At 63.5% G+C, this 115,343-nt stretch carries 98 protein-coding genes, 1 tRNA gene and 1 pseudogene (1 of these 100 running past the window's edge); 26 read left to right on the forward strand and 74 right to left on the reverse strand.

The features are described from left to right. The 4 genes in view from BXE_RS13805 to BXE_RS13820 are tightly spaced (at most 40 nt apart) and all read right to left on the reverse strand, a layout consistent with a single transcriptional unit that may run on beyond the window. Positions 1-840: the 5' portion of an ABC transporter ATP-binding protein gene (locus BXE_RS13805; protein ID WP_011488905.1), read on the reverse strand. The gene continues 792 nt to the left of window position 1, outside the view; only the first 840 of its 1,632 coding nucleotides appear in the window; the start codon lies at positions 838-840; its stop codon lies off the left edge, out of view. Continuing rightward, positions 837-1,943, reverse strand: coding sequence for an ABC transporter permease (locus BXE_RS13810; RefSeq protein WP_011488906.1), 1,107 nt, complete (start codon positions 1,941-1,943; stop codon positions 837-839). Before BXE_RS13810 ends, BXE_RS13805 begins: the two co-directional genes overlap by 4 nt. Next, positions 1,943-2,980 carry a microcin C ABC transporter permease YejB gene (locus BXE_RS13815; protein ID WP_011488907.1) on the reverse strand — a complete coding sequence of 346 codons (1,038 nt, stop codon included), beginning with the start codon at positions 2,978-2,980 and terminating at the stop codon, positions 1,943-1,945. The genes BXE_RS13810 and BXE_RS13815 overlap by 1 nt, the downstream gene beginning before the upstream one ends. Before the next feature lie 40 nt (positions 2,981-3,020). After that, entirely contained in the window at positions 3,021-4,985 is a 1,965-nt protein-coding gene (locus BXE_RS13820) for an extracellular solute-binding protein (RefSeq protein WP_011488908.1), read from the reverse strand. A gap of 126 nt (positions 4,986-5,111) precedes the next feature. Here BXE_RS13820 and fabI point away from each other — a divergent pair, with 126 nt between their 5' ends. Then, positions 5,112-5,903, forward strand: a complete 792-nt coding sequence (gene fabI / locus BXE_RS13825) for an enoyl-ACP reductase FabI (RefSeq protein WP_011488909.1) — start codon at positions 5,112-5,114, stop codon at positions 5,901-5,903. Positions 5,904-6,043: 140 nt separating this feature from the next. Here fabI and BXE_RS13830 read toward each other — a convergent pair whose 3' ends face one another. The 10 genes and pseudogenes from BXE_RS13830 to cysS form a co-directional block, all read right to left on the reverse strand. Then, positions 6,044-6,391, reverse strand: coding sequence for a hypothetical protein (locus tag BXE_RS13830; RefSeq protein ID WP_011488910.1), 348 nt, complete (start codon positions 6,389-6,391; stop codon positions 6,044-6,046). A 349-nt stretch (positions 6,392-6,740) separates the two neighbouring features. Continuing rightward, positions 6,741-7,216: pseudogene (locus tag BXE_RS13835) on the reverse strand (Hcp family type VI secretion system effector). Between the two features lie 63 nt (positions 7,217-7,279). Then, positions 7,280-7,828: a hypothetical protein gene (locus BXE_RS13840; RefSeq protein WP_011488912.1), complete on the reverse strand. Its 549-nt coding sequence runs from the start codon at positions 7,826-7,828 to the stop codon at positions 7,280-7,282. After that, entirely contained in the window at positions 7,816-8,259 is a 444-nt protein-coding gene (locus BXE_RS13845) for a DUF3592 domain-containing protein (protein ID WP_011488913.1), read from the reverse strand. The genes BXE_RS13840 and BXE_RS13845 overlap by 13 nt, the downstream gene beginning before the upstream one ends. 534 nt (positions 8,260-8,793) lie before the next feature. Continuing rightward, positions 8,794-8,887: transfer RNA gene (locus tag BXE_RS13850), tRNA-Ser, on the reverse strand. Positions 8,888-9,068: 181 nt separating this feature from the next. Further along, a complete protein-coding gene (locus tag BXE_RS13855; protein ID WP_011488914.1) occupies positions 9,069-10,319 on the reverse strand; it encodes an aspartate kinase in 1,251 nt (416 codons plus the stop codon). 375 nt (positions 10,320-10,694) lie between these two features. Further along, positions 10,695-12,125, reverse strand: a complete 1,431-nt coding sequence (tilS, locus tag BXE_RS13860; RefSeq protein WP_011488915.1) for a tRNA lysidine(34) synthetase TilS — start codon at positions 12,123-12,125, stop codon at positions 10,695-10,697. 48 nt (positions 12,126-12,173) lie between these two features. Further along, the gene (locus BXE_RS13865; protein ID WP_007181378.1) at positions 12,174-13,145 is read right to left on the reverse strand and encodes an acetyl-CoA carboxylase carboxyltransferase subunit alpha; all 972 of its coding nucleotides are present in this window, start codon (positions 13,143-13,145) and stop codon (positions 12,174-12,176) included. Positions 13,146-13,268: 123 nt separating this feature from the next. Further along, a complete protein-coding gene (locus tag BXE_RS13870; RefSeq protein ID WP_038457722.1) occupies positions 13,269-14,318 on the reverse strand; it encodes a DNA-3-methyladenine glycosylase family protein in 1,050 nt (349 codons plus the stop codon). A gap of 47 nt (positions 14,319-14,365) precedes the next feature. After that, positions 14,366-15,763: a cysteine--tRNA ligase gene (cysS, locus tag BXE_RS13875; protein WP_011488917.1), complete on the reverse strand. Its 1,398-nt coding sequence runs from the start codon at positions 15,761-15,763 to the stop codon at positions 14,366-14,368. 231 nt (positions 15,764-15,994) lie between these two features. Between cysS and BXE_RS13880 the strand changes: the two genes are divergently transcribed. The 4 genes from BXE_RS13880 to BXE_RS13895 all read left to right on the forward strand — a co-directional run bounded on the left by BXE_RS13880 (position 15,995) and on the right by BXE_RS13895 (position 18,964). Beyond that, positions 15,995-16,801, forward strand: coding sequence for a tetratricopeptide repeat protein (locus tag BXE_RS13880; RefSeq protein WP_038457720.1), 807 nt, complete (start codon positions 15,995-15,997; stop codon positions 16,799-16,801). A gap of 68 nt (positions 16,802-16,869) precedes the next feature. Then, the gene (locus BXE_RS13885) at positions 16,870-17,451 is read left to right on the forward strand and encodes a peptidylprolyl isomerase (RefSeq protein ID WP_011488919.1); all 582 of its coding nucleotides are present in this window, start codon (positions 16,870-16,872) and stop codon (positions 17,449-17,451) included. Positions 17,452-17,613: 162 nt separating this feature from the next. Further along, complete coding sequence (locus tag BXE_RS13890; protein ID WP_007181373.1) at positions 17,614-18,108, forward strand: peptidylprolyl isomerase; 495 nt, start codon at positions 17,614-17,616, stop codon at positions 18,106-18,108. Between the two features lie 58 nt (positions 18,109-18,166). After that, positions 18,167-18,964 (forward strand): UDP-2,3-diacylglucosamine diphosphatase, encoded by a 798-nt coding sequence (locus BXE_RS13895; protein WP_011488920.1) that lies wholly within the window; start codon positions 18,167-18,169, stop codon positions 18,962-18,964. 42 nt (positions 18,965-19,006) lie between these two features. Here the strand turns inward: BXE_RS13895 and cysE are convergent, their stop codons facing one another. Both cysE and BXE_RS13905 read right to left on the reverse strand, forming a co-directional pair. Continuing rightward, positions 19,007-19,852 (reverse strand): serine O-acetyltransferase, encoded by an 846-nt coding sequence (gene cysE, locus BXE_RS13900; RefSeq protein WP_011488921.1) that lies wholly within the window; start codon positions 19,850-19,852, stop codon positions 19,007-19,009. Between the two features lie 234 nt (positions 19,853-20,086). Further along, positions 20,087-20,923 carry an RNA methyltransferase gene (locus BXE_RS13905; protein WP_011488922.1) on the reverse strand — a complete coding sequence of 279 codons (837 nt, stop codon included), beginning with the start codon at positions 20,921-20,923 and terminating at the stop codon, positions 20,087-20,089. Between the two features lie 431 nt (positions 20,924-21,354). Here BXE_RS13905 and BXE_RS13910 point away from each other — a divergent pair, with 431 nt between their 5' ends. The 4 genes from BXE_RS13910 to BXE_RS13925 all read left to right on the forward strand — a co-directional run bounded on the left by BXE_RS13910 (position 21,355) and on the right by BXE_RS13925 (position 27,877). Further along, positions 21,355-22,158: an inositol monophosphatase family protein gene (locus BXE_RS13910; protein WP_011488923.1), complete on the forward strand. Its 804-nt coding sequence runs from the start codon at positions 21,355-21,357 to the stop codon at positions 22,156-22,158. Positions 22,159-22,369: 211 nt separating this feature from the next. Continuing rightward, positions 22,370-23,668, forward strand: a complete 1,299-nt coding sequence (lplT, locus tag BXE_RS13915) for a lysophospholipid transporter LplT (protein ID WP_011488924.1) — start codon at positions 22,370-22,372, stop codon at positions 23,666-23,668. Between the two features lie 173 nt (positions 23,669-23,841). Then, positions 23,842-26,526 carry a DNA mismatch repair protein MutS gene (mutS, locus tag BXE_RS13920; protein WP_038457717.1) on the forward strand — a complete coding sequence of 895 codons (2,685 nt, stop codon included), beginning with the start codon at positions 23,842-23,844 and terminating at the stop codon, positions 26,524-26,526. Then, positions 26,513-27,877, forward strand: a complete 1,365-nt coding sequence (locus BXE_RS13925) for a hypothetical protein (protein WP_011488926.1) — start codon at positions 26,513-26,515, stop codon at positions 27,875-27,877. The genes mutS and BXE_RS13925 overlap by 14 nt, the downstream gene beginning before the upstream one ends. On the opposite strand, the gene BXE_RS13930 is transcribed toward BXE_RS13925, so the two are convergent. Next, the gene (locus BXE_RS13930; protein ID WP_011488927.1) at positions 27,857-28,396 is read right to left on the reverse strand and encodes an FKBP-type peptidyl-prolyl cis-trans isomerase; all 540 of its coding nucleotides are present in this window, start codon (positions 28,394-28,396) and stop codon (positions 27,857-27,859) included. The genes BXE_RS13925 and BXE_RS13930 overlap by 21 nt on opposite strands. 32 nt (positions 28,397-28,428) lie before the next feature. On the opposite strand from BXE_RS13930, the gene BXE_RS13935 reads away from it, so the two are divergent. Both BXE_RS13935 and BXE_RS47235 read left to right on the forward strand, forming a co-directional pair. Continuing rightward, on the forward strand, positions 28,429-29,688 hold the full coding sequence (locus BXE_RS13935; RefSeq protein WP_038457712.1) for a cupin domain-containing protein: 1,260 nt from the start codon (positions 28,429-28,431) through the stop codon (positions 29,686-29,688). 232 nt (positions 29,689-29,920) lie between these two features. Continuing rightward, positions 29,921-30,196: a hypothetical protein gene (locus BXE_RS47235; protein ID WP_081435531.1), complete on the forward strand. Its 276-nt coding sequence runs from the start codon at positions 29,921-29,923 to the stop codon at positions 30,194-30,196. Positions 30,197-30,348: 152 nt separating this feature from the next. Here BXE_RS47235 and BXE_RS13940 read toward each other — a convergent pair whose 3' ends face one another. The 3 genes from BXE_RS13940 to BXE_RS13950 all read right to left on the reverse strand — a co-directional run bounded on the left by BXE_RS13940 (position 30,349) and on the right by BXE_RS13950 (position 33,953). Further along, positions 30,349-32,604, reverse strand: a complete 2,256-nt coding sequence (locus BXE_RS13940) for an ATP-dependent DNA helicase (RefSeq protein ID WP_011488930.1) — start codon at positions 32,602-32,604, stop codon at positions 30,349-30,351. Positions 32,605-32,668: 64 nt separating this feature from the next. Beyond that, a complete protein-coding gene (locus tag BXE_RS13945) occupies positions 32,669-32,887 on the reverse strand; it encodes a DUF465 domain-containing protein (RefSeq protein WP_007181361.1) in 219 nt (72 codons plus the stop codon). Positions 32,888-33,014: 127 nt separating this feature from the next. Beyond that, on the reverse strand, positions 33,015-33,953 hold the full coding sequence (locus BXE_RS13950; protein WP_011488931.1) for a hypothetical protein: 939 nt from the start codon (positions 33,951-33,953) through the stop codon (positions 33,015-33,017). A gap of 404 nt (positions 33,954-34,357) precedes the next feature. Here BXE_RS13950 and BXE_RS13955 point away from each other — a divergent pair, with 404 nt between their 5' ends. Then, positions 34,358-36,703, forward strand: a complete 2,346-nt coding sequence (locus BXE_RS13955; RefSeq protein ID WP_011488932.1) for a Tex family protein — start codon at positions 34,358-34,360, stop codon at positions 36,701-36,703. Between the two features lie 182 nt (positions 36,704-36,885). Here BXE_RS13955 and BXE_RS13960 read toward each other — a convergent pair whose 3' ends face one another. The 17 genes from BXE_RS13960 to ndk all read right to left on the reverse strand — a co-directional run bounded on the left by BXE_RS13960 (position 36,886) and on the right by ndk (position 56,413). Next, positions 36,886-38,772 carry a potassium transporter Kup gene (locus BXE_RS13960; protein WP_011488933.1) on the reverse strand — a complete coding sequence of 629 codons (1,887 nt, stop codon included), beginning with the start codon at positions 38,770-38,772 and terminating at the stop codon, positions 36,886-36,888. 286 nt (positions 38,773-39,058) lie between these two features. Then, complete coding sequence (locus BXE_RS13965) at positions 39,059-39,649, reverse strand: phosphoribosyltransferase (protein ID WP_007181357.1); 591 nt, start codon at positions 39,647-39,649, stop codon at positions 39,059-39,061. Positions 39,650-39,651: 2 nt separating this feature from the next. Then, on the reverse strand, positions 39,652-40,998 hold the full coding sequence (locus tag BXE_RS13970) for an adenylosuccinate synthase (protein ID WP_011488934.1): 1,347 nt from the start codon (positions 40,996-40,998) through the stop codon (positions 39,652-39,654). Between the two features lie 204 nt (positions 40,999-41,202). Continuing rightward, positions 41,203-42,354, reverse strand: coding sequence for an ATP phosphoribosyltransferase regulatory subunit (locus BXE_RS13975; protein WP_011488935.1), 1,152 nt, complete (start codon positions 42,352-42,354; stop codon positions 41,203-41,205). Between the two features lie 300 nt (positions 42,355-42,654). Next, positions 42,655-42,846, reverse strand: a complete 192-nt coding sequence (locus BXE_RS13980) for a DUF2065 domain-containing protein (RefSeq protein WP_011488937.1) — start codon at positions 42,844-42,846, stop codon at positions 42,655-42,657. 44 nt (positions 42,847-42,890) lie between these two features. Further along, positions 42,891-43,793 carry a protease modulator HflC gene (hflC, locus tag BXE_RS13985; protein WP_011488938.1) on the reverse strand — a complete coding sequence of 301 codons (903 nt, stop codon included), beginning with the start codon at positions 43,791-43,793 and terminating at the stop codon, positions 42,891-42,893. A 12-nt stretch (positions 43,794-43,805) separates the two neighbouring features. Beyond that, positions 43,806-45,188 carry an FtsH protease activity modulator HflK gene (gene hflK, locus BXE_RS13990; RefSeq protein WP_011488939.1) on the reverse strand — a complete coding sequence of 461 codons (1,383 nt, stop codon included), beginning with the start codon at positions 45,186-45,188 and terminating at the stop codon, positions 43,806-43,808. Positions 45,189-45,237: 49 nt separating this feature from the next. Beyond that, complete coding sequence (gene hflX / locus BXE_RS13995; protein WP_007181351.1) at positions 45,238-46,452, reverse strand: GTPase HflX; 1,215 nt, start codon at positions 46,450-46,452, stop codon at positions 45,238-45,240. 30 nt (positions 46,453-46,482) lie between these two features. Continuing rightward, entirely contained in the window at positions 46,483-46,719 is a 237-nt protein-coding gene (gene hfq / locus BXE_RS14000; protein ID WP_006051315.1) for an RNA chaperone Hfq, read from the reverse strand. Positions 46,720-46,872: 153 nt separating this feature from the next. Then, positions 46,873-48,210, reverse strand: coding sequence for a ribosome biogenesis GTPase Der (gene der / locus BXE_RS14005; protein WP_011488940.1), 1,338 nt, complete (start codon positions 48,208-48,210; stop codon positions 46,873-46,875). A 442-nt stretch (positions 48,211-48,652) separates the two neighbouring features. Then, the gene (bamB, locus tag BXE_RS14010) at positions 48,653-49,798 is read right to left on the reverse strand and encodes an outer membrane protein assembly factor BamB (protein WP_038457706.1); all 1,146 of its coding nucleotides are present in this window, start codon (positions 49,796-49,798) and stop codon (positions 48,653-48,655) included. 75 nt (positions 49,799-49,873) lie between these two features. Beyond that, entirely contained in the window at positions 49,874-50,503 is a 630-nt protein-coding gene (locus BXE_RS14015) for a YfgM family protein (protein ID WP_011488942.1), read from the reverse strand. A 78-nt stretch (positions 50,504-50,581) separates the two neighbouring features. After that, entirely contained in the window at positions 50,582-51,922 is a 1,341-nt protein-coding gene (gene hisS / locus BXE_RS14020; protein ID WP_011488943.1) for a histidine--tRNA ligase, read from the reverse strand. A 21-nt stretch (positions 51,923-51,943) separates the two neighbouring features. After that, positions 51,944-53,260 (reverse strand): flavodoxin-dependent (E)-4-hydroxy-3-methylbut-2-enyl-diphosphate synthase, encoded by a 1,317-nt coding sequence (gene ispG / locus BXE_RS14025; protein ID WP_038457704.1) that lies wholly within the window; start codon positions 53,258-53,260, stop codon positions 51,944-51,946. Positions 53,261-53,346: 86 nt separating this feature from the next. Further along, positions 53,347-54,459 (reverse strand): helix-turn-helix domain-containing protein, encoded by a 1,113-nt coding sequence (locus tag BXE_RS14030; protein ID WP_011488945.1) that lies wholly within the window; start codon positions 54,457-54,459, stop codon positions 53,347-53,349. Between the two features lie 215 nt (positions 54,460-54,674). Next, positions 54,675-55,826, reverse strand: a complete 1,152-nt coding sequence (gene rlmN / locus BXE_RS14035) for a 23S rRNA (adenine(2503)-C(2))-methyltransferase RlmN (RefSeq protein WP_011488946.1) — start codon at positions 55,824-55,826, stop codon at positions 54,675-54,677. Between the two features lie 161 nt (positions 55,827-55,987). Beyond that, a complete protein-coding gene (ndk, locus tag BXE_RS14040) occupies positions 55,988-56,413 on the reverse strand; it encodes a nucleoside-diphosphate kinase (RefSeq protein WP_007181343.1) in 426 nt (141 codons plus the stop codon). A 289-nt stretch (positions 56,414-56,702) separates the two neighbouring features. Between ndk and BXE_RS14045 the strand changes: the two genes are divergently transcribed. Further along, a complete protein-coding gene (locus BXE_RS14045) occupies positions 56,703-57,401 on the forward strand; it encodes a Bax inhibitor-1/YccA family protein (RefSeq protein ID WP_011488947.1) in 699 nt (232 codons plus the stop codon). A 124-nt stretch (positions 57,402-57,525) separates the two neighbouring features. On the opposite strand, the gene ltrA is transcribed toward BXE_RS14045, so the two are convergent. The 11 genes from ltrA to BXE_RS14100 all read right to left on the reverse strand — a co-directional run bounded on the left by ltrA (position 57,526) and on the right by BXE_RS14100 (position 68,666). Further along, positions 57,526-58,893 carry a group II intron reverse transcriptase/maturase gene (ltrA, locus tag BXE_RS14050; protein WP_011488948.1) on the reverse strand — a complete coding sequence of 456 codons (1,368 nt, stop codon included), beginning with the start codon at positions 58,891-58,893 and terminating at the stop codon, positions 57,526-57,528. Positions 58,894-59,400: 507 nt separating this feature from the next. Continuing rightward, positions 59,401-60,174 carry an MBL fold metallo-hydrolase gene (locus tag BXE_RS14055; protein WP_011488950.1) on the reverse strand — a complete coding sequence of 258 codons (774 nt, stop codon included), beginning with the start codon at positions 60,172-60,174 and terminating at the stop codon, positions 59,401-59,403. Between the two features lie 7 nt (positions 60,175-60,181). Then, a complete protein-coding gene (gene bamC, locus BXE_RS14060) occupies positions 60,182-61,321 on the reverse strand; it encodes an outer membrane protein assembly factor BamC (protein WP_011488951.1) in 1,140 nt (379 codons plus the stop codon). A gap of 133 nt (positions 61,322-61,454) precedes the next feature. Beyond that, complete coding sequence (gene dapA, locus BXE_RS14065) at positions 61,455-62,417, reverse strand: 4-hydroxy-tetrahydrodipicolinate synthase (protein WP_011488952.1); 963 nt, start codon at positions 62,415-62,417, stop codon at positions 61,455-61,457. Positions 62,418-62,460: 43 nt separating this feature from the next. Continuing rightward, positions 62,461-63,060: a class I SAM-dependent methyltransferase gene (locus BXE_RS14070; RefSeq protein ID WP_011488953.1), complete on the reverse strand. Its 600-nt coding sequence runs from the start codon at positions 63,058-63,060 to the stop codon at positions 62,461-62,463. 46 nt (positions 63,061-63,106) lie between these two features. Then, the gene (locus tag BXE_RS14075) at positions 63,107-64,309 is read right to left on the reverse strand and encodes a tryptophan--tRNA ligase (RefSeq protein WP_007181337.1); all 1,203 of its coding nucleotides are present in this window, start codon (positions 64,307-64,309) and stop codon (positions 63,107-63,109) included. 5 nt (positions 64,310-64,314) lie between these two features. Beyond that, positions 64,315-64,977: a site-2 protease family protein gene (locus BXE_RS14080; RefSeq protein ID WP_007181336.1), complete on the reverse strand. Its 663-nt coding sequence runs from the start codon at positions 64,975-64,977 to the stop codon at positions 64,315-64,317. Positions 64,978-65,024: 47 nt separating this feature from the next. After that, positions 65,025-65,660 carry an L-threonylcarbamoyladenylate synthase gene (locus BXE_RS14085; RefSeq protein ID WP_011488954.1) on the reverse strand — a complete coding sequence of 212 codons (636 nt, stop codon included), beginning with the start codon at positions 65,658-65,660 and terminating at the stop codon, positions 65,025-65,027. A 142-nt stretch (positions 65,661-65,802) separates the two neighbouring features. Then, complete coding sequence (locus BXE_RS14090; RefSeq protein ID WP_011488955.1) at positions 65,803-66,633, reverse strand: 3',5'-nucleoside bisphosphate phosphatase; 831 nt, start codon at positions 66,631-66,633, stop codon at positions 65,803-65,805. Between the two features lie 150 nt (positions 66,634-66,783). Beyond that, complete coding sequence (locus tag BXE_RS14095) at positions 66,784-67,668, reverse strand: alpha/beta fold hydrolase (protein WP_011488956.1); 885 nt, start codon at positions 67,666-67,668, stop codon at positions 66,784-66,786. Between the two features lie 83 nt (positions 67,669-67,751). Continuing rightward, positions 67,752-68,666 (reverse strand): ferritin-like domain-containing protein, encoded by a 915-nt coding sequence (locus tag BXE_RS14100; RefSeq protein WP_038457700.1) that lies wholly within the window; start codon positions 68,664-68,666, stop codon positions 67,752-67,754. Positions 68,667-69,016: 350 nt separating this feature from the next. Here BXE_RS14100 and BXE_RS14105 point away from each other — a divergent pair, with 350 nt between their 5' ends. From BXE_RS14105 to BXE_RS14115, 3 genes are all read left to right on the forward strand, one after another. Beyond that, positions 69,017-69,541: a gamma carbonic anhydrase family protein gene (locus tag BXE_RS14105; RefSeq protein ID WP_011488958.1), complete on the forward strand. Its 525-nt coding sequence runs from the start codon at positions 69,017-69,019 to the stop codon at positions 69,539-69,541. Between the two features lie 64 nt (positions 69,542-69,605). After that, the gene (hslO, locus tag BXE_RS14110) at positions 69,606-70,556 is read left to right on the forward strand and encodes an Hsp33 family molecular chaperone HslO (protein ID WP_011488959.1); all 951 of its coding nucleotides are present in this window, start codon (positions 69,606-69,608) and stop codon (positions 70,554-70,556) included. A 203-nt stretch (positions 70,557-70,759) separates the two neighbouring features. Next, positions 70,760-71,140, forward strand: coding sequence for a hypothetical protein (locus BXE_RS14115; protein ID WP_011488960.1), 381 nt, complete (start codon positions 70,760-70,762; stop codon positions 71,138-71,140). Between the two features lie 146 nt (positions 71,141-71,286). Here BXE_RS14115 and ftsB read toward each other — a convergent pair whose 3' ends face one another. The 10 genes from ftsB to BXE_RS14165 form a co-directional block, all read right to left on the reverse strand. Then, positions 71,287-71,718 carry a cell division protein FtsB gene (ftsB, locus tag BXE_RS14120; RefSeq protein WP_011488961.1) on the reverse strand — a complete coding sequence of 144 codons (432 nt, stop codon included), beginning with the start codon at positions 71,716-71,718 and terminating at the stop codon, positions 71,287-71,289. 107 nt (positions 71,719-71,825) lie between these two features. Then, positions 71,826-73,109 carry a phosphopyruvate hydratase gene (eno, locus tag BXE_RS14125; protein WP_007181327.1) on the reverse strand — a complete coding sequence of 428 codons (1,284 nt, stop codon included), beginning with the start codon at positions 73,107-73,109 and terminating at the stop codon, positions 71,826-71,828. Between the two features lie 223 nt (positions 73,110-73,332). Beyond that, complete coding sequence (kdsA, locus tag BXE_RS14130; protein WP_011488962.1) at positions 73,333-74,187, reverse strand: 3-deoxy-8-phosphooctulonate synthase; 855 nt, start codon at positions 74,185-74,187, stop codon at positions 73,333-73,335. Continuing rightward, positions 74,184-75,857, reverse strand: coding sequence for a CTP synthase (locus BXE_RS14135; protein WP_011488963.1), 1,674 nt, complete (start codon positions 75,855-75,857; stop codon positions 74,184-74,186). The genes kdsA and BXE_RS14135 overlap by 4 nt, the downstream gene beginning before the upstream one ends. A gap of 277 nt (positions 75,858-76,134) precedes the next feature. Beyond that, positions 76,135-76,938, reverse strand: coding sequence for an alpha/beta fold hydrolase (locus BXE_RS14140; protein ID WP_011488964.1), 804 nt, complete (start codon positions 76,936-76,938; stop codon positions 76,135-76,137). 153 nt (positions 76,939-77,091) lie between these two features. After that, positions 77,092-79,884 (reverse strand): DNA internalization-related competence protein ComEC/Rec2, encoded by a 2,793-nt coding sequence (locus tag BXE_RS14145; protein ID WP_038457696.1) that lies wholly within the window; start codon positions 79,882-79,884, stop codon positions 77,092-77,094. 111 nt (positions 79,885-79,995) lie between these two features. Beyond that, positions 79,996-80,784 carry a TatD family hydrolase gene (locus BXE_RS14150; protein WP_011488966.1) on the reverse strand — a complete coding sequence of 263 codons (789 nt, stop codon included), beginning with the start codon at positions 80,782-80,784 and terminating at the stop codon, positions 79,996-79,998. A 46-nt stretch (positions 80,785-80,830) separates the two neighbouring features. Next, on the reverse strand, positions 80,831-81,574 hold the full coding sequence (gene lolD, locus BXE_RS14155; protein WP_011488967.1) for a lipoprotein-releasing ABC transporter ATP-binding protein LolD: 744 nt from the start codon (positions 81,572-81,574) through the stop codon (positions 80,831-80,833). Continuing rightward, positions 81,567-82,820 (reverse strand): lipoprotein-releasing ABC transporter permease subunit, encoded by a 1,254-nt coding sequence (locus tag BXE_RS14160; protein WP_011488968.1) that lies wholly within the window; start codon positions 82,818-82,820, stop codon positions 81,567-81,569. Before BXE_RS14160 ends, lolD begins: the two co-directional genes overlap by 8 nt. A gap of 495 nt (positions 82,821-83,315) precedes the next feature. Then, positions 83,316-83,561: a hypothetical protein gene (locus BXE_RS14165; protein WP_038457693.1), complete on the reverse strand. Its 246-nt coding sequence runs from the start codon at positions 83,559-83,561 to the stop codon at positions 83,316-83,318. A gap of 141 nt (positions 83,562-83,702) precedes the next feature. Between BXE_RS14165 and BXE_RS14170 the strand changes: the two genes are divergently transcribed. The 5 genes from BXE_RS14170 to BXE_RS14195 all read left to right on the forward strand — a co-directional run bounded on the left by BXE_RS14170 (position 83,703) and on the right by BXE_RS14195 (position 90,545). Then, positions 83,703-84,821: a hypothetical protein gene (locus tag BXE_RS14170; protein ID WP_011488969.1), complete on the forward strand. Its 1,119-nt coding sequence runs from the start codon at positions 83,703-83,705 to the stop codon at positions 84,819-84,821. Positions 84,822-84,870: 49 nt separating this feature from the next. Further along, positions 84,871-86,577, forward strand: coding sequence for a single-stranded-DNA-specific exonuclease RecJ (recJ, locus tag BXE_RS14175; RefSeq protein ID WP_011488970.1), 1,707 nt, complete (start codon positions 84,871-84,873; stop codon positions 86,575-86,577). 176 nt (positions 86,578-86,753) lie between these two features. Next, positions 86,754-87,858, forward strand: a protein-coding gene (prfB, locus tag BXE_RS14185; RefSeq protein ID WP_096335872.1) for a peptide chain release factor 2 whose coding sequence is annotated in 2 segments (ribosomal slippage) — positions 86,754-86,834 and positions 86,836-87,858 — 1,104 coding nt in all. Because the reading frame shifts where the segments join, the coding sequence is not laid out codon by codon here. Between the two features lie 133 nt (positions 87,859-87,991). Beyond that, on the forward strand, positions 87,992-89,533 hold the full coding sequence (gene lysS / locus BXE_RS14190; protein WP_011488973.1) for a lysine--tRNA ligase: 1,542 nt from the start codon (positions 87,992-87,994) through the stop codon (positions 89,531-89,533). A 286-nt stretch (positions 89,534-89,819) separates the two neighbouring features. Beyond that, positions 89,820-90,545: a glycine zipper 2TM domain-containing protein gene (locus BXE_RS14195; protein WP_011488974.1), complete on the forward strand. Its 726-nt coding sequence runs from the start codon at positions 89,820-89,822 to the stop codon at positions 90,543-90,545. A gap of 137 nt (positions 90,546-90,682) precedes the next feature. Here the strand turns inward: BXE_RS14195 and iscX are convergent, their stop codons facing one another. The 10 genes from iscX to BXE_RS14245 all read right to left on the reverse strand — a co-directional run bounded on the left by iscX (position 90,683) and on the right by BXE_RS14245 (position 97,943). Continuing rightward, positions 90,683-90,880 carry a Fe-S cluster assembly protein IscX gene (gene iscX / locus BXE_RS14200; protein WP_011488975.1) on the reverse strand — a complete coding sequence of 66 codons (198 nt, stop codon included), beginning with the start codon at positions 90,878-90,880 and terminating at the stop codon, positions 90,683-90,685. 15 nt (positions 90,881-90,895) lie between these two features. After that, positions 90,896-91,237, reverse strand: coding sequence for an ISC system 2Fe-2S type ferredoxin (gene fdx / locus BXE_RS14205; RefSeq protein WP_007181289.1), 342 nt, complete (start codon positions 91,235-91,237; stop codon positions 90,896-90,898). Positions 91,238-91,386: 149 nt separating this feature from the next. Beyond that, positions 91,387-93,258, reverse strand: a complete 1,872-nt coding sequence (hscA, locus tag BXE_RS14210; protein WP_038457687.1) for a Fe-S protein assembly chaperone HscA — start codon at positions 93,256-93,258, stop codon at positions 91,387-91,389. A gap of 154 nt (positions 93,259-93,412) precedes the next feature. Then, positions 93,413-93,940 (reverse strand): Fe-S protein assembly co-chaperone HscB, encoded by a 528-nt coding sequence (gene hscB / locus BXE_RS14215; RefSeq protein ID WP_011488977.1) that lies wholly within the window; start codon positions 93,938-93,940, stop codon positions 93,413-93,415. Positions 93,941-94,095: 155 nt separating this feature from the next. After that, the gene (gene iscA / locus BXE_RS14220) at positions 94,096-94,419 is read right to left on the reverse strand and encodes an iron-sulfur cluster assembly protein IscA (RefSeq protein WP_007181286.1); all 324 of its coding nucleotides are present in this window, start codon (positions 94,417-94,419) and stop codon (positions 94,096-94,098) included. A 156-nt stretch (positions 94,420-94,575) separates the two neighbouring features. Continuing rightward, on the reverse strand, positions 94,576-94,989 hold the full coding sequence (iscU, locus tag BXE_RS14225) for a Fe-S cluster assembly scaffold IscU (RefSeq protein WP_007181285.1): 414 nt from the start codon (positions 94,987-94,989) through the stop codon (positions 94,576-94,578). A 71-nt stretch (positions 94,990-95,060) separates the two neighbouring features. Beyond that, the gene (locus BXE_RS14230; RefSeq protein WP_011488979.1) at positions 95,061-96,284 is read right to left on the reverse strand and encodes an IscS subfamily cysteine desulfurase; all 1,224 of its coding nucleotides are present in this window, start codon (positions 96,282-96,284) and stop codon (positions 95,061-95,063) included. 75 nt (positions 96,285-96,359) lie between these two features. Then, complete coding sequence (iscR, locus tag BXE_RS14235; protein WP_011488980.1) at positions 96,360-96,890, reverse strand: Fe-S cluster assembly transcriptional regulator IscR; 531 nt, start codon at positions 96,888-96,890, stop codon at positions 96,360-96,362. Positions 96,891-97,032: 142 nt separating this feature from the next. Continuing rightward, complete coding sequence (locus tag BXE_RS14240; protein WP_011488981.1) at positions 97,033-97,530, reverse strand: low molecular weight protein-tyrosine-phosphatase; 498 nt, start codon at positions 97,528-97,530, stop codon at positions 97,033-97,035. A gap of 173 nt (positions 97,531-97,703) precedes the next feature. Continuing rightward, positions 97,704-97,943, reverse strand: coding sequence for a hypothetical protein (locus BXE_RS14245; RefSeq protein WP_038457684.1), 240 nt, complete (start codon positions 97,941-97,943; stop codon positions 97,704-97,706). Between the two features lie 269 nt (positions 97,944-98,212). On the opposite strand from BXE_RS14245, the gene BXE_RS14250 reads away from it, so the two are divergent. Then, entirely contained in the window at positions 98,213-98,767 is a 555-nt protein-coding gene (locus tag BXE_RS14250; RefSeq protein WP_011488983.1) for a hypothetical protein, read from the forward strand. A gap of 232 nt (positions 98,768-98,999) precedes the next feature. Here BXE_RS14250 and BXE_RS14255 read toward each other — a convergent pair whose 3' ends face one another. Together BXE_RS14255 and BXE_RS14260 are read right to left on the reverse strand one after the other, a co-directional pair. Further along, positions 99,000-100,415, reverse strand: coding sequence for a lactate utilization protein B (locus BXE_RS14255; RefSeq protein ID WP_011488984.1), 1,416 nt, complete (start codon positions 100,413-100,415; stop codon positions 99,000-99,002). 96 nt (positions 100,416-100,511) lie between these two features. Beyond that, positions 100,512-101,234 (reverse strand): (Fe-S)-binding protein, encoded by a 723-nt coding sequence (locus tag BXE_RS14260; protein WP_011488985.1) that lies wholly within the window; start codon positions 101,232-101,234, stop codon positions 100,512-100,514. A gap of 179 nt (positions 101,235-101,413) precedes the next feature. Here BXE_RS14260 and BXE_RS14265 point away from each other — a divergent pair, with 179 nt between their 5' ends. Further along, a complete protein-coding gene (locus BXE_RS14265) occupies positions 101,414-102,220 on the forward strand; it encodes an IclR family transcriptional regulator (protein WP_011488986.1) in 807 nt (268 codons plus the stop codon). A 94-nt stretch (positions 102,221-102,314) separates the two neighbouring features. On the opposite strand, the gene pbpG is transcribed toward BXE_RS14265, so the two are convergent. Next, complete coding sequence (gene pbpG / locus BXE_RS14270) at positions 102,315-103,484, reverse strand: D-alanyl-D-alanine endopeptidase (protein ID WP_011488987.1); 1,170 nt, start codon at positions 103,482-103,484, stop codon at positions 102,315-102,317. A gap of 780 nt (positions 103,485-104,264) precedes the next feature. Here pbpG and BXE_RS14275 point away from each other — a divergent pair. Next, positions 104,265-104,837 (forward strand): phasin family protein, encoded by a 573-nt coding sequence (locus BXE_RS14275; RefSeq protein ID WP_007181275.1) that lies wholly within the window; start codon positions 104,265-104,267, stop codon positions 104,835-104,837. A 311-nt stretch (positions 104,838-105,148) separates the two neighbouring features. Here the strand turns inward: BXE_RS14275 and lpdA are convergent, their stop codons facing one another. The 3 genes from lpdA to aceE form a co-directional block, all read right to left on the reverse strand. Next, positions 105,149-106,960 carry a dihydrolipoyl dehydrogenase gene (lpdA, locus tag BXE_RS14280; RefSeq protein WP_011488988.1) on the reverse strand — a complete coding sequence of 604 codons (1,812 nt, stop codon included), beginning with the start codon at positions 106,958-106,960 and terminating at the stop codon, positions 105,149-105,151. A gap of 291 nt (positions 106,961-107,251) precedes the next feature. Continuing rightward, the gene (aceF, locus tag BXE_RS14285; RefSeq protein ID WP_011488989.1) at positions 107,252-108,919 is read right to left on the reverse strand and encodes a dihydrolipoyllysine-residue acetyltransferase; all 1,668 of its coding nucleotides are present in this window, start codon (positions 108,917-108,919) and stop codon (positions 107,252-107,254) included. Between the two features lie 86 nt (positions 108,920-109,005). Beyond that, on the reverse strand, positions 109,006-111,702 hold the full coding sequence (gene aceE / locus BXE_RS14290; protein ID WP_011488990.1) for a pyruvate dehydrogenase (acetyl-transferring), homodimeric type: 2,697 nt from the start codon (positions 111,700-111,702) through the stop codon (positions 109,006-109,008). Positions 111,703-111,977: 275 nt separating this feature from the next. On the opposite strand from aceE, the gene fixL reads away from it, so the two are divergent. Then, the gene (gene fixL, locus BXE_RS14295; protein WP_038457682.1) at positions 111,978-114,494 is read left to right on the forward strand and encodes an oxygen sensor histidine kinase FixL; all 2,517 of its coding nucleotides are present in this window, start codon (positions 111,978-111,980) and stop codon (positions 114,492-114,494) included. Then, the gene (gene fixJ / locus BXE_RS14300; RefSeq protein ID WP_011488992.1) at positions 114,491-115,135 is read left to right on the forward strand and encodes an oxygen response regulator transcription factor FixJ; all 645 of its coding nucleotides are present in this window, start codon (positions 114,491-114,493) and stop codon (positions 115,133-115,135) included. The genes fixL and fixJ overlap by 4 nt, the downstream gene beginning before the upstream one ends. The last annotated feature ends 208 nt before the right edge of the window (positions 115,136-115,343 follow it).

A 115,343-nucleotide genomic window follows, 5' to 3' on the forward strand; every position in this document is an offset into this window, starting at 1 on the left:
CGCAATCGGCAGCACCGGCACAACCGTGCGTTCCGGGCGGCTCGCCAGCAGGCGCTGCGTGTATGGGTGCTGCGGGGCCCCGAATACCTGCTCGACGGGTCCGCTTTCCACCAGAACGCCCTTCTCCATCACCGCGATGCGTTGCGCGAAATGGCGCACCAGATTCAGATCGTGCGTGATCAGCAGAACGGCCATGCCGCGCTTTTCCGCTTCGTCGCGTTGCAATTCGAGCAGCAGTTCGACGATCTGTGCGCGAATCGTGACGTCGAGCGCGGTGGTCGGCTCGTCGGCCAGCAAAAGACGCGGACGGCACGCCAGCGCCATTGCGATCATCACGCGCTGACGCTGGCCGCCGGAAAGCTGATGCGGGTAGCTATTCACGCGCTTGCCCGGCTCGGCGATACCGGTGCGCCCCAGCAGCGCCACCGCGCGTTTGCGCGCCTCCTGCGCGCTTACGCCGTCATGCACGACGATGGTTTCCGCAATCTGGTCGCCGACCGTATAGAGCGGATTGAGCGCGGTCATCGGCTCCTGGAAGATCATCGCGATATCGGAGCCGCGCATGCCGCGCATTTCGCGCTCGCTTTTGGCAAGCAGGTCCTCGCCGTCGAAACGGATCGAGCCGCTCACCTGCGCGTCGCTCAGCAGACGCAGGATCGACAGCGCGGTCACGCTCTTGCCCGAACCCGATTCGCCGACCAGCGCCACCCGCTCGCCGCGCTGGATCGCGAGCGTGACGTCGTTCACCGCGACCGTGTCGCCAAAGCGCACGTGCAGATGCTCCAGTTCGAGCAGCGGCGTCGCGGCCTGCGGTGCGTTGTTCTGCAAGCCGGCGCTCATTGATTGCCTCCGGCGCGCATGGCATCGGAGATGCGCGTGTCGAGCGCGTTGCGCAACGCATCGCCCATGAAGGTCAGCAGCAGCAACATCGCGACCAGTACGCCGAAGGTGGACAGCGAAATCCACCAGGCGTCGAGATTCGCCTTGCCTTGCGCGAGCAGTTCACCGAGGCTCGGCGTGGGCGACGGCACGCCCAGGCCGAGAAAGTCGAGGCTCGTCAGCGCGAGAATGGCGCCGCTCATGCGAAACGGCAGGAACGTGATGACCGGCGTCAGACTGTTGGGCAGCACATGCCGCCACATGATCTGCCAGTTCGACAACCCCATTGCACGTGCCGCGCGCACATAGTCCTGGTGGCGATTGCGCAGAAACTCCGCGCGCACGTAGTCGGACAGGCCAATCCAGCCGAACAGCGAGAGCAGCACGATCAGCAGGATGAAGCCCGGCTCGAAGATCGACGAAAAGATGATCAGCAGATAAAGCTCGGGCATCGCGCTCCAGATTTCGATCAGACGCTGCCCGACGATATCGATACGTCCTCCGAAATAACCCTGCACGGCGCCCGCCGCAATGCCGAGTATCGTGCCGATCAGCGTCAGCACCAGCCCGAATTCCACCGACACCCGGAAGCCGTACAGCAGACGCGCGAACAGGTCGCGGCCACGGTCGTCGGTGCCGAGCCAGTTATCGCGCGACGGCGGCGCCGGGTTCGGCGCCTTCGAAAAGTAGTTCAGCGTGTCGTAGTAATAGCGATTCGGCGGATACAGCGCGAAATTGCCCGGCGCGTCGAAGCGCTGCTTGACATACGGATCGAGATAATCGGCCGGCGTCGGGAAGTCGCCGCCGAACGTGGTTTCCGCGTAGGTCTTGAACATCGGGAAATACAGCTTGCCCTCATAGCGCACCACGAGCGGCTTGTCGTTCGACCACAGCGGACCGGCCAGACTCGCCGCGAACGCCACCACGAACACGATCAGACTCCAGTAGCCCAGGCGCTGCTGGCGAAAGCGCTGCCAGACACGGCGCGCGGGCGAAGGCGACACGAACGCGCGCGCGGTTTCGGCGCGCGCCGACGCATCGGCGGAAAGACGGGCTCGATTCATCAGCGCTCCAGTTGTTCGAATTGGATGCGGGGATCGACCCACACATAGCAAAGATCGGAAATCAGCTTGGTCGCCAGACCGATCAGCGTGAACAGATACAGCGTGCCGAGCACGACCGGATAGTCGCGCCGCACCACCGATTCGTACGACAGCAACCCGAGGCCGTCGAGCGAAAACAGCGTTTCGATCAGCAGACTGCCGGTAAAGAACGCGCCGATGAACGCAGCCGGAAAACCGACGATCAGCGGCAACAGCGCATTGCGGAACACGTGCTTCCACAGCACGCGCTTTTCGGACAGACCTTTGGCGCGCGCGGTCAGCACGTATTGTTTGCGGATCTCGTCGAGAAAAGCATTTTTCGTCAGCATGGTGACCACCGCGAAACTGCCCACGACCGAGGCCGTGATCGGCAACGCGATATGCCACAGATAGTCGAGCACCTTGCCGGCGACACTCAATTGCGCCCAGTTGTCCGACGTGAGATTGCGCAGCGGAAAGAGTTGCAGGAACGTGCCGCCACCGAACACCACGAGCAGCAGCACGCCCAGCACGAAGCCCGGAATCGCATAGCCGATCAGCACCACGAGGCTCGTTGCGACGTCGAAACGCGAGCCGTTGCGGATCGCCTTCGCAATGCCGAGCGGCACCGATATCAGATACGTCAGAAAGAACGTCCACAAGCCGATGCTGATCGACACCGGCAGCTTGGAGACGATCAGCGACCACACGCTTTGATGGCGGAAATAGCTCTGGCCGAGATCGAACGTCGAGAAGCGCTTGAGCATCAGCACGTAACGCTCGAGCGGGGGTTTGTCGAAACCGTAGAGCGCTTTCAGTTGTGCGATCTGCTGCGCGTCGACGCCGCTATGCGCGCGCAGACCGAACGGCGCGCCGTTCTCCGCGCCTTTGCGCAACTCGTGCTGCATCTGCTCGACCGGGCCACCGGGGACGAACTGGATCACGGCGAAGGTCAGCGTGAGCACGCCGAGCAGGGTCGGGATCATGAGCAGCAGGCGTTTGAGGATGTAGCTCCACATGGCGGCGGTTCCGGTGCGAAGGCGGTGAATGAATGACGCGTTAGCGCGGCTGGGCCTGGGCTTGCGGCTGCGCTTGTGGCTGCGCGAACCACCACGTCGACGTGATCCAGCCTTCCGCTGAATAGTACAGGGGCAATGTTTTTGGCCACGCGAGGCCGCGCTTGAACGCCACCCGGTGCGTCGCGCTGTACCAGTGCGGCACGACATAGTAGCCATGCATCAGCACGCGGTCGAGCGCGTGGGTGGCGTCGATCAGCTGCTCGCGCGTCTGCGCATGCACGAGCGCGCTGAGGATGGCATCGACCGCGGGCGACTTCAGCCCGATCATGTTGTCGGAGCCTTGCGTATCCGCGGCCTTGCTGCCGAAGCGCTCGATCTGCTCCGAACCGGGCACCTGCACATCCGGCATGCGGATGGTGGTGGTGTCGAAATCGAAGCTGTCCAGACGCTTCTGATAGACCGCAAAGTCCGACACGCGAAACGTGGCTTCGATGCCGAGCTTCTGCAGATTGCGGATGAAGGTCGCGACGATCGGCTCCATCTGCGCGGACGAGCCGGAGTCGTCGAGAATCTCGAAGCGGAACGGCTCGCCTTTGGCATTGCGCAACGCGCCGTCGCGATAGGTCCAGCCGGCCTCCTGCAATAGCGCGCGCGCCTGCAGCAGATTGGCGCGCAGCGAGCCCGGCGGATCGGTGTCCGGCTGCCTGGGCGGCGGACCGAACACCGCCGGGTCGAGTTTCGCGCGCCACGGTTCGAGCAACGCCAATTCACCTGGCGACGGCAGCCCCTTCGCCTGCAGATCGGTATTGGCGAAGAAACTGTCGATACGCGTGTACTGATTGAAGAACAGCTGGCGGTTGAGCCACTGGAAATCGAGCGCGAGATCGAGCGCCTTGCGCACGCGCACGTCCTGAAACAAAGGCCGCCGTGTGTTCAGCATGAAGCCCTGCATGCCGGTGCCGTTATGTTGCGGAAACACCTGCTTGATCAGCTCGCCGTTATCGAACTTCTTGCCCACGTCACGCCGCACCCAATTGCGCGCGACATACTCGACCAGCGCATCGTACTCGCCCGCCTTGAACGCTTCCAGGCGCGCCGTGCTGTCCGAATACAGCTTGTAGACAATGTGATCGAAGTTGTTCGTGCCGACGCGCACCGGCAGCGCCGCGCCCCAGTAATTCGGGTCGCGCCGGTACGTGATCGTTCGGCCGTTGTCGTACTGCTCGATCAGATAAGGACCGCTGCTGATCGGCTTTTCGAACGCGAGCTGGTCGAACGGAATGCGGCTGCCGTCCGGCTTCATCCCCCACTTGCGCGAGAACACCGGCATACCGCCGGCGAGTAACGGCAACTCGCGATTGCGCTGGCGAAACTCGAAGCGGATCGTCTGCGGATCGACCACCACCGCACGCGTGATCTCGCCGAAGATCGATGCGAATTGCGGCGCGGCCTGCGGGCTTTTCAGCGTATCGAGCGAAAACTTGACGTCGTCGGCGGTGACCGGATCGCCGTTCGAAAAGCGCGCGCGCGGATTGATGTGGAAGGTGACCGACAAGCCGTCCGGCGCGATGCTGATGTCGTCGGCGAGCAACCCATAGGCGGACGCCACTTCGTCGCTGCTGCCGGTGGTGAGGCTTTCGAACATCAGATCCACACCGGGTGCGGTATTGCCGCGCAGTGTGAACGGATTGAATTTATCGAAGCTCGTGAGGCGGCTCGGATTGGCCAGCACCAGCGTGCCGCCCTTCGGCGCGTCCGGGTTGACGTAGTCGAAGTGCTTGAAATTCGCCGGATATTTCGGGTCGCCGTATTGCGCGATCGCATAGACCGCATGCGCCCCCGGCGCCACGAGGAAACCCGCCACCGCCAGCACACCGCACAGCATGGCTGCGCAACGGGAGCGCCATGAACGCGGCACGAGCGCGAAGCCGGCGCGCGAGGGTCTGTGAATCGCGCTGCGCTGAGGTGCGCAAGGCGTTGGAACCCGTCGCGAGCCAGTTGTCATAGGGACCTTGTTGATCAGTGGGCAATTGCAGTGTGAGAGAATTCTACCCAATAAACCCGCGCGATCCGCACGCCGTTTGCACACAGCGTCGGCGTGTGCGGCGCGCCGATCCGATCAGGAGATTTCATGGGCTTCCTCGCTGGCAAACGTATCCTGCTGACCGGCTTGTTGTCGAACCGCTCGATTGCATACGGTATCGCGCAAGCCTGCAGGCGCGAAGGCGCCGAGTTGGCGTTCACCTATGTCGGCGAGCGCTTCAAGGATCGCATCAAGGAGTTCGCCGGCGAATTCGGCAGCGACCTGGTGTTCCCCTGCGACGTCGCCGACGACGCGCAGATCGACGCCCTCTTCGCTTCACTGAAGCAACACTGGGACGGCCTCGACGGTCTGGTCCATTCGATCGGCTTTGCGCCGCGTGAAGCGATTGCCGGCGATTTCCTCGACGGCATGACGCGCGAAAATTTCCGCATCGCGCATGACATCTCCGCGTACAGCTTCCCCGCGCTCGCCAAGGCCGCGCAGTCCATGTTCACACCGGACGCGTCGTTGCTCACGCTGAGCTATCTCGGCGCCGAGCGCGCAATTCCAAACTACAACACGATGGGTCTCGCCAAGGCTTCGCTCGAAGCGAGCGTGCGGTATCTGGCGGTCTCGCTCGGCGCCAAAGGCGTGCGCGTCAACGGCATTTCGGCGGGCCCGATCAGGACGCTGGCTGCGAGCGGTATCAAGGGCTTCGGCAAGATTCTCGAGTTCGTCGAACAGAATGCGCCGCTCAGGCGCAACGTGACGATCGAACAGGTCGGCAACACGGCGGCTTTCCTGCTGTCGGATCTGGCGGCCGGCGTGACCGCGGAAATCGTGCACGTCGATAGCGGCTTCAATGCGGTGGTGGGCGGCATGGCTGCTGTTGCCGAGTGAGAGCGCGATTCACCTGAACGTGTGGCGCTCTGTTCAAGCAGCTTGTGTTTCGCTGGCCTGCTGCGGAAGCCCAATAGAAAAACCGCCCTCTCGGGCGGTCTTCTTTGACTTCGCGACTCGGCCAATTGCTGGGTGGACGCTTAGTGCCAGCCGCGGCGATTGTCGTAGTGGTCGCGGCCGTAATCGTAACGGCCCGGCGGATGACGACGATACCAGTCATCGCGCGCCCAATAGCGACGGCCGTCCCAATAGCGGTCTCCATGCCAGCCGATTACGATCGACGGGCCACCGTAGTACACGGGAGCCGGTTGATACACGACCGGCGGCGGAGGTGGCGGCGGCGGTGCATAGACCGGTGCCGGCGCGACGTAAACCGGCGCGGGAATGCCGATGTTGACACCCACGTTGAGACCGCCGGCCGTTGCAGCACCCGACGCACCCAACGCGAAAACCCCGATCAGAAGCGGAACAAGACGAGCGGACTTCATCGATCACCTTTTGGAAGAATGTGTTGTTGGCGGAAATATAGCGCAAGGCGGTGTCCAGCGTATTTCAACTTTGTAATAACTGATGCATAACATCGCCCATCCGGCTGACTGGTTACGTCTCGTTACATCGGATGAGGTTTTGGTGAAGAACGGGTGGTGTTGTAGTCGGCGCGCGTGTTCGCAACGGTTGAGGTTTCGTCCTCATGGCGCCGCGTGCTGCAGCGCTTGACGGCCGAGCAGGCGCACATTGGCGGGTACGCAGGGTTGCCGCCGCCATCAGGCCATCGTTATTCGGCGCGCCCCGTCCAGATGGACAGCCTCTTCAATGTCGTCTTACAGCAGCGTTGCTCTATCTGACGGTGCTATTTTCTTTGATATACATCATGGCCGTCACCGTCCCACCGCTGCCGCCGAGAGGATTCTGAACGATATATTCGTGCTTCATGGTCGAAAAGGATAGGCGGACACTTTCGTGGCAAGTTGTTTCGTTCGCGAGCGGCGCAACGTGCGTGATTATCACGTCATACATCGTGATTCGCGAAAATTCGTGAGGTATGCCACCCGCCTTGCGCATTGTCAGCAGCGCCTTGTCGACACGTTTGCCTGTGAAGCAGTATTTCGCCAGGTTCGGACTGGCTCGATCAAACTCATGCGTAAAAAACAGGTCTGATACGGTTGCTTTGCCTGCTCCGCCACCTGTGAAAGCATGGTTGAATTCTGCGATACCTGCCAACCCCACGAAATTACATCAATTTCATTCAAATGCGCGGCATCCTGAGATTCACCATCAATGCCATTTATTTTAATAAAAATATCCTGCGCCACTCCACCTCCCTCTTTATCAGATTGCAGTTACCCTGGATGGGGATACCACGTAATACTGTAGAATTAATGAAGTTGACCGATCAATGCCCTCAGACCTGTTGCCACTTGAGGGCCGACTATAGAACCACCCATTAAAAGGACTGCGGGTGCCCGATCAATAGCCAGCGTCATCAAATGAGAAAATCCTGGAAAGGCGATGCTGGTCAGGAAGGGAATCGGGTCGAGGCCGAGAAACATCACATCTCCGCCAAAACCGGAAAATGCGGCGACTCCGCCCTCGATATAAGCCGTGACACCTTGAATATCCGATAACGAAAGTTTCCGCCCCTGGAAAGCATCGGTCATGAAAACCACCCCGCCGCTCTTAAAATCCTCGAGAGCGACCGAGCCGGAAAAATCATAGTTCCTGACTATTGTCTGAGGAACTTCTATTCTCGTCAGAGCAAGGCCTCGAGAAATCCCAGCGCCGAACGCGCCAAAATGGAAATGGTGCGGATTTCTGTCTGGATCATTCAACGATATCATACCGCCCGATATCACGGAAAAACCCAGACTGAAACCCAGCGTCGCGCTTGTATCATAGGTCCACTTGCTTTGCCTCAGATACGCCATTTGCTGCGATCCCCTTTCCCAGGAAACTTTACAATCAATAAATTAAACAGCCCTATGGCCGGAATACCTACAACAAATGCAGTCAACAAAATACTCGGAAACCAGATCGCGCCAACCCGATCAATCGTCGGACGGGGATTGGGGGAATATTCCAGATAGAGAACGGTGACCCGGTCGCCGACTTTATAGCCAGCAATCCACCCGCCCTGAGGGTATGAAGCGCGCTCCCCTTTTTTGTTTACATATTCGATCTGCGGATGACTGCCACCCGCATTTAGCGCGACGACTCGACCAGGGGCTTTGACGGCCGCGTAGAGAAAATCTTTTGTGTCGTCAATAGAGATAGCCAGACCGATCAGACAGCCAATCCAGAATATCGAAAAAATAAGGACCTTAAAGCGTCGCATGAGCACTTCATCGGTCAGCGGCATAGTACGAAATACCCTTCTCATTCGTGGTGTGTGAGTACGTTGATAGCGAAGGGGCAGTTAGCGGAGGCTCCGTGTTTTTTGGCATGCAGGTTGACCTCCAGGCAAGAGATTGAGCCGCCCTACCCCTACTCGGCGCACTTTGCTCGGCAGGTTGCACGATGCAACAGATCGGTTCGTTGTACATATTTTTCGCCACAAGGACGGCTATCGATGATTAGAGGGCATGAAACATTCAAACGCCCGCTAATACTTGCATCGGGTCGAGATCATCGCAGAGCTCGGCCCGATGTTTGCCGGTGTTATCAACGTAGCGCGCTACGGCCGTTCCGACTACCAGACAGATCCCAATCATCTCGTAGAAACTGCGGCTTGGTTCTCCGAACCGAGAGGGGCGTCCACTGCATGCGACGGAAACCGGTGATAGGAAAGGTTTGATGGGCTATGACTACGCGGGCAGCAAGGACGTGCCGAATAATGCTCCCCAAAAACAAAACCCCGCAGAGCCTAAACTCTGCGGGGTTCCACCGCCACTTCTGGCGGAGACGGAGGGATTCGAACCCTCGATCCAGGTTTTGGCCCAGATGCTCCCTTAGCAGGGGAGTGCCTTCGACCTCTCGGCCACGTCTCCCAAACTTTCGGTCGCGCAGGGAGTCAGCGCGACGAAGCCAAGATAATAGCGGGCCGAACTGCGAAGGTCAATGTCTGGCGAACATTTTTTGTGCCAGTTTTGTCATCAATGACGCAATTTATTCACGTCGACCACGCAAAACAAACGGAGCGCTCCTGTCCACTCCGTTGCCCAACTTTACTCACGCCTGATCCAGTTCGAACGCTTTATGAAGCGCGCGTACGGCGAGCTCCATGTACTTCTCGTCGATCAATACCGAGATCTTGATTTCGGAGGTCGAGATCATCTGGATGTTGATGCCCTCTTCCGACAGCGTGCGGAACATGGTGCTCGCGATACCGACGTGCGAGCGCATGCCGACGCCGACCACCGACACCTTCGACACCTTCGGATCGCCCAGCACCTGCTCGGCCTGCACGTGGCCCTTCACCTGTCCCGTGAGGATGTCCATAGCGCGCTGATAGTCGCCACGGCCGACCGTGAACGTGAACGCCGTTTTACCATCCACGCTCTGGTTCTGAATGATCATGTCGACGTCGATATTCGCGTCCGCCACCGGGCCGAGAATCTGATACGCGATGCCCGGCTTGTCGGGCACACCCATCACGGCGATACGAGCTTCATCGCGCTGAAACGCGATACCCGAGATGACTGCTTTTTCCATGGTCTCGTCTTCTTCAAAAGTAATCAGGGTGCCCGACTTCATTTCAGCGTCGAGCGGTATCAGCGGATCGGTCAGGCTCGACAGCACACGCGTCTTCACCTGATATTTGCCGGCGAATTCCACCGAGCGGATCTGCAGCACCTTCGAACCCAGGCTTGCCATTTCCAGCATTTCTTCGAACGTCACGCGATCGAGCCGGCGCGCTTCTTCCACCACGCGCGGGTCGGTCGTGTACACACCGTCGACGTCCGTGTAGATCAGGCACTCATCGGCCTTCAGCGCAGCCGCGACCGCGACCGCCGACGTATCCGAGCCGCCACGGCCGAGCGTGGTGATATTGCCGTCAGGATCGATACCCTGGAAGCCGGTGATCACCACCACCTTGCCCGCGTCGAGATCGCGCAGCACGCGCTCGCCGTCGATTTCGCTGATACGCGCTTTCGTGAATGCGCTATCCGTTTTGACCGGCACTTGCCAGCCGGCGTAGCTGACCGCGTCGACGCCGGCTTCCTGCAGCGCGATGGCGAGCAGTCCGGAGCTGACCTGCTCGCCCGTAGCGGCGATCATGTCGAGTTCGCGCGGGCTCGGCTGAGCCGTGATTTCTTTCGCGAGACCGAGCAAACGGTTGGTTTCGCCGGACATCGCCGACGGCACGACGACCATCTTGTGGCCAGCCTTGTGCCATTTCGCGACGCGCCTGGCGACGTTCTTGATGCGCTCGACCGAGCCCATCGAGGTGCCGCCGTATTTGTGTACGATGAGTGCCATTGTCGTTCTGAACTGGAAGAGAAACCGCGCTGGCGCGCTGGAGACGACCGCACAAAAGCACAGGAGCGCAACGTCTTGTGAACGACGGCAAAATGTGTGGCGGCGTAAATGCAGCACGCGTGCAGCACGCGCGGATTTGCCCGGGAATGATCGCTGATGGCTTATCGGAAACGACGGATCACGATCGCAGACCGGTAAAAGCGACGGCAAAAGCGGTCGGGCAAACAAGCTAAATTACCCGATCGAGCGTAAAAAGACAAGCCGAACAGGCCATCGAAATGCGTTCAATAAGGGCCGCAAAGGCTTGTTTCACGCGGATTTGCGCCACGTTTCCCGGATTCACCGGTTCGCGCATCCGGGTGTCCGACCGGCCGGTCAGGCGATCAGCAGATCTTCACGCCACACGATCCTGACGTGTGATCCAGCCTCGCCGGGCTGGTCCGGCAACGCCGCGCGATTCACCCCGAGCAGCGGCACGAACAGCAGTTCCTCGCCGATGTAGAGCAGCGGCACGTCGCGTTTCCACGCGGGAATACCGCGTTCCTGGAACAGGTTTTTCAGCGTGCGGCCCGGCGCATTGTGCGCGTCGCCCATGCGCATCCGTTCGCCGCCGCTGCGCGAGCGTGCGCTCGACACGGCGCGCCGCAGAACGCTGACGGGAATCGCGTCGGGCTCGCCCGCGCTTGCGTCGGCGAATATGAAAGTGCCGCGCCATTGCGGCAAGCGCCAGACCGACTCGCCCTGCCATGCCAGCTCGCTGACCGCGCGCGCGGCGAGCGCGGTTTCGTCGGCGGGCCCGCTGCTGTCTCCGGCTTCCCAATACACGAGGCCGCGATAGCTGCGCAATGCATGACCCGCGTGATCGACACGCAGCGCATGACCTTCGCCCGCCGCGCCGATTTCGCGCAGTTGCCGCAGCGCATCGCCAAGACGCGCGCTCGACGCGGCGGCGAGGCCCAGCGTGCGCATCCAGTAGCGCATGAGGTTGAGCGCGCGCTCGTCGTCGAGCGCGAGCAAGGCGTCGTGCGAGAGCGCGCGTCCTTCGTCGCGTGATGCGGCTTCCATGTCGATGCGCGCGAATTCGTCGAGCAAGCGCTGCGCGGACGCCGCGTGTGCCGCCGTGCGAGCCAGCGCGTCGCGAAAGCCGGGAAAGTGGACAGCGAGCGCCGGCATCACGTCGTGGCGCAACGCGTTGCGCGCATAGCGCGTATCCGCGTTCGACTCGTCGTCGATCCAGCGCAGCGCACGCGCGCTCGCGTATTGCTCGAGTTGCGCACGCAGCAGATGGAGCAAAGGCCGCACGCGCGTTGCCGACGCCTTCGCCGGCAAATACTTCGGCGCCATCGCGGCCAGACCCGCGAGGCCGGCGCCCCGCAGCAATTGCAGCAGCACGGTTTCCGCCTGATCGTCCGCATGTTGCGCGAGCCAGAGCGTGGCGACACCGCGCGACGCGCACATGTCGTCGAGCGCGCGATAACGCGCATCGCGCGCGGCCGCCTCGACGCCCACACCCGTGTCACGCGACACCGCGACGCGCTCCGCAGCGAACTCGACGCCACGCTCCCGCGCGAACGCCTCGCAATGCGCAAGCCACGCATCCGCATGCGCGCTCAGGCCGTGATGCACATGCAGCGCGACGCAGCGCGACGCGCCCGCGACACGCACCGCGGCATCGAGCAGCACGCTCGAATCCACGCCGCCGCTAAACGCAATCGCAATACGGGCGTTTGCAGGAAGCCTGGACAACGAAAAGCCGACCGCCTCGAGAACGAGGCGGTCGGCAGAGGTTTCGGCGGTGGAAGTCACGTCGCTCGCGCGCTGGGCGCTGAAGGACGAAAGAAAACGCGCGCGGGCTTAGGCACCCGGCGTCGTTTCCTTGAACTTGCCGTACGACATCAACCGTTCGAAACGGCGTTGACGCAGGTCGTTGATGCTCATGCCCTGGAACTGGCGCAGCGAATCGGCAAGCGCACGGCGCAGCATGGCGGCCATGCCCTTCGGATCGCGATGCGCGCCGCCGAGCGGCTCGTTGACGATCTTGTCGATCAGGCCGAGCGCCTTCAGGCGATGCGCGGTCAGGCCGAGCGCTTCCGCGGCTTCCGGCGCTTTTGCGGCGCTCTTCCACAGAATCGATGCGCAGCCTTCCGGCGAGATCACCGAATAGGTCGAGAATTGCAGCATCAGCACGCTGTCGCCGACAGCAATGGCCAGCGCGCCACCCGAACCGCCTTCACCGATGATCGTCGCGATCAGCGGCGTCTTCAGTTCCGCCATCACATACAGATTGCGGCCGATCGCCTCCGATTGGCCGCGCTCTTCCGCACCGATGCCCGGATACGCGCCCGGCGTGTCGATGAACGTGAAAATCGGCAAGCCGAATTTTTCGGCGAGACGCATCAGACGTTCGGCCTTGCGATAGCCTTCCGGACGCGGCATGCCGAAGTTGCGCAACGCACGCTCCTTGGTGTCGCGGCCCTTCTGATGGCCGATCACCATGCAGGCCTGGCCATTGAAACGCGCGAGGCCGCCGACGATCGACAGGTCGTCCGCATAGTTGCGGTCGCCGTGCAGTTCGTGGAAATCGGTGAACAGCTCGTTCACGTAGTCGAACGTGTACGGGCGTTGCGGATGACGGGCGATTTGCGAAACCTGCCACGGCGTGAGGTTCGCGTACAGATCTTTGGTGAGCTGTTGACTCTTCTTGGACAGCCGCTCGATCTCTTCCGAAATATCGACGGCCGAATCGTCCTGCACGAAGCGCAATTCTTCGATCTTCGCTTCGAGTTCAGCGATCGGCTGTTCGAAATCCAGAAAGGTGGTCTTCATTGGTTGTAATCCTTGGACTTACCGGCAGCGCGTATTCTAACCGCGCTCGCCGATGTCAAAACCATTTCTCAACTATCAATCTTTAACAATCGATAGTTTTGATCCGATCCCGTTTCTTGTTCTTCAGTAGTCGACCGGCAGCGGGTCGAGACTACGCCACATATACCAGGTGGCGACGGTGCGCCACGGTTCCCAGTTGGCGGCGACCTCGCGTGCTTCGCTGCGCGTGACCGGCTCGCCGCTGAAATAGTTGACGCTGATCGCGCGGATCAGCCCGAGGTCGTCGAGCGGCAGGACATCCGGGCGCGACAGATTGAAGATCAGGAACATCTCCGCGGTCCAGCGGCCAATGCCGCGAATCTGCGTGAGTTCGGCAATCACCGCCTCGTCTTCCATCGACGTCCATTTGCCGACGTGCAGCGCACCCGAAACGAAATGCTGCGCGAGATCGAGCACGTACTCGGCCTTGCGTTTGGACAACCCGCACGTGGTCAGCTTTTCCAGACCGAGCTTGATGAACTGCTGCGGCACCAGCTTCGGACAGGCGGCCTCGACTTTCGCCCAGGCCGCTTGCGCGGAGGCCACGGAAATCTGCTGTCCGACCACCGAGCGCGCGAGCGTGACGAACGGATCGCCGCGGCTCAGCAGATGCACCGGACCGAACTTCGGAATCAGCTTCTTCAGAATGCGGTCGCGCTTGACGAGGTCGGCACACGCCTTGTCCCAATACGCGGGCCGCGTCACTTCAGGCGTGAGACCGCCGATCTGCACCGGCACCGCGACTTCGCTCGCGCTCGCCCCTTCGCCACCCGCGGCAGCGGATGCGCGCGTCTTGCGCACGACTTCGCCTTCGTGCCCCTCGCCTGTCACACGGGCCAGTTCCCGCACGTCGCCGGCCAGTTCAGCCGGCAATGCGCCATTGCTCTTCGCACGCGGCGCCTTCGCGCGTTTCGCGACGGGCGCATGCACCGACGCGCCGTTGAGCGCGCGTTTGACCGAAGTCTTTTTCGATGCGCCCGCTGCGATCCCGGCCGCCGCCCCGGCGGCTTTCGACGATGCTTTCTTTACCACGCCGCTGCCCGTGCGAGCCGACGTGCGTGTCGACTTTCCCGCGGCTGCCGCGTTTGTTTGAGACGCGGCTCGTTTAGCCGGCGTCTTCGTGGCCGTTGCCATCCTGCCTCCTGCCTGGCGAGTCGATCAAAGGGAAGCTCGAGGTGCGCTCACACGCGCCGCCACTCGGTCAACCCGCCGGGTTTGTCTTCAAGTGCAACGCCGGCCTCGAGCAATTCGGACCGGATCCGGTCTGCCGCCGCAAAGTCCTTCGCCTGCTTCGCGGCCGCGCGCGCGGCAATCTTCGCTTCGATCGCGGCGGCCTCGAGCGCGCCCACCGCTGCTGCGCCCGCTGCCTGCTGCAGATAGGCACGCGGCTCACGGCCGAGCAGTCCGATTACCGCGCCAAGCAAACGCAATTGACGGGCCAGCGCGGGGTCGCGCGTGCGGTTCACTTCACTTGCCAACTCGAACAACACCGATACCGCGACCGGCGTGTTGAAGTCGTCGTTCATTGCTGCCTGGAAACGCTGCGCATACGCTTCGTTCCAGTCGAGTTCCGCGCCGTCGGGCGTGACGTCCTTCAGCGCGGTGTACAGACGCGTGAGGGCGTTGCGGGCGTCGTCGATATGCACGTCGCTGTAGTTCAGCGGCGAGCGGTAATGCGCACGCGCGATGAAAAACCGCACGACCTCGGCGTCGTACTGCGCCAACACTTCGCGAATCGTAAAGAAGTTGTTCAACGACTTCGACATCTTCTCATTGTCGATCTGTACGTAGCCGTTGTGCATCCAGAAATTGACGAAGGTTTGACCGGTAGCGGCTTCACTTTGCGCAATCTCGTTTTCGTGGTGCGGAAACTGCAGGTCCTGGCCGCCGCCATGAATGTCAAAATGTTCGCCGAGCAACGTGCAACCCATTGCCGAGCATTCGATATGCCAGCCCGGACGGCCGCGCCCGTACTTCGAATCCCAGCCGGTGTCGGCGGGTTCTTGCGGCTTGGCCTGCTTCCACAGCACGAAGTCGAGCGGGTCCTGCTTCGCGTCGTTCGCCGCGACGCGTTCGCCCGCGCGCAGATCTTCGAGCGATTTGCCCGAGAGCTTGCCGTAGTTCGCGAACTTGCGCACCGCGTAGTTCACGTCGCCGTCGCTCGCCTGATAGGCGTAGCCGTTCGCTTCGAGCCGCTCGATCATGCCGAGCATCTGCGGAATGAAATCAGTCGCGCGCGGCTCGATGTCGGGCCGCTGGATGCCGAGCGCGTCCGCGTCTTCATGCAGTGCCTTGATGAACCGGTCGGTCAGCGACTTGATCGTTTCGCCATTCTCGACCGCGCGGCGGATGATCTTGTCATCAATATCGGTGATATTGCGCACGTAGGTCACGTTATAGCCGAGCGTGCGCAACCAGCGCTGCACGATGTCGAACACGACCATCACCCGCGCATGACCGACGTGACAATAGTCGTACACGGTCATCCCGCAGACGTACATCCGCACGACACCGTCTTGCAGCGGCACGAAAGTTTGCTTGTCACGCGCGAGCGTGTTGTAGATGCGCAGTGATTCCATAGAGAACGGTGCGTGGGCCGAAAGAAATCCGCAATGTGTTTCATGCGCGCCGCGCCCAGCGAACAGACGGCGGGTGCGTCGCGTACAGCAAAACCGGTGCAACGGGTGCGGCGGTCAGGCTGCGATCAAGGCGGAGACGACCACGAGTGGCGAAAAGACAGTTTGCGGTTCGACGGAACGCGCAGACCTTTTGTTAGAATGGGTCGGAGTATAACATCCAGACCTGAGCCTATGAAACCTTCAAGCGGCCGCGCGCGCAGCGCTGCGACCCTCGCCGCGACAGCCTTCGGTGGCGTCGCGCATGGCATGAGCCGCGGCGTCGCTCTTGACGCCACGCGTGCCCTCGCCTTGCGCGTCACCGTGGCTGTGGCTCTTGCGGCCGTGCCGGCCGCGGCGGCCTTTGCGCAAAAGACCGCCACGTTGCCGCAAGGCCCCGCCGTGCGCGACAACACGCCGGAGATCGACACGTCGATCGCGCAGAAAAACTGGGCGGCCGCCTTGACCCAGCTCGACGCGCGCATTGCCTCGAATCCGCGCGACGCGCAAGCGAAGTTCAAGCGCGGCACGGTGCTCGCCCACCTGGGCCGCGACGACGAAGCCATCACCGCGTTCACCGAACTCACGCAAACCTACCCCGAGTTGCCCGAGCCGTATAACAACCTCGCCGCGCTGTACGCGAAGCAAGGCCGTTATGCCGAAGCGCGCGCCGCGCTCGAAACGGCGACCAAGGTCAATCCGGGCTACGGCCTCGCGTACGAAAATCTCGGCGACCTGTATCTGCACATGGCCGACCAAGCCTATCGCCGCGCGCAGAGCCTGGGCAAAGCGAGCGCGACCACCACGCAGCGCCTCGCGGATATCCAGAAGGTCATCTCACCGGCGAAGGGCAGGACCCAGGCGCCGGCAAGGCCGGCCGCCGCCACAGAAGACGACTACACCACGCGCGCCACCTCGAACATGACGCAGACGCCGAGCTTCCAGTACGGCGGCGCGAACGGCTCGCTCGCCATGCCGCCCTACATGGCGCCGTCGAAGTAACGCCGTTACGCGCCATTACGCGCCGTTACGTTTTCGCGCAATACGTTTTTCCAACCCTGAGGATCTACATGAAATGGTTGATGTTGGCGCTCGGCAGCGCCGCCCTGATCGCAAACGCACCCGCCTTTGCCCAGTCCGGTTCGCAAGCCGCGCATCCGTCCGTCCTCTTCAAGACATCGGAAGGCGACATCCGCGTCGAGCTGTATCCTGAGAAAGCGCCCAAGACGGTCGCCAACTTCCTCGACTACGTGAAGTCCGGCCAGTACAACGGCACGATTTTTCATCGCGTGATTCGCGGCTTCATGATCCAGGGCGGCGGCTATACGCAGAGCTTCGCTGAGAAGCCCACGCGCGCGCCAATCGTGCTCGAAAGCCGTAACGGTCTGAAGAACACGACCGGCACGCTCGCGATGGCGCGCACCAGCGATCCGAATTCGGCCACCGCGCAGTTCTTCATCAACACAGTGGACAACGCCGGCCTCGACTATCCGAATCCGGACGGCAACGGCTATGCGGTGTTCGGCAAGGTCACGGGCGGCATGGACGTCGTGAAGAAGATCGAAGGCACGCCCACCACCTCGCGCGGCCCGATGAGCGACGTGCCGCAAAAGGCGGTCGTGATCGAGTCGGCAACGGTCGTCGGCAAGTAATTGCAGCAAGCAAGGCGCGCAACGTAGGGCAACATACGGCACACAGACAGCGCGCCTGAATAGAAAGCGTCAGCGCACAATCCACGCCCCGGCGCGGTCCGGCGTCAGTTCACGACGGCTTGCCGCGCCTTTTACCCACCCCGTTCATCAAAGGATTCCATCATGGTTGAACTGCACACAAACCACGGCGTCATCAAACTCGAACTGGACGCTGAAAAGGCGCCGAAATCGGTTGAGAACTTCCTCAACTATGTGAAGGCCGGCCACTACGACAACACGGTGTTTCACCGCGTGATCGACGGCTTCATGATCCAGGGCGGCGGCTTCGAACCCGGCATGAAGCAGAAGCCGACGGCCGAGCCGATCACCAACGAAGCGAACAACGGTCTGAAGAACGTGAACGGCTCGATCGCGATGGCGCGCACGAACGACCCGCATTCGGCCACGGCGCAGTTCTTCATCAACGTGAACGACAACGACTTTCTGAACCATTCGTCGCCGACGCCGCAGGGCTGGGGCTACGCCGTGTTCGGCAAGGTGGTCGAAGGCATGGACATCGTCGAGAAGATCAAGAAGGTCAAGACGGGCTCGAAGGGCTTCCATCAGGACGTGCCGGCTGACGACGTGGTGATCGAAAAGGCTGTGATCGTCGACTGAACGTGAACGAAGCGTGAACCAGGCGTCGACCCGTTCGAACTGACATCAGGCACCTTCAATGCTGCAAGAAACGCCGCGGCGAAGCGTCGCCGCGGGCGTGCCTGGCGAGGGCAAGCGCCCGCACGCCGCACGCCCGTTTTTTTTCCTCTCCGATCTTCACTTGAGCGAGGCGATTCCGCATACGGTCGCCGCGTTCGAGCATTTCATCCGCGTCACCGCCGAGCAGGCCGACTCGGTTTTCATACTCGGCGACCTGTTCGAGTACTGGATCGGCGACGACATGCTCGTCGAGCCGTTCGTCGCGCGTATGGCGGCGCTGCTGCACACGTTGTCCGAGCGCGGCATTGCGCTCTACATCATGCACGGCAACCGCGATTTTCTGCTGGGCAAGCGCTTCATGAGAGCGGCCGGCGCGATCTGGCTACCGGATCCTTTCGTGATCACCGCATTCGGCACGCGTATCGCGCTCGCGCACGGCGACGGGCTGTGCACCGCGGATCGCGGCTATCAAATGTTCCGCCGTTTTGGGCGCAACCGTTTCGCGCAGATGCTGTTTCTGGCGTGGCCGTTCCGCTGGCGTCAGAAGCTTGCCGAGAACATGCGCATGAAAAGCGAGCAAGGCCGCGCGCGGCCGGTTTCGCCGAAGTACGACGTGACGGCGGCGGCAGTGGCCGCGTTGTTCAGGTCGTCGAAAACGGCGACCATCATTCATGGGCACACGCACCGGCCGGCACGGCATCGCGAGCCGGGCGGCACGCGCTGGGTTCTGCCGGACTGGGATCTGGACCACGGCGAGCGCCGTGGCGGATACCTGCGTATCGATGCTGAAGGGATTCGGGCGCTGCCGCTGGATTGAAGGCGGCGGTTCGATCACAGGCTGCCGCCCGCACGGTCGGCGTCAGCGCTCCGCGACCACCCCATCCACCTTGCCTGCGATCGCGGCCGACAGACGCCGCAGATCGAGCAGCGCCGCGTCCGCACCTTGCAATGCTTCGAGACTCGTGCCCAGCCGCTCCAGCGCATCGACTATTTCGTCGATGCGCTTCGCTTGCGTGGCAGCGTGATCGATCAGGCCGTGAATCGCCAGCGAGACGGGATCGTCCGCATTCGGCGTGATGCCGTACGCGCAGAAGCGGCTGCTTCCAGCGGAGCGTTTTGCACCGCGCGCGGCGCCGCCGGAATCGGAATTCGCCACGACGGAAGCGCCTTCCGACGCCACGGCAGCCGCCGCCGGCACGATGATCCGCGCCGGATTGCCCACCGCCGTGCCCCGTGCCGGCACGGGCTTGGTCACCACCGCGTTCGAACCGATCTTCGCCTCGGCGCCGATCGTAAAGCCACCGAGCACCTTCGCGCCCGCGCCGACGATCACGCCGCGCTCGAGCGTCGGATGCCGTTTCGCCCCGCGCGTGAGCGACGTGCCGCCGAGCGTCACGCCCTGGTAGATCGTGCAGTCGTCGCCGACCTGGGCGGTCTCGCCGATCACCACACCCATGCCGTGGTCGATGAACACGCGCCGCCCGAGGGTTGCGCCCGGATGGATTTCGATGCCGGTCATGAAACGCGCCAACTGCGAGACGAAGCGCGCGAGCCAGCGGCGCCTCGCCTGCCAGCACGCATGGGCGAACCGGTGCAGCACGAGCGCGTGCAGACCCGGATAACACGTGAGGACTTCCCAGGCGCTGCGGGCGGCGGGGTCGCGCTCGCGGATCGTGGCGATGTCTTCGCGAAGTCTCGTGAACATGGCAGGGACTGTGTTGTAGGAGAAAGGGCCGCGCGCGCGACAACGCACGCAACGGCACGGCGTGCCGCATAGCACGGCGCCAGCTTTGCTTAGAACGTTTCGAGGATTGTAGGGCGAATGCGCGAAGCCTGCCGCAAGCCCACGCTGCCCGCGGGGTTGCCGCCAGCTATCCGGCTAGCTGGCTAGCTGGCTAGCTGGCTAGCTGGCTGTCGGCTATCAGAACGCATGCCGTTCTCAGGACGCGTCGCCGCCCCTGGGTCCGGTCTTCAACAGAATGTGTTTGGCGATGCCCCGCACGATATTCACTTCCTCGCGCTCCAGGCCGGAGCGCGCGAACAGCCGCCGCAGACGCGACATCAGTTTCTTCGGATTGGCCGGATCGAGAAATTCGAGCGCGACCAGCGCGCTTTCCAGATGCGTGAACATGCTTTCGATTTCGTCGCTCGCCGCGCGCGCGCCGGCCGGTTCGCCCGGTCCCGCCGCCGCCCGAGGCGCGGCGTGCGCCGTGGCCGTTGCGCTATCGGCCGAGAGATAGGTGGTGCGCAACTCGTACGCGAGCACCTGCACGGCCTGCGCGAGATTGAGCGAGCTATAGGCCGGATTGGCCGGAATATGCGCGAGCGCGCTGCACCGCTCGACGTCCTCGTTCGACAAACCCGTGCGCTCGTTGCCGAACACCAGCGCGATCTCGCCGTGCACTGCCTGGTCGCGCGCGATGCCGGCCGCGGCGCGCGGCGTCCATTGCGGCGGCCCGTATTCGCGCAGCCGCGCGGTCAGCGCGATCGACCAATGCACGCCGCTCAGGGCGTCGGCGAGCGTCGGCACGACGTGCGCGCACGCCAGCACGTCGTCGGCGCCGCTCGCCATAGCGATGGCCTCCGGATCGGTCTGTACGTGCGGCACGCGTGGCGACACCAGCACGAGCCGCGAGAAACCCATGGTTTTCAGCGCGCGCGCCGCGGCGCCGACATTGCCTGGATGGCTCGGCTCGACGAGCACGAAGCGGGTCGAGGTGAAGCCGCCGCGCAATTCGGCTACGGCAGGATCGGAAGAATGGTGGCTGTGGTCCACGATGGAATTCGGCAAACTAAAGACGCGTATGGTAGCGCCAACGCCGCGGCCGGTCCCGATTGCGTGAAAGCGCGGGCATGAGCGCGCGCGCGAATACGTCCACCAACGCCACAACCGCGCTCGCGAATGACGGGCCAGCCGACAGGCCAGCCGCGTAAAAACAGCCAGATTACCCGCCCCGCCCAGCGAACGCTGCCGCGACGCCCGGACTCGGGTAAAATACCGCCATTCGCGTCCAGCCCGGCCCTGCGGCTTTGCATGAGCGCCTCGTTCTTATCCAATTCGTCTCCGTCGGCGGAATGCGCACCGGTGCTGTACCGGGCGGGCGTTCCGTGCTGTTTCCGCGCCTCGCAGAGGGCGCCCAATTAGCGCAGGTCAGCGCTCATTTACCGGCCAGCAGCCGTGCTGCCCCGGCACAAGGATCCAGTCTCATGCATCCCATGCTCAATATCGCTGTGAAAGCCGCGCGCCGCGCGTCACAGATCATCACCCGCGCTTCGCTCGATCTCGATCTCGTCCAGGTCAGCAAGAAACAGCACAACGATTTCGTCACGGAGGTCGACAAAGCGTCTGAAGCAGCGATCATCGACACGCTCAAGACCGCCTACCCCGATCACGCCATCCTTGCTGAAGAATCCGGCAAGTCGGATAACGAATCCGAATACCAGTGGATCATCGATCCGCTCGACGGCACCACCAATTTCATCCACGGTTTTCCGTACTACTGCGTGTCGATCGCGCTGGCTCACAAGGGCATCGTGACGCAAGCCGTCGTGTACGACCCGACCCGCAACGACCTGTTCACCGCCTCGCGCGGCCGCGGCGCGTTCCTCAACGATCGCCGCATCCGCGTGGCCAAGCGCGACCGTCTGGCTGACGGCCTGATCGGCACCGGCTTCCCGTTCCGCGAAACGGACGGCCTCGAAGCGTATGGCCGCCAGTTCGCTGAAATGACCCAGGCCTGCGCCGGCCTGCGCCGTCCGGGCGCCGCCGCGCTCGATCTGGCGAACGTCGCCGCCGGCCGCATGGACGGCTTCTTCGAGCAAGGGCTGAATGCGTGGGACGTCGCCGCGGGCAGCCTGCTGATCACGGAAGCCGGCGGCCTGGTGGGCAACTACACGGGCGATTCCGATTTCCTGCACATCGGCGAAATCGTCGCGGGCAACCCGAAGGTCTACGCACAGATGATCCCGATCCTGTCGCGCTACAGCCGCACGCGCCAGCAGTCGGCTTAAGCGCCTCGATCGCGGCGCCGGTTTCCTGCCGGCATCCGGAATACGAAAAAGCGGCTTCGGCCGCTTTTTCGTTGGCGCGCCTGCATACACCGGGCGTTCGTGCTACAAAGCGGGAAGCCGCGCCGGCATGCTCGAATGCCGGCTGCGTTTCGCGCGTTTTCGCTGCGCCCTGCTTTGCGCCTGACTGCGCGCGGAGCTTCCAATCCGCTTCATGAAAAAAGGCTTCTACACAATCATCGCGGCGCAGTTCATTTCGTCGCTTGCGGACAATGCGCTGTTGATCGCGGCCATCGCGTTGCTCTCCGTGATTCGCTCGGCCGCCTGGGTCACGCCGCTGCTGCAGATTTTCTTCACTGTTTCGTACGTGCTGCTCGCGCCGTTCGTCGGCGCTTTCGCCGATTCGATGCAAAAGCGGCACGTCATGTTCATCTCCAACGCGTTGAAGGCGAGCGGCTGCCTGATGATGATCGCGGGCGTGCATCCGATGATCGCCTACGGCGTGGTCGGCTTCGGCGCAGCCGCGTATTCGCCGGCCAAGTACGGCATCCTCACGGAGCTGCTGCCCGCGGAAAAACTCGTCAAGGCGAATGCGTGGCTCGAATCGGCCACCGTGCTGTCGACCATCGTCGGCACGATGGTGGGCGGCGCGCTGATCAGCACCTTCGCGGACAAGTTCGTCGCGCATGCGCATCTGCCGCTGATCCGCTCTTCCGCCGACCTCGCCATGTTCGCGACGATGGTGACCTACGCGATCGCCGCCGCGATCAACATCTTCATTCCCGACACCGGCGCGCGTTATGAAAACCGTCTCAAGGAACCGAAGAAGCTGGTCGGCGATTTCTATCATTGCTTCAACGTGCTGTGGGCCGACAAACTCGCGCAGATCGCGCTGTGGGTGACGACCCTGATGTGGGGCGGTGCCGTGACGCTGCAATTGCTGGTGCTCAAATGGGCCAACGTGAACCTCGGGCTGTCGCTCTCGAAGGCGGCGGTCATGCAGGGCGTTACGGGTCTGGGCATCGCGGTCGGCGCGGCGGCCGCGGCCGCGCTGATTCCGTTGCGCAAGTCGCTGCGCGTGTTGCCGGTCGGCATCCTGACCGGCGCGGTGGCGATCGCTATGGCGTTCTACAACAAGGACCTGTTCCCGCCGGGTTCAGGCATTCGCATCGGCACGTACGTGCTGCCGTTCTACATTCTGCTCGCCTATCCGCTGATGATCCTGCTCGGCGCGCTGTCGGGCTTTTTCATCGTGCCGATGAACGCACTTCTTCAGCACCGCGGCGCGACGCTGCTCTCCGCCGGGCACTCGATCGCGGTGCAGAATTTCAACCAGAACCTCGCCGTGCTGCTGATGCTGGGCGCCTACGCGCTGTTGCTGACCGCGAAGATGCCGGCGCAATGGATCATCGTCGTGTTCGGCACGTTCATCACGTTCATGATGTGGCTCGCAAAACGGCGCAGCGCGATGAACGCGCGCATGGTGGACATGCGCGCCCTGGTGGAAGAATGAGGCCGTGACGAAGATGAAGCGGGCGCGGCGCGGCCGGCCCGCGCTCTGTTGCCCCTGGCTTGTCGCCTGGGGTTAGGGTTCGCAGTGCGGATTGGCCGTCCGGCCAGGGTCCGCTCACCCTGACGACAGGTTAAACTCACGCCCTGAACAGCTAACGCAAGAAGACACCGAGGATGGGCATTCAAACCGCAACGGCCAGCGACGTCGCACAACACACCCCTATGATGCAGCAGTACCTACGCATCAAGGCGGAGCATCCCGGCACGCTGGTGTTCTACCGGATGGGCGACTTCTACGAACTCTTTTTCGAAGACGCGGAAAAAGCCGCGCGCCTGCTCGATCTGACACTCACGCAGCGCGGCGCGTCCGCGGGCAATCCGATCAAAATGGCCGGCGTGCCGCATCACGCTGTCGAACAATATCTGGCCAAGCTGGTCAAGCTCGGCGAGTCTGTTGCGATTTGCGAGCAGATCGGCGACCCGGCAACGTCGAAGGGTCCGGTCGAGCGCAAAGTGGTCCGCGTGGTCACGCCGGGCACGCTCACGGACGCCGCGCTGCTGTCCGACAAGAACGACGTCTACCTGCTGGCCATGTGCGTCGCGCACAATCGTCGCGGTGTCGCGACCAGCGTCGGTCTCGCATGGCTGAATCTGGCGAGCGGCGCGTTGCGCCTCGCCGAACTCGCGCCGGACCAGGTGGCGGCCGCGCTCGAACGCATTCGTCCCGCGGAAGTTCTGGTGGCCGACACGCCCGGCGACGCCGCAAGCTGGACGCCGCCGGTCAACGCAGGCGCCCTCACCCGCGTGCCGGTCTGGCACTTCGACATCGCCTCGGGCACGCAGCGCTTGTGCGATCAGCTGGAAGTGGCCGGCCTCGACGGCTTCGGCGCGCATTCGCTGACCTGCGCATGGGGCGCGGCCGGCGCGCTGCTGCTGTACGCCGCCGCCACGCAAGGCCAGCAATTGCGTCATGTGCGCAGCCTGAAAGTCGAGTACGAATCCGAATACATCGGCCTCGACCCTGCCACGCGCCGCAATCTCGAACTCACGGAAACGCTGCGCGGCACGGAGTCGCCCACGCTGTGTTCGCTGCTCGACACCTGCTGCACGACAATGGGCAGCCGTCTGCTGCGCCACTGGCTGCATCATCCGCCGCGCGAATCGGCGGTCGCGCAGGCGCGTCAGCAGGCAATCGGCGCTTTGCTCGAGGCACCGCCTGGCGCGGGCGTCGACTCGCTGCGCGGCGCGTTGCGGCAGATCTCGGACATCGAGCGGATCACCGGGCGCCTCGCGCTGCTGTCGGCACGGCCTCGCGATCTGTCGAGTTTGCGCGACACCTTCATCGCGTTGCCCGAGTTGCGCGCGCAGCTCGCGGCCGTTTCGCCGAATGCGGATTCGCTAGCCCGCATCGACGCCTCGCTCGAACCGCCGCAAGCCTGCGTCGAACTGCTCAGGCGCGCGGTCGCCGAGGAGCCGTCGGCGATGGTGCGCGACGGCGGCGTGATCGCGCGCGGCTACGACGCGGAACTGGACGAGTTGCGGGATATTTCGGAGAACTGCGGGCAGTTCCTGATCGACCTCGAAACCCGCGAGCGCGCACGCACGGGCATCGGCAATCTGCGCGTCGAGTACAACAAGGTGCATGGCTTCTATATCGAAGTCACGCGCGGCCAGACCGACAAGGTGCCGGACGACTATCGCCGCCGCCAGACGCTGAAGAACGCCGAACGCTACATCACGCCGGAACTGAAAACGTTCGAGGACAAAGCGCTGTCCGCGCAGGAACGCGCGCTCGCCCGCGAACGCTCGCTCTACGACGCGTTGCTGCAGGCGCTGCTGCCCTTTATCCCGGATTGCCAGCGGGTCGCCTCGGCGCTTGCCGAACTCGATCTGCTGGCGGCCTTCGGCGAGCGCGCCCGCGCGCTCGATTGGGTCGCGCCCACGTTCTCGCCGGACGCCGGCATCGAGATCGAACAGGGACGGCATCCGGTCGTGGAAGCGCAGGTCGAGCAGTTCATCGCCAACGACTGCTCGCTTACGCCCGAGCGCAAACTGCTGCTGATCACCGGCCCGAACATGGGCGGTAAATCCACCTTCATGCGGCAGACCGCGCTGATCGCGCTGCTCGCCTACGTGGGCAGCTATGTGCCCGCGCGGCGCGCCGCCTTCGGGCCGATCGACCGTATCTTCACGCGTATCGGCGCAGCGGACGACCTTGCCGGCGGCCGCTCCACCTTCATGGTCGAGATGACCGAAGCCGCCGCGATCCTGAACGACGCCACGCCGCAAAGTCTCGTGCTGATGGACGAGATCGGCCGCGGCACGTCCACCTTCGACGGGCTCGCGCTGGCGTGGGCGATCGCGCGGCATCTGCTTGCGCACAACGGCTGCCATACGCTCTTTGCCACCCACTACTTCGAACTGACGCAACTGCCGGCAGAGTTTCCGCAGGCGGCCAACGTCCACCTGTCGGCGGTCGAGCATGGGCACGGCATCGTGTTCCTCCACGCCGTCAGCGAAGGGCCGGCCAATCAGAGCTACGGCCTGCAGGTCGCGCAACTCGCCGGCGTGCCGAACGCAGTGATTCGCGCGGCGCGCAAGCATCTTGCGTATCTCGAACAGCAGTCGGCCGCGCAGCCCGCGCCGCAACTCGATCTGTTCGCCGCGCCCATGCCGATGCTGCTCGAAGACGCGGACGACGAGCGTGATTCGAAAGCCGAAGCGCTTGTGCCGCCCGCCATGCAGGCGCTTGTCGAGCGTCTGCGCGGCATCGATCCGAACGATCTGCGGCCGCGCGAAGCGCTCGATCTGCTGTACGAATTGCATGAACTGGCCGCCGCGCCGGATGCGGATCATTGACGCACCCAGGCGCCCGCAGCGTCCGCGCAAGCTCCGCGCGGCGCTCACTCTCGCCCTCACGCTCTCGGGCGGCGGCGTGCCGCTCGCGGGAGTGACAGCGGGATTGTCGGCGGGGTTGTCGACTTTCGCGCCGGCGGCCCACGCTGACACACCGCGCTACACGTTCGCGGTCATCGCCAACACCATGCAAAGCGCCGCCGACGAAGCCCCCACGCAGCGGCTGATCGAAGCGATCAGCCGTGAGCGCGACATGTCGTTCATCGTGTACGACGGCAATCTGAAGGGCGCCAAAGAGGCCTGCCGCGATGCACTCTACGAACGTCGCCACGCGCTGCTCGAAACCTCGCGGCCCGCTCTCTTCTTCATTCCGGGCCAGCATGACTGGGCCGATTGCGGCACGGCCGAGGCAGGCGGTTTTGATCCCGTCGAACGGCTCGATCAGTTGCGTCAGACGCTTTTCGCCGACGCCACGTCGATGGGCCAGAACCCGATCGCCCTGACACGTGAAAGCGAAGTCTCGCGCTTTCGCCCGTATCGCGAAAACGTGCGCTGGCAAGTGGGCGATACCGTGTTCGTCGGCCTGAATGCGCCGAGTCCGAATAATCATTATCTGACCGCGGGCGGGCGCAACGGCGAATTCGAGGATCGCGTGATCGCCAATGCGTTCTGGCTCGAACATGCCGGCGAATATGCGAAACGCCGCGACGCGCGCGCGATTGTCGTGTTCATTCAAGGCGATCCGGACCCGGAGCGTTACGAACGGCCCGACCGTTTCGCGTGGCTGCGTTTTGCGCGCAACACCCGCCGCGACGGCTTTCTGGAATTCAAACGCAGCCTCGTCAAGCTCGCGCAGATTTTCCGCGGACCGGTGCTGGTGATTCATTGCGACGACGAACGTGCAAGCAGCGGCTTTGTGATCGATCAGCCGCTACGCAATGACAAGGGATTGCTCGTGACGAATCTCACGCGTGTCGCGCTGGCGCCGCATGATCGTCTCAATCAGTGGATTCAGGTTGAAGCGGATCTCGGCAGGAAACCGCCGTTCCGCGTAAGTGTGCGCGACGTGCCGAAGCAAATGCCGATGCCCACGGCGCAACCGGTTATGCCGCGCGACGCGCCGGCGGCCTCGATGCCGGCCGTACCGGCGCTCGGGCCCGCCTCCGAATTGCCGCCGCTGTTGCAGACGCCCGGGGAGCCGCAACTGGATCAGCAACCGCGCATACCGGCGGATCAGGGCGGCGGCGGATATGGGCCGGCCACGTCCACCCCGCCCGCTGCCCAGCCACACCTGCCGGGCGCTTCTTCAGTCATGCCCGGCTTGCCCGCCAGCTCAGTGCAGCGTGGGCCCTGACTTGTCCTCTTCGTCGTCCTCGTCATCGTCGAGGACTTCGAGGCCGTCGGCGCCGTGCGCGTGTTCGTGCTGGATTTCGTCTTCGGTAGCCGGGCGTACGTCTTTCACGGTCAACGCGAAACGCAGTGCCATGCCGGCGAGCGGATGGTTGCCGTCGAGCACGACTTTGTCTTCCGCAACGTCGGTCACCACGTAGACGAGCGAATCGAGATCCTCGTCGCCTTCTTCCGGCGTGCCTTCGAATTGCATGCCGACTTCGAGCGGTTCCGGGAAGCGATCGCGCGGCTCGATCTTCACGAGATCGGGGTCGTACTCGCCGAACGCGTCTTGCGGCTCCAGCTGGATCTGGGTCTCGAAGCCGGCCTCGTGGCCGTCGAGCTCTTCCTCGATCTTGGGGAACGTGCCATCATAGCCGCCGTGCAGATAGACCATCGGCTCGTCGCTTTCCTCGATCAGATTGCCCTGCGCATCCGACAGCTTGTAAGCGACCGACACGACGGTGTTCTTTGCGATTTTCATTCGATTCTCCAGAATACAACTCACATTATACGATGCCCAAGCGGCCCACTGACCACCCGGCCGACACTGCATCGGCACGCAATCCGTCGCCGGCTGCAAAGCCGGCTCTGCCCGCTCTTCCGGTTCTGCCGCCCTCGCCAGACATGCCGACAGCGCTGCTCGGCAATCTCACGCCGTCGCAATTCATGCGCCGCTACTGGCAAAAAAAGCCGCTGCTGATTCGCCAGGCGATCCCGAATGTAGAGGCGCCGCTCTCGCGCGAAGAATTTTTCGAGCTGGCCGATCAGGACGAAGTCGAAGCACGTCTGATCACGCACTTCCGCAATAAGTGGCAACTGGAGCACGGCCCGTTCGCGCCTGACGAACTGCCTTCGCTGAAGCAGCGCGCATGGACATTGCTCGTGCAAGGCGTGGATCTCTACGACGATCGCGCGCGCGCCTTGCTCGACCGCTTCCGCTTCGTGCCCGACGCGCGCCTGGACGATCTGATGATCTCGTATGCAACCGACGGCGGCGGCGTAGGCCCCCACTTCGATTCCTACGACGTGTTTCTCCTGCAGGTCAAAGGCAAGCGTCGCTGGCGCATCAGCGCGCAGAAAGATCTGACACTGCAAGCCGGTTTACCTTTGAAAGTTTTACAGAATTTCCACGCCGAACAGGAGTGGCTGCTCGAACCGGGCGACATGTTGTACCTGCCGCCGCACATCGCGCATGATGGGATCGCCGAAGGCGAATGCATGACCTGCTCGATCGGTTTTCGCGCGCCCTCCGCGAGCGAACTGACCGCGCAGTTCCTCTATCATCTGGCCGAGCGAGGCGAAGCGGCGGGCCACGCAGGCGCGCTTTATCGCGATCCGCAGCAGCCCGCTGTCGAGCGTCCGGCGGAGCTGCCCGCGGCGCTTGTCGAAAGAGTTGGCGCAATCCTTGCTGGTATCAAATGGAAAGAGCAGGATATTGCGTCGTTCCTTGGCACGTATCTCAGCGAACCCAAGCCGAGTGTCGTCTTTGATCCGCCGCAAAGACCGCTTGATGAAGCACGTTTCATCAGTCAGGCATCGAAGTCAGGTATTCGGCTGGACCGCAAGACTAATTTGTTGTACAACCGCCGTTTTTTCTTCATAAATGGAGAGGAAACATCATTCGATGGCGCAAAAAAGTGGTTGTTTGACCTCGCAGATCACCGGTGTATGAGTGCGAAACGCTTTGTAACACTCTCGCACGATTCGTCGGTGACAGCACGGCTACACGAGTGGTATTGTGCGGGCTGGATACAAGTGGGCGAGCTTGCATAACTCTGCCTGCCTGCTATACCGTACAGTGAAATTTTGTATGAGAAAGACAACGTATTGACCCCGGATTTATGGATTGTCAGTACGAAAGTGCATATAATTTCCGCCCAAGCCGTAGGGAAGATTCCAGCTCGTCAGAAGAGCGTCTCCACCAGCGGCCCAGGTCGGTGTTGGAGCACATTACCGGTTTTATTTTGCGCTGTTGCTTACCTTTAAACCATAAAAGGACGTGATCATGAAGAAATCCCTCCTCGTAGCATCCCTGTTGGCAGCTGTGGCACTGGCTGCATGCAACAAGAGCAACGACCAGGCCGCTGCCCCGGCTAGCGACGCAGCTGCTGCTTCGGCACCGGCTGCTGCAGCTTCGGATTCGGCTGCTGCTGCTTCGGGTGCTGCTGCTGCTGCGAGCGACGCTGCTGCTTCGGCTACGTCCGCTGCTTCGGACGCAGGTGCTGCTGCTTCGGACGCTGCTGCTTCGGCTGCAGCTCCGGCTTCGGGCGCAAGCCAGTAAGCTGTCACATAGGGCTCGCCTCTGGGCGAAAACTGCATCGGGAAGTCACCTCGATTTCCCGGGCAGTAAAGCAAAACGCCACGGACTCACATCCGTGGCGTTTTGTCATTTAAGAGCCGCTATTTACAACGGCGCTTATTGATTCCAATCAGCTATTGAGCCGGCGTTTCGTTCTCTTCGAAAAACTCGCGCACTACCTCGATCTCGCGTGTGCGTTTAAATGGCGGCAGGCTCTGCCAGATACGGCGCCCATACGGTTTGTCGACGAGTCGCGTATCGCAGATCATCAGCACGCCGCGATCGGTCTCAGCGCGGATCAGGCGCCCTGCGCCCTGCTTGAGGGTAATCACCGCCTGCGGCAGCTGATGCACGGCGAACGGGCTCAAACCTTTTTTGGTCAACGCATCGAGACGCGCCGACAGAACCGGATCGTCGGGCGGCGCAAACGGCAGCTTGTCGATCACCACCAGCGACAATGCGTCGCCGCGCACATCCACGCCCTCCCAGAAGCTCTGGCTGCCCACCAGAATCGCGTTGCCATACGAGCGGAAGCGATCCAGCAGCTCGGTGCGGCTCGCGTCGCCCTGCACGAGCAGCGGATAGTTCCAGCCGCGCGCCTCGATCGTGTCGCGTAGCTTGGCCGAGATGCGGTCCACCGCGCGCAGCGTCGTGCATAACATGAAGACGCCACCGCCCGATGCCTCGATCGCCGGCAATGCGGCGTCGAACACGGCGTCGGTGAACATCGGCGAAGACGGCTGCGGCAAATTGCGCGGCACGTATAGCAACCCCTGCGTCGGATAATCGAAGGGACTGGGCAGCGTCATCGAGCGCTTCGCGTTCAGGCCCATCTGCGCGGCGTAGTGCGTGAAATCGCCGCGCACCGACAGCGTGGCCGACGTGAAAATCCACGCGCGCGGCACGCCGGCGCGCTGCTTCGCGAAAATCGGCGCGACCGACAACGGCGTTTCGTGCAACTGCACGGTATGCGAAAAGACTTCGACCCAGCGCACCTTTTCATTCGGGTCGGCGCGCTCGGCCTTGCCGTCCGCCGAGGCTGTGTCAGCGGCCTCGCGCTCGGCCTGCGTGGGCGGTGTGGTCCAGCCGGCAAGCACGCCTTGCAGTTCGCGGGCGCGGCGCAGACACGCGCCGATCGATTCGGCGCGCTCGGCCTGCCCCGCCAGCGCGGACGCAAGGGCATCGAGCTCGGTCTCCAGCGTTTCCAGTGCGGGGAACAATGGATGATCGTCCGGCAACTGGCCGATCGACAGGCGCACCGAGTCTTCCTTGAAGGCAAGCCGCACGTCGCGCGCCGCGCGCTCGAGCGTGGAGCCGAGCGTGACCCAATCGACCGTTTCGCGCGCATGACCCAGACCCTCGGCCACCGAATCGCGAGCCAGTTCGAGAAACTGCGTGGTCGAGAGTGTCTCGCCGAAAAACAACGTTGCGGTTTCGGGCAACTGGTGCGCTTCGTCGAAGATGATGGTGTTGGCGGTGGGCAGCAGTTCAGCCATGCCCGTGTCGCGCAACATGATGTCGGCGAAAAACAGATGGTGGTTCACCACCACGATATCCGCCTGCTGCGCCTCGCGGCGCGCCTGCATTACGAAGCAGTCCTTGTAATGCGGGCACTCCTGGCCAAGACAGTTTTCGCGTGTCGACGTGACCATCGACCACACCGCCGCCGTTTCGGGCACGCTGGCCAGTTCGGCCTTGTCGCCGGTGCGCGTGATCTTGGCGAAGCGCACGATATCCTGCAGATACGAGGTTTCCTGACGCGACGGCAGACGGCCGTTATCCGCGGTGCGCTGCAGATAGTAGTGGCACAGGTAATTCGCGCGCCCCTTGAGCATTGCGACCGAGACCGGCACCGCGAGCGCATCGCGCACGGTCGGAATATCGCGCTGAAAAAGCTGATCCTGCAGATGCTTCGTGCCGGTGGAGACGATTACCTTGCCGCCCCACAGCATGGCCGGCACGAGATACGCGTAGGTCTTGCCCGTGCCCGTACCGGCTTCGACGATCAGCGTGTTTTCGCTGCCGTCGAGTCCGCCCGATTCGGCGCTCTCAGCGGCCTCGGCGACGGCATCCGCACCCGGCGCCTGCAGACGCCGTGCCGGACGCTTCTGCGCCTCGAACATCGCGGGCTCGGGCATCGCGCGGCCCGACGCCTCCATTGCCGCGGCCACGGCGCGTGACATTTCGATCTGCGACGCGCGCGAGCGGTAGCCGTCGATCTGCCGGGCCAGCAAGCCGTTGTCGGCGAAGATCTCGTCCAGTTCGGCGGCGCGGCGCGGGTTCAGCGACGCGCTCAATGCGGACGCGGCGGGACGCGGCGCCGGTGTAACGGCGCTGGCTGCGTCCTCGCCCGGCGTGGCACGGGATGAAGTTTCAAGCGGTGAATTCAAGGCAAGCGTTTCCTGCAAAGTCCGGCTCGCGCGACGCGCGCCCGGCGCCTGCCAGGCCGCGAACTCAGGCGCGTGCGTCCGGTTCGAGCTGCAATTGCAGCAAGATGATGGTGTCCTTGACTTTGAGTTTGCGCTTTTTCAGGCGCTGCAACTCGAAGTCGTCGATGCCGGGCTCATCCGACATTCGGTCGATCAGGCGATCGAGCCCACTATGCTCCGATTCCAGTTGCAGAATACGGTCGCGAAGTGTGTCCGCGTTGATGACGTGATGTTGATCGCGCATACTCGCCTCCTCTCGTCGACGGCGCGGGCGGCGTGTGCTGCCCGCTGCCTGAGGTTGCTGTCCGGCTTAAAACGCGTTACGGCGACTGCGGCCCTGCCACGCACGCTCAGGGCCCACTGCGGGAATCTTACTGCTGCTCCTGTTGCTGCTTTTGCTGCTCTTCGAGTTGCTGCTGTTTCAACGCATCCTGACGTTTCTGCTCGGCCTTCTCGGCCGCCTGCCTCTGACGCGCTTCCACGTCGGCCTTGTGCTGCGCCGCGTCCGCCTGCTTCTTTTCGAACGTCTGCTGCTTCTGCACGCGCTCCTGAGCCTTCTGCGCACCTTGCGCACGCGCCTCGTCGAGCTTGCGCTGGAAGTCGGCCTGCTTCTGATCGTACGCCTGCCGGTTGGCCGCCGCCTGCGACGGACTGATGCCGCGCTGCGCCTGATCCAGCGCATGCTGACGCTGCTTCTCCTGATACGCCTGCTCGTTCGCGCTGCGCTGCGGCGCCTCGGCGGCGCGCTGCGCCTGATCGAGTTGATGCTGGCGCTGCTTGTCTTCGTAAGCCTGCGCGTTGCGCGCGTCTTCGGCGGCGCGCTGCGGCGCGCTCGCTTCGTCCTGCGCGCGTTTGAGCGCGGCCTGCTCGTCACGGGTGCGGGCGCGCTGCGTGCGCTGTTCGCCGTCGAGCGCGAGCTGTTCCTTGCGAATATCCGCCTGTACCGAACGCATGTTGTCGCGCGCCTTGTTCAGGCAGTAGTTGACGAAGAACCTGCTATAGCAGTCGTGTTCCGCGACGCCATAGCGATAGTTGTTCTCCTCGGTGCGCTGATCCAGGACTTTTTGCCGCGCGTCGAAATCGCTGCCGGACGATACCGCGTTGCCGGCGTTGTCCGTGCCGTCGCCAGTCGTTCCGCCCTGCGCATTCGTGGCGCTCGTGGCCTCCCCGCCCGCCGCAGCGGCCGGCGCGAGAGCGCCGGCGGGCCGCGCGGCGCTGCTGCTCGCAGGCGTCGCGGATTGCGCCACGGCCGGCGTGGAGGCGGCTAACGCAACAGCGAGGACGCATGACGCGCACGACGCGAAAAACATTCCACTGGAACGAGACGCGGAGCTGAACACCGGGCCCGAAACCGACACGAGCGAGCCGACCGGCGCGCGCAGCACGAGCGGCGAAAAACGCGACAACGAGCGCAGCAACAAACGCGACAGGAAACGCGATGAAGAAAACAGCGGCGGTTGTGTCAAGCGAGAGACCAAGCGGGAGCCCAGGCGGTTGAGGGACAAGGAGATTGGCAACGTCGTAGAGGGTCAACGGAACATGCCCGAAATTCTATCACCCTGCGGTTGAGCCCTTTTGCATTTATGGCAAAATGCCCCGCTCCAGCAACCTGGTCGCAGCGCGCACGCCCGGCGTGCCCGGACGCGCCCCACGTGGCCTCACGTGCGGTTAGCGCGCGGCCCCCGAACTGAGTCCGCAGGAACACCAAGACCTTATGACGGAAACCGTAGCACTCAAGATCGTACAGCGCATCGCCGCCGAACTGTCCGTCCAGCCGCGCCAGGTCGCGGCCGCGGTGCAACTTCTCGACGAAGGAGCGACTGTTCCGTTCATCGCCCGCTACCGTAAGGAAGTGACCGACAATCTCGACGACACGCAGTTGCGCAACCTCGAGGAACGCCTGCTGTATCTGCGCGAGCTGGAAGACCGGCGCGCGGCGATCATCGCCAGCATCGACGAACAGGGCAAGCTCACCGACGAGCTGCGCGCCGCGATCGAAGGCGCCGACAGCAAGCAGGTGCTGGAAGACCTGTATCTCCCGTACAAGCCGAAGCGCCGCACGCGCGCGCAGATCGCCCGCGAAGCGGGCCTTCAGCCGCTCGCCGACGCGCTGCTGGCCAATCCGCGGCTCGACCCGCAAACCGAAGCCGCCGCCTACGTGGACGCCGAGAAAGGCGTCGCCGACGTCAAGGCCGCGCTCGACGGCGCGCGCGACATCCTTTCGGAGCAGTTCGGCGAAACGGCCGAGTTGCTCGGCAAGCTGCGCGACTACCTGTTCAACCAGGGCGTGGTGTCGTCGAAAGTGGTGGAAGGCAAGGAAAACGCCGAAGAAGAGAAGTTCCGCGATTATTACGACTACTCGGAAACCATCCGCACCGTGCCGTCGCATCGCGCGCTGGCGCTGTTCCGCGGCCGCAATGCCGGCGTGCTGATGGTCAAGCTCGGCCTCGGCGAAGAACTCGACGCGCAGGTGCCGCATCCGGGCGAAGCGCTGATCGCGCGCCACTTCGGCATTGCCAATCAGAACCGTCCGGCCGACAAGTGGCTCTCCGATGTGTGCCGCTGGTGCTGGCGCGTGAAGGTGCAGCCGCATATCGAAAACGAATTGCTGACCAATCTGCGCGACGAAGCCGAGCACGAAGCGATCCGCGTGTTCGCGCGCAATCTGAAGGACTTGTTGCTCGCCGCGCCCGCTGGCCCGAAAGCCGTGATTGGCCTCGATCCGGGCATGCGCACCGGCGTGAAGGTGGCCGTGGTTGATCGCACCGGCAAGGTGCTCGCCACCGACGTGATCTATCCGCACGAGCCGCGCCGCGACTGGGACGGCTCGATCGCGAAACTCGCGCGCATCTGCGCGCAGACGCAGGCTGAACTGATCAGCATCGGCAACGGCACGGCGTCGCGTGAAACGGACAAGCTCGCGAGCGAACTGATCGCGCGTCATCCGGAATTCAAGCTGCAGAAGATCGTCGTGTCCGAAGCCGGCGCGTCGGTGTACTCGGCCTCTGAACTCGCGGCGAAGGAATTCCCCGACATGGACGTGTCGCTGCGCGGCGCGGTGTCGATTGCACGCCGTCTGCAGGATCCGCTTGCGGAACTGGTGAAGATCGAGCCGAAGGCGATCGGCGTCGGCCAGTATCAGCACGACGTGAACCAGCGCGAACTGGCCCGTTCGCTCGATGCCGTGGTCGAAGACTGCGTGAACGCCGTCGGCGTGGATGCGAATACCGCGTCCGTCGCGCTGCTCGCCCGCGTGTCGGGTCTGAATGCCACGCTGGCGCGCAATATCGTCGACTATCGCGATGCGAACGGCCCGTTCCCGTCGCGCGAACATCTGCGCAAGGTGCCGCGTCTGGGCGACAAGACCTTCGAGCAGGCCGCCGGGTTCCTGCGCATCAACAACGGTGAGAATCCGCTCGACCGTTCGTCGGTTCACCCGGAAGCGTATCCGGTCGTCGAACGCATGCTCGCGAAAATCAGCAAGCATGTGGGTGAAGTGCTGGGCAATCGGGACGCACTGCGCGGGTTGTCGCCCGCGGAATTCGTCGACGATCGCTTCGGTCTGCCGACCGTGCGCGACATTCTGCTCGAACTCGAAAAGCCGGGCCGCGATCCACGCCCCGAATTCAAGACCGCGACGTTCCGCGAAGGCGTCGAGAAGGTCAGCGATTTGACACCGGGCATGGTGCTCGAAGGCGTCGTAACGAACGTGGCGGCATTCGGCGCGTTCATCGACATCGGTGTGCATCAGGACGGTCTGGTGCACGTGTCGGCCATGTCGACGAAGTTCATCAAGGACCCGCATGAAGTCGTCAAGGCCGGCCAGATCGTCAAGGTGAAGGTGCTGGAAGTGGACGTGAAGCGCCAGCGTATCGCGCTGACCATGCGGATGGACGACGAAGTCGGCGCAGCGTCGGCGCGCAGCGGCGGCGCCCAGCAGGACCGCGGCGGCGCGGGCCGCTCAGGTGGCGGCGGACGCGGCGCGCCGCAACAGCGCTCGCGTGAGCCGGAACCGGGCGGCGCAATGGCGGCGGCATTCGCCAAGCTCAAGCAGAAGTAAGCTCGCGGGTTAAGCGCGTGATTCGCTCACGCGCTGGCTGCGCTGGCCGAGCGCCGCGCTTTGCGTGCTCACTTGCCGTGCTCATTGCTCTGCCGAACACGCGGCAAATAAAAAACCCACGCATTCACGTGGGTTTTTTTTCGCCCCTATTTCCAGGCACATCCGCGAATCCTCGGCGACGGTCAAATCTCGATCTTCGTCCCCAACTCCACCACCCGGTTGGCCGGAATACTGAAGAAGTCCGTCGGCTTGGCGGCGTTCTGGTGCATCCACGCGAACACACGTTCGCGCCACACGGACATGCCCGGCAATTGCGTCGGCACCACCGTTTCGCGCGCGAGGAAGAACGACGTGTCCATCAGCTCGAAGGTCATGTCATGCGTGCGGCCGACTTCCAGCAGGACCGCCTTCACGTCAGGCGTTTCGTTGAACCCGTAGGCCGCCTTGACGAGATACAGCCCACCGTCGATATCCTTCACCGTCACACGGTCCGCATCGTTCACGTACGGAATATCGCGCGTCACGAAGGTCAGGAAGATGGTGCGCTCATGCAGCACCTTGTTGTGCTTCAGGTTGTGCAGCAGGCTCACCGGCACGAGCGAATCGCTGCCGGTCAGATAGATCGCCGTGCCCGACACGCGGTGCGGCGGATGCGCGAGCAGCCCTTGCAGGAACGGCATGAGCGGAATACCGTCGGCCGCCGTGCGCTCCTTGACGATCATGCGCCCCTTGTACCAGGTCATCAGCAGGAAGAACAGCAACGCGCCGATGCCGAGCGGCAGCCAGCCGCCCTCTTCGACCTTCAGCAGATTAGCGCCGAAAAAGCCGAGATCCACCGTCATGAATACGCCGATGATCAGCGCCACCAGCAGCTTGTTCCAGTTCCACACCTTCACCATCACCACGCAGGCGAGAATCGTGGTGATCACCATCGTGGCCGTCACCGCAATACCGTATGCGGCCGCGAGATTGTCCGAACTCTTGAAAGCAATCACGATGCACAGAATGATGAACAGCAGCATCCAGTTCACCACCGGTACATAGATCTGGCCGATCGCCAGCTCCGATGTGTGCAGAATCTTCATGCGCGGCACGTAGCCGAGCTGGATTGCCTGGCTCGTCAGCGAATAGGCGCCGGAAATCACCGCCTGCGAGGCGATCACCGTCGCGATGGTGGACAGCACGACGAGCGGCAGCAAGGCCCAGTCCGGCGCGAGCAGGAAGAACGGATTTTCGATGGCCTTCGGATCGTGCATCAGCAGCGCGCCCTGGCCGAAGTAATTCAGCACCAGTGACGGCATGACCAGCACGTACCACGCCATGCGGATCGGCTTCGCGCCGAAGTGGCCCATGTCGGCGTACAGCGCTTCGGCGCCGGTCAGCACCAGCACGACCGAGCCGAGCACCACGTAAGCCTGCAGCACGTGCGCGGCCATGAAGGTGTAGGCGTAGCAGGGGTTGAGCGCGCGGATCACGCTCGGCGACTGCAGGATGTGCCACAGGCCGAGCGCTGCGAGCACCACGAACCATAGCACCATGATCGGACCGAACAGGCGGCCGACCATGGCCGTGCCGTGCCGTTGAATCCAGAACAGCAGGATGAGGATCACGATCGTGAGCGGCAGCACCAGATGCGACAGATGCGGCGCGGCAATCTCCAGACCTTCGACCGCCGAGATCACCGAAATGGCCGGTGTAATCACGGCGTCACCATAGAACATGCAGGCACCGAAAATGCCGAGCATCATCAGCAAGCCGGCCATCTTCGACTTCTCGTCGAGCGAGCGCAGCGCCAGCGCCATCAGCGCGAGAACGCCACCCTCGCCGTTATTGTCCGCACGCATCACGAACAACACATATTTCACGCCGACCACGATCACGATCGCCCAGAACAGCAGCGAGATCACACCCAGAATGGATTGATCGGTCAGCGGAATGCCGTGCGATGGGCTGAAGGCTTCTTTCAACGAGTACAACGGACTCGTGCCGATATCGCCGAATACCACTCCGATCGCGGCAATGGCGAGGGAAGGCAGAGGCTGTTTGTGCTCGTGATTGTTATCTGTCATAAACGCGAGGAAATCCGTTCCCTGGGCGGGAAAAACGACCGCTATTCTAAACTGCCCATCTGGCGCCGCCCGGCTTGTTGTGGATACACCACGTGATGGTCCGCGCAGTGTAGCACTGCGATATGAGCGCGTCTGCTGCGCGAGCCGTATTGTCCGCATCGCCGATGCGCGGTTTGCGAAGCGCACGCGCACGGTCGGTGCACAAACAAAAAAACGGAGCCCATTGGGCTCCGTTTTGCGAGACTACGCGGGATACGACGCAACAGGTTCGGCGCCGAAGTGCACATCACGCCCCCGACGACTCCTGCGCTTGTGCCGTGCCGCGCTTGATCCACGCGCCGAGGTTATGCGGACGAACCGTGTCCCATTCCTCGAACGGTTGATGGATCCACGGATTGGTGGGCAGATACTGCACATGGTAATCGGGCTTCACCTTCGAGCAGCCCTTGTACCAGAGCACCGCCGAACGCACCGCGGTGATCGCCGGATAACGTTCTTTCAGATGCTGCTGAACCCGCGCGAGCGTCACGCCCGAATCGACCAGGTCGTCGACCAGCAGCACGTTGCCGTGCAGCTCGCCGCGCGTCATGGTGATGTATTGCGCGATGTCGAGCTCGCCCTGCTCCGTGCCGGCCGCTTCACGATACGAACTCGTGGCGAGAATCGCCAGCGGCAGATCGTAAATGCGCGAGAGCTGATCGCCGACACGCAAACCGCCGCGCGCAAGGCACAGGATCTTGTCGAATTTCCAGCCCGACTCGTGCACCTGCAACGCCAGCAGTTCGATCAACCGGTGATACTCGTCCCAGCCGACCCAGAGGTTCTTGTCGTCGTTGCGCGGATCTTTCATCGCAATCATGGGAACACCTTGCACCATGTTTAAACCTTGAACGGATGACGAAGCAGGATGGTTTCATCGCGATCCGGACCGGTCGACACCATGTCGATCGGAATGCCCGCAACCTCCTGCACACGCGACAGATACGCGCGCGCATTCGCCGGCAGTTTGTCCCATTCCTTGATGCCAACCGTGCTTTCCTTCCAGCCCGCGAAGGTTTCGTACACCGGCTCACAGCGTGCAACTTCCGACGCGCCGCGCGGCAGCAGGTCGACATTCTTGCCGTCCACCTTGTAACCAACGCACAGTTTCACTTCGTCAAGACCGTCGAGCACGTCCAGCTTGGTCATGCACAGACCCGATACGCCGTTGATCTGGATCGAGCGGCGCAGCGCGGCCGCGTCGAGCCAGCCGGTGCGGCGCGGACGACCCGTGACCGAGCCGAATTCCTTGCCGACGGTAGCCAGTTCGAGGCCGATCGCTTCCTGGCGTGCAGCGTTATCCGCGTCGTACAGTTCGCTCGGGAACGGGCCCGAGCCGACGCGCGTGCAGTACGCCTTGGTGATGCCGAGAATGTAGTTCAGCTTTTGCGGACCGACACCCGCGCCGGCCGTGGCCGCACCGGCCACGCAGTTGCTCGACGTGACGAACGGATACGTGCCGTGATCGATGTCGAGCAGCGTGCCTTGCGCGCCTTCGAACAGCAGGTTGCTGCCGGCGGCGTTGACGTCGTACAGACGGCGCGACACGTCGGTCACCATCGGCCTCAGACGGTCGGCATAGCTGAGCATCGTGTCGAGCGTTTGCTGGAAGTCGACAGCGGCGACGCCCAGGTATTGCGTCAACACGAAGTTGTGATAGTCGAGGTTTTCACGCAGACGTTCGGCGAAGATCTCCGGCTCGAACAGGTCCTGCACGCGCAAACCGCGGCGTGCCACCTTGTCTTCGTAAGCCGGGCCGATGCCGCGGCCGGTGGTGCCGATCTTGCCTGCGCCACGGCGCGCTTCGCGGCCCTGGTCGATGGCGATGTGATACGGCAGGATCAGCGTGGTGGCTTCGGAAATGAAGAGGCGATTCTGGACATCGACCCCGGCGGCTTCGAGCTCGCCGATTTCCTTGAACAGCGCTTCCGGCGACAACACGACGCCATTGCCGATGTAGCACGCGACGCCGGGATGCATGATGCCCGACGGAATCAGACGCAAGATGGTTTTCTTGCCGCCGATGATAAGCGTGTGACCGGCATTGTGACCGCCCTGGAAGCGAACGACGCCTTGAGCGTGGTCCGTCAGCCAGTCGACGATCTTGCCCTTGCCTTCATCACCCCATTGGGTCCCCACGACGACGACGTTACGCCCGGGGTTCACATTCACTGCGCTGGCAGACATGTTGTTTCGTAAGCTGGTTAAAAACGTATTCTACCTATGTTCGCGGAACCTTCCGAATTTTTCCGTTTCCGCTCAACGGTATGCACGTTATGGTGGGTATAGCGAAAGTGGCGCGGCCAACGGCCGCGCCGTGCTTCGGCGACACATTCGGCGCCATCTGACATGCCATGAGGATCGCCCTCAGGCGGGTCTGCCGGAACGCGCTCAGGCGCGCGGTTCGACCACCCAGTTACCGCTGCGTTCGACCAGCACGCGGTCGAACGCGAATTCATCGAGATCGTGTTCGTGGCCGGGCAGCGCCTGAATCACCACCTCGCCGGCATCGCGCAACGCGGCCACGCTCACGCGCAATGCCTCGTCGTGCTGCCACGGCGCGAGAATCGCGCTGCTGCGCGCTTCGACTGGCGAAATCCGCGCCACTTCGCGCAGATCGAGCGAAAAGCCGGTTGCCGCCCGCGCGCGGCCATACGCCTGACCCACGTGGTCGTAACGGCCGCCGCGCGCTACCGCATTCGGTACGCCGTCCACATACGCCGAGAACATCACGCCGCTGTGGTACGCATAGCCGCGCAGATCGGCGAGATCGATCATGACTTCGGCGCCGTCCACCTGGCTCGCGAGGAACGCGAGGTCGTCGAGCGCGCGGGCAATGGCCGGCATATTCGGCAAGCGTGCGCGGGCTTCGTCGAGCACCGAAGCGTCGCCGTACAACCTGGGCAGCGCGCGCAACGCGTCGCGAATCACCGGCGTGAGGTTGGCCGTCAGTTCGACGAGGCGCGGCACGTCCTTGCCCGCGAGCGCGTCGTAGAGCGACTGGCCGAGTTCGGCCGCGGCCGGTTCGGCTTCGATCAGTGCGGCGAGCACGCCCGCATGGCACAGATCGAGGCGCACCTTCGCGAGACCGGCCAGACGCAGCGCGTCGAGCATCAGTTGCTGGATTTCCAGGTCCGCTTCGAGGCCCGCGTGGCCGTAGATTTCCGCGCCGATCTGGATCTGCTCGCGGGTGGCGTGCAGGCCGCGCGGACGCGTATGCGCGACGTTGCCCGCGTAGCAAAGACGCGTCACGCCCTGGCGATTCAACAAGTGCGCGTCGATGCGCGCGACCTGCGGCGTAATGTCCGCGCGCAGACCGAGCGTGCGTCCGGACAGTTGATCGACGAGCTTGAAGGTGCGCAGATTCAGATCGTGCCCACCGCCAGTGAGCAGCGACTCGATATATTCGAGCAACGGCGGCATGACCATCTCGTAGCCGTACGAACGGAAACGGTCCAGCAGATGGCGCCGCAATTCTTCGATCTTGCGGGCTTCCGACGGCAGCACGTCGGCAATATTCTCGGGAAGTAACCAGGTCGACATCGATACAGTCCTACGACGTTGAACACGGCGGCTGGGTGCGCCGGTAAGTGAGTGTGAATGGCGGGCGGCGGCTCGATTCTGGCGGCTACCGCGGGCGTTCGGGCTGCTTGCGAAGAGCGCTTCCGACGATTTTCCACAGGCGTTGCAGTGCAGTTGCTTTGCGCGCCGTTCGGGAACCCACCGCCGGCAGTGGCTGCCGATTGCAGTTGCAGTTGCAGTTGCAGTTGCAGTTGCAGTTGCAGTTGCAGTTGGCTTCAGGCCTTCGCCCGTGCCGTCAGGCCGCCGCCAGAAGAAGCCCCTTCAGGTCACGATAAACAGCAGGATCAGCCCGAGCACCATCACGATCAGGCCACCTATGCGAATCTGATGCGGCGGCCGTTCCGCTATTTTACGGAACGTGTCGCGCCAGGCGCTCGGAAAAACGAAGGGAAACATCCCTTCAATAATCAGCATCAACGCGATCGCGAGCAGTAACGAGCCGGCTATATCCATGCGAATGACGGCGCCGCGATGCGGATGCCGCGGCGTTCCGGTTATCAGTGTTTGCGCGGTACCGCGGGAGCGTCCGGCGCAGCGCCGCCGGTCGGGCTACGCATGAAGCGGAAGAACTCGTTGCTCGGGTCGACCACGATCACGTCGCCCGGCTTGAAGGTGTTCCTGTACGCCTGCATGCTTTGATAGAACTGATAGAACTGCGGGTCGGTGCCGTACGCCTCGGCGGCGATTTCCGCGGCCTTCGCATCACCCTCGCCCTTGATGGTCTGCGCCTGACGATAACCGTCCGCGAGAACCGCCTGTTGCTGGACGAGCGCGTCCTGGCGGATCTTGTCGGCCTCGGCCGTGCCCTTCGCACGCTCGTCGGCCGCGACCTGCTGACGCGCGGCGATCATCCGCTTGTAGACGGAATCCGCCATCGACGCGGGGAAGTCGACACGCGTCAGTTGCACCTCGACCACCGACACGCCGAGCGATGCCGCGGCCTTGTCCATCGCGGCGCGCGCTTCGTCGGCGACGGCCTGCTGGCGGGCCAGCGCGTCGGACAAGGTGACCTTCGCGAACGCATCGCCGAGCGCGCTGCGCGACAGCAACGCGAGCCGGTCCGGCAGGCTCTGCGCATCGCCTCTGGTTTCGGCGAGCAGCTTCAGCGGATCGGTCACGCGATATTTGACGACCGGGTTGGCCAGCAGATCGGTTTTATCGGACGTCACGTAGCGGTCTTCGTCTGGTGCGTCGAGCGACTGGATGCGGTTATCGACCAGCGTGACCGTTTGCAACGGCGGCGGCAATTTGACGTGCAGGCCGGGGCCGAGCAGGCTCGGCGCCTTGTCGCCGTGCGACGACAGCACGGCCAGATGCCGCTGATCGACGACAAACACCATAGACGAAGCGGCAAACAGCACGATGACGACAGCCACGACGAGCGCAATGATCCTGTTCATGTTATGCGCTCCTTATTGAACGTCGTCTTCGCGCATACGGCTGCGGAAGGAGTCGCGTGAGCGCAGCGCGTCGCTGCTGGCTGCGGCCTGGCTGGCGGGCGTGGCAACCGCGGCCGGCGCGGAAGCTGCGGCGCCGGTTGCAGAGGCAGACGGCACGGCCGACGGCAGCGCGGCACCGCTCGCTGCCTGCGGCGCGGCGGCGGCCACGGCACCCGAAGCGGCGTCGGCCGCCCGCTGACGGGTCTGCTCGACCAGCTTGTCGAGCGGCAGATACAGCACATTGTTGCCGCTCTTGCTGTCCACAAACACCTTGGTCGTATTCGAATAGATCTGCTGCATGGTTTCCAGATACATGCGCTCGCGAATCACAGCGGGCGCTTTCGAGTACTGCGCGTAGACCTGCTTGAAGCGCTCGGCGTCGCCTTGCGCCTGGGCCACCGTCTTGTCGCTGTACGTTTTGGCTTCGTCGATCTGGCGAGCCACGTCGGCTTGCGCGCGCGGCAACAGATCCGCGGCGTAGGCCTCGGCGTCGCGTTTCGCGCGCTCGTTTTCCTGACGGACTTTGGCGGCGTCGTCAAACGCGGCCTGCACCTGGTCGGGCGCCTGCACGCCCTGGATGGTCACACCGGTCACGGCAAGTCCGGACTGGTATTCATCCAGGGATTGCTGGATCGCCGCCATCAGCTGCTGGCGAATTGTTTCGCGATCCTGATAGAGGATGTCATTGGTGCTGCGCGCGCCGACGATGCTGCGCACCGCCGCCTGAGCAGCCTGCATCACACCCTGATCGGGATCGACGCTGCGGAACAGGTAGTCGGTCGGCTTCTTCACCTGGTATTGCACGGCGAAGCGCACGTCGACGATATCCGCGTCGTGCGTGAGCATCGACGCGTCTTTCACGTTCGCGAGACGCACCACGTTATTGCGGCCGATCTCCACCTGGCGGACCTGGCCGATATTGACGAGCTCATGCGCTTCGAACGGATACGGCAGACGCCAGTGCACGCCCTGACCCGCCGTGTAGCGATACTTGCCGAACTGCATCACGACGCCGGCCTGGCCGTCCTGCACGACGAACACCCCGCTGCCGAGATAAATGGCCAGCAGCACGCCGATCACGATGCCCAAGCCAATGCGCGCGCCACGACCGTTGTCCGGCCGGCCGCCACCCGCGCCGCCGCCCTTGCGGCCAAACACGCGGCTCAAACGGCGGTTGAAATCGCGCCACATCTCGTCGAGATCGGGCGGCCCTTCACCGTCCTTGGTCGGCGGACGTTTGGGCTCGTTTGGACGTTGCCGGTCGCCATTGCCGTCCCCCCGGCCCCAGCGCGGATCGTTCAATGAAAGCATGGCGCGCATGCGCAGCCAGATACTCCGCTCGTTGTAATCGTTCACCTGTGTTCGTTCACCAGAGTAGACAGCGGGTCAGTGCAATTGGAACGGGTCAATGCCCGAGTTCTGGGACCTTGCGGTCGTCGCGTGGTGCCGCCGACCGGTCTTCTTCCGAGAGATCGACCAGCGTTTCGGGAAGAGGTTCGGCAGTAGCGATTTCAGCGATGGCAGCGCGCAGTGTGTCCAGCCCCTGCCCTGTGCGCGCGCTCAAAAAGACGCGCGAAATATTACCATACTCGTCCCGTTCGACCGCGTCCCCACGGGCTGCCAACTCCGGCACCGCGTCGATCTTGTTGAAGACCAGCACCTGCCGGATGGTGTCCGCACCGATTGCGTGCAACACCTCGTTCACCTGATCGATCTGGTCGAGCCGCACCGCGCTCGACGCATCGACCACGTGCAGAAGCAGATCGGCGTGAATCGTTTCTTCGAGCGTGGCGCGAAACGCCGCCACCAGCTGGTGAGGCAATTCGCGGATGAAACCGACCGTATCCGACACCACCACCTGCCCCGCTTCGTCGCCGAGATAGACGCGCCGCGAGGTCGTATCCAGCGTCGCGAACAACTGGTCGGCGGCGTACGCCTGGGCCTTCGTGAGCGCGTTGAACAGCGTGGATTTGCCCGCGTTCGTGTAACCGACGAGCGATACGGACATGGTCTGATTGCGGCTGCGCGCACGACGCTGCGTGCCGTGCTGACGGCGCAATTTCTCGAGCCGCGTCTTGAGCGCCTTGATGCGCTCGCCGATCAAACGGCGGTCGGTTTCGAGCTGCGTTTCACCCGGGCCGCGCAAACCGATACCGCCTTTTTGCCGCTCAAGGTGGGTCCATGCGCGGATTAGTCGCGTGGAAAGGTACTGCAACTGCGCGAGCTCCACCTGCAGTTTGCCTTCATGGCTGCGGGCGCGTTGCGCAAAAATGTCGAGGATCAGACTGGTGCGATCGATCACGCGCCGGTTAAGCGCCTGCTCCAGATTCCGCTGCTGCGCGGGCGCCAGAGCATGATTGAAAATGACGAGTTCGATGTCGTTCGCCTCACACGCAAGACGCAGTTCTTCGGCCTTGCCGCTGCCGACGAACATCTTGGCGTCGGGACTGGACCGGCGCCCGGTGAGGGTGACTAAGGGATTCGCGCCCGCGCTTTGCGCGAGCAGGCTGAGTTCTTCGAGACTGGCTTCGAAATCGATCTTACCGAAGTCGATGCCGACAAGCGCTGCATTGATCAAATTGGAGGATATCAAAATGAGGCGGCCGGGAGTAATCGCCAACGGGCGACGTTACGCCGGCCGCGACGGGGGTTAGGACTGTTCGGAATCCGGGTGGAAATTCACCGGGCGGGCTGGCACGACAGTCGAGATTGCGTGCTTGTAGACCATCTGGGTGACCGTATTCCGGAGCAACACGACGTACTGGTCGAACGATTCGATGTTCCCTTGAAGCTTGATGCCGTTGACCAGGTAGATCGACACCGGCACATGCTCTTTACGCAGTGCGTTCAAAAACGGGTCTTGTAACAATTGCCCTTTGTTGCTCATAGCAAACTCCGTATTTTTTTGCAGGTTGACTTAATTGACGACGAAGAAAAAGAGATCCGCCGTCAACCGCTACACTATAGCCGATTTTCATTTTTGCGCGAGGCACCCGGCCAGGCGGCCAAAGCCAGCACACACGCGGGTTTCAGCCTTGATTTAGGCTTTATCCGCGTAAGGGTTCGTCGACGATCTGAACTCTATGCGCAATGGAGTCCCAGTCAGCTTGAAAGTTTCCCGGAAGCGGTTTTCGAGGTAGCGTTTGTAGGTTTCGGTGATCGCGTCGAGCGCGTTGCCGTGAATCACAATGATCGGCGGATTCTGTCCGCCCTGGTGCGCGTAACGCAGTTTCGGGCGCACCGGACCGCGGCGGCGCGGCTGCTGGAACTCGACGGCATCGATCAGCGCGCGCGTGAGCTTCGGCGTCGGCAGCTTGGCCATAGCGGCTGCGTAGGCGTCGTCGACCGAGCGCATCAACGGGCCGATTCCGGTTTTTTCCGCGGCGGAAATGAAATGGAATTTGGCGAAGTCGAGAAATTTTAGTTTGCGCTCGAGGTCCGCCTTGGTGCGCTCGCGCACATGCGGATCGAGCCCGTCCCATTTGTTCACGCCCACCACCAGCGCGCGGCCCTGCTCCACCACGAAGCCGGCGATGTGCGCGTCCTGTTCCGAAATGTCCTGGCGCGCGTCGAGCAGCAGGATCACGACGTTCGCGTCGGAGATCGACTGCAGCGTTTTCACCACCGAGAATTTCTCGATCGCTTCGAACACTTTGCCGCGTCGGCGCAGGCCGGCTGTATCGATCAGCGTGTACGGCTTGCCGCCGCGCTCGAAATCGACGTAGATCGAATCGCGCGTGGTGCCGGGCATGTCGAACGCGATCACGCGTTCTTCGCCCACCAGCGCATTGATCAGCGTCGACTTGCCGACATTCGGCCGGCCGACGATCGCGATCTTCACGCCGCGCGCGGCTTTTTCGTCGTCGTTTTCTTCGGGCTGACCGGCATAGGCGACTTCGAGCGCCTCGTTGATCATTTCCGTGACGCCGTCGCCGTGCGCTGCGGAAATCGCACGCGGGTCACCGAGGCCGAGTTCGTAGAAATCGGCGGCGACCGTGCTGTACTTCATGCCCTCCGCCTTGTTGACGACGAGGAAAATCGGCCGGCCGACCTTGCGCAGATAGTCCGCGATCGACTTGTCCTGCGGCGCGAGGCCATTGCGCCCGTCGACGATGAACACGACGATGTCCGATTCCTCGACCGCCTGGCGGGTTTGACGCGCCATTTCGTGCAGGATGCCGTCTTTGGCGACCGGCTCGAAACCGCCCGTATCGACGACCAGATACGGCCGCTCGCCGGTGCGCCCTTCGCCGTAGTGGCGATCGCGGGTGAGACCGGGCAGGTCGGCAACCAGCGCGTCACGCGAGCGCGTGAGCCGGTTGAACAGCGTGGATTTCCCCACATTGGGGCGCCCAACGAGGGCAATAACGGGTTTCATCAGATGTTGTTCACGGTGAAACGCGGGATCGAAATCGACCGTCCGCGTAGCGACGCCATGCGGCCGCTACACGGCAGCGTTTGACGAAAATTATCACGAATTCGGCCAGCTCCGGATGCGCTGTCAATATGCGCACCGGGGCGGACGGGGGTTTGGCTGTATGGGGCGGCGCAAGGGGCCGCCAGGCTCAGTCTTCCTGCTCGGCGGCTCGCACGCCAGTTCGAATACGATTCTCCGCGGTATTTGCGAAGATGCCGCCGATGATGGCGCCGCAAGCAGCCACCGATGGCCACGTGGGCCCGTGCGCCATGTCTGATCCGACTTGCCGGACCAGCCAGTCCGGCGTCATTCTTCTACTTACTCTGCCCTGCAACCAGTTCTTCTGAAACGCGTGCGGCCGGCGAAGCCGGCCTGCACGCCAGACGGCGATTGCCTCGCGCGATCAGCGCGGGCGGTAGCCGTACAGGTCGCCGTCGTGCGTCAGCACCACCAGCGTCTCGCCAGCGAGCACCGGCGCGGCGGTAATCGGGCTGCCGTCGGTCTTCACGCGGGCGACGAGCGTACCGTCGTCGCGCGACAGGAAATGCACGTAACCCTGGTAGTCGCCCAGCACCGCGGCGTGACCCAGAATGAACGGCACGCTCAGATCGCGGTTCTTCAGCTTGTCGTTCTTCCACAGCGGCGCGCCGCTGCTGACGTCGAACGCCGACACCACCGACCAGTCGTCCGCGGCGACCACGGCGCGGTCATCCTGCGCGAGGCCGCTCGTGCTCGAGAACGCCTTTTCCCACACCGCGCGCCCCGAGTTCGCGTCGAAACAGCCAATCTGGCCCTGGAACGTCACGGCGCAGGTTTCCGAACCGACCAGCGTGGGCGGACCGGTCACGTCGTTGATACGCTCCACTTCCGTCACGCCCTTCGGATAGGACACCGGCGTTTGCCAGTAGTTGTCGCCCGTCTGCAGGTTGATCGCGGCGAACGAGCCGCCCGGGAACCCGGCCAGCACGGCGGCGTCGCCCGCGAATGTCATGCCCGACGACACGCGCAGATTGAGCGGCACCGCGCGGTTGCGGTAGTTCCAGCGCTGCTCGCCGGTTTGCGCATTGAACGCCACGATCTGGCCGTCGACCGTACGCACCACCACGAGGCCATTGCCGACGAGCGGCGGCGAAATGATTTCGCCCGGGGCCTTGGCGGTCCACAGTTGCTTGCCGTCCGCGCCGAGCACGTAGACGTCGCCCTTCAGGCCGCCGACCGCCGTGAGCGTGCCGTCGCTGCCGACACCCGCCGAGAGGTCGTCATGCAGCTTGACGCGCCAGATGTCCTGACCGGTTTGCGCGTCGATCTTCGCAACCGAACCGTTGGCGCCGGCCGCGTACACCGCATTGCCGACCGCCACCGGCGAGAACAGGTAGCGGCCCGCCTTGCCGACGCTCGCCTTCCAGGCCTGCTGCACGTCGAGCACGGGTTTGAACTCGGTGAGCGGCGTGGGCACGCGGCGCTCGTCTTTCGTGGATGAGCAAGCCGCCAGGGTGAAGACGGTCATCGCACAGGCAACGGGCACAGCGTAACGTTTCAGCAGATTCATCGGTGGACGAAGCATTCAGGAAATTAGTTAAAAGAGACCAACTGGTCGTTGCATGCGGCGCGCTGCATGCGGCAATCAGCCGCCCAGCGCGTCCAGCTTGAACTGAATCAACTGGCGTGCCGAACTATCGTTTTTCGACAGCGAGTCGAGCGCGAGCTTGTAGGCCGCGCGCGCATCGTCACGCTTGCCTTGAGCGGCGAGCAGATCGCCGCGGCCGTTCGCCACGATGCCTTTGAACGCGTCGGACTGCGGTTCGGCGAGCAGCGCAAGACCCTGGTCGTAAGCCTTGTCGTCGAGCAGCAGCGAAGCGAGACGCAGTTTCGCAATCTGCCTGAACTCGTCGTCTTTTGCGTGATCGATGGTCCATTGCAGTTGCGCCTTCGCGGCGGCCTCGTCGCCCGCCGCGTACAGCGCCCTGGCGGCGCCCAGCGCGGTCATCTGCGCATACGCGGTGCGGCCGAACCTGTCTTCCATGTCGGCGGCGACGCGCGTGATCTTTGCCTTGTCGCCCGATGCCACGGCTTGCTGCACCTGGTCATACAGCACGGCGGCTTCCGCCGCCTCGCGCCGCTGCCAGAAATTCCAGCCGTTCCAGCCGGCCGCGGCCACCAGTGCCACCAGCACGATCCATGTGGTTGCATTGCCCCACTGCGTCCACCATGCCTTCAGACTTTCAATCGATTCTTGTTCGTCGTGGTAACTCATTGCCCGGCGATTTCCTCTTTCTTGCTACATGTGCGTGTCGAGTCCGATTGGAAACCAACCGGCTCGACGACATCGCGATCAGTCGTCGCCGTCTTCGGCGGTTGCAACCATCGCATTGATTAGAAATTCGGTCAAGTCTTCGGCGGGCACGTTGTGTTGCTCGTTTTTACCGCCGTCAGCATTCGTATCGCGCAACGGTTTCACGCCGACCGTGCCGTTGGCGATCTCGTCTTCACCGAGCACCACCGCAAAGGCCGCGCCGCTTGCATCCGCACGCTTCATCTGCGATTTGAAGCTGGCCGTCTGACCGTCGGCACTGCAATGCAGGATGACGTCGAGGCCCGTGTCGCGCAAACGCTCGGCAATGATGAAGGCCTGTTCGCGCGCCGCCTCGCCCTGATGGACCACGTACACGTCGCAACCTTCGTCTTCCGGCACGAGTTGCTCTTCTTTCAGCAATTCGAGGATCCGCTCGATGCCCATTGCCCAGCCGCATGCCGCCGTGGGCTTGCCGCCGAGCTGTTCGATCAGCGGATCGTAACGGCCGCCGGCCGCAACGGTGCCTTGCGCGCCGAGCTTGTCGGTCACCCATTCGAACACGGTCAGATTGTAATAATCGAGACCGCGCACGAGACGCTGATTGATCGTGAACGGAATATTGTTCGCCTTCAGAATGCGCTGCAAACCTTCGAAGTGCGCGCGCGATTCTTCGCCGAGAAAATCGATCAGCTTCGGCGCGTTCTGCGCGACTTCCTGCATGGCCGGATTCTTCGTATCGAGCACGCGCAGCGGGTTCGTGTAGAGACGACGCTTCGCTTCTTCGTCGAGCACGTCCATGTGCTTTTCGAGGTACGCGATCAGTTCGACACGATGCGCCGCGCGTTCGTGCGCGAGACCCAGCGAATTGAGTTCGAGCTTGATGCCCATCAGCCCGAGATCGTCCCACAGGCGCTGGCACATCATGATGATTTCAGCGTCGGCGTCCGGACCGGCAAAGCCCAGCGCTTCCACACCGACCTGATGGAACTGGCGATAGCGGCCGCGCTGCGGACGCTCGTGACGGAACATCGGACCGATGTACCACAGGCGCTTCGGGCCGTCGTACAGCATGTTGTGTTCGATCGCCGCGCGCACCACCGCTGCCGTATTTTCCGGCCGCATGGTCAGATTTTCACCATTGAGCGCGTCGGTAAAGCTGTACATCTCTTTCTCGACGATATCGGTCACCTCACCGATACCGCGCTTGAACAGCTGCGTATGCTCGATGATCGGCGTACGGATATTCTGGTATCCGTACGAACGCAGCATAGACTTGACGGTGGTTTCAAAAAATTCCCACAGCCCGGCTTCCTGCGGAAGGATGTCGTTCATGCCCTTCACGCCGGACAGCTTTTCGAGCTTTTTCTTCTGTTCAGTCATCTGTCTTTCGGTAGCCGATATTTAATTGAGCGCTTCGGCGCGGCCGTAGCGGCGCTCGACGTAGTCACTCACGATTTGCTGGAATTCTTGGGCGATGTTTTCGCCGCGCAGCGTCTTCACCTTCTCGCCGTCGATGAACACCGGCGCGGCAGGATTCTCACCCGAACCCGGCAAGCTAATGCCGATGTTGGCCTGCTTCGACTCGCCCGGACCGTTGACGATGCAACCCATCACCGCGACGTGCATCTTCTCGACGCCAGGATACTGATCGCGCCACACCGGCATCTGCGTGCGCAGATAGGTCTGGATCTGCGACGCCAGTTCCTGGAACAGCGTGCTGGTGGTACGGCCGCAACCCGGGCACGCGATCACCATCGGCGTGAACGAGCGCAGCCCCATGGTCTGCAGGATTTCCTGGCCGACGATCACCTCGCCGGTGCGCGATCCGCCCGGTTCCGGCGTAAGCGAAATGCGGATCGTGTCGCCGATGCCCTGCTGCAGCAACACGGACAGCGCCGCCGTCGACGCCACGATGCCTTTCGAGCCCATGCCGGCCTCGGTCAAGCCGAGATGCAGCGCGAAATCGCAACGGCGCGCGAGTTCACGATACACGGCGATCAGATCCTGCACGCCGCTAACCTTGCACGACAGAATGATCTGGTTGCGCGACAGACCGAGTTCGACCGCCCGCTCCGCCGAGCCGATCGCCGACTGGATGAGCGCTTCATACATGACGCTTTGCGCTTCCCACGGCGTGGAACGCGCGGCGTTCTCGTCCATCATTTTGGCGAGCAGATCCTGATCGAGACTGCCCCAGTTGACGCCGATACGCACAGGTTTGTCGTACTTCGCCGCGGCTTCGACCATCTGCGCAAACTGCGTGTCGCGCTTCGCGCCGTGGCCCACGTTGCCCGGGTTGATCCGGTACTTGGACAACGCCTCCGCACAGGCGGGGTAATCGCGCAACAGCAAATGGCCGTTGTAATGGAAGTCGCCGACGAGCGGCACCGACACGCCCATGCGGTCGAGCTGCTCGCGCACGGCCGGCACGGCCGCAGCCGCTTCCGGCGTGTTCACCGTGATACGCACCAGTTCCGAGCCGGCCTGCGCCAGCTCCTTGATCTGGATTGCGGTGCCGATCGCGTCCGCGGTGTCCGTGTTGGTCATGGACTGGACACGCACAGGCGCGTCGCCACCGATCGTGACGAGCTGACCGCCCCAACGGACGTCGACCGCGTGCGACTTGCGCCGCGCGGCCTGGCCGCCGAACACCGGCTCATTGGAAACGATCTTGCTACTGGATTGGGATTGAGCTTCGGAATGCATCGAAAAACCCATTTACGCCACATGCGCCACACAACAGACGTAGCGCCTGAATTGAAAAAGCGCCGCGGACCGGTTGGCCGCGGCGCATACCGTATCTGTCAAGGCAGCGCGAAACGCGCCACATTACCTTTGGCCGCCGCATATTTCGACGGATCGACCGGCTGGCCGTCGAGCGTCAGCGATTCGAGACCGGCCTTGTTGCCGACCGTGATCCTGAACGGCGCCACACCCGTTACTTCTTTGGTATCGCCTGCGTGCACGAGGCCGGAGAACACTTCCTTGCCGTCCTGTCCACGCACGCTGAACCAGCTGTCCTGCGTCACGCGCAATGCAACGATCGCCTCACCGGCAGCCGGCGCCACCGTTGCCGCCGACGCACCCGCGACCACCGCCGCCGGCGCACTTGCGCCCGGCGCTGCGGCAGCCTGGGCCTGCGAGCCGGCCTTGGGCGCGGCCGCTGTCGCCGTAACCGCCGGCGCCGACGACGGCGTCGTGCCGGTGGCAAGCGGCGCGGGCATCGGCGTGGCCGACGCTGGATTCTCTGCTGCCACCTGCGCGTCCGGCGTGGACGCAGCCTCGCCCGCCGTTACTTCGGAACCCGCGGCTTGACCTTGCGCCACCGCGCCCGAAGCGCCGGTCGCGCCACCAGCGGCACCATTCGCACTCGCTTTCAACCGTGCAAGCCACGCCGACGAATCGCCGCCATTGGTATGCCACATGCCCAGCGCGATCACCGCGACGATCACCGCCGCCACGCCCCACAACCACGAGCGGCTCTTTTGCCCGCTGCCGCCCAGCGAAAGCGACACCCGGCCGCGCGGCAAATCCTTACCCGACGAGGCCGGCATCGACAGATCCGGCGCGGCCACACCCTTTTCACGGCGCAATGCCGCCGTGAACGGCGTAGGGTCGGCGCCGAGCATCTTCGCGTAACTGCGCACCACACCCAGCGCGAAAGTGGTGTCCGGCAAATGGCTGATGTCGCCCGATTCGAGCGCACGCAACTTGATGGCGGACACTTTCAGACGCGCCGATACATCCTCGATCGTCCAGCCTTTCGATTCACGCAATTGGGTCAAGCGCGCGCCAACCGCCGCCAACGAATCCATGCCCGGCTGCACGACGGGCTGCACCACCGCCCGTGCAACCGGCGCCGGATGGCCTTCGTTCGTGTCTGTGTCCTGCGGCTGCGGGTGCTGCGGCTCACTCATCCCAAATCCTTTCGCGTCGATTTTTTTCACTTGTGCAACCCGGACGGGCCCAAGCCTCACGTCCCAATCGCAGACCGTTTATAACAAAATGCGCGGCCTTGTGCGCCGCTTCCGATCGCTTCTGCAAACTTTCTTTTCAATCGACACTGGTACCGCAGGTTTTCGCGCGTTTGCAGAGCTTTCTCCGAACGCCGCCACCCTGCCGCCCCGCACGATTACACGGCACGAACCTCGATAATCTTCGCTGCCTTCCCGGTGCGCTCAGCGAGGCGGGTGCGGTCTTTCACCGCACCGGCCAACTGACCGCAGGCAGCGTCGATATCATCGCCGCGTGTTTTACGCACCGTGGTGATGACGCCCGCGTCCATCAACACTTGTGCAAACCGCTTGATCTGTTCCGGTTTCGAGCGGATGAGGCCCGATTCGGGGAACGGATTGAACGGAATCAGGTTGAACTTGCACGGCACGTCGCGCGTAACCGCCAGCAACTCGCGCGCTTGCGCTTCGCTGTCGTTCACGCCGTCGAGCATGCAATATTCAAACGTAATGAAGTCGCGCGGCGCGACCTTCAGATAGCGCTGGCAAGCCGCCATCAATTCGCGCAGCGGGTACTTTTTGTTCAACGGCACCAGCATGTCACGCAATGGATCGCTGGGGGCATGCAAGGATACCGCGAGCGCCACGGGCAGATCAGCGCCGAGCCGGTCCATCATGGGCACGACACCCGAAGTGGACAGCGTGACACGGCGGCGCGACAAACCGTAGGCATTGTCGTCGAGCATCAGGCGCATGGCCGGCACGACCGCGTCGTAGTTGAGCAGCGGCTCGCCCATGCCCATCATCACGACATTCGTGACGACGCGCTCGCCCTTGCCGTCACCACCCGTGGCGCGGCCGCCGTCCACGCCGCGCGACGCGCGCAGCGCGAACTCGGCCATACGCAACTGGCCGATGATTTCGCCGGTAGTGAGATTGCGGGAGAAACCCTGTTTGCCGGTCGAACAGAAACGGCAATTGACCGCACACCCGGCCTGCGACGACACACATAGCGTGCCGCGCGTTTCCTCGGGAATGTAGACGGTTTCGACCGCGTTGCTGTTGCCGACGTCGATCAGCCACTTGCGTGTGCCGTCGGTCGAAATATGGTCGCTGACGATGCCCGGCATCGAGATCGTGGCGCGCCCCTTGAGCTTTTCGCGCAAGGACTTGGCCAGATCGGTCATGCCGTCGAAGTCGGCGGCGTTGTACTGGTGAATCCAGCGCTGCAATTGCCTGGCGCGAAACGGCTTCTCGCCCAGGCTGTCGCAGTAGGCGACAAGCCCTTGGGCGTCGAGGTCGAGAAGGTTGACGGTGGGACTGCTCGTCATATCGAATCCTGCCATTTCAGTGCGAGACTACGTTCATGCAACAAGCTGCATGAACGCCATGCCGTTCGCGCCCATTCCTGCTGCTTTTACCTTACTACTTTGCCGGGCGATTCGTGCGATAAATCCGGTCGGCTGCACGAAACGCGCGCGGCAAGGCCTGCTTAGCGCGAGTAGACGTTCACTTGCGGGAAGAAGAACGCGATTTCGACTGCGGCCGTTTCAGGCGCGTCGGAACCGTGCACTGCGTTCGCGTCGATGCTGTCTGCGAAGTCGGCGCGGATCGTGCCCTTTTCCGCCTTCTTCGGGTCCGTTGCACCCATCAGATCACGATGCTTCAGGATGGCGTTTTCGCCTTCCAGCGCTTGCACGACGACCGGACCCGAGATCATGAAATCGACCAGGTCCTTGAAGAACGGACGTGCTGCGTGCACAGCGTAGAACTTCTCCGCGTCGGCGCGCGACAGGTGAACCATGCGCGATGCCACGATCTTCAGACCAGCGTTCTCGAAACGGGTGTAGATCTGGCCGATCACGTTCTTGGCCACTGCGTCCGGCTTGATAATGGACAGGGTGCGTTCGATCGCCATAAAAACTCCAAAAAATTAAGAGGTTACAGATTCAAATGAATCCGCTATTGTAGCATGTTCCCGTGTATGATTGCGATTGAACCCTTACAGCATTGAAAGACTCCGGGCAGGAGTTTCCGAATACTGGTAGCGTAGGCAGTGTCGGTATTTTCAGGGCATTGAAACTCCCTGCCCGCGCGCCAATCTTAGGGATGAGAGCGCCGCACCGGCGGCAGAAATTCCCACGGCACGGCTCGCTACAACCCGCTTCACAACCATACGTAACTTGCTTCTGAGGTAAGGAGAGACCATGAACGATCATCCGTATAGCTTTGGCCGCAATGGCGCGGTCAGCACGGTCGAAACGCGTAACCGCGTGCTGCGGAACACCTACTGGCTGCTCGCGCTGTCCATGATTCCGACAGTGCTCGGTGCGTGGGTGGGCCTCGCCACGGGTTTCTCGCTGTTCGCCGCCACGAGTCCCGCCATGAGCATGCTGGCGTTCTTCGCGATCGCCTTCGGATTCATGTTCGCCATCCAGAAGACCAAAGACAGCGCGGCCGGCGTGTTCGTGCTGCTAGGCTTCACGTTCTTCATGGGCCTGATGCTGTCGCGCATCCTGAGCTTCGTGCTCGGTTTTTCGAACGGCCCGTCGCTGATCATGCTCGCCTTCGGTGGCACTGGCGTGATCTTCGCGTCGATGGCGACCATCGCCACGGTCAGCAAGCGCGACTTCTCGGGCCTCGGCAAGTGGCTGTTCATGGGCGTGATCGTGCTGCTGCTCGCGTCGGTCGCGAACGTGTTCCTGCACCTGCCGGCGCTGATGCTCACGGTGTCGGTCATGGCCATCGTGATCTTCTCGGCCTACATGCTGTTCGACGTTCAGCGCGTGGTGAACGGCGGTGAAACGAACTACATTACCGCCACGCTTGCGATCTACCTGGATCTGTACAACGTGTTCGTCAACCTTCTCGCGCTGCTCGGTATCTTCGGCGGCAATCGCAACTAGGCCTGATTCGGGGCGCGGCGTCGAAACGCCTCGCCTTGATCGGCATAGGGGACGGCCATGAGACCGTACCCCTGCCACACCACCCGGCATGCGGGTCCGCACCGGGCGGTTCGGGAAGTTGAGGTTAGGAGAGTCGGGGCACGCCCAGCCGGTCGAAGTATGCGATGGTCAGCACGCTCTTGAGCAACCGGTCACTGTTGCGCCACCAGCGGCGGCTGTTCGCAGCCACCTGTTTTGCCACAGGCTCCGGCGCACCCAACCCGCGCAGCTCCCGGTAGATCGCGGGACCACGGCGCCAATGTTTGAGCTGGATCGCACGCAGCCGATGGCGCATCCACTCTTCCAGCTCGCGCCAGACCTTCGGTGTTTGCGCCAACCGGAAGTATGCCTTCCAGCCCTGAACATAGGACCGTAGCCGTTCCACCACCTCCTTCATGCTGCGCCCGCCAGAGCGACGGGTCAGTTCACGAATGCGGTGTTTGAACGCCAGCAGCGGTTTGGCCGCCACCTTGCGCTTGACCATCCCACCCGCAGCCACCCACAGGCTGTAGCCCAGAAACTTGCGACCAAACACACTCGCCACCGCGCTTTTGGTCTCGTTGACCTTCAGGCGCAGACGGCCATACAGGCGTCGCAGCAAGGCCATTACCCGCTCGCCCGCACGACGGCTGCGAACATAGACATTCGCGTCATCGGCGTAGCGTGCGAAGCAGTGGCCCCGCCGCTCCAGTTCCTTGTCCACCTCATCAAGCAGTACGTTGGCCAACAGCGGGGATAGCGGCCCGCCTTGCGGCGTGCCCTGATCCCGCTGCTGCACCACGCCGTCATCCATGATGCCGCTGTTCAGATATGTCCGGACCAGCCGGATTACTCCGGCGTCGTCTATGCGTCTCTTCAAGCGGTCGATCAGGATGTCGTGGTTGACCCGGTCGAAGAACTTCTCCAGATCAACGTCCACCACGATCCGCCGACCCGACTGCACGTACGACTGCGCGGCAAGCACCGCGTCGTGCGCCCGCCGCCCGGGCCGGAAACCGTAGCTGTGCTCGCTGAAGGTGGGGTCCAGAATCGGCTGCAGGACTTGCAGCAACGCCTGCTGGATCAGCCGGTCCGTCACCGTCGGGATGCCCAGCTCGCGCTCGCCTCCATCCGGTTTCGGAATCGTCACCCGCCGTACCGGATCAGGCCGGTACGTCCCCTTCAGCAGTTGTTCACGGATCACAGGCCACGCCGTCACCAGATGACGCGCCGTCTGGCCAATGTCCAGACCGTCCACGCCAGCGGCTCCCTTGTTGGCCCGGACCCGTTTGAACGCCCGCTTCAGGTTCTCTCTCGTCAGCGCCGCTGCCAGCAGCGCCGACCCCGCGTCCCCGGATTCATGTCGCGGGCAGCAGGCTTCGTCGCTCACAGGCATAGGCGCAGCTTCACCGCGCGTGACTCCCGCTCGCCCCGTTTGCACGGGCATCTGACGCATTGCCTGTCGCATCGACATGACGCTGGACGCTCCTTCCCGTTCGGCCCTTCGTCACCAGCTTCAGCCTCCCCGGCCTGTCCTGTAACTACTACGGCCTCTGCTGACTTCTCGCTCCGGCTCGACACCGTTGCCCTTTCAGGCATGAGGCGAGATCTCCCCAGGTAAGAACGCACTCCTTCACTGCACAACCGCCGGATCTACGCCATCTCCCCTTGATCACGAGAGCTTTACGCTTCTTTGCGCGCTCGCCCTGGTCGGCAACGCCTTCTATCCGGTTCTTGTTCATCGGCTCGCAGTTTCGCTCCACGCTTCCTCCCCACATTCGGTCGCCCTCATGCAGTTGCGCTTCGCTTCGCTCGCTGTGATCAACTTGCGGTGGGACTTGCACCCACAAGAGTGCGCCCATGCTGGGCGCACAAAGAAAAAGCCCATAACGAGCAATCGTTATGGGCTTTTTTCATGGGTGCCGCGACGTCCACCGCGCAGGATGAGGCCGCCATCGGGCATCGGACATCTGGCGTGGGATTACACGCTCAGCCACGCAAACCCGTCATCCTGCGAAGCCACCACCACGTCGGTCGGCGCCGCGCCCAGTACACCGGCCATAGCCGCCTGCGCCAGTTCCGGCAGATTGTTCTGCTGGCTGAGATGCGCGGCAACCAGGTGACGCAATCGCGAACGGTCGAGCGAGGCCAGAATTTCAGCCGCCGCCTCGTTGTTCAGATGCCCGTGATTGCCGCCAATGCGCGCTTTCAGCGACTGTGGATAGCGGCTGCCCGCCAGCATCCGCACGTCGTGATTGCATTCGAGCACCAGCGCGTCGCAACCGCTCAGCACCGCGCTGATATGCGGCGTGGACGTGCCGACATCCGTCAGCACACCGAGCCGGCTCGCGCCGTTCGAGAGCACGTATTGCAGCGGCTCGCGGGCGTCGTGCGGCACGGTGTAAGGGAGAATGCTGAGGTCGCCGATCGCCACCGCTTCGTCGCCCCACAGCACCTGCAGGTCGATATCGGCTTCGTCGGCGCCCACCGCGCGGGCGGTGCCCCAGCTCATATACAACGGGATCGACCACTTGCGCGCCAGCGTCAGCGCGCTGCCAATGTGGTCGCTATGCTCATGCGTAATCAGAATCGCGTCGAGACCTTCGACGCTCGCGCCGAGCCGCGTCAGACGCCGCTCGACCTCCTTTGCCGAAAAGCCGCAGTCGAGCAGCACACGCGTGGTGGTCGCGCCGCTTTGCGCCTCCACCAGCAGGGCATTGCCTTCACTGCCGCTGCCGAGACTCGCGAACCTCACGGCCCGCCTAGTTCAGTTGCGCGTGCAGCAGCGTCACGATGCGCTGCGCGTCGGACGAGTTGTCCACCTGCCCGTTCGCATCCAGCACAGCCACCTGCGTCACGGTGTCACCCTTCGAGCGCACGTTGACGAGGAATTCCTGACCCGGCTTCTTCGACGAATTGCCGCTGTAGAACAGCTTGCCGAGCAGCCCTTCTTTCTTCAGTTCCTGCATCGAGTCCGCGTAGCGCACGTAGTAGATGCCCTTCGCACGATCGCGGTTGTCGACGGTGAAGTTGGTGCGGTCGAGCGCGAGGCCCACGCGCAGCCATGCGCGGTCGAACGACTCCTGCAGATCGAGCGTGGACGCGCCCGCGCTCTGGTCGAGCGTGGCCGGTGCGGCCGCCGGACGCGCGTCGGTCAGCAGTTGCCTGGATTGCGCCTCGGTCAGGCCGAACTTCTGCATCAGCCTGGTGAGAAACAGCGCTTCGAGCGCCGGATCACGCGGGCGTTCTTCCCAGCGCGACGACGTCTTGTCCTGCCCCGTCATCACTTCCTCCATCGCGCTGTGCGTGATGGAGATGTCGGTCGTGTCGCCCGGCGCGCGCGAAACGAGCGTGCGGAAACTGTCACGCGTGCCCGACGAGTACGCGAAATCGATCACCTTGCCGACCGTGCGGCGGAACCAGTCGTCCGGGATATTGGCGCGGTTTTCGGCCCAGTCGGTCGTCATGATGCCGGTAGCCGGCGCATCGGTCTTCAGCGCGAAGCCGTTTTCCTGCCAGAACTCCTGCAACTGCGGCCACAGTTGTTCTGGCGAGCGGCCGTCGACCACGAGCCAGCGGCGATCGCCGTCACGTTCGATATGCATGCCGAGCGGATCCTGCGCGTTCGGCTGACCTTCGGTCGAATTGCCGGCGGCCGTCACCGCGCGCTTCTGAGCGCCGCCCAGCGCCAGATTGGCGGGCGGTGCGACGTAGCGCTGATCGGTCGGCGTAGTGCTCAGATCGCCCGGAACGGCGAGCGGCGGCGCACTGCCCGCGCCCTTGTAGTTGACGCGGTCGGAAGCAAACCAGTCGTTCAGCGTGTCACAGCCGGCGAGCGTCGTAAGGGCAAGCGCCAGCGCCGCCATGCGGGTTGCGTGGAGGGAAAGTGCGGAACGTTTCATGAGGTCCTTCGTGATGCTGGAACGCGGTGCCTTGGTTCTGTGTGCCGGGAACGCGGGCTGGATCGACGTCGGTTAAGGGAGTGCCGGTGGCAGGCTTTCGTTAGCGCTACGGGTTGCCGCGGACGCTATCCGCCTAGCCCAGCAGGCCCGCTTCGCGCAGCGCGCCGCGTACCACTTCGTGGTACTGCGGGTCGAGCGGCGTAAGCGGCAGGCGGATTCCGCCCTGCACACGACCCAGTTGCTGCAGCGCCCATTTGGCCGGAATCGGATTCGATTCGACGAACAGGTTCTTATGCAGCGACAGGAGTTTCAGATGAATCTCACGGGCGGTCTTAACGTCCGCGGCGAGAGCGGCCTTGCAGAGCTCGCTCATGGCGCGCGGCACGACGTTGGCGGTGACCGAAATATTGCCGTGGCCGCCGAGCAGCATCAGCGCGATGGCGGTGGGATCGTCGCCGCTGTAGATGCCGAAGTGCGACGGCGCAAACTTGATGAGATGCGCGGCGCGATCGATATTGCCGGTCGCTTCCTTCACACCGATGATACCTGGCACCTGCGCGAGGCGCAGGATGGTTTCGTTGCTCATGTCGGCAACGGTGCGGCCCGGCACGTTGTACAGAATCACCGGCAGATCGACGGTTTCCGCGATCTTCGCGAAGTGGCGGTAGATGCCCTCCTGCGTCGGCTTGTTGTAGTACGGCACGACCTGGAGCGTGGCGTCGGCGCCGACCTCTTTGGCGCGCTGGGTAAGTTCGATCGCCTCGGTCGTGGAGTTGCCGCCCGAGCCCGCGATCACCGGAATCCGGCCCGCCGTGTGCTCGACCGCGGTCTTGACCATTAGCACGTGTTCTTCGACCGACAGCGTGGCCGACTCGCCGCTCGTACCGACCACCACGAGAGCGTTCGTGCCCTCTGCGACGTGCCAGTCGATCAGTTTGCGAAACGCCGGCAGATCCAGACTGCCGTCTTCGAGCATCGGGGTGATGATGGCAGGAATGCTGCCGCGAATCTGAACGCCGTCGTTGCTGCCCTGGTTGCCGCTGTGGTTGCCGCTTTGGTTGCCGCTTTGGTTGCCGCTTTGGTTGCCGTTAGTCATGAAACGCCATGAATTTGATCAGGTAAACCGCGATTGTAGCGGATTAGCCAGCCAACTCGTAACAAGGCGGGGCTGCCGCCTGCGCGGGGTCGTCTGAGCGCTCCGCCTCCAGAATTGCGCAGATCCGCTGGACGTAAGCCGGGCGCGGCTGCGCAAGAAAACCATCTTGAAATGCGACCACCCGGAGCTGGCCGCGCACGCGCTCCAGAAGCTCGCCGGGCGCCAGCAAAAACGCCGGATTGGAGGGCTTGCCGACGCTTTCGTTTCCTTGCGCGAAGGTCTCATAGAGCAGCACGCCGCCGGGAGCGAGCGCGCGCAGGAGCTGCGCGAAGAGCGGCCGATGCAGATAATTCGTCACCACGACGGCGGCGAATTTCGCCTCGGCGGGCAGCGGCCATCCGGCACCTTCGAGATCGGCTTCGAGCGGCGTGACGAGCAGCTCTTCACACAAGGTGGCGAGCGCCGCCGCATCCCGGTCGATGGCCGTCACCGGATGCCCCAGCGCCGCAAAGAATCGCGCATGCCGACCCGCCCCGCACGCAACGTCGAGCACTGCGCCGCCCGCCGCGACCAGGTGCGCCCACTCGCACACCCAGGGCGACGGTTCACCCAATCCATGCATGGCGGCAGCGGGCGTGTTCATCGGAGTGCTCAAACCTTGGCGCGGCTCGTCGGTGGCGTCGGTGGCGTCAGTTGTACGAGAGGCCCATCGCTTCGCGGACGTCGCGCATCGTTTCCGAGGCGAATTTGCGAGCCTTGTCGCAGCCGTCGGCGACGATCGCGCGCAACAGCGACGGGTCGTCCATGTACTTCTGCGCGCGCTCGAGCATGGGTTGCTGTTCGCGCAGAATGCCTTCGATCACCGGCTGCTTGCACTCGAGGCAACCTATGCCGGCCGTCCGGCAGCCTTTCTGCACCCAGTCGTGGGTGGCTTCGTCCGTGTAGACCTGGTGAAGCTGCCACACCGGGCACTTGTCGGGGTCGCCCGGATCGGTGCGGCGCACGCGGGCCGGATCGGTCGGCATGGTGCGGACTTTTTTCGTAATGGTCTCCGCGTCTTCGCGCAGGCCGATCGTGTTGCCGTACGACTTCGACATTTTCTGGCCGTCGAGACCCGGCATGCGCGACGCCTCGGTCAGCATGGCCTGCGGCTCGACCAGAATGATCTTGCGCGAACCTTCGAGATAGCCGAACAGGCGCTCGCGGTCGTTCATCGACAGACTCTGCGATTCCTGCAACATGGCGCGCGCCTGTTCGAGCGCTTCGTCGTCGCCTTCCTGCTGGTAGGCGTTGCGCAGTTCGTGATAGAGCTTGGAGCGCTTGCCGCCGAGCTTCTTCGCCGCCTCGTTGGCCTTCTCCTCGAAGCCCGGCTCACGGCCGTACAGGTAGTTGAAACGGCGCGCGATTTCACGCGTCATTTCGACATGCGGCACCTGATCTTCACCAACCGGCACGAGCGAGCCGCGATACAGCAGAATGTCCGCCGCCATCAGCACCGGATAGCCGAGAAAGCCGTAAGTGGACAGATCCTTGTCCTTCAGCTTCTCCTGCTGTTCCTTGTAGGTCGGCACGCGTTCGAGCCAGCCGAGCGGCGTGCTCATACCGAGCAATAGCGCCAGTTCGGCATGCTCGGGCACCTTGCTCTGGATGAACAGCGTGGCCTGCGCCGGATCGATGCCGGAGGCAAGCCAGTCGGTCAGCACGTCCCAGACGTTCTTCTCGATCACTTCGGGCGTTTCGTAGTGCGTGGTCAGCGCGTGCCAGTCGACCACGCAGAAGAAACACGGGTATTCGGACTGCAGCCGCACCCAGTTTTTCAGCACGCCGTGATAGTGGCCGAGGTGCAACGACCCGGTGGGCCGCATGCCGGAGAAGATACGGTCTGGGAACATGGTATTTAGAAAAGCGAAACAAGGGGAGTCAGAATGGCGGTGATCGCGCTGTACCCGATCGTGACGAGCGGGTTCAACCAGTAACGCGTCAGCGTGCCCGTCATGACCAGTGCCATCACGATGAAAAAACCGTACGGTTCGAGGCGCGACAGCGTGATGGATTGCCGTGGCGGCAACAGCGCCATCAGCACACGGCCGCCGTCGAGCGGCGGCAGCGGAAACAGGTTGAGCACGCCGAGCACGAGATTCACGCCCACGCCCGCTCCCGCCATGCGCGTGAAGAACGGCTCGTCCACGTTCAACACCGCCAGCGCGACCCCGAACAGGCCCCAGATCAGCGCCTGCACGAAGTTGCAGGCCGGCCCCGCCGCCGCGACCCACAGGCTGCCCCAGCGCGGATTGCGCAGGTTGCCGAAGGCGACCGGCACCGGCTTGGCGTAACCGAACATGAATGCGCCGCTGGTGGCGAAGTACAACAGCAAGGGAATTGCAATCGTGCCGAGCGGATCGATGTGCCGCATCGGATTGACGGAGACGCGGCCGAGCACGTAGGCGGTATTGTCGCCGAGCCAGCGCGCGACGTAGCCGTGCGCGGCTTCGTGCAACGTGATGGCGAAAATCACGGGCAACGCGTATACCGCAATGGTCTGTATCAGGGAGGAATCCATAACTCGTTATTGTAACAACGCGATTGCGTGCGTCTGTCCGCTTTCACTCATGCCGTCTCTGCGAGGCCGAACGGCGCGAGAGAACCGCGCCCTGCCCGCACCAGCACCGGTTCCGCACCGGTCAGATCGATCACCGTGGAAGGCTCGCATACGCAAGGACCGCCGTCGATCACCAGATCCAGCTGCTTTTCCAGGCGCGCGCGAATTTCCTCCGGGTCGTTCAGCGGCTGGGTTTCGCCCGGCATGATCAGCGTGGAGCCGAGCAGCGGCTGGCCGAGTTCCTCGAGAATCGCCAGCGTGATCGCGTGATCCGGCACGCGCAGGCCGATGGTCTTGCGCGACGGGTGCGAGAGGCGCCGCGGCACCTCCTTGGTGGCCTGCAACACGAATACGTACGGGCCGGGCGTCACCGATTTGATCAGCCGGTACTGCCGGTTGTCTACCATCGCGAAATTCGAAAGTTCCGACAGATCGCGCACCAGCAGCGACAGCAACTGCTTCTCGTCCAGTCCGCGAATGCGCCGCAGACGCTCGACCGCGTCCTTGTCGTCCAGGTGGCAGGCGAGCGCGTAGCTGGAGTCCGTCGGCAGCGCGACCACGCCGCCATCCTTGATGATCTGCACGGCCTGCTTGACGAGGCGCGGCTGCGGGTTGTCGGGATGAAGCCGGAAGTATCGGGACATGGCGACTAACGTTGGCTGACGGATGAACAGCGGATGATCGGCAAACCGACGCTGGTCGAAAGCCGGCCGGAAGCCCGGACGCCAGGCATGCGCCGCGCGCAACCGGCTTGCGCGCCGGACGTGCCGCCCCGGCACGGCGCGGTCACAGCCAGCGTTCCCAGACAGGCTTCAGATCGGCGGGCAGCGGCGGCAGCGTGCCGAGATCGACGCGGCCTTCGCCGGCTGCGTGGAAGTCGGACCCGCGCGATGCCTCGAAACCGAAACGGCGCGCGACATCCGCGTATTCGCGATACTGGTCGGGCGTATGGCTGCCGGTCACCACTTCGATCGCCTTGCCGCCGAGATCGATGAATTCGGCGAAAAACGCGTCGAATTCGACCGGCGAGTAAGCATACCGACCCGGATGCGCAATGACGGCTTCGCCGCCGGCCGCCTGGATCCAGCCGACCGCATCGGCCAGTTTGGCCCAGCGGTGCGACACGTAACCCGGTTTGCCGTCGCCGAGATAGCGGGTGAACACGTCCTGCGTGGAACTGGCGTAGCCGCTTTCCACCATGAAACGGGCGAAATGCGTGCGCGAAATCATGTCCGGATTCGACACGTATCTGAGCGCGCCCTGATAGGCGTCGGGGATGCCGAGCGTGGCCAGCTGCTCGCCAATCGCCTCTGCCCGCGCGGCGCGGCCGTTGCGCGTGCGCGCGAGCCCATCGATCAGGACCGCGCTGGTCGGATCGATGCCCAATCCGACGATATGCACCGTGCGCGAAGCCCACGTCACCGAGATTTCGACGCCGCTCAGATAGGCCATGCCGAGCGCTTCGGCGGTGCTTTTCGCTTCGCGCTGACCGCCGAGTTCATCGTGATCGGTGAGCGCCCACAGCGTCACGCCACCCGCGTGCGCGCGGCGCGCGACATCGGCCGGCGCGAACTGGCCGTCGGAAACGGTGGAGTGACAGTGGAGGTCGGCGTTCATCGTTGTCTTGAAAAGGATCAGCACTCATTTTACTGCAACGCAGTAAGTGAACGCAGAGCTATCTCGCGCAACCACCGCCCCCGGGAGAAGTCCCTTTGGCGGGCGCCCCGGCCCAAGGCGCCGGGGAACCCTCGAAACGATCTGAACGGGCTACGCGCAGAATCCCTCGATCAACGCGGCCACCTGCTCCGGCTGGTCGTGGTGCACCATGTGCCCCGCTTCGTCGATGATCTTCTCGCGCCAGTTCGGGAACGCCTGAAAGCGCGCCTTGAATTCGTCGAGCGGGATCTCGCCGGCGATCTGCGCGAGCGTCGGCGAGTTGGCCGCTTCCACGTGCAGCACCTTCGCGCTCACCTTGCGCCACGTCGCCATCACTTCGTCGAGGCGGTACAGCGCGGGGCCGCGCAGTTTGTGCGCGGGATCGGCGAGCAGCATGAAGCGCCCTTCGCCGTCCGGCTTGGACCAGTGCTGCGCGAGAAACTGCGCGCGCTGCGGATCGAGACGCGGATTGGTTTTGACGAGGCGCGCGGCGACGTCGTCGAGCGACGCGTAGCGCTTCAGTTGCGGCGGATCGCGCAATTCGTCGAGCCAGTTGCGCAGGCGTTTGGGCGCCTGCGCCGGGTGCGACGGCGCGAGGCCGAAACCTTCGAGATCGACCACCCGCCGCACGCGCTCCGGCCGCACGCCCGCATACACGCAGGCGATGTTCGCGCCCATGCTGTGGCCGACCAGATTCACTTCGCCGGCCCGCGCATAGTGGTCGAGCAAGGCGTCGAGATCGGCCAGATAGTCCTGGATCCAGTAGTTGCCGCCGCCGCGCTCAGCCACCGGCCAGTCCGACAGGCCGAAACCGCGCATGTCCGGCGCCAGCACCTGCCAGTCGCCGCCCAGCGCGTCGACGACGAACTGGAACGAGGCCGCCACGTCCATCCAGCCATGCAGCATGAACAGCATCGGCGCGTCCGGGTTGCCCCAGCGCCGCACATGCAGACGGATGCCGCGCACGGCGACGAATTCAGAGCGGGAAGTGTTCATGAACGGCACGTCCAAAAAAGAATGGTCGTTCGATTATAACGAGATAGCCGGCCAATGCACGGTGCCGGTTGGCGAAGGAAACCTCAACCGGCGGCGGCGGCCGACGGCGGCGCCTCCGGTGCGTCGAGGCCCGCGAGGGCCGCCAGCTCGGCCAGTTCCGCCTCGTCGAAACCGGCATCGCGGCGCGCCTCGAAATTGAACGGACCACGTAATTTCGGTGCGTGATACTGGTCGGCGAGGCGCGTGTAAGTCTCGTGAGGGTCGCGGCCGCTGCCGTCGCACAGGTGGCGGAACCAGCGGTTGCCGATCAGCACGTGGCCGATTTCATCGCGCAGGATCACGTCGAGAATCGCCGCTGACGCCTGATCGCCCGCCTGCAGCAGGCGCGCGCGGATCGGCGGAGATGCGTCGAGGCCGCGTGCTTCGAGCGTGCGTGGCACCAGCGCCATGCGCGCCAGCACGTCGCCGCGGGTGCGCTCGCACATGTCCCACAAACCGTCGTGAGCCGGAAAGTCGCCGTAGACGTGGCCGTACTCCGCAAGGCGCGCGGCCAGCAGCGAGAAGTGATACGCCTCTTCGGCGGCGACTTTGAGCCAGTCGGTGTAGAACGCGGCGGGCATGCCGGCGAAGCGCCAGACGGCGTCGAGCGCAAGATTGATCGCGTTGAATTCGATATGCGCGAGCGCGTGCAGCAGAACCGCGCGCCCTTGCGGCGATTGCATGCTGCGCCGCTTCAGATGGCGCGGATCGACCAGTTCCGGCCGCGCCGGACGGCCCGGCAGCCCGGCCGGTTCGTCGAACTCGAGGTCCGCCGCGCATGCCATGCTGCCTTCGAGCACCGCGGCATAGAGCGCGCGGGCCGCGGCGGCCTTGGCGGCCGGGTCGGCTTCGCGCAGTGCACCGAGCGCCGCGGAGCGCGCGCAATGGGCGTCCCGCCCGGCATCGGCGACGGATGAAGCAGGTGAAGCGGACAACGCGGACGGAGCGGCAGACGTCATGACGAGCGGATCGACAAAGGAAACAGCAACGCAAGCGCGAAGCGCGACGGCTGAGGAAACGGCGGAGCGAACGGCAACCGGCAAGTCTCAATACGCTGCCGTCAAGGTAGCCGCCGCAACAAACCCACGCGGACCGCAACCCGAACAGCGCCGCGGCGAGCACCCGTACAGCGCCGGCAAGCGGTGCGGACAGCGTCTCGAGCACACAACCGTTTACAATACCCGATTCGACGACCATCCAGCGCGCCCGGTGCGCCGGCGCGGCGCAGCCGTCGCGCGGCGCAAGACCTGCCGGGCGGTCTGCCGCCCTATCCCGCCGCGTGCGCAGCGACCGATCAAGAGGAGACACTGTGACCATTTACAAGCTTGGCGATGCCGCCCCGACCATCCATGAAAGCGTGTTCGTCGCGGATTCAGCGAGCATCATCGGTAACGTGACGCTGGAGGAGAACGCCAGCGTGTGGTTCGGCGCAACGATTCGCGGCGACAACGAGCTCATTACCATCGGCAAGGGCAGCAACGTGCAGGAAAACGCCGTGCTGCACACCGACCCCGGTTTTCCGCTGACGGTCGAGCCGAACGTGACGATCGGCCACCAGGTCATGCTGCATGGCTGCACGATCAAGGAAGGCTCGCTGATCGGAATTCAGGCCGTGGTCTTGAATGGCGCCGTGATCGGCCGCAACTGTCTGGTCGGAGCGGGCGCCATCGTCACCGAGGGCAAAGTGTTTCCCGACAATTCGCTGATTCTCGGCGCGCCCGCCAAAGTGGTGCGCGAACTGACCGGGGCGGACATCGCCAATATGCAGCGCGGCGCGGCAACCTACGCCGAGCGCCGCGAATATTACAAGGCGCAGCTCGTGCGCATCGGCTAACCAGCCGGAGCGCGCGGCGCGCACGGCGCGGCATCACGCTGCGTCATTCGACCGAGGAAAAGTTGTGAGCGACCAGTTGCAAAAATTCATGTTCAGCGCGGCGCCGGTGCGCGGCGAGATCGTTTCGCTGCGCAATACGTGGCAGGAAGTCCTGACGCGTCGCGATTATCCGGCGCCGGTGCGCACGGTGCTGGGCGAAATGATGGCCGCCTGCGCGCTGCTGTCGGCGAACCTCAAGTTCGACGGCACGCTCATCATGCAGATTTTCGGCGACGGCCCGGTCAAGATGCTGGTGGTGCAGTGCGGCTCCGATCTGTCGATGCGCGCCACGGCCAAGCTGTCGGGCGAAGCAGCCAGCGTGATCGGCGAATCGGCCAGCATGGTCGACCTGTTGAACGCGAGCGGTCACGGCCGTTGCGTGATCACGCTCGACCCGGCCTCCAAGCAGCCCGGTCAACAGCCGTATCAAAGTATCGTGCCGCTCTCGGGCGTGGACGGCCCGCTCAACTCGATGGCCGAAGTGCTCGAACATTACATGCACCACTCCGAGCAGCTCGACACGCGCCTGTGGCTCGCGGCGAACACCGAGCGTGCGGTCGGCATGCTGCTGCAAAAATTGCCGGGCGACGGCGGCATCGTCCCGCATCCGGGCGACCTCGACGCGGACACGTGGGAGCGTGTATGCACGCTGGGCGGCACGATGTCGCAAGACGAGTTGCTGAAGGAAGAACCGGAAACGATTTTCCGGCGCCTGTTCTGGCAGGAGAACGTCCAGCATTTCGAACCGGCGAAGGCGCGTTTCGAGTGCACGTGTTCGCGTGAAAAAGTCGGCGGCATGCTGAAGATGCTGGGCCGCGAAGAAGTGGATGGCGTACTCGAAGAGCGCGGTCATGTCGAGATTCATTGCGAGTTCTGCAACCAGCGCTACGAGTTCGATCCGGTCGATGTGGCGCAACTTTTTGTCGCCGAAGCGCTCTCACAAGGCGTGACGCCCGCGGCTGACCAGCGGCACTGAACGGCTGGACTGAACGACTCGCGCGCGGCGTTCATGCGCACGAGTCGGCGGTTGATCACAGCTGTGTCGAGGCAGTAAAGATACCGCGCCGCCCGCTGCCTTTCAGGGCTCGGGCGGCGCAGTGTCGTTGACCATTGCGTTGAATCATTGGCGGTACGTGCAGGGCATGATTTGCTTAGGCATCCGACCGATGGAGATCGAACATGAACCATCCTACTTCGTTGATACCACTGCTGCGCCGTGCGCGCACCGCCGCCGTGCTGGCTGTTCTCGTCGGCAGCGGCGCACTGGCCGGCTGCATGATGGACCCGCCGGGTCCGTCGCCGATATATAGCCGCCTTCCCACCGACCAGTCGGGCACCGCCCAACCGCTGACGCCTGAAGAACGCCAGCGCTATGACGCGATCGATCAGCAGGTCATGGTCGAGCAGAATCAGGCGATCGCCGCCGAAAACGCGGCGCAGGCCTGGTCGCGTTACTACACGCCGCCTGTGAGTGTGTATGGCAGCTATTACGGGGGTGGTTGGGGGCACGGCTGGGGTACGGGCGTCGGCGTCGGATACGGACCGTACTGGGGCTGGTAAGCTGGTAAGCGGATAAGCGGCAGCAAGCTCGCGCATACCGCGAGAATTCCGGCCCAACGGCGGCTCCAAAGAAAAAAGGCACGGTCTATTTTTTCACCGTGCCTTTTTTGCGTCCTTCGTATCGAACCGTTGTGCCGCGGCGAAGCTCAGTGCGCAGGCTTTCTTTCGTGAGCAGCTTTCCCACCGTGCTTGTGATCCGGCTTCGCGCGTGACTCCGGATTCGGCACCATATGCAGCGGCGCCGCCGACATCTCGCCACGCGTGGACGTGGTTGCCGATGGCGTGTTCGCCGCCGGCAACGGCGCATTCGGCGACACGAACTGCACGAACACTTCGCCGTCCTTCACCATGCCCATTTCGTAGCGCGCCCGCTCTTCGACAGCGGCCGTGCCGTTCTGCAAGTCCTGCACTTCGCCCTGAATGCGCTCGTTGCGCAGCTTCGAGTCGGCATTCTTTTGCAGTTGTTGCGCCAGTTGCTGCTGCAACTCGTGCACGCGCAACCAGCCGCCATGTCCCCACCAGAGCGGGTACTGGATCAGCGCCAGTAGAACGATCAGGACAGCAGTGACAAGCCGCATGAAGTAAGCACAATAAATACACGCCGCCCTGCGCTATACGCAGGGCGGCGGGGTCAATCAGAAACGAAGGATAACCGGCTCATCGGTCAGCGCCAGCAAGACAGCCATTAGCGCAGATTGTAGAACGCCGACTTGCCCGGATAGCTGGCGATATCACCCAGATCTTCTTCGATGCGCAGCAACTGGTTGTACTTCGAGATGCGGTCCGAGCGCGACAGCGAACCCGTCTTGATCTGACCGGCGTTCAGGCCGACCGCGATATCCGCAATCGTCGAATCTTCGGTTTCGCCCGAACGGTGCGAAATCACCGCCGTGTAACCGGCGCGCTTGGCCATTTCGATGGCCGCGAAGGTTTCCGTCAGCGTACCGATCTGGTTGATCTTGATGAGGATCGAGTTGGCGATGCCCTTCTCGATACCTTCCTTCAGGATGCGCGTGTTGGTGACGAACAGGTCGTCGCCCACCAGCTGGACCTTCTTGCCGAGCTTGTCGGTCAGCGTCTTCCAGCCGGCCCAGTCGCTTTCGTGCATGCCGTCTTCGATCGACACGATCGGGAACTTGTCGGCCAGATTCGCCAGGTAGTCCGTGAATTCCGTTGACGACAGTTGCAGGCCTTCGCCGGCCAGCTGGTACTTGCCGTCGTGGTAGAACTCGCTCGCTGCGCAGTCGAGCGCGAGCAGCACGTCTTCCCCGGCGCGGTAGCCTGCTTTCTCGATGGCTTGCAGGATGGTCGACAGGCATTCGTCGTTGCTGCCGAAGTTCGGCGCGAAGCCGCCTTCGTCGCCCACTGCCGTGCTCATGCCGCGATCCGACAGGATCTTCTTCAGCGCGTGGAACACTTCGGCGCCGCAGCGCAGCGCTTCGCGGAAGGTCGGCTGGCTGACCGGCACGATCATGAATTCCTGGATGTCCAGGCTGTTGTTGGCGTGCGCGCCGCCGTTGACGATGTTCATCATCGGCACCGGCAGTTGCATCGCGCCCGAGCCGCCGAAGTAGCGGTACAGCGGCAGGCCGGCTTCTTCAGCGGCGGCTTTCGCGACGGCCATCGAAACAGCCAGCATCGCGTTCGCGCCGAGGCGCGACTTGTTGTCCGTGCCGTCGAGTTCCAGCAGCGTCTTGTCGAGGAACGCCTGCTCGGAAGCGTCGAGGCCCATGATCGCTTCGGAGATTTCGGTGTTGATGTGCTCGACAGCCTTCAGCACGCCCTTGCCGCCGTAGCGGCCGGCTTCGCCGTCGCGCAGTTCGATCGCTTCGCGCGAACCCGTCGACGCACCCGACGGCACCGCGGCGCGGCCCATCGTGCCCGATTCGAGCAGCACGTCGCATTCGACGGTGGGGTTGCCTCGCGAATCGAGAATCTCTCGACCGATGATATCTACGATAGCACTCATGGTTTCCTCAAGAAATGACGTTGAATTCTTTACTGTGACACTGTACCAGGCGCTGGCGATCCGGAGTCAGCGCTTTAGCGGTTACTCCGGTCGCATGCAGAACACCGGTCTCCCCGGCAAACTGCTTGCGCGCCGATAGGTTCGACGACCATTGCGTGCATTCGCCGCGCGCCGACCGTGGCCGATTGTGCAGTCCAATCGTGACACGCGGTGAATGCCTGAGTCAGTTGAAATCGCTTTCGAGGAACGGCGCGCGCTTGACGGCCCGATCGAGCGTGACCAGCGTCTCGAGCAGATCGGCCATGCGATGCAGCGGCACGGCGTTCGGACCGTCCGATTTGGCCTGCGCCGGATTCGGGTGCGTTTCCATGAAGAGACCGGCCACGCCCACCGCCACCGCGGCACGCGCCAGCACCGGCACGAATTCGCGCTGGCCGCCCGAGCTCGTGCCCTGCCCGCCCGGCAACTGCACCGAGTGAGTGGCGTCGAACACGACCGGCGCGTTGGTTTCGCGCATGATCGCGAGCGAGCGCATGTCCGACACGAGGTTGTTATAGCCGAACGACACACCGCGCTCGCACGCCATGAACCGGTCTTCCGACAGACCCGCTTCACGCGCCGCGTCACGCGCCTTGTCGATCACGTTCTTCATGTCGTGCGGTGCGAGAAACTGGCCTTTCTTGATGTTGACCGGTTTGCCCGAACGTGCGCAAGCGTGGATGAAGTCCGTTTGACGGCACAGGAAAGCCGGCGTTTGCAGCACGTCGACCACCGAGGCGACCTGCTCGATCTCGTGCTCGGCATGAACGTCGGTCAGCACCGGCAGACCGAGTTGGCGCTTCACTTCCGACAGGATGCGCAAACCTTCGTCCATGCCCAGACCGCGGAACGACTTGCCGCTGCTGCGGTTGGCCTTGTCGTACGACGACTTGTAGATGAACGGAATATTCAGCTTCGCGCAGATTTCCTTTAGCCGGCCAGCTGTGTCGATCGTCATCTGTTCGGATTCGACGACACAGGTGCCCGCGATCAGGAAAAACGGCCTGTCGAGCCCGATTTCGAAATCGCCCAGTTTCATGCTTTCTCCCCGACTTCGGCCGCCGTGCGCGACTGCTGGTGCGCGAGCGCCGCTTCGACGAACGACTTGAACAGCGGATGACCGTCACGCGGCGTGGACGTGAATTCCGGATGGAACTGCACGCCGACGAACCACGGGTGCATGCTGCGCGGCAGTTCCATCATTTCCGGCAGATCTTCACTCGGGGTACGGGCGCTGATGATAAGGCCGCCGGCTTCGAGCTGGGGCACGAAGCGGTTATTGACTTCATAACGGTGGCGATGGCGTTCGTTCACGTCCTTGCCATAGATCTCTTCGGCCATCGTGCCGGGCTTGATCGGGCAACGTTGCGAACCGAGGCGCATCGTGCCGCCGAGATCCGACTCTTCCGTGCGCTTCTCGACGCGGCCTTCGCGGTCGTACCATTCGGTGATCAGCGCGACCACGCGGTTCGGCGTTTCCTGATCGAACTCCGTGCTGTTCGCGTCTTTCAGACCCACCACGTCGCGGGCAAATTCGATCACCGCCAGTTGCATGCCGAGGCAGATGCCGAGATACGGCACCTTCGCTTCACGGGCATAACGGATCGCGGCGATCTTGCCTTCGGTGCCGCGCCGGCCAAAGCCGCCCGGCACGAGCACCGCGTCCAGATGCTTGAGGCTTTCGACGCCGTGCGTCTCGATTTCTTCGGAGTCGATGTATTCGATGTTGACCTTGGTCGACGTATGCATCGACGCATGGCGCAGCGCTTCGATCAGCGACTTGTACGACTCGGTCAGATCGACGTATTTGCCGACCATGCCGATCGTGACTTCATGCCTCGGATGCTCCAGCTTCTCGACCAGATCGGACCACATGGACAGATCGGCGGCCTTCGGCTCGAGCTTGAGTTCTTCGCAGATGATCGCGTCCAAACCCTGATCGTGCAGCATCTGCGGAATCTTGTAGATGCTGTCCGCGTCCCACACCGAGATCACCGCGTCTTCCGGCACGTTCGAGAACATGGAGATCTTCGCGCGCTCGTCGTCCGGAATGCGGCGGTCGGCGCGGCACAGCAGCACGTGCGGCGAGATACCGATTTCGCGCAGCTTCTGCACGCTGTGCTGCGTGGGCTTGGTCTTCAGTTCGCCGGCCGTGGCAACCCACGGCACCAGCGTGAGGTGCACGAAGCACGCGCTGTTGCGGCCCATGCGCAGGCTCATCTGACGCGCGGCTTCGAGGAACGGCAGCGATTCGATGTCGCCCACGGTGCCGCCCACTTCGACGATGGCGACGTCCGGCTCACCGCACGTTGCGGAAGCCGCGCCGCGTTCGATGAACGCCTGGATTTCGTTCGTGATGTGCGGAATGACCTGCACCGTCTTGCCGAGATAATCGCCGCGGCGTTCCTTGCGGATCACCGATTCGTAAATCTGGCCCGTGGTGAAGTTATTGGCCTTGCGCATCTTCGTGCTGATGAAGCGCTCATAGTGGCCGAGGTCGAGGTCGGTCTCCGCTCCGTCTTCCGTCACGAACACTTCGCCGTGTTGAAACGGGCTCATCGTGCCGGGGTCGACATTGATGTAGGGATCGAGCTTGAGGAGGGTGACTTTAAGACCGCGCGATTCGAGGATCGCGGCGAGGGAAGCGGCGGCAATACCCTTGCCGAGGGAAGATACTACGCCGCCGGTGACGAAAACATATTTGGTCATCGCTGGATGCTCGCGGGAAAAACGGATTATACCGTAAAGCAGGGTCTCAACCCCAGCAAAATCCGAGCTGCGTCTGCAGATGCATGGCGCCGCGGCGGCCATCGTCGCGCGTCGATCATGCACTGTTTTTGCCACGCACATGCCGCGGCACCGCGCTGCGCCCGGCGCCACGTTGGCAGGTCGACGCAACGGCAGCCACCTGACATTCACGCCGCGTGACCGTGCGACCGTCGCCGTCTTGTGGGTGCGTTACCTGCATGCGCCGCCTGACGCGGCATCAGGCGCGCCGCTCCAGTTCATGCAACATGCTTTGCACCGCGCGCGCGGTTTCGACGGGTCTTTCCATCGGGTAAAGATGACTGCCCTCGATCCATTCCACATGGCCGCCGGTCGCGCGGCGCGTCGCTTCCAGTCCGGCCCGGCGGATTTCCTTCGAACGCGTGCCGGCGATGAAGCCCACCGGCACCGGCGCGCCCCGCGCGAGCCGCGAGCCGAGCGTGTGCGGCAAGGTCTTGTAGATCTGATATTCGGTACGGCGGTCGAAAGCGAGCGACCGCGAGCCGTCCGGCGATGTTTGCGGAATGCCGAAGTCGATGTAGTCGGACAGCATGCGCTCATCCCAGCGCGCGAACGCCGGCTTCGAATGGAAGTGCCGCCACGCTTCGTCGCGGCTCGCCCACTGGGTGCGGCGCGTACGGGTGGCGGCCGCGGGCGACAGACGCTCGTCGAGGCCGGTCCATTGCGACACGCGCAGCATGCTGCTGCGCCAGCCGGCGATCACCGGCGAATCGAGCATCACCACCCCTCTCACCCACTGCGGCTTCTTCAGCGCGGCCATCAGCGACAGATAACCGCCGAGCGAATGCCCCACCAGCCATACCGGCTGTTCGTAAGTTCTGCCGATATCGTCGAGCAACTGCTCGACCAGATGCGGCCAGTCCTGCGTCACCGGAAAGCGCGCGTCGTGACCGATCCGCTCGATGGAGCGCAATTCGTAGTCGTCGGCGAGTTCGGCGAAGATCGTCCGGTAGGTCGATGCGGGAAAACCGTTCGCGTGCGAGAAGTGGATGATGTTTTTCAACTGCGGCTATCTCCGTTCTGTTTTTGCGTGCGGGGCTTTGATGCGCGCTTGCGTACAGGCGCTTCAGCCAGCGGCACGCTTTCTGTGCGGCCCTGCTGCGCTTCGTCTATCCATGCGGCCGGCATTTCACCAGCGCACCTACCGGCGCACCTGTTAGCGGTCCATCCAGTAACGGTGCTGTGTGTCGCGATAACGATCGAGCGTCAGCGCGATGTTCTCTGTGGCGGCGCTCTTCGCGCCGGCTTCCGGGTTCACTTCGACTCGCACCGCGCCGTCCGTGTCGCTGCGCCCAAGCTCGATCTGCCGCGCCTTGTAGCGCTCGAACACCCTCGCATCCGGATGATGAAAACGGTTGCGATAGCCTACCTGAAATAGCGCGATGAGCGGGTCGATAGAATCGAGGAACGGCTCGGTCGACGAAGTCTTGCTGCCGTGATGCGGCACGACCAGCACCTGTGCGCGCAACGCGCCGCGATCGCGCGCGAGCAGAGTGCGTTCGACAGGTGCCTCGATATCCGCCGTCAGCAAGGCGGCCATGCGCGGCGGCTCCGTTTGAACGCGCGCGGCCGGCCGGCTCGTCGCGGGCGGCAGCGTGCTCACCCGCAACACGCAGCAATGCATGTTCGGCTTGCCTTGCAGCGGACCGGCGTCGGGCCAGAGCATCGCGAACTCGACACCGTCCCACTGCCAGCGCTGCCCCGCCGCGCACGGCAGCGTGGCGGCGCCGTGCCGCCGCGCGTTCAGCCACAATGCATTCGACGGCGCCAGCGCCGCCACCATCTGACGCACCTCGATCGCGTCCAGAACGGCGGGCGCGCCGCCCGAATGATCGGAATCGGCGTGACTGACGATCAGCGTATCGAGCGCGTTCACGCCGTGTGCCTGCAGGAATGGCACGACCACCCGCTCGCCCGCGTGAGTCGATTCCGGGCCCGGCCCCGTATCGAACAGCAACGTGTGATGCGCCGTTTCGACCAGCACGGACGTACCTTGACCGACATCCAGCGCGGTTAGCCGGAAACCGCCCTGCGGCGGCCCGGACGGCGCCGGCATCAGGAGCGGCAACCATGTGAGCGGCGCGGCCCAGCGCAGCGGCCAGCCGCGCGGCGCGAGACACCAGAGCACACCCAACGCCGCCGCGGCCAGCGTCCACGCATCCGGCTGCGGCAGGCGCCAGAGCAGCCAGGGAGGCCCCGAGAACCACAGCAAGCCCGCGGCCAGCCACTCCAGCAAAGCGTGAGCGACATGCCATGCGTGGACGTCGAGCGGCGCGGGCAACGCGACGCCGGCGAGTATCGCCGGCGTGACCAGCAGGCTGACCCACGGAATCGCGAAGGCATTCGCGAGCGGGCCGATCAGCGGAATCTGCGCGAACCAGTAGACGGTTAGCGGCGCGAGCGCGACCGTGACGGCGAACTGCACGTGTGCCGCGCTGCGCAGCCGTTCGCCCACGCCGCGCACGTGACGCAGCAACCCGGCACGCAGTCTGGGCAACGGGGACGATGGCTCGCCGCCCTCGTTCGCCTGATCGTGGTGCTGTTCATGATCCTGCACGCGCGGCCGCCCGGACATGGCGAACAGAATTGCCGCCACCGCGCAGAACGACAACCAGAATCCCGCCGAGACGACCGCCCACGGATCGATCAGCAGCACCAGTCCCAAGGCCCACGCGAGCACCGCCGAGCGTGCCACGCTGCGCCCGCTGACAAACGCGAGCGCGACGACGCCCGCCATCCACAGCGCGCGCTGCGCCGGCACGTTGAAACCGGCCAATGCAGCGTGCAGCGCGGCGAACAGCGCGCCGCCCGTGATCGCGACGACCTGCGCGGGCAGCCGCAACGGCCAGTCGCGGCCAATCCAGCCGGAGCGCCGCCATAACGCGCCCGCGAGCCAGCCCGCAAGACCCGCGACGAAACCAAGGTGCAGCCCGGAAATCGCCACCAGATGACTCGTACCCGTGCCGCGCATCAGCAGCCAGTCCGCTGCGCTCACTTCGTCCTGCGCGCCGATCGCCAGTGCCACGACGATTCCGCGGTGCGGCGCATCGCCGAGCACCGCGTCGATGCGTGCGCGCAGCGCGGCGCGCCAGCGGTCCACGGTCACGCCGACACCGCGCGCATCGCCGCGCAATCGCACGGCGTGAGCCGGCGCACTCACATAGCCGGTGGCCCGCACATTGCGCGCGAGCAGATTCGCCTCGGCATCGCGCACGCCGAAATTCGCATTGCCATGCGGACGTTTCAGCCGCACGGTCAACCGCCAGCGTGCGCCGGGTTCGAGGATCGGCGGCGGCGCATCTTCGGCGATCCACGCCAGTTGGATCACGCGCGGGAAAGCGGCCATTGGCGCGTCGGCCGGGTCGACGCCGAATAGAAAGCGTGCGCCGTTTTCATCGCGTGACGGCAGGCCTTTGATACTGCCGACAACCTCGATATCGCGGCCTTCCCATGCGGTGGGTAAGCTCACCGCGAGGCGCATGTCCGCGCGCAGGGCTGCGTAGCCGAAGCCCGTGCACGACGCCGCACACCACACCGCGCTCCAGCCGACGAATGAGCGCATGCGCGGGCCGAAGCGGACACGGCGTATTAGCGAAGTGAGAGCCGCGAGCGCGTGCGCGCGATGTGTCGGCGTAGGGGTGGCCTTTGCCGTGGGCGCAACTGTCGCCGCAGTTTCAGTTCCAGTTCCAGTTCCAGTTCCAGTTCCAGTTCCAGTTCCAGCTCTAGTTGCAGCCGCAGCCGCGCCCGTAGCCGTAGCCGTATTCCCACCAACCGCCGCATGCCGCTCAACAGCGCACGCACTCCCGCCGTCGCCCAACCCCCAAACCGCTACGACAACCGCAACGCACGCAGCAAACACCAGCCCGCACAGCCCGACCCAATCCGGCAACACCGCTTGCCGCTGCAGCCAGACCACCCCCAACGCAAATCCGCACCACCATGCCCGCATCCGCCCTCCGCCAGCAAATGCCGGGCGCAGCAGCGCTTGAGCACAGGCGTCAGCGAGCCCGCCAAGCGTGAATGTCGCCCGGCGCGAACCACTCAGACCTTCCGGGTTCGATTATGCAGAGGAAAGTGCGAGCCGCGGCAGCGCGGCGAGCGCGTTAGCCGTTGTGCCTAGGGCGGCTTCTTCGGCGGCCATGCCGCGCAGTTCCGCGAGGCCCGCGCCGATCGCCGGAATCTGCTCCGGCGAATTGCGCTGCCTGTAAATCCATGCAGGCGCGATGTCCGGCGCATCGGTCTCGACGACCAGCGCGTCGAACGGCAACTGTTCGGCAAGACGGCGGATCTGCCGCGCCCGCTCGAACGTCAGATTGCCGCCGAATCCGAGATGCATGCCCTGGTCGATATACGCCTGAGCCTGCTGGAAACTGCCGTTGAATGCATGCGCGATACCACGATGAATCTGGTGGCGCCGCAGTCCCTTGATCACCTGGTCCTGCGATTTGCGCACATGGCAGATCACCGGCAGATCGAATTCGCGCGCGAATTCCAGCTGAGCGTTGTAGAAGAATTGCTGGCGCGCGTCGTCGAGACCGTCGACGAAATAATCGAGCCCGATTTCGCCGATGCCGACGAACCGCGGATCGTCGAGATTCGCCTCGATTTCCATGCGCAACACCGCCAGATCGCTCTCCTGCGCCGCCGGCGTGAACAGCGGATGGATGCCGAGCGCATACGCGCCGCCGTCGACCCGGTGCGCCAGTTCGCGCACCGTTGCGAAGTTCTCGCGGCCGATCGCCGGAATCACGATCCGCCCCACACCCGCGCGGTGCGCCGCCGCCGCGACTTGCGCGCGGTCGGCGTCGAATTCCGAAGCATCGAGATGGCAGTGCGTATCGATCCACATGACGTGCCTCGCTAGCGGCGCAGCATCAGCGCAGGGTGTCCGGCAATCAGACCGGCACCGGCGGCTCTTCGTGCAGCACGCCGTCGCGCAGCCGCATGATGCGGTCGCAACGCCCCGCCAGTTCCGGATCGTGCGTGACGATCACGAAGCTCGTTTCGAGCGTTTGCGACAGTTCGAGCATCAGGTTGAACACGGTGTCCGCCGTGCCGCCGTCGAGATTGCCGGTCGGTTCGTCGGCCAGCACGCAGGCGGGCTTCGTCACCAACGCGCGCGCAATCGCGACACGCTGGCGCTCGCCGCCCGACAGCTCGCCCGGACGATGCTTCGCGCGGTGCCCCATGCCGACGCGCTCCAGCACCGCGAGCGCTTCGCGGCGCGCGGCTTCGGTCGACATGCGGCGAATCCGCAGCGGCATCGCGACGTTATCGAGCGCGGAAAACTCCGGCAGCAGGTGGTGGAACTGATAGACGAAACCCAGCGCGCGATTGCGCAGGTCGTTGCGTTCGCGCTCGGAGAGTCTGGTGAAGGGCTTGCCCATTACCGAGACCTGTCCGGCGCTCGGATCGTCGAGGCCGCCGAGCACGTGTAGCAGCGTGCTCTTGCCGGAGCCCGACGCGCCGACGATCGCCAGCTTCTCGCCGCGCCGCACGCTCAGTTGCGCGTTGTTGAGCACCGTCACATTCAGACCGCCCTGCACGAACGACTTGGAAATGCCGGTCGCTTCCAGCACATAGGGATGCGGCACGGTGTCGGCGGAAGGCATGGATAGGTTGGCGGAACGGTCATTCATAGCGCAGTGCCTCCGCGGGACGGACTTTCGCACCACGCCAGCTCGGGTACAGGGTGGCCAGCGCCGACATCAGGAACGCGATGATGCCGATCCGCGCGACGTCGGCCGGAATCAGCTCGGACGGCAGTTCGCTGATGAAATACACCGACGGCGGCAGGAACTGCACGCCGAGCAGATGCTCGATCATCGGCACGAGCCACGGAATGCTCCACGCGATCAGGCAGCCGAGCGCGACGCCGGTGGCCGTGCCGATAAAGCCGATCGTCACGCCCTGCACCACGAAGATCTTCATGATCGAACCGGGCTGCGCGCCGAGCGTGCGCAGAATCGCGATATCGGCCTGCTTGTTGGTCACCGTCATGACGAGCGACGACACCAGATTGAACGCCGCCACGGCGATGATCAGCGTGAGGATGATGAACATCATGCGCTTTTCGATCTGCACCGCCGAGAACCAGGTCTTGTTCTGCTGGGTCCAGTCGCGAATGTATAAATCGCCCGACAGGCTGCGCGCGAGCTGATGCGCGACCTCCGGCGCGCGCTGCATGTCGGTCAGGCGCAGCCGCACGCCGGTGGGCGCGGGCAGTCTGAACAGCGCCTGCGCGTCCTTGATGTTGATCAGCGCGAGCGTGCTGTCATATTCGTAATGCCCCGACTCGAAGATGCCCACCACGGTGAACTGCTTCAGCCGGGGCAGCATGCCGGCCGGCGTGATCGTGCCTTCCGGCGCGACCAGCGTGATCTTGTCGTTGACGGTCACGCCGAGATTGGTGGCGAGATCGGCGCCGAGCACGATGCCGAAATCGCCCGGCACCAGTGCGTTCAGACTGCCGCCTTTCATCTCCTTGCCGATATCGGACACCTGCGGCTCGAGCGAAGGCTCGACGCCGCGCAGCGCCACTCCGCTCACCGCGTCCTGGCGCGTGAGCAGCGCCTGCGCTTCCACATACGGCGCCGCGCCGATCACTTCCTTGTTCTGGCGGGCTTCCTGGGCGGTCAGTTGCCAGTTGGGCATCGATCCGGTGGGCGAGAAGATCTCCACGTGCGCGAGCACCGACAGCATCCGGTCACGCACCTCTTTCTGAAAACCGTTCATCACGGACAACACGACGATCAGCGCCGCGACGCCGAGCGCGATGCCCGACATCGACACGAGCGCAATGAAGGAAATGAAGCCGTTACCGGTCGTGCGTTTGCCGGCGCGGGTGTAGCGCCAGCCAATCTGCCATTCGTAGGGAAATTTCAAGCGAATCCTTTTCTGCGTGTCTTCGGCCTTGTGCCGCGCACGAAGGCGTGAAGCGCCTGCCGTGCGGCCCGAGCGTCGTGATCATTGGTGTCGTTGCGCAGCGGATGGTTCCGGTGCGGCGCGCCACGTCGTAGCAATGCGCGCGCCATACCGGTCCGCGGCGGTCCGGCAGACGGCTCCCGCCGTTGCCACGATCGCCGGCACCGCCGATCAAGCGCGAAGTTTGCCATACAATGCCGCCCGCTCGCGTAAAGGCGGGGCGGCGCGCCCCGGACAGGAAGGGCGGCCGAGTCCGGTCAGGCCGGCTGCGGTGCCGGAGTGGAAAGGCGGCGGCCAAGCCGACTACTGCTGCGCCGGAGTGGAAAGGCGGCAACCAAGCCGACTCCTGCTGCGCTGGGATGGAAAGGCGGTGGCGACGCTGACTAGGAAAGGCGGCAGCCACGCGGACGCCGACGCCGCGCCGGGTGCCCGGCGCGAAACCCGGCCCAGCTTTATCTACCGCAGGTTGTACCGCTCGCGCAACTCGTTGATGATGCCCGCCGCGGCGCTGCTGGCGGCGTCGCGGACGTCGGCATCCTTTCGGTCGCGGTGCAGATGGGTAATGTCCCAGTTGCAGCCGCTCTCGTCCTCCACGGTCTCGTGGAAGCCGGTCGGAATCCAGCCGGCCGTGGCCGGGTTCGCATCGAGCGCCTTGACGACCAGTGCCAGCAGTTCCTGCTCGGTTTTGAGTTCACGCGACATGACGGTCTCCATCGTCCCATGCGCGGTGCCGCCGCGCGCGGCTATTGCTCCGGGCTTCAGAAGGCGGCGAACGCGTGGCCCGCCGCCGCGGTTCATCGAGCGGGAGCTGATGGACGGAATACTCGCACTCTTTGCCCTACAATGCGCAGCATCATGCTCGCCAACCGCCTCCATCTTCTCCTGCCCTTCGCGCTGCCCGCCGCGGCGGACGCCGCCACCGCCCTTCACGACATCCGCAGTCCCGCCCTCGACCGGCTGATCGCGCGCGCGACGCTGGTGGAGCGCGTCATCGGCGAAGACTTTCAGCGCACGCTGCCGCACGAGCGCTGGGTGGCACGCCAGTTCGGCGCGCTACCGGGCGGCGCCGCGGCCGCCGACGAAGCGCCGCTCGCGCCGTACATGCTGCGCGCCGACGGCGGCGAACCCGGCACCGCGACATGGGCCTGCGTGCAGCCAGTGCATGTGCGCATCGCGCACGACCATCTGGTGCTGATCGATCCGGCCTCCCTCGACCTGTCCGACGAAGAAGCCAGCGCGCTGCTCGCCGTGGCGCGGCCGCTGATCGAGGAGCTCGGCGTGCGCATCGAAGCGCCGCGCCCGGTGCGCTGGTATCTGTCGGGTGAAGGGTTCGGCACGCTGGCCGGCGCGTCGCCATTGCGCGCGAGCGGGCGCAACATCGAAATCTGGCTGCCGCACGAGGCGCATTCCGGCGAGCGTTCGCGCGCCTGGATGAAACTGCAGAATGAAGTACAGATGGCGTGGTTCGAGCATCCGGTCAATGAAGCGCGCGAAGCGCGCGGCCTGCCGGCCGTCAACTCGATCTGGTTTCACGCGCAGGGCGCGGCGCAACCGGTGCACAGTCCGTTTGCACGGGTGTTCTCCGACGCGGCGGCAACGCGTGGCCTCGCAATCACCGCCGGCGTGCCGGTCGCCTCGCCACCGGCCTCCTTCAATGCGCTGCCGTCGCTTCCGGGCGACGCCAACGACAACCCGAAGACCAGCACGGGCACCACGCTGGTCGAACTCGATCCGTTCTCCGCGCCGTACATCGAGCAGGACTGGGCGCGCTGGAACGACGCCTTCGCCGCCTTGCAGACGGACTGGTTCGAACCGGCGCTCGCCGCGCTGCAATCGGGTCAGCTCGACGAACTCGGCCTCACCTTGTGCGGCGACACCGGCTCGGTCACGCTCGCGGTCACGCGCGGCGACCTGCGCAAATTCTGGCGGCGGCGGGTGTTCGCTTCGCTCTTCATCGAATGAATGACTGAATGACCCAACGAATGCAACGAATGAACCACGGCCTTTCCGCATGACCCGAATCGTTACGCGCGCCGCGTCCCCCGTCGACGCCGAAATCCTCACCCGCCACGGTCTGCATCCGGTGCTCGCGCGCCTCTACGCGGCGCGCGGCGTGTGCATGCCCGACGAAATCGAAACCGGCCTCGCGCGGCTCGTACCGCCCGTCGCGCTCAAGGGTTGCGAAGACGCCGCCGCCCTGCTCGCCGACGCCATCCAGAGCCAACGCCGCATGCTGGTGGTCGCCGACTACGATTGCGACGGCGCCACCGCCTGCGCGGTCGCCGTGCGCGGCCTGCGCATGTTCGGCGGCCGGATCGAGTATCTGGTGCCGAACCGTTTCGAGTACGGCTATGGTCTGACACCGGAGATCGTCGCGCTGGCCGCCCGCAACGCGGCGGGCAAGCCGGATCTGCTGATTACCGTGGATAACGGCATTGCCAGCGTGGACGGCGTGCAAGCGGCTAACGCGCTCGGCATCGACGTGCTGGTTACCGATCACCACCTGCCCGGCGACGAACTGCCGCCCGCCCGCGCGATCGTCAATCCGAACCAGCCGGGCTGCACGTTCCCGAGCAAATGTATCGCGGGCGTCGGCGTGATGTTTTACGTGCTGCTCGCGTTGCGCGCGGAATTGCGCCGCCGTGGCGCGTTCAACGATAACTTTCCCGAACCGCGCCTCGACGGCCTGCTCGATCTGGTCGCGCTCGGCACGGTCGCGGACGTGGTCAAGCTCGACGGCAACAACCGCGTGCTGGTCGCGCAGGGTCTGCAGCGCATCCGCAAAGGCAAGATGCAGCCGGGCATCGCCGCGCTGTTTCGCGCCGCCGCGCGCGACGCCCGCAGCGCGTCGGGCTTCGATCTCGGCTTCGCGCTCGGACCGCGGCTGAACGCGGCGGGCCGACTGTCGGACATGTCGCTCGGCATCGAATGTCTGACTACTGACGACATCGGCCGCGCCTGGGACCTCGCGCAGCAACTCGACGCGATGAACCGCGAACGCCGCGAAATCGAAGCCGGCATGCAGCAGCAGGCGCTCGAAGACCTCTCGGCGATCGACCCCGACGGCACCACCACCATCACGCTGTTCAATCCCGACTGGCACCAGGGCGTGATCGGCATCGTCGCGGGACGGCTGAAAGAGAAATTCCACCGGCCCTCGTTCACCTTCGCGCTCGCCGACGACAGCGGCCGGACCGTCAAAGGATCGGGCCGCTCGATCGCGGGCTTCCATCTGCGCGACGCGCTCGACCTGATCTCGAAGCGCGAGCCGGGCCTGATCGTCAAGTTCGGCGGTCACGCAATGGCCGCGGGCCTCACGCTCGCCGCCGCCGACGTGCCGCGCTTCACCGCCGCGTTCGAAGCGGTCGGCCGCGAATGGCTGTCCGAAGAAGCGCTCTCGCGCACGGTGGAAACCGACGGCGAACTCGAAGACGCCTACTTCACGCCGCAATTCGTCGAAATGCTGGACGCGGCCGTGTGGGGTCAGGGCTTTCCGGCGCCGGTGTTTTCGGGCGAATTCGACATCGTCTCGCAGGCGCTGGTGAAGGACAAACACCTGAAGCTGCAACTCGTGCGCGGCCGCCAGCGCTTCAACGCGATCTGGTTCAATCACACCGACACGCTGCCCGCCCGCACCACGGTCGCCTACCGCCTCGCGAGCGACACGTGGAACGGCGTCTCCCGCGTGCAGTTGATCGTCGAGCACGCGGCGAGCTGAAGTGGTGGACTGGTGGTGGACTGACGCCGTTCAGCCCGGCAAGGTCCGGCGTAGCGCAAACGTCGAAAATCGCCGCAAAATCAACCCCAAACACGCGCCGGATCGCTCAAGAGCCTCCGGCGCGGCGCGCCGATCGGCTATAATTTCCCCTTTTTACGAAGCTATAAAAGATCGACATGGAAGCGGAACGTCTCAACGCGATCGAAGCCTCACTGGCGGACCTGCGCACTCGCGCAAGCGCGCTACGGGGGTATCTTTGACTACGACGACAAAGCACTGCGTCTAATCGAAGTCAACCGGGAACTCGAAGACCCGGACGTCTGGAACGACTCGAAGCACGCCCAGGCCCTCGGCCGGGAAAAGAAGCTGCTCGACGACACGGTCGGCAAACTCACGTCGCTCGATAACGACCTGCGCGATGCGCAGGACCTGTTCGAAATGGCCCGCGAAGAAGGCGACGAGGAAACTCTCCTCGCCTGCGAATCCGACGCGCAAGGCATCGAACAGCGCGTGGCGGACATGGAATTCCGCCGCATGTTCGCGAACCCGGCCGATCCGAACAATGCGTTCCTGGACATCCAGGCCGGCGCCGGCGGCACCGAAGCGTGCGACTGGGCGGCCATGCTGCTGCGCCAATACCTGCGCTACTGCGAGCGCAAGGGCTTCAAGACCGAAGTGCTGGAACAGACCGACGGCGACGTCGCGGGCATCAAGAACGCCACGATCAAGATCGAAGGCGAATACGCGTATGGCTTTCTGCGCACCGAGACCGGCGTGCACCGCCTCGTGCGCAAGTCGCCGTTCGACTCGTCGGGCGGCCGCCACACGTCGTTCTCCTCGGTGTTCGTGTACCCGGAAATCGACGACTCGATCGAAGTGGACATCAACCCGGCCGATCTGCGCATCGACACGTACCGCGCGTCCGGCGCGGGCGGTCAGCACATCAACAAGACCGACTCCGCGGTGCGTATCACGCACTTGCCGTCGGGCATCGTCGTGCAGTGCCAGAACGACCGTTCGCAGCACCGCAACCGCGCCGAAGCGATGGCCATGCTGAAATCGCGCCTGTACGAGGCGGAAATCCGCAAGCGTCAGGCCGAGCAGGACAAGCTCGAAGCCGGCAAGACCGACGTGGGCTGGGGTCATCAGATCCGCTCGTACGTGCTGGACAACAGCCGTATCAAGGATCTGCGCACGAACGTCGAAATCAGCAATACCAAGAGCGTGCTCGACGGCGACCTCGATCCGTTCATCAGCGCCAGCCTGAAACAGGGCGTCTGAGCGCAACCGGCGCGGCCTGCCCTTGCAACGCCGCGCCGTATCTTCGCCGTTTCCCTATACCGCCTGAGGTTTTTACTGACTGGCCACCCGCAAGCGAGCCACTCCCGTGCGGGCCACCGAATACCAAATCATCATGACCGAACCGACCCAACCGAACGCGGCCCAGCCTAATGTCGTACCCGAGGTGGACGACAACAAGATCATCGCCGAGCGCCGCGAAAAGCTGCGCGAGCTGCGTGAGCAAGGCGTCGCCTATCCGAACGATTTCCGCCCCACGCATCACGCCGAAGATTTGCAAGCGCAATACGAGCACTCCGACAAGGAAGCGCTCGAAGCGAATCCGCTCGAAGTCGCGATCGCCGGCCGCATGATGCTCAAGCGCGTGATGGGCAAGGCGAGCTTTGCGACCGTGCGCGACGGCTCGGGTCAGATCCAGTTCTTCATCACGCCCGCCGACGTCGGCCAGGAAACGTACGACGCCTTCAAGAAGTGGGACATGGGCGACATCGTCGCGGCGCGCGGCGTACTGTTCCGCACCAACAAGGGCGAGCTCTCGGTGCGCTGCACCGAACTGCGTCTGCTGTCGAAGTCGCTGCGGCCGCTGCCGGACAAGTTCCACGGGCTGTCCGACCAGGAAATGAAGTATCGCCAGCGCTATGTCGATCTGATCGTCACGCCGGAAACGCGCAAGACTTTCGTTGCGCGCACGAAGGCGATTTCGTCGATCCGCAAGTTCATGGCCGACGCCGACTTCATGGAAGTCGAAACGCCCATGCTGCACCCGATTCCGGGCGGTGCGGCGGCCAAGCCGTTCACCACGCACCACAACGCGCTCGACATGCAGATGTTCCTGCGCATCGCGCCGGAGCTGTATCTGAAGCGTCTGGTGGTCGGCGGCTTCGAGCGTGTGTTCGAGATCAACCGTAACTTCCGCAATGAGGGCGTGTCCGTGCGCCACAATCCGGAATTCACGATGATCGAGTTCTACGCGGCGTACACCGACTACAAGTGGCTGATGGACTTCACCGAGCAGTTGATCCGCCAGGCCGCCATCGACGCGCTGGGCACGGCCACCATCACGTATCAGGGCCGCGAACTGGATCTGGCCAAGCCGTTCCATCGCCTCACGATCACCCAGGCGATCCAGAAGTACGCGCCGCAGTACACGAACGAGCAACTCGCCGACAGCGCTTTCCTGCGCACCGAACTGAAGAAGTTCGGCGTGGACGCATCGCAGCCGCAGTTCCTGAACGCGGGCGTCGGTGCGCTGCAACTCGCGCTGTTCGAGGAGACCGCCGAGTCGCAATTGTGGGAGCCGACCTACATCATCGACTACCCGATCGAGGTTTCGCCGCTCGCGCGCGCGTCGGACAAGGTCGAGGGCATCACGGAGCGTTTCGAGCTGTTCATCACCGGCCGTGAAATCGCCAACGGCTTCTCGGAGCTGAACGATCCGGAAGACCAGGCGGCCCGCTTCAGGAAGCAGGTCGACCAGAAAGACGCCGGCGACGAAGAAGCCATGTTCTACGACGCGGACTACATTCGCGCGCTCGAATACGGCATGCCGCCGGCCGGCGGTTGCGGCATCGGTATCGACCGTCTGGTCATGTTGCTGACCGATAGCCCGAGCATTCGCGACGTGATTCTGTTCCCGCATCTGCGCCGCGAAGACTGATCGCTGCGCGGTGCAACGCATGGAAAACGCCCGGTTCGTGCCGGGCGTTTTTCGTGGTATCGCGCCAGAAGACATCTGGCGCCTGGCTGACGGTTTGTAACCATCGGTAAAAAGTGCATACTGCGCGAGCATTCGGACGTGCGGCTCACTATGCAGGCGCTTGCCCTGGACGCGGCGCCTGCTTGATCATTGCCCGGATATCGTTACAAATTGAAACCCTTGCAGGATCGATTTGCCAGACACTTTGTCTATTAAAAGTCGACTCTGCTAAAGGCGGAGGCCAAAAATGGACAATCCGAACACACAACCCACCACGCAATCTTCGCAGCCTGCGCAACAACGCCGGCTTCACCCGCTCATCGCAACCGCCGCCGGCGCAGTGATCATCGCGAGCCTCGTCGCCACGGCGGCCGTGACGGGCCTGTTCCCGAAGGCATCCAGCAACGGCGCGCAAAACGATCAGACACAAGCGGCGCAGGTGACCACACAAGGCACGCAGCCGGGCGTGGTCGATTCAGCGGCACCCGCCAATCCGAGCGCGCAGCAGGCTGCACAACAGCCGCAACCCGCTCCGGCGCCCGCACCCGCGCAGCAGCAATACGCGCAGCGACAACAGGCACAGCCAGCCCCGCAACCCGCGCCTGACTACGCCCAGCAACAGCCCGCACGACCGGCCTACTGCTCGACGTGCGGCACGGTCGAAGCCATCTCGGCGGTCCGTCAGGAAGGTCATGGCACCGGTATCGGCGCAGTCGGCGGCGCGGTAGCCGGCGGCGTGGTCGGCAACCAGTTCGGCAGCGGCGGCGGCCGCACCGCGATGACCATTCTCGGCGCGCTCGGCGGCGGCCTTGCCGGCAACTCGGTCGAAAAACATATTCGCAGCACGACGTCGTACTCAGTGCGCGTGCGGATGGAGAACGGCAAGATGCGTTACTTCACTTACCATGAAGCGCCGCCGTTCCAGCAGGGCCAGCGCGTGCGTGTGGAGAACGGCACGCTCGTGGCAAGCTGAGAGCAGGCGTAGGCACCGGCAAACGGCGGTTCCAGCCGGCATGAAAAAAGGCGACCTCCATAGAGAGTCGCCTTTTTCTTGTCGCAACCGCAGCAGCGCACGCAAACCGCTGACCGGCGTCGAAGCCTCGGAGTCGCTCAATAATCCGCGTCTTCAATCCATGCAGCCTGAATCGCCTCGAGGATCTTTTCGTTCGACCGGTCAGGATCGTCGTCGAATCCTTCCAGTTCGGTCACCCAACGGTGCAAGTCGGTGAAGCGCACCTGCTGCGGATCGACGTCCTGGTGCTTGTCAGTCAGGGCCATCGCGATGTCTTGCGTATCGGTCCACTTCATGGCTGCATCCTCCTGTTAGTGGTTTTCCTTCGCGTGATTGATCGAGTAGCGAGGGATTTCGACAACCAGATCCTGCTCAGCCGGCACCAGCGCCTGGCATGACAGGCGCGAGGTCGGTTCGAGGCCCCACGCCTTGTCCAGCAGATCGTCCTCGTCTTCCTCCGACGGCGTCAAGGCGGCGAAACCCTCACGCACGATCACGTGACAGGTCGTGCACGCGCAGGACTTCTCGCACGCGTGCTCGATTTCAATGCCGTGTTCGAGCAGGCTGTCGCAGATGCTCTTGCCGGGCACGGCGTCGATCACCGCGCCTTCCGGGCACAGTTCGACGTGAGGCAGCACAACGATTTGAGGCATACATTTTCCGTTTGGGTCTGTGGCACGGCGGCCGCAAACAGGCTCCGTGCCATTTTACTGGCGCCGCGAGGACTTTTTAAGTCCACGCGGCGCGGTTCGGTGTTTTCGGCGACGGACACGAGGCGGCCCGCCCGCCGCTACCGCAACGCTCAGATCTCGTCGAGCTTGCGGCCGGCGAGGGCGCGGCGAATGCCCTTGTTCATGCGGCGGGCGGCGAATTCGTCGGTGCCTTCGGCGACGGTTTTGGTGGCGGCTTCGATCGCATCGACGTCGTCGCTCTGCGCGACCTTGCGCAATGCATCGAGCAGCTTGTCGAGCTCGGCGCGCTCGCTGTCGTCGAGCAGTTCGGCGTCGGCGGCAAGCGCGGCGTCGGTGGCTTCCACGAGACGCTGTGCTTCGACTTGCGCTTCGCGCAGCGCGCGCGCCCGCATGTCGATTTCAGCGGTCGAGAAGCTGTCTTCGAGCATTCTGGCAATGTCGTCGTCGGCGAGGCCGTAGGACGGCTTGACCACCACCGACGCTTCCACCCCCGAACCCTGCTCGCGCGCAAACACGGACAGCAGCCCGTCGGCGTCCACCTGGTAGGTCACGCGGATACGCGCGGCGCCGGCGGCCATCGGCGGAATGCCGCGCAGCTCGAACCGCGCGAGCGAGCGGCAGTCGCTAACGAGCTCGCGCTCGCCCTGCACGACGTGGATCGCCATCGCCGTCTGGCCGTCCTTGAAGGTGGTGAAATCCTGCGCGCGCGCGACCGGAATCGTGGAATTGCGCGGGATGATCTTCTCGGTCAAACCGCCCATTGTTTCGACGCCGAGCGACAGCGGGATCACGTCGAGCAGCAGCCAGTCGTCGCCGTCCGCGCCGCGATTGCCCGCGAGCAGATCGGCCTGGATCGCCGCGCCGAGCGCGACCACCTGATCGGGATCGAGATTGATCAGCGGCGGCTGGCCGAAGAACGATTCGACCGCGCGGCGGATCACCGGCATGCGCGTCGCGCCGCCCACCAATACCACGCCTTTGATTTCCTTCGTCGTGACCCTGGCGTCGCGCAGCGCCTTTTTCGTGGGGCCGAGCGTGCGCTGAACCAGCGCCTGTGTGATGGCCTCGAAAGTGGCCTCACCAATTGTCAGATCGATCTCAGTGCCGTTCGAGAGCCTGGTTCGTAGCTTCACACTCGGCGCGTCGGACAAGGCCTCCTTGGCCTCGCGCACGCTATCCAGCAGCAGGCGCACGTCTTCCGGAGCGAGCGTTTGCGGCGCAATGCCCACCTGCTCCAGCACATGGCGATACAGCGCGTGATCGAAGTCGTCGCCGCCGAGCGCGGAATCGCCGCCGGCTGCGAGCACTTCGAAAACGCCCTTGGTGAGCTTGAGAATCGACAGGTCGAAGGTGCCGCCGCCGAGGTCATACACGGCGTACAGACCCTCGGAACCGTTATCGAGGCCATAGGCAATCGCGGCCGCGGTCGGTTCGTTCAGCAGGCGCAGCACGTTCAGACCCGCCAGACGCGCGGCGTCTTTGGTCGCCTGACGCTGGGCTTCGTCGAAGTACGCCGGCACCGTGATCACAGCGCCGACCAGTTCGTCGCCGAGCGTGTCTTCCGCGCGCTGACGCAGCGTCGCGAGAATTTCGGCCGACACTTCGACCGGGCTCTTCACACCGTCCACGGTACGGATCTGCACCATGCCGGGTGCGTCGACGAAATCGTACGGCGCGTTTTCGGCGCCCTCCACTTCCGCCTTGCCGCGGCCCATGAAACGCTTGACCGAGACGATCGTGTTGCGCGGATCGCTCGCCGCCTCGGCCTTGGCCGTGCGGCCGATACGGCGGCCGCCCTTTTCGAGGTAGCGCACCACCGACGGCAGCAGCGCATGGCCGTCTTCGTCGGGCAGCACGTCGGGCACGCCGCTGCGCACCGCGGCGACGAGGGAATTGGTGGTGCCGAGATCGATGCCGACCGCCAGACGCCGCTGGTGGGGCGCCGGCGCCATGCCGGGTTCGGAGATTTGCAGTAGGGCCATCTGGATCTTCTCGGAGCCGCTCGGCCCCGTCCTGAATTTTCGCGTTGCTGGATGTAATGCTATGGCGCTTATGGTCGCTTCTAGCCGCTTCGGGTCGCCATCGTCGCGCCGGCGCCGGCGAGATACGGCCAGGCCCACGGCGCGCCCGGACTCGCTAGTTTTCGAGCCGCTCGATCTGCGTGCCGATTTCCGACGCTACCCGCTCGATGAACATCAACTGCCGCACCGCCTCGCCCGCCGCCTGGTTCGCGCCGCTGTCGAGCAAGGCGCCGAGCTTGTCGAAACGCATGCGCTCTTCGTCGCGCAGTTCGGTGAGCAAGGCGTCGAGCGCGTCGACGTTTTTGGCCGCGGCCGCGTCTTCGATGCTTTCGCGCCATTCCATCTGCTGCATGAGGAACGCCGGCTCCATCGCCGTATTGTTCTCCGCGCCGACGTCGATGCCGCGCAGATGCAGCAGATAGGTGGCGCGCTTCAACGGATCGCGCAGCGTCTGATACGCCTCGTTCGTGCGCGTCGCCCATTGCATCGCAATGCGCTTTTGCGCGTCGCCGGCCGCCGCGAAGCGGTCCGGATGCACTTGCGCCTGGACCGTGCGGTACGCGTGATCGAGCGCCGAAGCGTCGAGCGCGAATTGCGCCGGCAGGTCGAACAGATCGAAGTGGCTGTCGTTCAGCGAGGCCATCGGATAGAAGAAGTCCGTTCAGAAAAGCGCACCGGAGTGCAATCTAAAAACGCGGCTCGACAAAGCGGAGCATAGCGGCATGGGCGAATGCGCGGTTCAAACTAAAAAGGCGGCCCGCGCCGCCTTTGATCCGCTGCACGCGGAAATATCCGGATCTATACGCGGAACGATTCGCCGCAACCGCATTCGTCCTTCACGTTCGGGTTGTTGAACTTGAAGCCTTCGTTCAACCCTTCGCGCGCAAAGTCGAGTTCGGTGCCGTCGATATAGGCGAGGCTCTTCGGGTCGACAATGATCTTCACGCCGTTGCATTCGAAGACTTCGTCTTCGGGCGCGAGTTCATCCACGTACTCGAGCTTGTAGGCCAAGCCAGAGCAACCGGTGGTGCGCACGCCGACGCGCAGGCCGACGCCTTTACCGCGACGGTTCAGATACTTCTGGACGTGCTGTGCTGCCTTTTCGGTCAACGTAATTGCCATAGCGTTTCTCATTGCGCAGTGCGCGCCGGCCGTTCGTCTGCCTGGTCACGCGCTGCTACCCTGCCTGCATCAAATATAGCTCGTGCCGGACGGCTGGTCTGAATTCGCGCCGTCCGTTTCGATTCACCTGAAACCGCGTTGCAACCCGCCGCCCGATCAGGCGTGCTGCTTTTCGTCTGCGACGACCGCTTCACCGTGGCGTTGCTTGTAGTCGGCGACCGCTGCCTTGATCGCGTCTTCCGCGAGGATCGAGCAGTGGATCTTGACCGGCGGCAGTGCCAGTTCTTCGGCGATCTGCGTGTTCTTGATCGACATGGCCTGATCGAGCGTCTTGCCCTTCACCCATTCGGTGACGAGCGAGCTCGACGCGATCGCCGAGCCGCAGCCATACGTCTTGAACTTCGCGTCCTCGATGATGCCGTCCGCGCCCACGCGGATCTGCAGCTTCATCACGTCGCCGCAGGCCGGCGCGCCGACCATGCCGGTGCCGACCGCATCGTCGTCCTTCGCGAAGGAACCGACGTTGCGCGGGTTTTCGTAGTGGTCCAGAACCTTGTCGCTATAAGCCATGATTAAACTCCTTGATCCGTTTCAACCTGCAATTTGCAATTCGATGAATTCGACTTCGTCCAGACGGCGCGTCAGTGCGCTGCCCACTGGATGGTCGAAATATCGATCCCGTCCTTGTGCATTTCCCACAGCGGCGACAAGTCGCGCAGCTTCGAAATCTTGGTCTTCAGCAGGTTGATCACGTAATCGACATCCTGCTCGGTCGTGAAGCGGCCCACCGTGAAGCGGATCGAGCTGTGCGCCAGTTCGTCGTTACGGCCCAACGCCCGCAGCACGTACGACGGTTCCAGCGAAGCCGACGTACAGGCCGAGCCCGACGACACCGCCACGTCTTTCACCGCCATGATCAGCGATTCGCCTTCCACGAAATTGAAGCTGATGTTCAGGTTGTGCGGCACACGCTTTTCCATGTCGCCGTTCACATACACTTCTTCCATTTCCGACAGGCCGCGCAGCAGACGGTCGCGCAGCATGCGGATACGTTCGTTTTCCGTCGCCATTTCTTCACGCGCGATACGGAATGCCTCGCCCATGCCGACGATCTGGTGCGTAGCCAGCGTGCCCGAACGCATGCCGCGCTCGTGACCGCCGCCGTGCATCTGCGCTTCGATACGGATACGCGGCTTGCGGCGCACGTACAGCGCGCCGATGCCCTTCGGACCGTACGTCTTGTGCGCCGAGAACGACATCAGGTCGACCTTCAGCTTTTGCAGGTCGATCGCGATCTTGCCGGTGGCTTGCGCCGCGTCGACGTGGAAAACGATGCCCTTTTCACGGGTGATCTCGCCGATCGCCTCGATGTCCTGGATCACGCCGATCTCGTTGTTCACCGACATGACCGACACCAGAATCGTGTCCGGACGCAGCGCGGCCTTGAACTTGTCGAGGTCGAGCAGGCCATCGTCCCTGACGTCCAGATACGTGACTTCGAAGCCTTCGCGTTCAAGTTCGCGGCAGGTGTCGAGCACGGCCTTGTGCTCGGTCTTCACCGTGACGATGTGCTTGCCCTTGCTCTTGTAGAAGTGCGCGGCACCCTTGAGCGCGAGGTTGTCCGACTCCGTTGCACCCGAGGTCCAGATGATTTCGCGCGGGTCTGCGTTCACCAGCGCGGCGACGTTCTCACGCGCTTCTTCGACCGCGCGCTCCGCGTCCCAGCCATACGAGTGGCTGCGCGATGCGGGATTGCCGAACTGCTCACGCAGGTACGGAATCATCTTGTCCACCACGCGCGGATCGATCGGCGTCGTCGCGCTGTAGTCCATGTAGATGGGCAGATGGAGAGTGTCGTTATTCATCAATTGCTCCGGGGACGTCATGTGCTCTGGCTTCTGGGTTTCTGATCAGGCTGCGGTGACTGCTCTCTACCGTGCCTAGGAACCGGCCATGTTGAAAACGGAATTGGGCCCTTTGGGCGCCACGCGGACGGGTTCGACCACCGGCGCCTCGTTGCGCCTGTCGCGCAACACCGCCGGCGACCCTTCGCGCGAGCGCTGCTGGTCGACCAGATCCTTCAGGGAGACCGAATCGAGGTATTCGACCATTTTCTGGTTCAGCGTGGACCACAGCTCGTGCGTCATGCAGTGGCCGTCGTGCTGTTTGGTCCCCTCGCAAGAGCCCTTGCCGCCGCACTGGGTGGCGTCGAGCGGCTCGTCGACCGCGATGATGATGTCGGCCACGGTCACGTCTTCAGCGCGGCGGGCCAGATTGTAGCCGCCGCCCGGCCCGCGTACGGACTCGACGATCTCATGACGACGCAGCTTGCCAAACAGCTGCTCGAGGTACGACAGGGAAATGTGCTGGCGCTGGCTGATACCCGCAAGCGTCACCGGGCCCTGCTCCTGGCGCAGTGCCAGGTCAATCATCGCCGTGACGGCGAAACGGCCTTTCGTGGTGAGTCTCATATGTGTGGGAACCGCAATTCTCGACAAGTTTTGTCAAGTATAAATACATGACCGATTTAGTCAAGTATCCCTATTGCGATTTGGGTCATTTGCTTAATTACCGGATGCGCTCCGCGCGCTATCGTCGAACCCCGGTCAAACCTTACGCCTGCAAGCGGGGGCGCAACGCCGCAATCAGGCCGCGGCAGGCCGCCTCGCACTGGTCCAGCACCTGCTCGAAACCGTCCGCGCCGCCGAAATACGGATCGACGACTTCACGGGCGCCGCCCCAGCGGGCCTCCGTTTCCGGAACAAACTCCATCAGCAGACGAATCTTGTCGCGTTGTTCCGGTGCGCAGACCTGGCGCAACGCGGCGACGTTTTTGTCGTCCATCGCGATCAGCAGATCGAAGCGCTCGAAATCCGCTGCGGCAATCTGGCGGCCGCGCAAGGCGGCCAGTTCATACCCCCGCCGGCCAGCCGCATATTGCGCGCGTTCGTCCGGCGGTTGGCCGATGTGCCAGTCGCCTGTGCCGGCGGAATCGATCAGGATGTGCTCCGCGAGCCTTGCTTCGCCCACCAGACGGCGCATCACACCTTCCGCCGTCGGAGAGCGGCAGATGTTGCCGAGGCAGACAAAGCAGATGGACACGGTTTTCATCAGGGGCTTTTCAGGCACGCACAGGCACGCGAGGCGCGTCGGCCGATGTTTATCAAGATAGGTGCCGGGATTATACAAAGCTCGCCGGAATCTCGCCGGGCGCCGGTTCGCGGCGGCCACGCGCGGCGCGGCGACGGCCACGCTCGCCGCACCGATCGCGCCAATCTTCGTGCTTACGACGCTTCCGCGAGCGGCATCGCAGCAGCGGCGCGCATGGGTTTGGCCGGCCGCGTCGAGGTGGCGTCGACCATGCCGTACGAGACGGCGCGTGCAAGCTCGGCCGTCAACTGACCGGCAGCGAGCGGGGTTTGCGACGCGTGCGAGGCGGCGTCGCCGAGGATATGCAGACAGGCAGCCACAGCCAGCGGCACTACGATGGCGAGCGGCCAGTACGCCGATATTGCCTTTTTCATGATGTCGTTTCTTCCGATTGCGGGCGCCTGGGTTTGTATCCCACTATGCCCAGTCGAAATCCTATAGGAATACGCAATCGGGAAAAACCCAACGCAACGAGACAGATCGTTGCTCTCAATGGAACAGTCGATCGGCTGTTGTGGCAGCGCGCGCTGTTCGCGCGGTTCATGGCACAAAAAAGAAATCCTTACAAATGCACACAAGGCCGCTGCGACGGATGGCGATAATAGCGGTCTTATTGATATAAGCCCTCGGACTGGTCCATCACATGAAACGCTTTGCACCCATCGCCTGCGTCGCCCTTGCTGCCTTGCTCAGCGGCTGCGCGGTCTATCCGGACGGCACGCCGATGTACGGCAACGCCAACGGCGGATACAGCGGCTATGACGGTTACGACGGCTATGCCACCGGCGTGCCGGTCGTGCCGCAAACCAGCGTCTATATGGGCTATGGCAATTACTCGGGCCCGGGCTACTACAACGACGGACCGGGCCGCTATTACGGACCCGGACCCGGCTATGGCGGCTACGACCGTGGCAGGCCGAACAACGGCAACTATGGAAATAACGGCAACCACGGCGACAACGGCGGCTGGCACGGTCAGCCGGGTGGCGGTGGGTCGCACGGCGGGCCGCCGCCCCAAGGCGCGGTGGGCGGGCCGCGGGGCCCCAGCGGATCCAATGCGCCTCGACCGGGGGCCGGCAACCCGCCACCTCCGCCGCCGCAACAGGCTGGCAACGGTGGAGGCCGTGGCAACGGCAACAATGCTGCGCCCGTGCGTGGCGTGCCGGGTCGCCAGTCTGGGCAGATGACGGATCACTGAGCCGCGGTTGCCGACGGACACCACACGCAGCGTTCGCGGTGCAATCGTGCGGTGGGGGTGTGCATCGAACCCGCGGACCCATTTCAAGCTGCCGCTACGAGAGCGACGAGAGTGCCAGGGAACCGCTCCGGAAGCGCCGCCAGACAGCGCGATGCCGGATCTACGGCTCGCGCCCGCCCAATGACAGCAAACTCTGAAAAAATGACCGCTCGCCCCGCCGGGCAAAACCCGCTCAGCCAATATGGCTGCGCTGCGCGGCGTACAACTCCCTGAACGTCCGGCCGACCGGCGCCGGCATCTCCCGCGTATTGGTCCAACCGGCGCCGCCTAGCGGCAGCCGGGCGATGGACCGGTTCCTTCCGCCCATGCGCTCCAGCACGCGCACCGCCAGCCTGGTGAACAGCGCATAAGCATCGGGATGCAGCGCCAGGAAACCCCACACGGCGAGCCCCGCGCGCTCTTTCCAGGGGCGCAGGCGCCGCTCCACCTGTTTCTCGCGCAGCTTGCGCAACAGATCCGACAGCGGAATCCCCACCGGGCACACGCTGTTGCACTCGCCGCACAAGGTCGCGGCTTGCGGCAAATCCAGTGCCTTGTCGATGCCGACATAGCTCGGCGTCAACACCGAGCCCATCGGACCGGGATACACCCAGCCGTACGCGTGGCCGCCCACCTTCTGGTACACCGGGCAATGGTTCATGCACGCGCCGCAGCGGATGCACCTGAGCATTTCCTGGAAGTCGCCGCCGATCAGCCCCGTGCGCCCGCCGTCGACGAGCACCACGTACATGTGCTCGGGACCGTCCTGGTCGCCCTCGCCGCGTGGCCCGGTCAGCACGGAAAAGTAGTTCGAAGTGGCCTGTCCGGTCGCCGAACGCGGCAGCAGACGCATTGCCGTGGCCAGATCTTCGAGCGTGGGCAGCACTTTCTCGATGCCCGTCACGGCCACATGCACGCGCGGCATGACGGTGCACATGCCTTCGTTGCCCTCGTTCGTGACCAGCACGACCGAGCCGGTTTCCGCCACCACGAAGTTGCCGCCCGTCACCCCCATGTCCGCCGTCATGAAATGCGGACGCAGCATCTCGCGCGCTTCGCGTGTCATGTCGGTGATTTCGGTCAGGCGCGGCCGGTTGTGAGTCTTCGCGAACAGGTCCGCGATCTCGTCCTTATCTTTGTGGACGACCGGCGCGATGATGTGGCTCGGCGGCTCATTGCCGTTGATCTGGAGAATGTACTCGCCCAGATCCGTTTCGATGGATTGCACGCCCATTTGCCCGAGCACTTCGTTCAGGCGCATTTCTTCGGTGACCATCGACTTGGTCTTGATCACCTTCTTCACCTCGTGCCGGCGCGCAATGTCTCCGATGAGCCGCGCAGCCTCCTGGGTCGTCTCCGCGAAGAGGACGGTCACGCCACGCCGTGCAGCCTCACGCTCGAAGGTTTCCAGCCACACGTCGAGATTGTCCAGCGCGCGATTGCGGCGCTCCTTCAGCGCGGCGCGCGTGGCCGGAAAGTCGATCTCGGTCATGGCCGCGGCGCGCGCCGACACGAATTTGGTCGACAGCTTGGTCAGGTTCTGCTGCAAGCGCTGGTCGGCGAGCTTCTGGCCGGCGCGTGCCTTGAATTGCATGGATTGGACTTGCATGGCGGCCTTATGCGTAAATCGGCGGAATCGGCGGAATCGGGAAAAGCACGCGTGAAGCGCGCGTATCTGAACACGGCGGAAATGCGGCAAGCCGCGTTACACGTCGCCGGCCAGCACCTGTGCGATGTGCAGCACCCGCGTGGTCGTGTCGCCGGTACGCCGCAAACGGCCTTCGATATTCAGCATGCAGCCGAGGTCGCCGAGCACCACCGCGCCGGTGCCGCTCGCGCTGATATTCGCGCATTTCTCGTCGACGATCGCCGTGGAGATATCGCCGTATTTGAGCGCGAACGTGCCGCCGAAGCCGCAGCAATGCTCGCAATCCTTCATCTCGTTCACCGTCACGCCGATCTGTGCCAGCAAGGCGCGCGGCTGCGCTTTCACGCCGAGCTCACGCAGTCCGGAGCAGGAATCGTGATACGTCACCTCACCCGCGAACTCGCCCGGTTGCAACTGCACCCTGGCCACGTTGACGAGGAAATCGGTCAACTCGAACACCTTGGCGCGCAGCCGGCCGAAGCGGTTCATCAATTCCGGGTCGTCGGCAAAAAGATCGCCGTAATGCGCGCGGATCATGCCGCCGCACGAACCGGACGGCACCACGACGTAATCGAACTGTTCGAACTCGCGCAGAGTCTTCTCGGCCAGATCGCGCGCAATGCGCCGTTCGCCCGAGTTATACGCAGGCTGCCCGCAACAGGTTTGGGCGGGCGGCACCACCACCTCGAAACCGGCGGCTTCGATCAGCTTGATGACCGAAAACCCGATCTCGGGACGCATCAGGTCGATCAGGCAGGTAACGAACAATCCGACTCGCATGAGCCCTCCTTCGGGAAAACGTCCCTGATTATCCGCTGTTTGGCGCACAATACCAACGGCCGGAAGGCATAGGACATACGTCAAGTTAATTTGGAATAGCGCCTCCAACCGCTTTCTTTTTTTTCACAATACGGGATACAATCAATTTCCGCTGTTTGACGCGTCAACCGATTCCTCCCATGAGCGATACGAACCCGGATCCCAAAACTTCGATCCAGGTGATCGAACGCATGATGCGCCTGCTCGATGCACTGGCTGCGCATAGCGACCCGGTCAGCCTGAAAGAACTTGCCATCCGTACCGAGCTGCACCCTTCCACCGCGCACCGCATCCTGAACGACATGGTGATGTGCCGGCTGGTGGACCGGTCGGACCCCGGCACTTACCGTCTCGGCATGCGCCTGCTCGAACTCGGCAATCTGGTGAAAGCCCGCCTGTCGGTACGCGACGCCGCGCTCACGCCAATGCGTGAGCTGCATCGTCAGACCGGCCAGACGGTGAACCTGTCGGTACGCCAGGGCGACGAGATCGTCTATATCGAACGCGCTTATTCCGAGCGTTCCGGCATGCAGGTGGTGCGCGCCATCGGCGGGCGGGCGCCGCTGCATCTGACTTCGGTCGGCAAGCTGTTTCTCGCCGCGGACGAATCCACCCGCGTACGGGCCTACGCCACGCGCACCGGCCTGTCAGGCCACACGCAGAACAGCATCACCGACCTCGCCAAACTGGAGCGCGAACTGTCGCACGTGCGCCAGCAAGCCTGCGCGCGCGACAACGAAGAACTGGAACTCGGTGTGCGCTGCATCGCCGCCGGCATTTACGACGACACCGGCAAGCTCGTCGCCGGCCTTTCATTGTCGGCGCCGGCGGACCGTCTGCAGGACTCCTGGCTCGGCCAGGTCAGCCAGACCGCGCTGATGATCTCCGAGTCGCTCGGCTATCGGCCGCAGCCTGTGCAAGATCATTCGCATAGCCATCACGCGTAAGCCGACGTCTGGCGTTCGTGCATAAAAAACGCCTCGCAATGCGAGGCGTTTTTTACGAAGGCCGGTTCCACGAACCGGCCACCAACGAACCGCTTCAGGTACCCGAACCGCCGGCGTCCGCGCTGGTGATGCGCGGCTGGTCGCCGCCATTGTCCAGCCACGTGCGCAGACGCGTTGCGTCCGCGAAGCGCGAGTACTTGCCCGACGAGTCGAGCAGCACCATGATCATCGGACGGCCGTGAATGGTCGCCTGCATCACGAGGCACTCACCCGCTTCGTTGATGAAACCGGTCTTTTGCAGGCCGATGTCCCACGTCGGGTTACGCACCAGCGCATTCGTGCTGTTGTACGCCAGCGAGCGCTTGCCGGTGTACACCTCATAGCTGTGATCGGTCGAGAACCTGCGGATCAGTGGGTACTGATACGCCGCGTTGACCATCTTCACGAGGTCGCGCGCGCTGGACACGTTCTGGCTCGTCAACCCCGTGGGGTTTTCAAAGTGCGTGTCGGTCATACCGAGCTGCTTTGCCTTCGCGTTCATTGCGGCGAGGAACGCCGGACGGCCGCCCGGGAAATAACGCGACAGCGCCGCGGCCGCGCGATTTTCCGACGCCATCAGCGCGATATGCAGCATGTCTTCACGCGAGAGCACCGAGCCCACCGACAGACGCGAGCCGGTGTTCTTTTCGTAATCACGGTCTTCGTCAGTGACTTCGATCTGGTCGGTCATCGGTTCTTTCGAATCGAGCACCACCATCGCGGTCATCAGCTTGGTGATCGACGCGATCGGCACCACGGCGCGCGAATTCTTGTCGAAAAGCGGTTCGCCGGAGTTCTGATCGATCACGTAGGCGACGCTGGAGCGCAGCATGAGCGCGTCCGGCGTTTCATGCAGGCCGAAAGCCTGGCCGACGCTCGGCGGACGCGGCTCGTACGCGACGCGGCGCACCACCGAGTGATGACGGCCATTCGACGTGTACGTTACGCGCTTGCGCTTGACGCCCGCGCGTGGCGCGTCGTCAGCGGCTACGGTCTTTGCAGCCGCGGCTTTCGACGCCTTCGACACCTTGGCGGGGGCGGCAGCCGGCTTTTTGGCTGTTTTCGCGTGTTTGGAGGTTTTTGCAGGTGCAGCGGGCGTGGCGGCAAAAGCGCTCACGGGCGTGGCGAACGCCGCTGCGATGACCATTGAGGCGGCCACCGACAGAGCGGTGCTGCGGGCCGCGCCGTGGATCACTTTTAGCGACGAAAACATGTCGGTTTTCATGGGTGTTCGGTAGGGAGCGGCGAGAGGGTTTCCGCAAGTGTAGTAAAACAACGAAAAATTAGCAATTTGAAGCACTTATGCGCGCTCCTTAAACCGGCTTGTAAGCTCCGATCGCAAAAACACAAATAAGTGCCGCATCTCGATCGAAAAAAACGATCGCTAACGCGCGTCGACTCGCTTCTGCCGCCGTACGCCGGAATCGAGGTAATTCTTCCAGCATAACGGCAATTTCGAGGCAACCTTGATCAGGGGAAATACGGTCAGAGCACCGGCGGGTCTGGCGCCGTCGGTGCAGCGGTACGGCATCGGCATCATCCCACAGGTTGTAAACGCCCGCTGGAAACCGCCAACGCGCATTCGACCGGCTTCAGGCATTAACGTTCCGTGACACTTTCCGGTTTACATCGATTTGCAGTTCAAGCGTTTCGTTAATTGTCGGATGTTAGCGTTTGCCTGCCTGGCGTGCGACGGAAGGTAGAAAATGCCCATCTAGCGGTAATAAACCGACAAATATGTCGCACCAGCACGGTGCAACGCGGAAATTGATCTGCGTCACATGAACGTCATGCCCAACGCATAACGTCTTGTTTTATCAGTAGTTTCTTAATATGGTGCGACGCACAAAAAAGGACTTGACATTCGGTGCAGCCATCCTAAAATGGGAACCATTGCTGCGATGCACAAAACATCGCGGTCCGGCGGGGCGCATCACTATCAATGTGTCTCACCACTCACCCAATGCGGTCCGCACAGACAGACCGCGATCCAGGAGCGTAAACCATGACTCTGCTGACCCCTGAGCAATTCGCCGCAGCCCAGAAAGCCAACTTTGAAACACTGTTCGGCCTGACGACCAAAGCATTCGAAGGCGTCGAAAAGCTGGTTGAACTGAACCTGCAGGTCGTGAAATCGACGCTCGCGGAAAGCCAGGAAAATGCCCAACGCGCGTTGTCGGTGAAAGACGCGCAGGAACTGCTGGCATTGCAGGCAAGCCTTGCACAGCCGGTGGCCGAAAAGGCGCTGTCGTACGGCCGTCACGTCTATGAAATCGTTTCGGCAACGCAAGGTGAATTCGCCCGCGTCGCTGAAGCGCAATTCGAAGAGCAGAACCGCAAGGTCCAATCGCTCGTCGAAAACGTCGCAAAGAATGCGCCGGCCGGTTCGGAAACCGCAGTCGCCGTGATGAAGTCGGCCATTACCGCCGCCAACACCACGTACGAAACGGTTCATAAGGCCACCAAGCAAGCGGTCGAAATCGCTGAAAGCAACTTCAATGCAGCTGCAACGGCCGCATCGAAGGCCGCTTCGCAGGCTGCTGCACAAGCATCGCGCTCGGCCAAGAAGGCAGTCTAAGCTTCCGTCTCACGCATCAACCGCAGGCATCAAACAGCGCCGGCACAGCTCATACGCTATGCCGGCGTTACCGCAAGCAACAGCGTCGTGCCGTTGCCGCTCACACGGTGTTAATTGGCCGAACGCTCCGATACGTTGAATGGCGTATCGTTTGCCCGGCGCAAGGCCGGGATTTTTTTTCCTGCCGCTGTCGTTGCGCGGTAACTGCCCTGCTCTGCTGCTCAAAAAAAATGGCGCGTCCTTTACGGAACGCGCCGTTTTTTTTGCTTTCTTGGCCCGCCTGCATATGAATGCGGACGGGCCAAACCGCGCTACTTCTTTTTCTGCGGCGGCAAGTCGGTGCACACGCCTTCATACAACTCGGCGGCCATGCCGATCGATTCACCGAGCGTCGGATGCGGATGAATCGTCTTACCGATATCCGTTGCGTCCGCACCCATCTCGACTGCGAGACACACTTCGCTGATCAGGTCGCCCGCATTCAGGCCGACGATCCCGCCGCCGATCACGCGATGCGTTTCCTCGTCGAACAACAGCTTCGTGAAGCCTTCGTCGCGACCGTTGGCAATCGCGCGGCCCGAAGCGGCCCACGGGAACACCGCCTTGCCGTACTTGATGCCCGCCGCCTTCAACTGGTCTTCGGTCTTGCCGGCCCACGCCACTTCCGGATCGGTGTAAGCCACCGACGGAATCTGCAGCGCGTCGAAGTACGCCTTCTCACCATGCGCGGCTTCGGCGGCAACGTGGCCTTCGTGCACCGCTTTATGCGCGAGCATCGGCTGACCGACGATATCGCCGATCGCGAAGATGTGCGGCACGTTGGTACGCATCTGCTTGTCGACGTCGATAAAGCCGCGATCCGTCACCGCGACGCCGGCCTTGTCCGCGCCGATTTTCTTGCCATTCGGCGTACGGCCGACTGCCACCAGCACGAGGTCGTAGCGTTGCGCTTCGGCCGGGGCTTTTTCGCCTTCGAACGAGACATGGATGCCGTCGTCTTTCGCTTCGGCTGCGGTGGTTTTGGTCTTCAGCATGACGTTTGCGAAACGCTTGCTGTTGTACTTCTCCCAGACCTTGACCAGATCGCGGTCCGCGCCGGCCATCAGGCCGTCGAGCATTTCGACCACGTCGATCTTCGCGCCGAGCGTGGCATACACCGTGGCCATTTCCAGACCGATGATGCCGCCGCCGATCACCAGCATGCGTTGCGGAATCTGCCGCAGTTCGAGCGCACCGGTCGAATCGACCACGCGCGGATCTTCCGGAATGAACGGCAGCTTCACCGCTTCCGAGCCGGCGGCGATGATCGCCTGCTTGAACTTGACGACTTTCTTGCCGCCTTCGGTCTGCACTTCCATGTGATACGGATCGACAAACGCGCCGTTACCCGTCACCACTTCGACCTTGCGCATCTTCGCCATGCCGGCGAGACCGCCGGTCAGCTTCCTGACGACGCCCGACTTGAAATCACGCAGCTTGTCGAGATCGATTTGCGGCTTGGCGAACGTAATGCCGTGTGCGCCGAGCGCTTCGGCTTCGTCGATCACGAGAGCCGTATGCAACAGCGCTTTCGACGGAATACAGCCGACATTCAGACACACGCCGCCGAGCGTCGAATAACGCTCGACCAGCACCGTCTTCATGCCGAGGTCGGCCGAGCGGAACGCTGCCGAGTAGCCGCCGGGGCCGGATCCGAGCACGAGCATGTCGCACTCGATATCCGCGCTGCCCGAATAGCTGCCGGCTTGCGGCGCGGGCGCCGCCGCCTTGGCCGGAGCGGCAGCCGGAGCCTCGGCTGCCTGCGGCTTGGCTTCTGCCTGAGCGGGCGCTTTCTCAGCTTCCTTGGCCGGCGCCTTCGGTGCATCTTTCGCGGGCGCCGCCTCCCCCGATGTTTCGACGAGCGCGATCACTGTGCCTTGCGAAACCTTATCGCCGGCTTTGACGCGCACTTCCCTGACGGTGCCGGCGGTGTCGCTCGGCACTTCGATGGAAGCCTTATCGGATTCGAGCGTCATCAGCGCCTGTTCGTTCTCGATGACATCGCCCGGTTTGATGTTGACTTCAATGACATCGACATCTTTGAAGTCGCCGATATCCGGCACTTTTACTTCGACGAGACTCATTAGTGTCCCCTTCTCTTATTGATCGTGATGAACGGAGAACTCACACCCATAAGTCCAAAAAGCTGGCAGCGCGGCGAACAGAAACATTCTTTGCTGTCCGCCCAAGGACGCGCCTTTCTTTTGACTACTTTTCTTTGGAAGACGCCCCGCAGGAAGTACCCTTGGGGTGCAAAGAAAAGTAGATGCCGCCCCGCACAGGGGCAACACTAATAGACCGACATGGATGCAAATTCAACGAGAGACGCGGATCACAGAAAAACAACCCGCGCCCCGCGCAACCCAATCACCACATCAAAGAATCACACGCCGGAAATCGGCAAGAATCGCCCCAAGATAAGCATTGAACCTGGCCGCCGCAGCGCCATCGATCACCCGATGGTCATACGACAAAGAAAGCGGCAGGATCAAACGCGGCACGAACTGCTTACCATCCCAAACCGGCTTCGTCGCACCGCGCGACAGACCAAGAATGGCGACTTCAGGCGCATTGATAATCGGCGTGAAGTTCGTGCCGCCAATGCCACCCAAAGAAGAGATCGAGAAGCACCCGCCTTGCATCTGATCCGGCTTCAGCTTGCCGTCGCGCGCAGCCTTCGACAACTCGGCCATTTCCCTCGCGATATCGATCAAACCCTTCTTGTCCGCATCGCGAATGACAGGAACGACCAGACCATTCGGCGTGTCGGCCGCAAAGCCGATATGGAAGTACTGCTTGAACACCAGGTTGTCGCCGTCGAGGCTGGCGTTGAACGTCGGGAACTGCTTCAAAGCCGAAACAACCGCCTTGATCACGAATGCCAGCATCGTGATCTTCACGCCGGCCTTTTCGTTTTCCTTGTTCAGTTGCACGCGCAGCGCTTCGAGTTCCGTGATGTCCGCTTCGTCGTTGTTCGTGACATGCGGAATCATGACCCAGTTGCGATGCAGATTCGCGCCCGAAATCTTCTTGATGCGCGACAGCGGCTTCGGATCGACCGGACCGAACTTCGTGAAGTCGATCTTCGGCCACGGCAGCAGATTCAGTTCGCCGCCGCCCGCCGCAGCCGGTGCGGCCGCACCAGCCGGCGCCGCACGCTGACCGGTCATGACGCCCTTGATGAAGGCAGTCACGTCGGCTTGCGTAATGCGGCCCTTCGGACCCGTACCCTGCACCTGCGTCACGTCGACGCCCAGTTCGCGCGCGAACTTGCGCACGGACGGCGACGCATGGCTCGCGTGACGCGCGCCGCCTTCGCCAGCCGGAATCACCGGCGCCTGAGCGAGCGCCGAAGGCGCCGCCGGAGCCGGCGACGGCGTGGCCGGCGCATCCGACGGCTGCTCGACGGCTTGCTGCTTCGGCGCCGGTGCCGGCGCGGCCGCGCCGCCTTCCGCTTCCACCACGACGATCACCGAGCCTTCCGACACGGTATCGCCGACCTTGACCTTCACTTCCTTGACGACGCCGGCGGCCGAGCTCGGCACGTCCATGGTCGCCTTGTCGGATTCGAGCGTCACTAGCGACTGCTCTTTCTCGACACGATCACCGACCTTCACCGCGACTTCGATCACGGGAATGTCTTTGTAGTCGCCGATATCCGGCACCTTGACTTCCTGCAGACCGCCGCCGCTCGCGGCGGGCGCGGGCGCCGGCGCAGCAGCGGGGGCCGCAGCCGGTGCCGGCGCAGGAGCCGCTGCCGGTGCGGCCGCAGGCGCCGGTGCCGGCGCGGCCGCGCCGCCTTCAGCGCCTTCCAGCACGACGATCAGCGAACCTTCCGACACATTGTCGCCGACCTTGACCTTCACTTCCTTGACGACGCCGGCGGCCGAGCTCGGCACGTCCATGGTCGCCTTGTCGGACTCCAGCGTAACGAGCGACTGCTCTTTCTCGACGGTGTCACCCGCCTTCACCAGCACCTCGATCACAGGAATGTCCTTGTAATCGCCGATGTCCGGCACCTTGACTTCGATCGCTTGACTCATTGTTAGTGTCTCCTGGGCCGCGCACGCACCCGGCCCCTGTCGAACAGGGGCGGGCGCGCACGCCGTGGCACACGGGGAAGGATGCCTTAGACGGTCATCGGGTTGGGTTTGGCGGGATCAAGGTTATATTTCTTGAGCGCCTCGGCGACGACCTTGCGTTCGATCGTGCCTTCATCTGCCAGTGCATTCAACGCGGCAACCGTGACCCAGTAGCGGTCGACTTCGAAAAAGTGGCGCAGCTTTTCGCGCGTGTCCGAACGGCCGTAGCCATCCGTGCCCAGCACCACGAACTTCTGCGGCACGAACGCGCGGATCTGCTCGGTCAGCGCACGCACGTAATCGGTCGAGGCGATAACCGGACCTTGCGCGTCTTTCAGCAGCTTCTCGACGTGCGAGAGCTTCTTTTCTTCGGTCGGGTGCAGCAGGTTCCAACGCTGCACTTCGTGGCCTTCGCGCGCGAGTTCGGTAAAGCTCGGCACGCTCCACAGGTCGGCGGCAACGCCCCAGTCGTTCTTCAGCAGGTCGGCGGCGGCGATCACTTCATTGAAGATCGTGCCCGCGCCCATCAACTGCACGCGCGGCGTCTTCCTGTCGGCCTCGGCCTTGCGGAACGCGTACATGCCTTTGATGATATCCGCGGCCACCGAGTCGCCCTGCGGGATCGCCGGGTGCTCGTAGTTCTCGTTCATCACCGTGACGTAGTAGTACACGTCTTCCTGTTCCGCGACCATGCGGCGCAGACCGTCCTGCATGATGACCGCGAGTTCGTAGCCGAACGTCGGGTCGTAGCTGATGCAGTTCGGCACCGAAGCCGCCCACAGCAGCGAGTGGCCGTCTTCGTGCTGCAGACCTTCGCCGTTCAGCGTGGTGCGGCCCGCGGTGCCGCCCAGCAGGAAGCCGCGCGAACGCATGTCGCCGGCCGCCCATGCCAGGTCGCCGATGCGCTGGAAGCCGAACATCGAGTAGAAGATGTAGAACGGGATCATGATCTCGCCGTGCGTCGAGTACGACGTCGCGGCCGCGATCCAGTCCGACATGCCGCCGGCTTCGTTGATACCTTCCTGCAGGATCTGCCCGGTTTCCGACTCACGGTAGAACATGAGCTGGTCGGAATCTTCCGGCACGTACTTCTGGCCGTCCTGATTCCAGATACCGATCTGGCGGAACAGGCCTTCCATGCCGAAGGTGCGCGACTCGTCCGGCACGATCGGCACGATACGCTTACCAAGCGCCTTGTCTTTGAGCAGGATGTTCAGGATCCGCACGAACGCCATCGTGGTGGAGATCTCGCGGCCTTCGCCCGTGCCCTTGAGCAGCGGCTCGAATACCGACAGTTCCGGCACCGGCAGCGACTCGGCCTTCTGACGGCGCGCCGGCAGATAGCCGCCGAGATCCTGCCGGCGGGCGCGCATATACTCGAGTTCTTTCGAACCTTCTTCGAACTTGAGGTACGGCACGTTGACGAGATCTTCGTCGGAGATCGGCAGGCGGAACTGGTCGCGGAATTTCTTCAGCTGATCCACGTGCAGCTTTTTCTGCTGGTGGGTGATGTTCATGGCCTGGCCGGCTTCGCCCATGCCATAGCCCTTGATCGTCTTCGCGAGGATGACGGTGGGCTGGCCCTGCGAATTCGACGCTTCCTGGAACGCCGCATAGATCTTGTGCGGATCGTGGCCGCCGCGGTTCAGGTTCCAGATTTCCTCGTCGGACCATTCGGCGACCAACGCCTTCAGCTCAGGCGTGTTGAAGAAGTGTTCGCGCACATACGCGCCCGACTCCGACTTGTACGTCTGGTACTCGCCGTCGACCACTTCCATCATGCGGCGCATCAACGCGCCCGATTTGTCGCGTTGGAACAGCGCATCCCAGCGGCTGCCCCAGATGACCTTGATGACGTTCCAGCCCGCGCCGCGGAATTCGCTTTCCAGTTCCTGGATGATCTTGCCGTTACCGCGCACCGGACCGTCGAGGCGCTGCAGGTTGCAGTTGATCACGAACACGAGGTTGTCGAGGCGTTCGCGGCCGGCCATGCCGATCGCGCCGAGCGATTCCGGCTCGTCCGTTTCGCCGTCGCCGAGGAAAGCCCACACCTTGCGGCCTTCGGTTTTCGTAATGCCGCGCGCCTGCAGGTACTTCATGAAGCGCGCCTGATAGATCGCCATGATCGGGCCGAGGCCCATCGAGACGGTCGGGAATTGCCAGAAGTCCGGCATCAGCCACGGGTGAGGGTACGACGAGATGCCCTCGCCGCCCACTTCCTGGCGGAAGTTGTCGAGCTGGTTCTCGGTCAGGCGGCCGAGCAGGAACGCGCGCGAGTACACACCCGGCGACGAGTGCCCCTGCACGAACACGAGATCGCCGCCATGTTCAGCCGACGGTGCATGCCAGAAGTGGTTGTAGCCGACGTCGTACAGCGTGGCAGCCGAAGCGAACGACGCAATGTGGCCGCCGACGTTGGTTTCCTTGCCGGCGCGCAGCACCATCGCAATGGCGTTCCAGCGGGTGTACGAGCGGATACGGTGTTCGAGGTCCTGGTCGCCGGGGATTTTTGCCTGGCGCGAAACCGGAATCGTATTGATGTACGGCGTGTTGGCGGAGAACGGCAGATGTTCGCCGTGCACACGGGCGAATTCGATCTGTTTCTCGATGAGGTAGTGAGCGCGGTCGGGGCCCACAGCAGAAATCACGCCATCCAGCGCTTCAAGCCATTCGCCGGTTTCCTGGGGATCGTCGTCTTTTTCGGCGGCGACATATTTCATGACTTCGTCGGGTACAGCGGACATGCTCGTCTCCTGGGTATAGAGGAACGCTCTTTGAACAGACGACGCGGACGAAGCACGGCCGCGGCAGCTTCGGCCGATTGTAATAAGGGTCCCGACGTCCGCGCAACAAAATTTTCGAATTACGAGATTCATTCTCATAATGCGGAAAATTGTTGCGGCGCAACCTGATTTGACTGCCAATCGACGGATACGTCGGCTAGTTTGCGCCGAATAATGGTACTTTCCGCGGTTTTTTGCGCCATTTGCCAGCTACGCGCTGCGCTACAATGCCACGCATGTTGACCGAACGGCTTTTCGCACGCTCGGCGCGCACCGCCGGTTCGCCGGCGGATTCGACGCCGTCCTCCCGCTGGCACCACGGACCGTGGTGGTCGAATTCCTATTTGCTCACGCCGCTTCTGTCGATCCTGGTTTTTCTGGTCGTCATGAGCCTGATTCTGTGGAGTCTGAACCGGCGCGAACAGCAGCAGCAGGAAGACACGCTGTACCGCAACGTCGCGTGGGCGCAGCAGCAGATCCGCCTTTCCATGACCGGCGCGCAGGAACAGATTCAGGCGCTGGCGCGCGATCTGGTCGCGGGCCACGCCGATCCGCATTCGTTCCAGGTGTCCACCACGGACATCATGCAGGGGCATCCCGAGATCCTCTACATGAACTGGTACACGAGCCAGCAGCAGCCGCGCTGGCCCAATACCGCGCTGCCCGTGTTCGGCCAGCGGCTCGCGAGGCCGAACGACACGCAGATGGACGAAGCGGTCAAAGCCGCCTTCGCCGAGGCGCGCAATACGCGCCGCCAGGTCTATTCGCCGCTCATTTACGACGATCTCGGCAACGGCTACATCACGCTGCAAACGCCGGTGTTCCGCGACCGCGAGTTCCTCGGCACGATCGCCGCGGTGTTCTCGGTGGAAGGCATTCTCAAGCACGACATTCCGCCCGAGCTCTCGGCGAAATACAAAATCTCGATCATCGACGTGAACAACCGCGAGTTGACCACCACGTCGACCCGCCCGCGCCTGCCGCGCGACATGTTCTACGACCTGCCGCTCGATCCGCCGGGCCAGGGCGTCTCGGTGCGCGTCTACGCGTTCCCGCAGATGACCAACTTCACCAACAACACGCTGGTGTGGCTGGTGGCGGGCCTGTCCTGTTTCGTGCTGTGGAGCCTGTGGAGCTTGTGGAAACACACGCGCCAACGCTTCGAGGCGCAGCAGGCGCTGTACGCCGAAGCGTTCTTCCGCCGCGCAATGGAAAACTCGGTGCTGATCGGCATGCGCGTGCTCGACATGCACGGGCGCATCACCCACGTCAATCCGGCGTTTTGCCGCATGACCGGCTGGGATGAAAGCGATCTGGTCGGCAAGAATGCGCCGTTCGCCTACTGGCCGCGCGACGCCTACCCCGAAATGCAGCGCCAGCTCGACATGACGCTGCGCGGCAAGGCGCCCTCTTCCGGCTTCGAATTGCGGGTGCGCCGCAAGGACGGCTCGCTGTTCCACGCGCGTCTGTACGTGTCGCCGCTGATCGACAGTTCGGGCCGCCAGACCGGCTGGATGTCGTCGATGACCGACATCACCGAACCGAAGCGCGCGCGCGAAGAACTCGCCGCCGCGCACGAGCGCTTCACCACCGTGCTCGAAAGCCTCGACGCCGCCGTGTCCGTGCTGGCCGCCGACGAGGCCGAACTGCTGTTCGCCAACCGCTATTACCGTCATCTGTTCGGGATTCGCCCGGACGGTCATCTGGAATTGGCGGGCGGCGGGTTCGATAGCGCACAGGCGTCGTCCGATTCGATCGATATGGTGGATACCTACGCCGGGCTGCCCGCCGCGGCGTTGACCGAAAGCACCGCCGATGCGCAGGAAGTTTACGTGCAAAGCATCCAGAAGTGGTTCGAAGTGCGCCGCCAGTACATCCAGTGGGTGGACGGCCACCTCGCGCAAATGCAGATCGCGACCGACATCACCACGCGCAAGCAGGCGCAGGAACTGTCGCGCCAGCAGGACGAAAAGCTGCAGTTCACCAGCCGCCTGATGACGATGGGCGAAATGGCCTCGTCGCTCGCCCACGAGTTGAACCAGCCGCTCGCCGCGATCAATAACTATTGCTCCGGAACCGTCGCACTGGTTAAATCCGGTCGGACGACGCCTGACAATCTGCTGCCCGTGCTCGAAAAGACGGCCCAGCAAGCGGTGCGCGCAGGCATGATCATCAAGCGCATCCGCGAGTTCGTGAAGCGCAGCGAGCCGAAGCGCCAGGCCACGCGCGTGGCGGATATCGTCGCGGACGCGGTGGGTCTGGCGGAAATCGAGGCGCGCAAACGGCGCATTCGTATCGTCACGGATCTGCGTGCGCGTCTGCCGGTGATCTACGTCGATCCGGTGCTGATCGAGCAGGTGCTGGTCAACCTGCTGAAGAACGGCGCCGAAGCAATGGCCGAAGCCCGTCCGAACGCGGTCGACCCGGTGATCCGGGTGGTCGTGCGGCTGGAGGGCGGGTTTGTCTGCATCAGCGTCGTCGACCAGGGACCGGGCGTCGACGAAGCAACAGCCGAGCGGCTGTTCGAACCGTTTTACAGCACCAAGTCCGATGGCATGGGCATGGGGCTGAATATTTGCCGTTCCATTATCGAATCGCACCGCGGCCGTCTGTGGGTGGTCAACAACGTCGAATCTGACGGCCACATCACAGGCGCCACGTTCCACTGCAGTCTGCCTATTGGAGAGCCTGACGGCCCGAGCAACGGCGGGTCACAGGCGCCGACACCACAAACCGTTACGGGAGAGCTATGAACAGCCCAGTCACCACACAGGAAACTGTCTTTGTCGTCGACGACGACGAGGCCGTGCGAGATTCGCTGCGCTGGCTGCTGGAGGCGAACGGCTACCGCGTGCAGTGCTTCTCCAGCGCCGAGCAGTTCATCGACGCATGGCAGCCGCACACGCATCCGGGCCAGATTGCCTGCCTGATCCTCGACGTGCGGATGTCCGGCATGAGCGGGCTCGAGTTGCAGGAACGCCTGATCGCCGACAACGCGTCGCTGCCGATCATCTTCGTGACGGGTCACGGCGACGTGCCGATGGCCGTGTCCACGATGAAAAAAGGCGCGATGGATTTCATCGAAAAGCCGTTCGACGAAGCCGAGTTGCGCAAGCTGGTCGAGCGCATGCTCGACAAGGCGCGCAGCGAAAGCACCAGCGTGCAGCAGCAGCGCGCTGCGGCAGAACGTCTCGGCAAGCTGACCGCGCGCGAACATCAGGTGCTCGAGCGCATCATTGCCGGCCGCCTGAACAAGCAGATCGCCGACGACCTCGGCATCAGCATCAAGACGGTCGAAGCGCACCGCGCGAACATCATGGAAAAGCTCAACGTCAACACGGTCGCCGATCTGCTGCGACTCGCGCTGTCGAACAAACCGCAACCGGCGCAATAAGCCGCACCTTCACGGCACGCCCGGAAGAAAGTTTTCTGGGGCAGTGGCCGCCACGAAAGTGACAACGCATCAACGGCCGGACTATCGCAAGTCCGGCCTCCCTCGCCCCTCTCTCCCGTCATTCCCCCTCGTCTCCGCCTCGCCTGGCCGTCAACGCGAACTGCGTTAATTCGACGCAGTCGGCAGGAAAATAATACGCAATACTCAG

It is taken from the genome of Paraburkholderia xenovorans LB400 (assembly GCF_000013645.1).
Taxonomy (GTDB): domain Bacteria; phylum Pseudomonadota; class Gammaproteobacteria; order Burkholderiales; family Burkholderiaceae; genus Paraburkholderia; species Paraburkholderia xenovorans.

What these genes read in the sequence shown, in the direction of transcription:
- BXE_RS13935 (WP_038457712.1), top strand. Translation starts at nt 28,429, where the DNA reads ATGCCCAAGCGGCCCACTGACCACCCGGCCGACACTGCATCGGCACGC.
- fdx (WP_007181289.1), bottom strand. Translation starts at nt 91,237, where the DNA reads ATGCCTCAAATCGTTGTGCTGCCTCACGTCGAACTGTGCCCGGAAGGC.
- hfq (WP_006051315.1), bottom strand. Translation starts at nt 46,719, where the DNA reads ATGAGCAACAAAGGGCAATTGTTACAAGACCCGTTTTTGAACGCACTG.
- BXE_RS14090 (WP_011488955.1), bottom strand. Translation starts at nt 66,633, where the DNA reads ATGAACGCCGACCTCCACTGTCACTCCACCGTTTCCGACGGCCAGTTC.
- BXE_RS14135 (WP_011488963.1), bottom strand. Translation starts at nt 75,857, where the DNA reads ATGACCAAATATGTTTTCGTCACCGGCGGCGTAGTATCTTCCCTCGGC.
- BXE_RS13845 (WP_011488913.1), bottom strand. Translation starts at nt 8,259, where the DNA reads ATGCCGCTGACCGATGAAGTGCTCATGCGACGCTTTAAGGTCCTTATT.
- lysS (WP_011488973.1), top strand. Translation starts at nt 87,992, where the DNA reads ATGACCGAACCGACCCAACCGAACGCGGCCCAGCCTAATGTCGTACCC.
- aceF (WP_011488989.1), bottom strand. Translation starts at nt 108,919, where the DNA reads ATGAGTCAAGCGATCGAAGTCAAGGTGCCGGACATCGGCGATTACAAG.
- BXE_RS14100 (WP_038457700.1), bottom strand. Translation starts at nt 68,666, where the DNA reads ATGACGTCTGCCGCTCCGTCCGCGTTGTCCGCTTCACCTGCTTCATCC.
- BXE_RS13810 (WP_011488906.1), bottom strand. Translation starts at nt 1,943, where the DNA reads ATGAATCGAGCCCGTCTTTCCGCCGATGCGTCGGCGCGCGCCGAAACC.
- hisS (WP_011488943.1), bottom strand. Translation starts at nt 51,922, where the DNA reads ATGACTGAACAGAAGAAAAAGCTCGAAAAGCTGTCCGGCGTGAAGGGC.
- hscB (WP_011488977.1), bottom strand. Translation starts at nt 93,940, where the DNA reads ATGGCCTCGCTGAACGACAGCCACTTCGATCTGTTCGACCTGCCGGCG.
- iscU (WP_007181285.1), bottom strand. Translation starts at nt 94,989, where the DNA reads ATGGCTTATAGCGACAAGGTTCTGGACCACTACGAAAACCCGCGCAAC.
- iscX (WP_011488975.1), bottom strand. Translation starts at nt 90,880, where the DNA reads ATGAAGTGGACCGATACGCAAGACATCGCGATGGCCCTGACTGACAAG.
- BXE_RS13970 (WP_011488934.1), bottom strand. Translation starts at nt 40,998, where the DNA reads ATGTCTGCCAGCGCAGTGAATGTGAACCCCGGGCGTAACGTCGTCGTC.
- BXE_RS14015 (WP_011488942.1), bottom strand. Translation starts at nt 50,503, where the DNA reads ATGAGTTACCACGACGAACAAGAATCGATTGAAAGTCTGAAGGCATGG.
- BXE_RS14260 (WP_011488985.1), bottom strand. Translation starts at nt 101,234, where the DNA reads ATGCGAGTCGGATTGTTCGTTACCTGCCTGATCGACCTGATGCGTCCC.
- eno (WP_007181327.1), bottom strand. Translation starts at nt 73,109, where the DNA reads ATGAGTGCTATCGTAGATATCATCGGTCGAGAGATTCTCGATTCGCGA.
- BXE_RS13925 (WP_011488926.1), top strand. Translation starts at nt 26,513, where the DNA reads ATGCGGATCATTGACGCACCCAGGCGCCCGCAGCGTCCGCGCAAGCTC.
- BXE_RS14150 (WP_011488966.1), bottom strand. Translation starts at nt 80,784, where the DNA reads ATGTGGATCGATACGCACTGCCATCTCGATGCTTCGGAATTCGACGCC.
- rlmN (WP_011488946.1), bottom strand. Translation starts at nt 55,826, where the DNA reads ATGACGAGCAGTCCCACCGTCAACCTTCTCGACCTCGACGCCCAAGGG.
- mutS (WP_038457717.1), top strand. Translation starts at nt 23,842, where the DNA reads ATGGGCATTCAAACCGCAACGGCCAGCGACGTCGCACAACACACCCCT.
- hscA (WP_038457687.1), bottom strand. Translation starts at nt 93,258, where the DNA reads ATGGCCCTACTGCAAATCTCCGAACCCGGCATGGCGCCGGCGCCCCAC.
- BXE_RS14255 (WP_011488984.1), bottom strand. Translation starts at nt 100,415, where the DNA reads ATGCAAGTCCAATCCATGCAATTCAAGGCACGCGCCGGCCAGAAGCTC.
- BXE_RS14080 (WP_007181336.1), bottom strand. Translation starts at nt 64,977, where the DNA reads ATGGATTCCTCCCTGATACAGACCATTGCGGTATACGCGTTGCCCGTG.
- BXE_RS13960 (WP_011488933.1), bottom strand. Translation starts at nt 38,772, where the DNA reads ATGACAGATAACAATCACGAGCACAAACAGCCTCTGCCTTCCCTCGCC.
- BXE_RS13820 (WP_011488908.1), bottom strand. Translation starts at nt 4,985, where the DNA reads ATGACAACTGGCTCGCGACGGGTTCCAACGCCTTGCGCACCTCAGCGC.
- kdsA (WP_011488962.1), bottom strand. Translation starts at nt 74,187, where the DNA reads ATGAAACTGGGCGATTTCGAAATCGGGCTCGACAGGCCGTTTTTCCTG.
- cysE (WP_011488921.1), bottom strand. Translation starts at nt 19,852, where the DNA reads ATGTTCACGAGACTTCGCGAAGACATCGCCACGATCCGCGAGCGCGAC.
- pbpG (WP_011488987.1), bottom strand. Translation starts at nt 103,484, where the DNA reads ATGAAAACCGACATGTTTTCGTCGCTAAAAGTGATCCACGGCGCGGCC.
- BXE_RS13945 (WP_007181361.1), bottom strand. Translation starts at nt 32,887, where the DNA reads ATGCGCGATCAACATCACGTCATCAACGCGGACACACTTCGCGACCGT.
- iscA (WP_007181286.1), bottom strand. Translation starts at nt 94,419, where the DNA reads ATGGCAATTACGTTGACCGAAAAGGCAGCACAGCACGTCCAGAAGTAT.
- BXE_RS13885 (WP_011488919.1), top strand. Translation starts at nt 16,870, where the DNA reads ATGAAATGGTTGATGTTGGCGCTCGGCAGCGCCGCCCTGATCGCAAAC.
- iscR (WP_011488980.1), bottom strand. Translation starts at nt 96,890, where the DNA reads ATGAGACTCACCACGAAAGGCCGTTTCGCCGTCACGGCGATGATTGAC.
- BXE_RS14195 (WP_011488974.1), top strand. Translation starts at nt 89,820, where the DNA reads ATGGACAATCCGAACACACAACCCACCACGCAATCTTCGCAGCCTGCG.
- fixJ (WP_011488992.1), top strand. Translation starts at nt 114,491, where the DNA reads ATGAACAGCCCAGTCACCACACAGGAAACTGTCTTTGTCGTCGACGAC.
- BXE_RS14245 (WP_038457684.1), bottom strand. Translation starts at nt 97,943, where the DNA reads ATGAAAAAGGCAATATCGGCGTACTGGCCGCTCGCCATCGTAGTGCCG.
- BXE_RS13870 (WP_038457722.1), bottom strand. Translation starts at nt 14,318, where the DNA reads ATGGCAACGGCCACGAAGACGCCGGCTAAACGAGCCGCGTCTCAAACA.
- BXE_RS14095 (WP_011488956.1), bottom strand. Translation starts at nt 67,668, where the DNA reads ATGAACACTTCCCGCTCTGAATTCGTCGCCGTGCGCGGCATCCGTCTG.
- BXE_RS14085 (WP_011488954.1), bottom strand. Translation starts at nt 65,660, where the DNA reads ATGTCCCGATACTTCCGGCTTCATCCCGACAACCCGCAGCCGCGCCTC.
- BXE_RS14075 (WP_007181337.1), bottom strand. Translation starts at nt 64,309, where the DNA reads ATGTTCCCAGACCGTATCTTCTCCGGCATGCGGCCCACCGGGTCGTTG.
- bamC (WP_011488951.1), bottom strand. Translation starts at nt 61,321, where the DNA reads ATGAAACGTTCCGCACTTTCCCTCCACGCAACCCGCATGGCGGCGCTG.
- BXE_RS14240 (WP_011488981.1), bottom strand. Translation starts at nt 97,530, where the DNA reads ATGAAAACCGTGTCCATCTGCTTTGTCTGCCTCGGCAACATCTGCCGC.
- BXE_RS13865 (WP_007181378.1), bottom strand. Translation starts at nt 13,145, where the DNA reads ATGAAGACCACCTTTCTGGATTTCGAACAGCCGATCGCTGAACTCGAA.
- BXE_RS14145 (WP_038457696.1), bottom strand. Translation starts at nt 79,884, where the DNA reads ATGCGGGCATGGTGGTGCGGATTTGCGTTGGGGGTGGTCTGGCTGCAG.
- BXE_RS14250 (WP_011488983.1), top strand. Translation starts at nt 98,213, where the DNA reads ATGAAACGCTTTGCACCCATCGCCTGCGTCGCCCTTGCTGCCTTGCTC.
- BXE_RS14275 (WP_007181275.1), top strand. Translation starts at nt 104,265, where the DNA reads ATGACTCTGCTGACCCCTGAGCAATTCGCCGCAGCCCAGAAAGCCAAC.
- lplT (WP_011488924.1), top strand. Translation starts at nt 22,370, where the DNA reads ATGAAAAAAGGCTTCTACACAATCATCGCGGCGCAGTTCATTTCGTCG.
- recJ (WP_011488970.1), top strand. Translation starts at nt 84,871, where the DNA reads ATGACCCGAATCGTTACGCGCGCCGCGTCCCCCGTCGACGCCGAAATC.
- BXE_RS14170 (WP_011488969.1), top strand. Translation starts at nt 83,703, where the DNA reads ATGCGCAGCATCATGCTCGCCAACCGCCTCCATCTTCTCCTGCCCTTC.
- BXE_RS47235 (WP_081435531.1), top strand. Translation starts at nt 29,921, where the DNA reads ATGAAGAAATCCCTCCTCGTAGCATCCCTGTTGGCAGCTGTGGCACTG.
- ispG (WP_038457704.1), bottom strand. Translation starts at nt 53,260, where the DNA reads ATGGGTTTTTCGATGCATTCCGAAGCTCAATCCCAATCCAGTAGCAAG.
- BXE_RS14165 (WP_038457693.1), bottom strand. Translation starts at nt 83,561, where the DNA reads ATGTCGCGTGAACTCAAAACCGAGCAGGAACTGCTGGCACTGGTCGTC.
- BXE_RS13895 (WP_011488920.1), top strand. Translation starts at nt 18,167, where the DNA reads ATGCTGCAAGAAACGCCGCGGCGAAGCGTCGCCGCGGGCGTGCCTGGC.
- cysS (WP_011488917.1), bottom strand. Translation starts at nt 15,763, where the DNA reads ATGGAATCACTGCGCATCTACAACACGCTCGCGCGTGACAAGCAAACT.
- ltrA (WP_011488948.1), bottom strand. Translation starts at nt 58,893, where the DNA reads ATGTCGATGCGACAGGCAATGCGTCAGATGCCCGTGCAAACGGGGCGA.
- BXE_RS13950 (WP_011488931.1), bottom strand. Translation starts at nt 33,953, where the DNA reads ATGTTTTTCGCGTCGTGCGCGTCATGCGTCCTCGCTGTTGCGTTAGCC.
- BXE_RS14230 (WP_011488979.1), bottom strand. Translation starts at nt 96,284, where the DNA reads ATGAATAACGACACTCTCCATCTGCCCATCTACATGGACTACAGCGCG.
- BXE_RS14030 (WP_011488945.1), bottom strand. Translation starts at nt 54,459, where the DNA reads ATGAGTGAGCCGCAGCACCCGCAGCCGCAGGACACAGACACGAACGAA.
- lpdA (WP_011488988.1), bottom strand. Translation starts at nt 106,960, where the DNA reads ATGAGTCTCGTCGAAGTAAAAGTGCCGGATATCGGCGACTTCAAAGAT.
- der (WP_011488940.1), bottom strand. Translation starts at nt 48,210, where the DNA reads ATGAAACCCGTTATTGCCCTCGTTGGGCGCCCCAATGTGGGGAAATCC.
- dapA (WP_011488952.1), bottom strand. Translation starts at nt 62,417, where the DNA reads ATGACTAACGGCAACCAAAGCGGCAACCAAAGCGGCAACCAAAGCGGC.
- BXE_RS13855 (WP_011488914.1), bottom strand. Translation starts at nt 10,319, where the DNA reads ATGGCACTCATCGTACACAAATACGGCGGCACCTCGATGGGCTCGGTC.
- lolD (WP_011488967.1), bottom strand. Translation starts at nt 81,574, where the DNA reads ATGAATGACCGTTCCGCCAACCTATCCATGCCTTCCGCCGACACCGTG.
- BXE_RS13980 (WP_011488937.1), bottom strand. Translation starts at nt 42,846, where the DNA reads ATGGATATAGCCGGCTCGTTACTGCTCGCGATCGCGTTGATGCTGATT.
- fabI (WP_011488909.1), top strand. Translation starts at nt 5,112, where the DNA reads ATGGGCTTCCTCGCTGGCAAACGTATCCTGCTGACCGGCTTGTTGTCG.
- hflC (WP_011488938.1), bottom strand. Translation starts at nt 43,793, where the DNA reads ATGAACAGGATCATTGCGCTCGTCGTGGCTGTCGTCATCGTGCTGTTT.
- BXE_RS14045 (WP_011488947.1), top strand. Translation starts at nt 56,703, where the DNA reads ATGAACGATCATCCGTATAGCTTTGGCCGCAATGGCGCGGTCAGCACG.
- BXE_RS13975 (WP_011488935.1), bottom strand. Translation starts at nt 42,354, where the DNA reads ATGTCGACCTGGTTACTTCCCGAGAATATTGCCGACGTGCTGCCGTCG.
- BXE_RS13930 (WP_011488927.1), bottom strand. Translation starts at nt 28,396, where the DNA reads ATGAAAATCGCAAAGAACACCGTCGTGTCGGTCGCTTACAAGCTGTCG.
- BXE_RS14265 (WP_011488986.1), top strand. Translation starts at nt 101,414, where the DNA reads ATGAGCGATACGAACCCGGATCCCAAAACTTCGATCCAGGTGATCGAA.
- BXE_RS13830 (WP_011488910.1), bottom strand. Translation starts at nt 6,391, where the DNA reads ATGAAGTCCGCTCGTCTTGTTCCGCTTCTGATCGGGGTTTTCGCGTTG.
- BXE_RS13815 (WP_011488907.1), bottom strand. Translation starts at nt 2,980, where the DNA reads ATGTGGAGCTACATCCTCAAACGCCTGCTGCTCATGATCCCGACCCTG.
- BXE_RS13955 (WP_011488932.1), top strand. Translation starts at nt 34,358, where the DNA reads ATGACGGAAACCGTAGCACTCAAGATCGTACAGCGCATCGCCGCCGAA.
- BXE_RS14115 (WP_011488960.1), top strand. Translation starts at nt 70,760, where the DNA reads ATGAACCATCCTACTTCGTTGATACCACTGCTGCGCCGTGCGCGCACC.
- fixL (WP_038457682.1), top strand. Translation starts at nt 111,978, where the DNA reads ATGTTGACCGAACGGCTTTTCGCACGCTCGGCGCGCACCGCCGGTTCG.
- aceE (WP_011488990.1), bottom strand. Translation starts at nt 111,702, where the DNA reads ATGTCCGCTGTACCCGACGAAGTCATGAAATATGTCGCCGCCGAAAAA.
- BXE_RS13880 (WP_038457720.1), top strand. Translation starts at nt 15,995, where the DNA reads ATGAAACCTTCAAGCGGCCGCGCGCGCAGCGCTGCGACCCTCGCCGCG.
- BXE_RS13910 (WP_011488923.1), top strand. Translation starts at nt 21,355, where the DNA reads ATGCATCCCATGCTCAATATCGCTGTGAAAGCCGCGCGCCGCGCGTCA.
- BXE_RS13965 (WP_007181357.1), bottom strand. Translation starts at nt 39,649, where the DNA reads ATGGTGCAAGGTGTTCCCATGATTGCGATGAAAGATCCGCGCAACGAC.
- BXE_RS13890 (WP_007181373.1), top strand. Translation starts at nt 17,614, where the DNA reads ATGGTTGAACTGCACACAAACCACGGCGTCATCAAACTCGAACTGGAC.
- ndk (WP_007181343.1), bottom strand. Translation starts at nt 56,413, where the DNA reads ATGGCGATCGAACGCACCCTGTCCATTATCAAGCCGGACGCAGTGGCC.
- BXE_RS14070 (WP_011488953.1), bottom strand. Translation starts at nt 63,060, where the DNA reads ATGAACACGCCCGCTGCCGCCATGCATGGATTGGGTGAACCGTCGCCC.
- BXE_RS13840 (WP_011488912.1), bottom strand. Translation starts at nt 7,828, where the DNA reads ATGGCGTATCTGAGGCAAAGCAAGTGGACCTATGATACAAGCGCGACG.
- bamB (WP_038457706.1), bottom strand. Translation starts at nt 49,798, where the DNA reads ATGAATCTGCTGAAACGTTACGCTGTGCCCGTTGCCTGTGCGATGACC.
- ftsB (WP_011488961.1), bottom strand. Translation starts at nt 71,718, where the DNA reads ATGCGGCTTGTCACTGCTGTCCTGATCGTTCTACTGGCGCTGATCCAG.